Here is a 115343-nt window from a genome sequence, read left to right as displayed (position 1 = left end):
CGGCGTCGGACAGTCCGAAGGTTTCGGCATAGCCCGCCAGCAGTGCCGCAGCGCGGTCGGGGTGGAAGGTGCTGCCGTCCGCGTCGAAGCACCAGCTGGCGTGGGTGATCGCGACGTCGAGCACGCGGATGTCGGCGCAGGCGAAGTAGAAATCGATGATGCCGGTGACCGCGTCGCCCAACATCAAGACGTTGTCGGGGAACAGATCGGCGTGGATGACCGAGACGGGCAGGTCGTGCGGCCAGTGCGCGTCGAGATAGGCGCGTTCGTCGGCCACGCGCGCGGCGAGGCCCGGTGCGACGCGGTCGAGATCGGGGCCGCAGCGGTCGGCGAGCGCGTTCCAGCCGGTGATGCCGAGCGCGTTGGGGCGGCGGGGGGCGAAATCGCGCAGGCCGGCGTGCAGCGACCCGAGTGCCGCGCCCGCCGAGCGGGTCTGCGCCGCGGTCGGGTGGGTGACCGAGACGCCGGTCAGATATTCGATCAGGCAGGCCGGGCGCCCGGCGACGGTCTGGACCTGCACGCCCGCCCGGTCGCGGATCGCGCGCGGCACGGGCAGGCCGCGGTCGGCGAGGTGGTCGAGCAGGGTGAGGAAGAAGGGCAGGTCGGCGACGTCGACGCGCCCTTCGTACAGCGTCAGGATGTAGCGGCCGGTGGTGGTGTCCACGAGGAAATTGCTGTTCTCGACCCCCTCGGCAATGCCCTTCGCCGAGACGAGCGTGCCGGCGTCGTAGCGCGCGAGCAGGAGGGCCAGCTCCTCGGCGGAGACGGGGGTGAATACGGCCATGGCGGGTCTTTCGGTCGGTGGCGTCAGGCGGCTTCGAGGCTGCGCGGCAGCTTGAACACCATCGTTTCCTCGACGCTTTCGACTTCCTGCTCCTCGACGGCGAAGCGCGTCGCGAGGTGGTTCACGACTTCACGCACCAGGATTTCCGGCGCGGAGGCTCCGGCGGTGATGCCGAGCGTGCGGACGCCGGCGAGCCAGTCGAAATCGATTTCGGTCGCGCGCTGGATCAGTTTCGCCTTGGTGCCGCCGCGTGCCGCGACCTCGACCAGCCGGAGCGAGTTGGACGAGTTGGGCGCGCCGATGACCAGCATCGCGTCGCACTGTGGCCCGATCGCCTTCACCGCGGCCTGGCGGTTCGACGTGGCGTAGCAGATGTCCTCACCCTTCGGCCCCAGGATCGACGGGAAGCGGCGACGCAGGATCTCGATGACCTCCGCGGTATCGTCGACCGACAGCGTCGTCTGCGTCAGGAAGGCGAGGTTTTCGGGATCGGCGGGGGCGAGCAGTTCGGCGTCGCCGGCGGTTTCGATCAGCGTCATGCCGCCCGGCGGAACCTGACCGAACGTGCCGATCGCCTCCGGATGGCCGCCATGGCCGATGAACAGGATGTGGCGGCCCATGTCGACGAGGCGTTCGGCCTGGCGGTGGACCTTTGACACCAGCGGGCAGGTCGCGTCGAGATAGTAGAGGCCACGCGCCGCGGCGTCGGCGGGCACCGATTTGGGTACGCCGTGCGCGGAGAACACGACGGGGACGCCGTCCGGCACCTCGTCCAGTTCCTCCACGAAGACCGCGCCCTTGGCCTTCAGCGAATCCACGACGAACTTGTTGTGGACGATTTCGTGGCGGACATAAACCGGCGCGCCATGTTTCTCGATCGCCAGTTCGACGATGCGGATCGCGCGATCGACCCCGGCGCAGAAGCCGCGGGGCGCCGCGATCAGCAGCGTCAGTGGGGGGAGCGCCGACGCGGCGGCGGGGAGCACCGGGCCTTCGGCGCCTGGAGCATTGGGGATGGCGGCGGGAAACGGATCGGACATGGCGCATGCTTTACGCGATTGCTTGCCTGTCCGGAAGCCGGTTCCTATGATCGCGGTCTACACCCTCCCGTGTTTCGGAGTGACGCCTTGCGCCTGTTGACCCCCGTATTGATCGGCGCCGTCGCGGCCGTATCGCTCTCCGCCTGCTCGTCCGCGGGTGAATTCGACGAAACCGGCGGCGTGCGGATCACGCGGTCCGCCTGCCCCGCGGTCGCGGTGCCGACTTATACGGGCGACATCACGCTGTTCAATCCGCCCGCCAGCCGGGACGCGCGCGCGATCGACGTGACCGCGACGATCACCAATCTGAAGTCGACCTGTAGCGGTCCGACCGACCCGATCACCACGAACGCGACGTTCGACGTGCAGGCGCGGCGTGCAACCGCCGGGCCAGCGCGCGACGTGGTGCTGCCCTATTTCGCCACGGTGATGCGTGGTGGCACGGTGGTAGTGTCCAAGCAGGTGCAGCAGGTGACGCTGCGCTTTGCCGAGGGTCAGTTACGGGCGAGCGCGGTCGGCACCGCGGGGGCTAGCGTGAAGGCGGCGGCGGCGACGCTACCGGCGGATATCCTGGAGAAAGTCACGCGGCGGCGGAAGCCGACCGATGCGGATGCTTCGATCGATCCGATGAACGATCCGGCGACGCGGGCGGCGGTTGCGCGGGCGAGCTTCGAGTTGCTGGTGGGGTTCCAGATGACCGAGGATCAGCTGCGGTATAACGCTACTCGGTGAGGGGTTTGGGGTTTGGCTAGTCACGGGACTAGCACCCCACCCCGTCCATGCCGAGCGAAGTCGAGGTACGCTTCCCCCCGAGCGCAGCCGAGGGGTGCTGTTGGCTTCTCGACTTCGCTCGAAGGGTCCCTCGACTTCGCTCGGGATGGGCGGGATTTGGGTTTCTGACCCCATTCCCCACCCCGTTTGGTTCGAGCCTGTCGAGAACTCTGCGCGGAGTTCTCGACAGGCTCGAACCAAACGGGGTGGGGGTTTGGGGATCGGGTAAGCGGGCGCTAGAACAGTTCGGACTGGTCCGGGCTTGCCGCCATCGCAGCCTCAGGCTCGCCCGTGCGGCGGCGTTGTTCGAATTGGGCGGAGTACCGAACGTCTTCGTCGCGGTCGTTGGCGAAGCGGGTGAGGGCTTCGGCGTCGACGAGGGTCCAGGCGGTGCCGCGCAAGGGGCCGGCGGGGACGCGGGGGAGGAGGCCGGGGAGGGCGCTCCATTCGAGCAGGGTTTCGACCGGCGTGGTGCGGAGCATGTCGCGCAGGTGGTGCGCGGTGACGTAGGCGTCCGGGAAGGCGCGGTGGACGGGGAGGCCGCGGTCGCGGTCGAGTCCCTCGGGCTTGCGCCAGTAGCGCAGGACCTGGTTGGAGAAGGACGGGCTGCCCGGCCAGAGCCGCAGCGCGCATTTCCAGGTGCAGATCCAGGACGCGTTGCCGGACAACGCGGGCGTGCAGTAACGTTGTTCGAAGCTGGCGCGGTGGGCGGCGAGCGCGACGGCGTCGCTGCGCAGGACAGTGGGCGCGATGTCGGGCCAGTAGGGCGCGTCGGCGACGTCCTCGTCGATGATGTGGTGGACGGCCTGCGTCACCGGCGGGATGAGGCGGCCGGGGTTGACGAGGTGCGCGCCGTCCGCGCCGCCGATCTGCCAGATGCCGTCGTCGCCCAGCACGACGTCCTGCCAGCCGATTTCGCAGACCGCGTGGGCGGGCGGGCGCGATCCGGTGGTTTCGAGGTCGACGACGCGAATGAAGGTGCCGGGCGCCGTCATAGCAGCAGCCCCGTCACGCCGACCGGTTCGCGTTCGCATAGTGCGGACAGAGTGACGCCGAGTAGCCGGACGCCCTTTGGCACCGGCAGCAGATCGCGGAGCAGGCCGCGTGCGATATCGTCGAGCACGGGGCGGGTGGCGACCGGGTGGAGGCTGCTGCGCGCGCGGGTGATCTGGTGGAAATCCTGATATTTGACCTTCAACGTCACGGTCCTTCCGGCGGCATCCGATCGCGCGATCCGTTCCCACACCGCGTCGAGCACCGGATCGAGTGCCGCGAACAGGCCGTCATCGTTGCTGATGTCGGCGGAAAAGGTCCGTTCCGCGCCGATCGACTTGCGGATGCGGTTGAAACGCACGGGGCGGTCGTCCAGCCCGGCGGCGGCGCGGAGATAATAGTCGGCCGCCTTGCCGAACCGCGTGCGGAGCCAGTCCGCCGGGCGGGTGAGTAGGTCCGCGCCGGTCAGGATGCCATGTTCGGTCATCTTGGCCGCGGTGACCGGGCCGATGCCGTGGAACCGGCCGATCGGGAGGGCTGCGGCGAAGCGCGGGCCGGCGGACGGCGGGATGACGCAGATGCCGTCAGGCTTGTTCTGGTCCGACGCGACCTTTGCCAGGAACTTGTTGTACGACACGCCGGCCGATGCGGTGAGCCCGGTTTCGGCGTGGATTGCGGCGCGGATCGCCTCCGCCACATCGCGCGCGGAGGGCACGCCGGTGACGTCGAGATAGGCCTCGTCCAGCGAGAGCGGTTCGATGCGGTCGGTGTGGCGGCGGAAGATGGTGTGAATCTGGTCGCTGACCGACTTGTAGACGTCGAACCGGGGGCGGACGAACAACAGATCGGGGCATTTGCGGCGTGCGGTGACCGATGCCATGGCGGAGCGCACGCCGTAGCGCCGCGCTTCGTAACTGGCCGCCACGACGACGCCGCGTTCGCGCGATCCGCCGACCGCGACGGGCTTGCCGCGCAGCGCGGGGTCGTCGCGCTGTTCGACCGAGGCGAAGAAGGCGTCCATGTCGACATGGATGATCTTGCGGGTGAGGTCCGGGCCGCCGTCCGTGGTGGGTTCGGTCATGCGGTCACCGGATCGAAGATCGACCAGCCGAGCGCGGCCGAGACGCGTTCGAGTGCGAGCGTGCCGAGCTGTGAATTGCCCTGTGCGTTCAGGCCGGGCGACCAGACCGCGATCGATCCGCGGCCGGGCGCGACCGCCAGAATGCCGCCGCCGACGCCGGACTTGCCGGGCAGGCCGACGCGGAAGGCGAAGTCGCCCGACGCATCGTAATGCCCGCATGTCAGCATGATCGCGTTGATCCGGCGCGCGCGTTGCGGCGTGACGATCCGCCCCGCGCCGGGGGAGCGGCCGCCGAGCATCAGGTAGCGCCCGGCGAGCGCAAGCTGGCGGCAGGACATGGCGATCGCGCACTGGTGGAAATAGGTGCCGAGCACGGCATCGACGGGTTGTTGCAGGTTGCCGAAGCTGCGGATGTAGTTGGCGAGCGCGGCGTTGCGGAAACCCTGTTCCTGCTCCGATCGCGCGACGGTTTCGTCGACGACGATGTCGTTGTCGTCCGCCAGCCCGCGGACGAAGCGCAGGATTTCGCCGATCGCTTCGCGTGGGCTATGGCCGGCGAGGTGGACGTCGGTGCAGACCAGCGCGCCCGCGTTGATGAACGGGTTGCGCGGGATGCCTTCTTCGCGTTCCAGCTGAACGATGGAGTTGAACGCGCTGCCCGACGGTTCTCGGCCGACGCGCGACCAGAGCGCGTCGCCGACCTTGCCGAGCGCGAGCGTCAGCGCGAAGACCTTGGAGATGCTCTGGATCGAGAAGGGCAGGTCCGCATCGCCCGCCACGTGGCAGCTGCCGTCCGCGGTGCAGAGCGCGATGCCGAACCTGGCCGGATCGACGGAGCCAAGGCTGGGGATATAGTCGGCGACGCGGCCACGGTCCGTGACCGTGCGCATGTCCGCGGCGATGTCCGCCAGAAGATCGTCATACGGCATGGCCGGACGGTGATACGCGCCCCGCCGCAGCGGGTCAAATCGGGAACAGAGCCCGGATCGGTCGCCGTTCGTGGCGCGTGATGAAACGGTTCAGAATGTCCATCGCGGTCATGGGGCGGCCGTAGAGATAGCCCTGCCCCTCGTCGCAGCCAAGTGCGGCGAGCGCGCGTTCCTGCGGACCGTTCTCGATCCCCTCGGCGATCACGCGCAGGCCGAGCCGGTGGCCGATCGCGATCACACCCTCGACGATGGCGGCGTTGTGATCGTCCGTTACGAGATCGGTGACGAACGACTTGTCGATCTTGAGCCGTGAGAGCGGGAAGCGCTTAAGCGTGGTGAGCGAGGCGAAACCGGTGCCGAAATCGTCGAACGCGATCGCGACGCCGGCGGCATGGAGCGCGCGCAACGGTTCGAGATCGCCGTCATGGCGCAGCGCGATCGTCTCGGTGATCTCCAGTTCCAGGTCGCTCGGTTCCAGGCCGTGGCGGGCGAGGGCCGCGCGGACGATGGTTTCGATGTTGCCGGCTCGGATTTGCGCGGCGAACAGGTTTACGCTGACCCGTTCGATGCAGAGGCCGCGCGCGCGCCAGTCGGCGAGCTGTGCGCAGGCGCGGTCGATGACCCAGGTGCCGACCTCGAACGCGGCGGCGTGCATTTCGAGCAGCGGGAGGAAGGCACCGGGGAGCAGCAGGCCGCGTTCCGGGTGGCGCCAGCGCAGCAACGCCTCCGTGCCGATCAGACGGCCGTCGGGCAACGCGACCTGCGGCTGGTACAGCAATTCCCATTCGCCGTTCTTGGCCGCGCGGCCGATCTCGATCTTGAACGCGCGGTTGGCGGCGAGGTCCGCGCCCATCCCGTTGTCGAAGATGCAGAAGGCGCGCCCGCCGTCGCGTTTCGACCGGAACAGCGCAAGGTCGGCCCGGATCATCAGTTCGTCCACGTCGGTCGCGTGGATCGGCGCGGCCGCGATGCCGATGCTGACCCCGACCTGCAGTTGATGCTGCGCGATGGTGATCGGATCGCGCAGCACGTGCAGGATCGTCCGCGCGACATCGGCGGCATGGACGAGGCCAAGGTCGCCGCGCAGCAGGACCGCAAATTCGTCGCCGCCGATACGGCCGAGCGCGGCGTCGCCGGCAATGGCGGACGACAGCCGCAGCGACAGCGCCTGGAGGAAGGCATCGCCCACCGCGTGACCGAACGCGTCGTTCACCTCCTTGAACGTGTCCAGATCAAGCGCGAGGACGGTCGCGCGGCCGTTTTCGGCCAATGCGCGTTCCACGCCGTCCATGAAGCCGCGGCGGTTGAGGAGCCCGGTCAGTTCGTCATGATGGGCGAGATGCTGCAACCGCGCCTCCCTCGCGCGGCGGACCGAGATGTCGAGGATGTGCGCGCCGAAGCCGACCCCGGTGGCGGTCTTCCAGAAGGACAGCGTCATTTCGATCGGGAATTCGTGGCCGTCGCGGTGGAGCGCCTGCACCTCGACCGTCTTGCCGGCCAGCGTCGGACTGCCGCCTTGGGCGAGGCGCGACACGCCGTGCAGATGCGCTTCGCGGAACCGTTCGGGCATGATCATCGTCAGGTTGCCGCCGATCGCATCCCGCGCGGGATGGCCGAACAACGCCTCGGCCGCCGGGTTCCAGAAGCTGATATGACCTTCATGGTCGGCGGTGATCACCGCCATGGTGGTGGTTTCGACAAAGCGTTGCGCCGCGCTGCCGCTCAACTGGTTGCGGCGGATGTCGAGCGCGCTGGCCGCAATCGTGGCGAGCCGGGCGAGCAGCGCGCGATCATTTTCGGAGAAGTCATGATGCGCCTGCGTGTCCAGGATGCACACCGTGCCGATCCGCACGCCGTCCTGCCCGAACAGGGCGGTGCCGGCGTAGAAACGCAGCGCGGAGGGGCCATGAACGAACGGGTTTGCGCGGTAACGGTCGTCCATCGACAGGTCCGGCACGACCTGCACCAAGTCGCTCCAGAGCGTTTCGTTGCAGAACGACAGCGCGCGTGGCATCGTTTCGCTGTCAATACCGAAGCGGCCGATGAACAGCTGATCCTCGCGCCCCGTGATCGAGACGAGGCAGACGGGCACGTCGAACAGCTCCGCACCCAGCGCGGCGAGATGATCGAACAGCGGGGCGACGGGCGTCCCCTCCAGGCGATAGCTCGCCGCGCAGTCCAGACGGTTCGTCTCGTCCATGGACCGGACGAACAATGCTGCAGATGTCGTCGGACTATTCATGGCACCGGGATGGGCGGTCAGGTGTTGCCAGAATGTGAACGTTTGGATCGTTTGTCTAAACGTAGATCAGCTAAAGACTAAATATTTCTCATCAGAAGGGTCGGACGAACGAGCCAGGATCTCCAATATTGTTACAACGACTTTACAGGTAACGCAGTTCACTACGGTTTTGTGGTACCGCTACCGTAGAGTAAGCCGTTGAACAGAAACTTGAAAGTCGCATAGGGCTGGCCATGCTGTGTGACCTCCGGCCCCATCAGCAAAATCTTGCCCTTGCCGACCGAGGCATCGACGACGCCCGCCGTACCGTTGAGCGCGCGCTGGCCCCAGGCCCAGCCGGAGACGAGCGGATCGTCCTGCGCGAACCAGCTGACGCGGCGTGCGGCGGAGGTGTCGCCGGCGCCGGCGAAGACCGGATTATTGTTGTAGAACAGGTTTATGCGCGCCGGCATGCCGTAGGCGAGCGGTACGGTCGGATCGACCATCGCGGTCAGGATCGACCCGGGCACGTAGAACTGCGTGGTCGACAGTTTCTTGCCGCCGGGCGCGAGCGCATTGGTGACCGGCACGCCGAGCGCGGGGCCGAGTCGCGACGCATCACCGATGGTGATGACGGTACCGCCCGCGCGGGCGAAGGCCGCGACCTGTGGCAGCGTCTTCTCCTCCGTGATGCGGCCGAGCCAGGGGCGATATTGCGCGGGCAGGGTGGCGGCGGCGGGTTGGGGGCGGTCGGGGCGGCCCTCTCGCCCCAGCACGTCGCTCTGAAACACCAGCGCGTCGTAGCGGCGGTTCAGGCCGCCCTTGTCGAGTTCCTGCGGGAACACCCTGGTATAGGGAAACTCATATTGTTCGAGGATCCAGCGCGTCCAGCCGGACGCCATCGATCCGCCATAGAGATCGACGAGGCCGATCCGCACGGGCTTCACTGCGATCGCGTCGCCGGTCGGGCGGGCGGTCATGCCAGAGGCGTCGAGGCCCAGTTCGGTGACCGCGGCGGTGACGATGGCGCGCGCCTTGGGCGAGGCCGGGATCCAGAGCGCGCCGGGGGCGAGCGTCCGGCCCGCGACGGCGGTCGGGGCGGTCATCCACTGCACCGGCAGGCGCGCCTTCAGCAGACGGTTGGTGAGCGTGAAGCTGTTGTTGATCGCGTGATCGACGACCCAGCCGGCGGTGTCCGCGCCGATCAACGCGCCGGGCGGCGGGCCGGCGAAGACGTCAGGCACGATCGGGAAGGCGGGCGGCGGCGTGTCGAGCACGCGATCGAACGCGACGTTCATCTGGAGCGCGAGCGTGTAGCCGGTGATGTCGTAGGGCCGGATCGGCGGGCCACCGGGATAGGCGAAGTCCTGCGGATGATCCTACGGCTCGAACATGTCGAGCACGTGCGGGCGATAGGCCTGATCGGTGCGGACGACGAAGCTGCCCGCCTTGTAGGTCTTGCCGCCGAAATCGAAGTCGGTGGGCGCGCGCTGGACCTCGACGCCGGTTTTCATGAGCGAATTGAGGAACTTGACGGTGGTCGGCATGTCTGCCTGACCGTCCGCGGGGATAATGTAGGCGCGTGGGGCGCGCAGCGCGGGATCGTGCAGGACCGAGGCGTAGAGCGCAGTCGGGACGACGTCGCGGCTGTTGTAGCCGACGAGGTCGTCGAGCGCACCAGGCGGCCGGGCCTTGGCCAGCTTTGCGCCTTCCGCCTTCAGCGCGTCGATCCGCTTGGGCGTGACGATCCATTCGTCGCGGCTGCCCTTGGCGATCTGGTTCCGGCCCATGACGTAGCGATTGTAGAGCACGGTTTCCCGGTAGCGCGAGGCATAGTCCAGGATCGCGCGGTTCATTTCCTTCACATAATCAATCGATTGCTGGAAATGCCAAGGCTGCGGCGCGATCGGCAGGACCTCGTCCTGGCGCGCCAACTGGTTGGCGGGGACCAGCGGAATCTCCATCGGGGTCGGGTTGCCGATGATCTCCGTCAGGATGCCGATGACGTTGTGGAAATAGCCGACGGTGCGGACGCCGCCATTGAACCAGGTGGAATAGGGTGCGCCGGAGCGCATGACCCAGCCGCCCTTGCCCTGCGCCACCAGCCGGGCGTGCATCATTTCGCCGACGACGTCGGTCTGGTTGATGACGAGCGGTTCGTTGTTGAAGTTGTAGGGATCGCGGAACGGCGGGATGAAGACGACGGTGCCGATCGGCCCGGTCTGGTGCTGGTTGTACAGGATCTGCGGGAACCAGTCGCGATATCCGGCGCGGTTCATGTTGGTGGTTTCAGGCTGGTTCGACGCGAAGCTGTCGCGGTTGTTATCGTGGCCGATATACTTCTGGTAAAGGACGGGGATCGATTCCGTCGTGACCTTCTTCGGGTCGCGCATGTACCAGTCGGCGACGAGTTCGAGCCCGTCGGGGTTGGCGAAGACGAACAGCATGATGTCGTCGCCCAGCAGGCGGAGCGTTTCCGGATCGTTGCGGGTCAGCATCTCGTGGATAATCTGGACGTGCGTCTGCGCGTTCACGACCTCCGTCGCGTGCAGGCCGGCATCCATCCAGACGACGGCCTTGCCCTCCGCCGCCAGCGCCTTGGCCTGATCGTCGGTCATGTCCTTGGCCAGCGCCAGCCGCTTGGCGATGTCGCGGTAATGATTGAGCCGGGCGATGTTATCGGGCGCGGAGACGACCGCCATATACTGGTCGCGGCCCTCCGCGGTCTTGCCGATGCTGACGAGTTTCATCCGGTCGGTCTGGCCCGCCACCAGGTTCAGCCATTTCGAGATTGCCGTATAGTCGGCCAGGAAATAGTCCGCGCCGGGCCGGCCGCCGACGACGGTTTCGGGTGCCGTGATGATGCGCGCGGTGGCGGGCGCGTCGGCCGCGTGCGCGGGGGCGGCCAGGGCAGCGAGCATGGTGGTGGCGAGCAGCAGATGGCGCATGTCCGGTGTCCTGTCTTGTCGGGGATCGGCGGCCGCGGGGTACGGCCGCCGCCGTCGCATCAGCGCGCGCCGGCGAGCATCAGCACGGTCGCTAGCCCCAGCGCCATGCTGTCCACATTCTTCGGCTTGTCGAGCGTCAGCCCTTCGTCGAGCGAGTGGGAGCGGAAGCTTTCGAACCCGGAACCGAGCGTCAGCGCCTCGATGCCGAGGCTCATCGGGATGTTGGAGTCGGTCGATCCGGCGCCGTAGCGCGGGGTGAGGCCGCCGGCCTGCGCGACGGCGGTCGCGATGCGGTGGATGTCGGTGGTCTTGGCCGTTGACCCGACCGGGCGGTCACCGACCAGCTTGGCGTCGAAGCTGATCTTGCCGGCGGTCGTGTCGCGCGCCGCATTCTCGGCGGCCACCGCGCGCGGCAGGATGGCGCGGAAGGTCTGTTCCTCCGCGGCCAGTTCCGCCTTGCCGTTCGATCGCATGTCGATCGTCATCGCGGTTTCAAACGGGATCGAATTGACCGAGGTGCCGCCCTCGACGATGCCGACATTGTAGACGGTGCGCGGCTCCTTCGGCACCTGCATCTTGCCGAATTCGACCATCGCGGCGGCCATCGCATAGGCCGGGTTGACGGTACCGAACGCGCCCATCGAATGGCCGCCGGGCCCCTTGAACGTCACCTTGTAGCGCCGCGACCCGGTGCCGGCATCGGTGATCCGCCCGGCAAGGCCGGGTTCGAACGAGATGAACGCCTTCACCCGGTCCTTCATCGGGCCCTTGGTGAAGAGATACCGCATGCCGCGCAGGTCGCCCGGGCCTTCCTCCCCGACATTGCCCATGAAGACGATGTCGGACGTGGTGGTGAACTTGGCGGCATCCATCGCGCGGACGAAGGTGAGCAGGACGGGCAGGCTCATCGTATCGTCGCCGACGCCGGGGGCGTAGAGCTTGTTGCCCTCCCGCCGGACCTTCGTGACGGTGCCTTCGGGGAACACCGTGTCCATGTGCGCTGAGATGACGATCAGCGGGCCGCCGCCGGTGCCCTTGCGGATGCCGTAGGTGTTGCCCTCCGCATCGGTGGTGACGTCGGTCAGGCCGACCGCCTTCAGCATGTCGGAATAGGCGGCGGCGCGGGTCGCTTCCTTGAAGGGCGGGGCGGGGATCTCGGTCAGCTTGACGATATCGGCGACGACAGTGTCGTAGTCGGCGTCGATCTTGGCCTTGGCCGCCTTGAACTTCGGGCTGGCGAGCAGCGCCTTGGCGGTCGCGTCATAGTCGGCGGCATTGGCACCCGCGGCAGGGAGCGCGAGGGCGGCGGCGAGGGCGAGGAGGGGGTGGTTCACAGCGAAAGTCCTTCTGGAAAGGCGGGGCATCAGCGGAAGCTCTTGCGCATGTTGAGGCCGACGGTGCGCGGGCGGGCGCTGACAAAGGTATCCGACACGCCGGTCGCGGAACTGACCCGGTTGATGCCGAGTTCGTCGAAGACGTTGTTGACGAACAGGAAGACGCCGAAGTCGCCGGTTTCCATGCCGACCCTGGCGTTCACGATGCTGAACTTGCCGACCTCGCGGTAGAAGGCGTTGGTCGGGCGCAGTTCGGTGTTCATCTTGCCGGTGTAGGTATAGTCGGTACGCGCATAACCTTCAAAATTGCCGAACAGCGGCCAGCGATATTCGGCACCGGCCGACGCGGTCATGCGCGGGACGTAGGTGAGCTTGTCCCCCTCCAGCCCGGCCGCGACGACGAAGCCCGTGTCGTCGACCTGGTCCGCATCGAGCCGGGCATTGTTGTAGTTGAACGAGCCGTTGAGCGAGAGCCCGGCGAATGGGTTGGCGGTTGCTTCGACCTCCAGCCCCTCCACCGTTACGCCGGCGAGGTTGTAGATGAAGGAGAAGTTGCCGCCGCCGGTCTGCAGCGTGGAGACCGAGGTCTGCACGTCCTTCCAGTCGGTGCGGTAGGCGGTGACGTTGAGTGTCGCGTGCCGATCGAACAGCGATGTCTTGACGCCGACTTCGTAGTTCCAGAGCGAGTCCGGCTTATAGACGAGATATTCCGTCGGCAGGTTGGGGATGTTGTTCGCGCCGCCGGGGCGGAAGCCCTGCGCGGCATTGGCATAGAGCAGGACGTTGCGCGACAGCCGGAAGTCGAGGTTGAACTTCTTGACCCAGCCCTTGGCGTTGGCGGTCGTCTCCTCGTACGCGCGTGGTTCCTGGCCGTTGAAGAAGTTGTAGCCGAGATATTCGCCGCCGACCGTCTTCTTGAAGTCGTAATGGCGCAGGCCGATCGTCGCGGTCAGCGGTTCGAGGATGCGATAGCTGCCTTCGCCGAAGAACGCGGTCTGCTTGACCTTGCTGGTGACGTAGCGGCCGCCGAGATTTTCGGTCGGCTGGCGCTGTTCACCGGTCGCGGCGTCACCCGGGAACACGATGGTGTCGACGCGGTCGTTGCGGTCTTCCAAAAACGCGCCGACGGTGTACGAGAAGGGGCCGGTCCCGTTCGACGAGACGCGCAGTTCGTTGGTGAAGTTCTTGACGAAACGCGGCTGGAACGCGCCGATCGGCTGCTTCGACTGGGCATAGTCCTGATAGGCGGCACGTTGCGCGGCATTGCAGGTGGTGGTGTTCACGCCGGTCTGGATCCGCGTGTAGAGCGGGCACCAGGTGTTGCGCGAGATGACGTTCGCGTAGGACCGGACGTTGTCGTTCGTCGACTCGACCTTCCATTTATACCAGGAGGTGATCGCGGTGACGGTGGCGAAGCCCAGGTCGAACCGGCCGGTGCCGTTGTAGAGCTGCAGCTTGTCGTACCACGGCTGGAACACCTGCGCGTCGTTCTGATAGGGCCCAAGCGTGGAGGTCCATTGCGAGGTGCCGCCGATCCGCTGCGTCTGGATGAGCGCGGTGCCGACGATCGAGATGTCCTCGTTGGGCGTCAGGCCGAGCATGAAGCGGCCGCCTTCGAAATTGGCGCGGTTCACGTCGCTGCGCGGCAGCGTGGTATAGTCGACGAAGCCGCCGCTGCGTTCGCGGTAGAGGACGGCGCGGGCGGCGAGCTTGTCCGCGATCAGCGGCACGTTGACCGCACCCTTGGCGAAGAAGCCGAGCGATCCGTTGCGCGTGTCGGAAATCTGGAGTTCGGTCGCCCCTTCGTAGCGCGTCGCGTCGGGTTGCTTGAACAGGACGCGCAGCGTGCCGCCCATCGAACCGGAGCCGTAGAGCGTCCCCTGCGGCCCGCGCAGCACCTCGACCCGTTCCACATCGAACAGGTTCAGGTTGGGGGTATTGCCGCCGGGATCCGAGCTGACGCCCGACGGGCCGGTGAGCGGGGTTTCGCCGTAGTAGAGCCCGACGGTAGATTCGCCGGCCGCCTGGACGCCGCGGATCGATACGCGCGTGCGGCCGGAATCGCTTTCGGTCAGCTGGAGGCCGGGGACCTGGCGGATGATGTCGGCGATCGTCGTGGCGCCGAGATTGGCGAGCCCCTTGTCGCCGAGCGCGGTGATCGCGATCGGGATCGTCTGCACCGTTGCGGCGCGTTTCAGCGCAGTCACGACGATTTCGCCGGACTCGCCCCGCGATGCGCCGATGGTGTTCGGATCGCTATGCGCGGTGGTGGCATCGGCGGGCGGTGCGGTCTCGGCGGCCTGCTGGGCCGGCGCCGGCGTGGCGATCGACATCGCGGCGCCGAGCAGCAGCTGCGTACGGAGTAGAGCAATCATGACGGCGGCCCCCCTGGGCTTACGTCCATTCCGGCGAGATGCCGCGCTTGGCACGCATGCATCGATTATGTCCCCCGACACGGAATAGAGATTTGTTTATGTCCCCGCCTCTCCCGTGATCGTCACTATATGTCGCCTCTTCGAAATCGCGCGGTATAATTTATGACATGTCCCGATCATTTCGGATGCAGGTCATAGCTTTTAGGCATGGCCCCGCGCGGGTGCGCCGTCAGGCCGGGGTGGCGCCCGGACTGCCCGCGGCGGGGACGAGGATCTGGCGGACGAGATCGAGGAAGCTGCGCGTCAGGCGCGACAGCGGAAGTTCGGCCATGTGCAGCGCATTCAGGTCGAACGTGACGACCGGATCGAGCGGCAGGAAGCAGAGGTGGGGCGTGGCGAGGCCGCGCGCGGTAAATTCGTCGATGATCGCGACGCCCGCCCCCTCCCGCGCCAGCGCACCGGCGACATAGACCGTGCGGACCGTGATGACGCGGCGACGCGACGGCCGGTCCGCGAGCAACGGTGCGGCGAGGCCGGCGATCGCGACGCTGGGCGCCAGGCTGATGACGTCATGGTCGCGCAGCATGTCGCGGTCGATCCGGTCGTGCGCGCCGGGGATCAGGTCGCGCCGGAACAGCGCGCCGAGCCGCCCGGTGCCGAGCGGGACGGCGGTGATCCCGGGATCGCGTAGCAGGTGATGGCCGATCACGAAATCGCAGTTGCGCGCGGTGAGCGCCGTGCGGAACGTGTCGTGATGGATCGTGCTGATGTCGAAGCCGACGCGCGGGGCCACCGCGCCGAACCGGGCGATCGCCTCCGGCACCACGGAGAGCGCGAGCGAGGGCAGCACGCCGATCCGGATGATCCCTTCGGTACTGGATTTCAGGTTGCGCGCGGTCTGCTGGAACAGGCCGATCCGGGTGGCGAGCTCGTCCGCCTTGCCGAACAGGATATGCGCTTCCTCGGTCGCGACCAACCGCCCGCGGACGAGCTGGAACAGGCTGAAGCCGAGGCGGTCTTCTGTGTGCTTCAGGATCTTGCTGACCGAGGGTTGCGAGACGTTCAGGATCCGGGCGGCGGCGCTGACCGACTTGCTGGAATAAACGGCGTGGAAAACCTCGATCTGACGTGAATTCATGGTCGCGCCCGCTGATGGAGTCCGACGGCAATGTCGGGTCCAAGGTCCGGCGATCGACCTACCCTGTCAAGGCGTGTTGCGGACCGGCAACAGCGACCGTGGCTGGCCCGCAACGGCAGTCTGGCGTGCGGGCCTAGAGCAGCTTGTCGAGTGTGATCGGCAGATCGCGGACGCGGCGGCCGGTGGCGTTGTGGACCGCGTTGGCGACCGCGGCGGCGACGCCGGTGATGCCGATTTCGCCGATGCCGTGCGCGCCCATCGGGGTGTGCGGATCGGCGATGTCGGTCCAGATCACGTCGATGTCGGGCACATCGGCATGCACGGGCAAGTGATATTCGGCCAGGCTGGGGTTCATGATCCGGCCGTTGCGCTCGTCGAACTGCGTCTCCTCCATCAGCGCCATGCCGAGGCCCATGATGATGCCGCCGCGAAACTGGCTGCGCGCGGTCTTGTGGTTGAGGATGCGGCCGGTGTCGAACGAGCCGAGGAAGCGCGCGATGCGGGTTTCACCGGTGACCGCGTTGACGCGCGCCTCGCAGAACATCGCGCCGTAGGAGTGCATCGACCAGTGCATCTGTTCGAGCGGGGGCGATGCCTGTTCGGCCACGACGACGGTGTCGCGCTGCGCCCGGCCGAGGATCGACGCGTAGCTTTCGCGGCGGGTGGCGTCGTCGATCCGGGTCAGGCCGCCATCCTCGCTGCCGACCTCGTCGGGTGACAGGCCGGCGAGCGGCGAGTCGTTGCCGGCGAGCTTGAGCAGTTCGGCCACCAGCGCGCGGTGCGCGGCGATGACCGCCGCGCCGATCGCCGCGGTCTGTTGCGATCCGCCGGCCATGATCGTGCCGGGGATGATCGAGTCGCCGTAGCGCACCGTAATCCGCTCGATCGGCAGGCCGAGCCGTTCGGCGGCGACCATCGCGGTGGTGGTGGTGGTGCCCATGCCCATCTCGTGCGCGGCGACCTCGATCAGTGCCTCCCCGTCGCGGGTCAGCGTGATGCGCGCGGCGGCGCCGGGCATGCGGTAATAGGGGTAGGTCGCGGCAGCACAGCCGAAGCCGACGAGCCATTCGCCCTCGCGCCGCGACCCCGGCACCGCAGGCCGCGCGTCCCAGCCGAACCGTTCCGCCCCGGCGCGCCATGCGGCGACGAGGTGGCGCGAGGAGAAGGGCAGGCCGGACAGCGGATCCTTGGTCGGTTCGTTGCGGATGCGCAGCGCGATCGGGTCGATGCCGAGTTCGTCGGCGAGTTCGTCAATCGCCGATTCAAGCGCGAACGTGCCGACGGATTCGCCGGGCGCGCGCATGAAGGTGTTGGCCATCATGTTCATCGTGACGGTGTCGACCGACAGCTTGAAACTGTCCGCGGCATAGCCGGAGCGCGTGCCGAGGATGAACGGTTCGGGCATGTTGTTGTGCGGCGTCATCGCGACGGTGCCGTCGTGGATCAGCGCGGTGAAGCGGCCGTCCGGCTCCGCGCCGAGTGCGACGCGCTGCTCGGTCAGCGTGCGGCCGCCGACGATGCGGTAGACGCCCTCGCGCGACAGCGCGATCCGGACCGGGCGACCGGCGACGCGCGCCGCGGCGGCACCCAGGATCTGGTGATCCCAGAGCCCCTTTGCCCCGAACCCGCCGCCCACATAGGGCGAGATCACGCGGACCTGATCGGCCGCGATCCCGAAAATGTCGGCGACTGTCGCCGCCTCGCTGCTCACCATCTGCGTTGTGTCGTGGAGGAGCAGAGTGTCGCCGTCCCATGCGATCGTCGCGGCATGCGGTTCGATCGCGTTGTGCGCGTGGCGCGGGGTGCGGTATGTCCGGTCAATCGAGTGCGGCGCCTTGGCGAGCGCCGCTTCGGCATCACCGACGATGTTTTCCAGCGGTTGCCCGAAGAACAGGCCGCGCTCCTTGCCTTTCGCCTTGGCATCGGCGAACGCGGTGACCGACGGCTCGGCTGCGTAGCCGACCGCGATCAACGATGCTGCGTGATCGGCCTGGTCCTGCGTCTCGGCCAACACCAGGGCGACGGGCTGGCCGTTCCAGTGGATGGAGTCGTCCTGCATCACCGGCAGGTTGCTCGCACCGCAGGCGGTGGCTGAGGTGCCGAACAACGCGGGCGCGTTCATCTGCGGCGCGTTGCGGTGGGTCATGACGAGCACGACGCCGGGGGCCGCCTCCGCCGCGGTCGTGTCGAGCGTGGCGATCCGGCCACGGGCGATCGTCGAGAAGACGAGCGCGGCGTAGGTCAGGTTGTCGAGCGGGACTTCGGCGGCGAACCGTGCCGCGCCGCGGACTTTGAGCGGGCCGTCGAGCCGCGACACTTCCGTGCCGATCAGGCCGTGCTGGTGACGGATCAGCGGATCGGGCGTACCGCCGGGGATCCAGCTGTCGGGCGCGAGCGGCACGAGCTTGGACATGACGCCCTGCACGACGCCTTGCGCTGCGGACTTTGCGGTGTCGACGATGCTCATGCTGCTTCTCCGTCGGGGCCGGCGAGTTCGGTCAGCACGGCGACGATCGTGCGCCGGGCGAGTTCGATCTTGAAGCCGTTGTCGCTGAGCGGGCGGGCGTCGGCCAGCTCCGCGTCGGCCGCATCGCGGTAGGATTGCGCGGTGGCGGGTGCGCCGCGCAGTGCCGCCTCCGCCTTCCAGGCGCGCCACGGGCGGTGGGCGACGCCGCCGAGCGCGAGCCGCACGTCGCGGACGCGGCCATCCTGCACGTCGAGTGCTGCGGCGACCGAGACGAGCGCGAAGGCGTAGCTCGCCCGGTCGCGGACCTTGCGGTAGGTCGATTGCGCGCTGAACGGGAGTGCCGGCAGTTCGACCGCGACGATCAGGTCGCCCGGTTCCAGCACGGTGTCATATTCGGGGGTTTCGCCCGGCGTGCGGTGAAGATCGGTGAACGCGATCGTGCGCGCCCCGCCCAAGCTGCGAATATGCACCGTGGCGTCGAGCGCGGCGAGCGCCACGCACATGTCCGACGGATTGGTCGCGACGCATTCCGGCGAGGCATCAAGGATCGCGTGGATGCGGTTGAACCCGTCGATCGCGTCGCAGCCGGCACCGGGGTCGCGCTTGTTGCAGCGCGATCCGGCGGTGTCGTAGAAATAGGTGCAGCGCGTGCGTTGCAGGATGTTGCCGCCGACCGTCGCCATGTTGCGGATCTGCGCCGATGCGCCGCCCAGGATTGCGCGGGACAGCAACGGGTAGCGCGTCCGCACCGCCAGATGACCGGCGAGCGCGGTGTTGCGGACCGCGGCCCCGATCAGGAGGCCGCCCGTGTCCGTTTCGGTGATCTCGTCCGACAGGCCGCTGACGTCGACCAGGCTGTCCGGCCGCGCGACCGTCTCGCGCATCAGATCGACTAGGTTGGTGCCGCCGCCGAGAAAGGCCGCGGTGCCGCCCGCGGTGACCAGGGCCACGGCATCGGCCGCATCGTCGGCGCGGGCATAGCGAAACGGGTTCATGCCGCGACCTCCGTATTATATTCGCTGATCGCGTCGATGATGCCGTTATGCGCGCCGCAGCGGCAGAGATTGCCGCTCATCCGCTCCTGCAACTCCGCACGAGTCAGCACGACGTCGGCGCTCAGGTCCTCGCTGACGTGACTGGGGATGCCGCGCTTCGCCTCGGCCGCCATGCCAATCGCGGAGCAGATCTGGCCGGGGGTGCAGTAGCCGCACTGGAACCCGTCATGCACGACGAACGCCTGTTGCAACGGATGGAGCGCGCCGTCCTCGGCCAGCCCCTCGATCGTGGTGACGTGCCGGCCGTCATACTGCACCGCGAGCGCGAGGCAGGACAGGATGCGATCGCCGTCGACCAGAACGGTGCAGGCCCCGCACGCGCCCTGGTTGCAGCCCTTCTTTGTGCCGGGCAGCGACAGCGTGTCGCGCAGCAGATCGAGCAGCGAGGTCCGCGGATCGGCCGGCAAGGCGGCCGGTGAGCCATTGATGATGATCGACATCGCAATCTCCTGCGCGGGCCCGCCATACATGCGGCGGGATCGGTCTGTAGGTCAGCATCATAGCATGCGCGCGCCATGCGCGTCAGTCGATGACGATGATTTGATTGCGCTATGTAGCGGCCGCGCGGTTGCAATGTGATGACGATGCGGGCGGCATCACGCACCCGCCGATCCGGTGCCGCGCGAGCGGACCAGATCGAATGGGAGACGTATTTTATAATGAATGGTGGACGCACTTGGGCTCGAACCAAGGACCCGCTGATTAAGAGTCAGCTGCTCTACCAACTGAGCTATGCGTCCGGAGCGGCGGCGACCCGGGGGCCGTCCTTGCTGCGGGGTGCCGATTAGCAAAGGGTCGGTGTCCCTGCAAGCGGTTAATCAGCGCGATCGTCTTTGCGAGCGATCGAGCGCCATCAACATCCCGAAACAGAGCATGACCGTCATCATCGCCGAGCCGCCGAACGACACGAGCGGGAGCGGGATGCCGACGACGGGGGCAAGGCCCATGACCATCATGAGATTGATCGCGACGTAGAAGAAGATCGTCGTCGCCAGTCCCGCGGCGGACAGGCGGGCGAAGCGCGTGCGGCCGCGCAGGCCGACGTTGAGGCCCCAGCGCACGACGAGGAAGAATCCGAGCATCAGCAGGCAGCCGCCGACTAGGCCCCATTCCTCCGCCATCGTGGCGAACACGAAATCGGTGTGGCCCTCGGGCAGATAGTCGAGATGGCTCTGCGTGCCGGCGAGGAACCCCTTGCCGAAGATGCCGCCGGAGCCGATCGCGATCTTCGACTGGCTGATGTGATAGCCGGTGCCGAGCGGGTCGCTTTCAGGATTGAGGAAGATCAATACGCGGTTGCGCTGATAATCGTGCATCGAGGCGAGCACGACGGGGAGCGCGCAGGCGAAGGCGACGCCCGCGCCGACGAACAGTCGGATCGGGATGCCGGCGAGGAATGCGACGGTCACGCCGCCGGCCAGGATCATCGTGGCGGTGCCGAGATCGGGTTGCAGCATGACGAGCACGAACGGCACGCCGATGATCAGCGCGGTGGGCCAGAGCGCGTTCACGCGGCGGATCTCGCCCGAGGGGAGCAGATCATAGAACCGCGCGACCGCGAGCACGATGGCCGGTTTCATCAGTTCGGAGGGTTGCAGGCGGATCAGGCCGAGGTCGAGCCAGCGTTGGCTGCCGCCGCGGACGAAGCCGAAGACCTCCACGGCAAACAGCAATGTGACGAGGACGGCGTAGATCGGGAAGGCGGCGGCCTTCAGCTGCTCCTCCCGCACGCGCGAGACGACGAGCGACAGGCCGAGAAACATGACGAGCTTGATCCCCTGCGATTGGGCCCAGGGGCGTAGCGAGCCGCCGGCGGCGGAATAGAGCACGACGAGACCGAAGCCGGCGATCCCGACGACGAGCAGGATGACCCGCCACGGCAGGTCGGCGAGCGGGGCGGGGACGACGCTGTCGCGGTTCATTCGACGGGACCCGGTGGAGGAGGGGGTGGGGCGGGGGTGGAGGGCGGTGCCTCCTTCGCGGCACGGGCGGCGCGCCATTCGGCGGCGCGCGTCGCGGCGCGGGTGGCGATATCGCCGCCCCAGCCTTCCTCCAGCACCGCCAGGATCCTCTCCGCCCGGGGCTTGTCGTAGATGTAGGTCATGACATCGCGCGCGACCGGGCCGGCGGCGCCGCTGCCCGAGATGCCGTGTTCTAGCACGACCGCGACGGCGTAGCGCGGGGCGGCGACGGGCGCGAAGGCGACGAACAGGCCGTGGTCGCGATATTTCCAGTCGGTGCCGGCGCCGCCGAACTTGCCGCCGCGGGCGCGATCCGCCTTGGTGATGCGGCGGACCTGCGCGGTGCCGGTCTTGCCCGCCATTTCGATGCCGGGGATTGGCAGCTTGCTGCGCCCCGCGGTGCCGCCATGGTTGATGACGTTGCTCATAGCCTGGCGCACCACCGCGAGATGTTCGGGATCGATCTGGAGCTGGGCGGCCGGGCGCCGCGCACCCGGCGTGAGCGCGGGCATGAGCGCGCGGCCGCTGGCGATGCGCGCGACCATCATCGCCAGCTGCAACGGGTTGGCGAGCATGTAGCCCTGGCCGATCGTGGCGTTGAGCGTGTCGGCGACAGTCCAGTCCTTGTCGTATTTCTTCAGCTTCCACGCGGTGTCGGGCACGGTGCCGTAGCTTTGCGACTTGAACGGCAACGGATATTCGCTGCCGAGGCCCAGCTTGCGGGCCATCGTGGCGATCCGGTCGATCCCGATCCGCCGGCCCATGGTGAAGAAATAGACGTCGCAGCTTTGTGCGATCGCGCCGTACATATCGAGCGGACCGTGGCCGCCGCGCTTGTGGCAGTGGAAGGTGCCGTTGCCGAGCCGGTAGCTGCCCGAGCAGAACACCCGTTCGGCGGGCGAAACGCCGGCCTCCTGCAGCGCCAGTGCCGCGATCGGCTTCACGGTGGAGCCGGGCGGGTAGAGGCCCTGGAGCGTCTTGTTCAGGAGCGGCAAGTGATCGTCCTGCGACAGCATGTCCCATTCGGCGTGACTGATGCCGTCGGTGAAGCTGTTGGGATCATAGGCCGGCATCGACGTCATGGTCAGCAGGTCGCCGGTGTGGGTGTCGACCACGACGACCGCACCGGATTCGTTGCCCAGCCGGCGTGCGGCATAGGCCTGCAGCCCCGCGTCGATGGTGAGTTTCAGCGTGCGGCCGTTGGTGTCGGGTCGCGTGGTCAGTTCGCGGACAAGCTTGCCGCGCGCCGTCACCTCGTTGCGCTTGGCACCGGGCAGTCCGCGGAGCAGCGGCTCCATCGAGCGTTCGAGGCCTTCCTTGCCGATCTTGAATCCCGGCGTGATGAGCAGCGGATTGTGGTCGCGCTCATAATCCTTGGCGGACGCGGCGCCGACATAGCCGATCAGGTGCGCGATGGCCGCCCCGTCCGGGTAAAAGCGAGAATAGCCCTGCGCCGGGGCGACGCCGGCCATGTCGGGCAGCCGGACGGAGACGGCGGCGAATTTCTCGTAGGGCAGGTTTTCGGCCACCGGGACCGGGCGGAAGCCGGGTGAGTCCTCCAGCTCCTCAGTGATCCGCTGCATGTCGTCCGGGGTCAGGCCAAGCATGCGTTGCAGCGCGGCCAGCACGCGGTCGCGATCGCGGAGCTGGTCGGGGATGAGGTCGACGCGGAAATCCGTGCGGTTGATCGCCATCGGGCGGCCGTTGCGATCGACGATCCAGCCGCGGCGCGGAGGAATGAGCTGCAACTGGACACGGTTGCTTTCGGACAGCAGCCGGTAATGCTCGTTCTCGGCGATCGACAGCCAGCCCATCCGGACCGCCAGCATCGCCATGATGCCGCCCTGCACCCCGCCCAAGACCAGCGCGCGGCGCGTGAAGGACAGCGCCTGCGCATGTTCGGTGGTGGGGGTCCGCTGCTGCGTCCGACGCCACCTCATCGCTGCAACCGCCAGCGGTCGATGCGCGCGCAGATCCGTTCGACGAGCGGGAAGCAGAGGATGGCGAGCGCCATTTGCGGCATGAACAGCGGAAGCTGGGCGATATGCTGCCCCGAAGACAGCAGGCCAGCGGTGATCGCCAGGCAGATTGCGACCGCGGCGATCGCCCAGTCGAGCATATAGTCGCGGAACAGGAAGCGTTCGTCGACGATGTCGAGGATCAGGAAGATGACGGTCCAGGTCGCCATCGCGGTGCCCGGCACCTGTCCGGTCAGCAGGTCGTCCGCCAGGCCGAGCGGCAGCGCCATCCAAGCGCGCCAGAGTTCGGGGCGGAGCAGCCGCCAGCCGAGCACGGTGAGCAGGCCGAGGGGTGGAATCGTCGGCGCGTCGGTGACGATCGGCAGGACGCCGAGCAACGAGGCGAGCACGGTCGAGATCGGCGGCACCGCGCGGGCGAAGCGCGAAACCTTCGGCGCCTGACCGTCGATCAGCGCCCCGCGATGCGCCGATCCCGCCGGCTGACGCCCGATCACGGCGCCCCCGCGGTACCGGCGGTGGTCGGCAGGCCGGGGGGCGGGGCGGCGGCCTCGGGCGCGTAGATCGCCTGGACCAGCACGAAATCGGTGCGGTCCGGATCGGCGAGCGGGCGCGCAAGTGGCGTCAGCGCGTCCGCGCCGGTAATGACCGCGACCGGCACGTTGGGCGGATAGAGCCCGCCGGTACCGGACGTGAGGAGCAGGTCGCCGCGCCGGAACGGGTTTTCCCCGGCGATCAGCGGGCGGACGCGGAGCCGGCCGTCACCGTTGCCGGTGACGAGCGCGGGCAGGCCGTTGCGCGCGAGCCGAACGGGCACCGTGCTGCCGGTGTCGGTGAGCATCAGCAGGCGGGCGGCGCCGCGGCCGGTTTCGAAAATGCGGCCGACCAGTCCCTCGCCGCTGCGGACCGGCTGGCCCGGGCGGACGCCGTCGCCGGAGCCGGCGGCGATGGTGGCGAGCCGGCGGGTGCCCGACGCCGTGCTGCCGATGATGCGCGTGCTGACGATCGTCTCAGGCGTGCGGTCGACCAGTTTCAGCAGGCGCTTGAGGCGCGCATTCTCGAACCGCGCGGCGCGGGCCTGGACGAGGGCGGATCGCATCGTCGCGACCTCCTGCGTCATCTGGCGGTTGCGCGCGCCGGCGTTCCAGTAGGCGCCAACCTCGGCCCCCATGTCGGACAGCCCGCGCGAGACGGATGCGCCGGCCGCGGTCAACGGCGCGGTCGCATCGAGCGCCGCGCCGCGGACCAGCGCGAAGCCGGTCGGGTCCAGCCGCCACGCCGCGATCGCCGCCAGCGCGATCACGACGCCGATCGTCGCGATCACATAGCCGGCGAACAGTCCATATTGCGCCCGGCGGGAGAAGCCGGGGCGCCGGTGTTTGGGCGGCGCCATCCGGGCTTCCTACCTCAAGCGGTGAGCAGGACGCCCCGGAAGACCGGGTCTTCCAGCGCCCGACCGGTGCCCAGCGCCACGCAGGTCAGGGGATCCTCCGCCACCGTGACGGGCAGGCCCGTCTCTTCGCGCAGGACGTCGTCGATGCCCTGAAGCAGCGCGCCGCCGCCGGTGAGCACGATGCCCTGGTCGACGATGTCGGCCGCCAGTTCGGGCGCGGTGTTCTCCAGCGCGATGCGGACGCCCTCGACGATGGCGGCGACCGGTTCGGTCAACGCCTCGGCGATCTGCGCCTGGGTGATCGTGATCTCCTTCGGCACGCCGTTGACCAGGTCGCGACCCTTGATGTGGATCGTCGTGCCCTTGCCGTCGGCAGGCATCCGGGCGGTGCCCACTTCCTTCTTGATCCGTTCGGCCGTGGCCTCCCCGATCAGCAGGTTGTGGTTGCGCCGGACGTAGGAGGCGATCGCCTCGTCCATCTTGTCGCCGCCGACCCGCACCGACGTGGTGTAGGCCAGACCGCGCAGCGAGAGCACCGCGACCTCCGTCGTGCCGCCGCCGATGTCGACCACCATCGAACCGATCGGTTCGGTGACGGGCATGTCGGCCCCGATCGCGGCGGCCATCGGCTCCTCGATCAGCCAGACCTGCGACGCGCCGGCATTGGATGCGGCATCGCGGATCGCGCGGCGTTCCACCTTGGTGGACCCCGACGGGACGCAGATGACGATTTCCGGCCAGCGCGGGAAGCGGCTCTTGCCGTGCACCTTTTCGATGAAGTGCTTGATCATCTGTTCGGCCACGTCGATGTCGGCGATGACACCGTCGCGCATCGGACGGATCGCCTCGATGCTGTCGGGCGTCTTGCCCATCATCATCTTGGCGTCGTCACCGACCGCGCGCACCTTCTTCACGCCGTTGATCGTCTCGATCGCGACCACCGAGGGCTCGTTCAGGACGATTCCCCGGCCACGCAAATAGACGACCGTGTTGGCGGTCCCCAAATCGATCGCCATGTCGTGCGACATCATCTTGAACAATCGCGAAAAAATCATCTGCCCGCCCATCTGGTCCGAATAGGATCGCGTGCCCCATCCGCCGATCAAGGAATGGCTTCATATGATCGACGGCTCGCGGAGACCCGGCGATTGGGCTACGGGACGGGGCATGTCAATACGTCGCCTGCCCGAGCATCTGGTGAATCGCATCGCGGCCGGCGAGGTGGTCGAACGGCCGTCCGCCGCGCTGAAGGAGCTGGTGGAAAACGCGATCGACGCGGGGGCCACGCGGATCGTCATATCGCTGGTCGAAGGCGGGATCGCGCGCATCGACGTGGCCGATGACGGGCACGGGATGGACCGTGCAGAGATCGCGCTGGCGCTGGAACGCCATGCCACGTCGAAGCTGCCGGACGAGGCGATCGAGGACGTCCAGACGCTCGGCTTTCGGGGTGAGGCGTTGCCGTCGATCGCCAGCGTTTCGCGGATGACGATCGAAAGTCGGACGCGAACCGGCGATGGCTGGGCGCGGATCGTCGATAACGGCATGGTCGCGACCGACGCGCCGGTCGCGATGCCGCCGGGGACCCGAATCCGGGTGGAGGATCTGTTCGCGCGGGTGCCGGCGCGGCGGAAGTTCCTGCGGTCGGTTCGATCCGAATATGGCGCGTGCGTCGATGTGGTGAAGCGGCTGGCGATGGCGCGGCCGGACATCGGTTTCACGCTGGACCATGACGGGCGGCGGACGCTGGCGGTGACGCCGCAGGATAGTCGCGCGGCGCGGGTCGCGGCGCTGACCGATCGGGATCTGCTGTCGAACAGCGTCGCGGTCGATCATGTCCGCGGCAACGTGACGCTGGGCGGGGTGGCCGGGCTGCCGACGTTCCACCGCGGGGTGGCGGACCATCAATATCTGTTCGTGAACGGGCGGCCGGTGCGCGATCGGGTGCTCGTGGGGGCGGTGCGCGCCGCGTATCAGAACTTGCTGGCGCGCGACCGGCATCCGGTGCTGGCGCTGTTCATCGACCTGCCCGGCGACGAGGTGGACGTGAACGTGCATCCCGCCAAGACCGAGGTGCGGTTCCGCGATGCGGGGCTGGTCCGCGGGCTGATCGTCGGGGGGCTGCGCGCCGCACTCGATGCGGCGGGGCATCGCAGTGTGCAGCGGCCGTCCGCGGCGGCGCTGGGCAGCTGGCACGCCGAGCCGTTGCAGCCGGCCTGGGCGCCGTCGTCGGCAGTCTCCTCCGCGCCGCGGCAGGGATCGGTCTGGGATGCGCGGCCAGACTATCGCCCCGAACCCGCCGGGCGCGCGGAATATGCGGCCGCGCCGCCGCCGGAACCGACCGAACATCCGCTTGGCATCGCGCGGGGGCAGGTGGCGGCGACCTATATCGTGGCGGAGGCGGTCGACGGGCTGGTGCTGGTCGACCAGCATGCCGCGCACGAACGGCTCGTGCTGGAACGGATGCGCGCCGCGATGGCGGACGGCGGCGTGGCGCGGCAGGCGCTGCTGCTGCCCGAGGTGGTCGAACTGGACGAGACGGCGTGCGACCGGCTGGAGGAGCGCGCGGCCGAGCTGGTGGCGTTCGGGGTGGAGCTGGAACGGTTCGGCCCGCGTGCGGTGCTGGTCCGCGCGACGCCGGCGTTGCTGGGGGCGGGCGACGTGCGGGGGCTGGTGACCGATTTGGCGGACGACCTGGCCGCGTTCGACAGCGCATTGTCGCTCCAGGTGCGGCTCGACCTGATCGCCGCGACGATGGCGTGCCACGGATCGGTGCGGGCCGGGCGGATCCTGTCGGTCGCGGAGATGAACGCGCTGCTCCGCGAGATGGAGGTCACGCCGCATAGCGGGCAGTGCAACCATGGCCGGCCGACGTGGGTGAAATTGCAGTCCGCCGATCTGGAGAAGCTGTTCGGGCGAAAATGAGGGGATGAAGGCGAATGTCCGCTCGCGCCCAGTTCCGGATATTCAACGCCTATGCATAGTCCCCTCATGGACGGCATTAGCTCCATGGAAGCTTTCGCGGCGCCGATAATTGTAAGCGCTGTTCTATGCGGAGCAATCTTCGGATTGCTTTTCTCCGCCGACGCTTCAATGAGCCAGCGCGCGGCTAAATCGTCGGCTTCACCTTCACTTGGTCGGGCACGATCGTCCTCTTCGTAGTCTTGACGCTGTTGGAGAACCGGGGCGGCATATGACGTCCGCTAACCACCAATGACAGTTGTCAAGACGGGCGATCCAGCACATGACCGCTACCGTGTAATCCCCGCCATTTTGGAGGGGGCACCGGCTTTGCTACAGGCAAAGGATGGTAGAGTTACACACGGAACGACTTAGGCTTCGGCCAGCTCGAATGTCCGACCTCCAGGCATTTCACGAGATCATGTCGGATGGTCGCGCAATGGCCTTCTGGTCGACACCCCCGCATGTAGATGAGACGCAAACACAAGAATGGCTCGCGGCGATGGTCGGTATCCAGCCAAGTGACGGGGAGGACTTCGTGATTGAGCACGAAGGCCTGACGATTGGTAAAGCTGGCTTTTACCGTTTTCCCGAAATTGGGTTTATTCTTCATCCGATATGTTGGGGGCGAGGATTAGCGACGGAAGCACTCAGCGCCGTGATTGTTCGAGCGTTCGTGCAGCATAAGCTACCAGCGATCGAGGCAGACGTTGATCCCCGAAATACCGCGGCCTTGGGACTACTCACCCGCCTGGGAGTTCATGAAATCGGACGGCAGGCAGCGGCCTGGCAGGTTGGTGGCGAATGGTGCGACAGCGTTTATCTCCGGCTGACAGCCGATCGATGGAACCGCAGCTCGCTACCCCATCCGGGCGTTTCATAATTTCGTTCGGCGAACGCCCTCAAACATTTGCTGGGTGAAAGCGATGTGTTAGCTTCGTTGTTCGAGGTAGGTCATGGCCATGATTGTTATTGCCGTTTTCTTCGGAATAGTTCTTTGCGGGTTTGCAGTACGGGCGAACGCGCGACTTCGGCGAGAAGATCGATTGCCGATGCAGTGGTGGTTCGACGGCGAAGTAACGTGGTCCGCGCTGCGGCGTATCGCGCTAGCGTTCATTCCGGTCTCGGCGCTTCTCACTTTGGCGAGCCTGACCATTCTGTCCTTTACCATGCCGCCCCGGCCCGGGCAGGAGGGCATGGTGCTCCCGGTGCTGATTGGGATCGGGGTCATGTTCGTCGTGATCCAGCGTCTCCACCTCTGGCTGATTCGGAGGACGCTTCGCACGAACGGGAGCTAACGGGCATTTGCGGGCGGCAGATGATATACCCGTTAGATATGCCGTTCATAGATGCGGTAGGTCTTGTTGATGCGGGTCTTGAGGGCGTCGGCGATCGAGCGCATGCCCTGGTTGTCTTCGAGGATCCAGCCGATCTCGCTGCGCGTGGCGCCGTAGTTGGCGACCGAGGCGCGGCGGATATATTCGATCATCATGAAGGCGAGCTGGCTGGCGAGACGGGTCGCCTGCATCCGTTTGACGACGCCCATCAGCGGGACGCGCATGGTGCGGACCTTCGGCTTGCGGAGGCGCCAGAGGAGCTTGGCGAAGTTGAACGGGAAGAGCCGGCCGTTGAGGTCGGCGGTCAGCTCGTTCAGGTCTGGCAACGTCATCATGAACGCGACCGGTTCGCCCTCGACCTCGGCAATCATGATGAGGTCTTCGAACACGACGGGCTTCAGTTTCTTGCCGGCATAGGCGATTTCCGCGTCGGTCAGCGGGACATAGCCCCAGTTGTCGGACCAGGCGTCGTTGAGGATGCCGAGGATGATCGCGGCTTCCTGCGCGAACTTGCTCTTGTCGACCTTGCGGACGCGGATGCGGGCGTTGCGTTCACCTGAGGCCACGATCCGCTGGATCAGCGGGGGCATGTCCTCGACGATGCTGAGTTCGTAGCAGTAAAGGTCCTTGACCCCGGTGTAGCCGGCCGCGGTGATATAACTCTCGTAGGCGGGCAGGTGGTGGCCCATCATGACGGTCGGCGACTGCTCGAAACCGTCGATCAGCAGGCCGGGTTCGTCCCAGACGGACAGGCTGAACGGGCCCATGGCATGGCTGACGCCGCGGCGACGGAGCCAGTCCTCGGCCGCGGCAATCAGCGCGGCGGCGGTTTCGGCGTCCTCGGCCTCGAACATGCCCCAATGGCCGACCTCGCTGCCGCCGCCCTGTTCGAGCGGCATGGCCTGGACGAGCTTGTCGACCTGGGCCGAGATGCGCCCGGTCACGAGTGTCCCGCGGCGGGCGATGAGGAATGCCGCAGTCGCATGTTCGAACCAGGGGTTCGCGCCGGGGGTCAGCAACGCCTTCACCTCCGCCTTGAGCGGCGGGATCCAGGCGGTGTCGTTGGCGTAGAGCCGGAACGGCAGGTCAATGAAGGCGGCGCGTTCGGCCCGCGTCCGGACCTCTGTGATGCGGACGTCGGCCGGAACGAGGGTCATGCGGTTCAGTCCCGGATGCGCGTGGCCGGGTGGCTCATCTTCACGCCGCCCGACAGGTCGCCGACGTAAGGGTAGTCCTTGGCGACATCGGGCGTGTAACCCAGGTTGAAGACGGTCGGGCTCTTCTTGCGCTCGCTGACACGGTTGTAGTGCGTACCGAACAGCTTATCCCAGAAGTAGCTGGTGATGCCGAAATTGCCGGTCTCGTCATGGAAATGATGGGCCATGTGCTTGGCCTTCATCGTGGCGAGCCAAGCGTTCTTCGGCTTGTAGGCCAGATGTTGGATGCAGTGGCAGAATTCGTAGAAGCAGGTGGTCAGCAGACCGGTTGCCAGTGCCGCCGCCGCGCCGCCGATGCCGCCGATCGCATAACCGATCGGTGCCGTCGCGATCGCGATGGTCGGCAGCGTCGTGTGGAGCGCGCCGAACAGCACTTCGAGGTGGTTCGGATCCTGGTGATGATCGTAATGGATCCGCTTCCAGGTCGGAGCCAGAACCTTCGACTTCCACATCCACTTGCTGTGCAGGACGAAGCGGTGGAGGACGTACCAGGCCAGCGGATAGACGATCGCGGCGAACAGGATCGCGGCCAGCGTCGGGACAAGCGGCGCGGGACGCCAGGCGAACACGCCGATCGAAACCGCGGACAGCACCAGATAGGCGATGATCGCGGGATACTGGAAATAAGCCACGACCAGCTCGCGGAGGGTCATCCGGTCGAGATGGTGGCGCTGGCTCCAGAAGCCGGCGCGGGGGGTTTCGATCGTCTTCACTGGCAGTCCTTGCTGGTACGTCGCAGGCCGTCGCCCGGTCCATTCAGATATGAAGACGTGTATCGTTCTGCAATGCGGCGGATTTCGGGCGTTGCCGCGTTATTCCTCGGTTCGGATCAGAACGGCCTCGCCGATCAACAGGAACAGGACGAACGGTGCCCAGGCGGCCAGGCTGGGCGGGTAGGCGCCGAGATTGCCCATCGCGAGCGCGAAATTGTCTGCCACGAAATAGGCAAAACCGAGTGCCATGCCGAGCACCGCGCGCAGGAACAGCCGCCCGGACCGCGCGAGGCCGAACGCGGCGACACCAGCGAGCAGCGGCATCAGCACCGCCGACAGCGGGCCGGAAATCTTGTGCCACAGCCCGGCCCTCAACGGTCCGGTCGGGCGGCCAGCGGCTGAGAGTTCGCCAATGGCGTCGTTCAGGTCAGCGAACGAACGTTCGTCGGGGTGGACATCGGCGAGCGTGAAACGGTCGGGCGTAACGCCCTGCGCGATGCGGTAGCCGGGCGCCGGCTTGCGGACGCCGGCGGCGACGTCGAACCGCTGTGCCCCCTGGAGCACCCAGCCGCCGCCCTGCTGACCGGCGCTCGCCGCGGTGACGATCGATTTCAGGATGCCGCCGTCGCGGTCATAGACCGTGATCCCGCGCAGGACCGTCGCGGGACCGCGGCCGCCGACGGTATCGGCATGGACGAGATCGTCCCCGTCGCGGAGCCAGACGTTGGTGACGATGCCGCGATCGGCCGGGATCGGGCCATATTCGACCGCCTGCCAAGCCGACAGCGTCGCAGTGGCGCGCGTCACAATGCGATCGTTGAACGCGAACGAGACCGCGGCGACCGCGACGCTGGCGATGATCAGCGGGGCAAGAATCTGATGCGCCGAGACGCTGGCGGCCTTCATCGCGATGATCTCGCTGTTCTGGTTCAGCGTCGCCAGCGTGATGAGCGTGCCGAGCAGCACCGCGAACGGCAGGAAGCGCGACATGATCTGCGGCGTGCGCAGCGAGGCATAGGTCCACAGTTCCGGGCTGCCATTGCCCTTGTAGGCGAGGATGTCGCCCGACTCGCCAAGCAGGTCGAGCGCCAGCAGGACGATTACGAGCGCGGCGAGCACGGCCACGCTGCGGACCAGGAAAGTCCGCGCCATGTAGATCGTGATGGTGCGCGAGCCGAAGGACAGGTTCATGCCGGCAGGTCCTTGTTACGGCGATCGGTCCAGCGCCGGCCGAGGCTGCGGAAGCTCGCGCCGATTTTCGCGAAGCCACGTTCGAGCACCGCGATCGGCGCGCCGCCGGGGACGTTCGCGACCATGTGGTACATCCAGATCGTCAACGCAGCGAAGCCGAGGAACGGAATCCAGAGCGCCAGGATCGGATCGATCCGCCCCAGCGTGCCGAGCGCCGCGCCATACTCGTTGATTTTGTGCTGCGTCACCAGCACGACGATCGCGACGAACACGCCGAGCGCAGAGGACGAGCGCTTGGGCGGGACCGCAAGGGCGAGCGCCAGCAGCGGGAGAAGCAGCATCGTCGCGACCTCGACCAGCCGGAAATGATATTCGGAGCGCAGCGCGTTGCGGGTCGCGGGGGTGGTCTCCTCCAGCTTGGACTGGCGGGACAGTTCCGGGATCGTCAGCTCGCGGTCGCGGCTGCCGCGCTGACGGAACGACTCCATCTTGGGCAGGTCGATCGGCAGATCATGCGCGACGAAGCTGAGCACGCGCGGCGAGCGGAATTCGGGCGCGTCGTGGACGAGTGTGCCGTTCGCGAGACGGAAGATGATCGTGTTGGGATCGTCCGTCGCCAGGAACGTGCCACGTTCGGCGGTGACGGCCAGCGTGCGCCCGCCGCTCGCCTGCGTATCGACGAAGATACCGTAGAGGTCGCGGCCCTTGTTCTCGGCGCGCTCGATCCGCATCGTCATGCGCTTGCCGAGTTTCGTGAATTCGCCGACCTTGATCGAGGCGCCCAATGCACCGGAGCGCAGTTCGTAGCGCAACCCTTCATAGGCGTAGCGCGACATCGGCTGGACGTAGCCGAGGATCAGGAGGTTCAGGAGCGCGAGCGCGATCGCGAAGATGTAGGGCACGCGGAGCAGCCGGCCGTAGCCGAGCCCAACCGCACGCAGGACGTCGAGTTCCGAGGACATCGCCAGTTTGCGGAACGCCAGCAGGATGCCGAGGGTCAGGCCGATCGGGATGGCGAACGACAGATATTCGGGCAGCATGTTCGCCAGCATCCGCCACACCACTGAGACCGGTCCGCCCTCGCTCGCAACGAAATCGAACAGGCTGAGCATTTTGTCGAGCAGGAAGAGCATGGCCGCCACGACCAGGGTTCCGGCGAGCGGAACGGCGATCAGGCGAGCGATGTAGCGATCGGTCAGGGTTCCGAATTTCAAGATTGCGACGCCCCATCACCATGTTTTGGCCTCAAACGCGGCCGATCTGACGTGAACGAGGAGGCTTCGTCGAACCACCGCGATGTTGCGCGGCTATAGCTTCCGGGAGTGCTTAGGTCATGTCGAAACTGTCGGGTCTGGTCGGGTTGGTCGCAGCGGCGCTGTTGTCTGGCGCGCCGGCGGCCGCTGCGCCGCTGGCGTCGCATGTCGGCGGGTGCGGTGCGTCGGCCGTGCCGGCGATGCTGGTGCAGGTGACCGGGTTCAAGGACCGCCATGGCATGTTGCGGATCCAGAGCTATGGCGGCGATCGCCAGAGCTTCTTCGAAAAGGGCGCATATATCGATCGCATCGACGTGCCCGTGCCGGCCAGCGGACCCGCGCGGGTCTGCGTGCCGGTTGGTCGGACCGGGGAATACGCCGTCTCGGTCCGGCACGACATGGACGGTGACCGCAAGACCGGCCGCGCCGATGGCGGCGGCATGTCGGGCAATCCGCACGTGTCGGTCGGCGACTTGGTGTTCAAGCGGAAGCCGCCCGCCGAACGGGTGGTGATCTCGGTCGGGCGCGGCGTGACGACGGTGCCGGTCATCCTGAACTATATGCAGGGCATGTCATTCCGCCCGATCTCGGGGCGTTAAGATGGTTCGTGTCGCACTCCTGTCCAATCCGAAATCGACGGGCAACCGGTCGCTTCTGCCGCGGATCCGCGCTTTCTGCGCCGAGCACGACGATATCTTTCACTACGAGGTGGAGGAGGTCGCGCAGATCGGCGAGGCGCTGCGCACGATCGCGCGGGTCGAGCCGGTCGTGCTGGTCATCAACGGCGGCGACGGCACCGTGCAGACGGTGCTGACCGAGATCCATCATGGCCAGTGGTTCGGCGAGACGCCGCCGCCGGTCGCGGTGCTGCCCAACGGCAAGACGAACCTCATCGCGCTCGACCTAGGCGCCGTCGGTGACCCGGTCGCGGCGCTGGAGCGGGTGATGGAGATCGCGCGGAACGGGGTCGACGCCTATGTCGTGCGGCGCGAGCTGATCGCGCTGACCAGCGGCGACGATGCCAGCGTGCGGCCCGTGATGGGCATGTTCCTGGGCGGTGCCGGGCTGGCCGACTCGATCCTGTTCTGCCGCAACAAGGTATATCCGCTGGGGCTGCCCAACGGGTTCAGCCATGTGCTGACCGCGTTTGCCGTCGTGCTGTCACTCATCTTTGGCATCCGCGCGGCGTTCCTGCCGCCGCGGCCGGGGCATGTGAAGGTGTCGCTGATGCGGCAGGGGCAGTTGCAGGGGCGGTTCTCAATCATGATCGTGACCACTTTGCAGAAGATGCTGATCGGGACGTCCGCGTCGACGATGGCGGGCGGAGACGAGGGAGCGCTGAAGCTTATGATGGTCGATCATCGGCCGTGGACGCTGGTGCGAGCGATCTTCGCCGGGATCAGCGGGCGGCTGGGCAAGCAGGCGATGAACGGCGTGCATGTCGAGCGCGGCGACGAGATCCGGATCGAGGGCGTGCGGTCGAGCGTTATCCTGGACGGCGAGTTGTTCCAGAATGTCGAGGGGTTCCCGATCGTGCTGAAACACACCTCGCCCGTTCCGTTCCTGCGCCTTGCCGCCTGAACAGGCAGCGGGTGTGACGGCGGTGCGCGCGCTGGTGCGTGACGAGCTGGCGCTGCCGGTCGATCCGCGGGTGACCGCGATGGCGGCGGCGATCGCGGCGCGGCATGGGGATGCGGCGCGGGCGGTGCTGTTCTACGGATCGTGCCTTCGGACGACCGAGCTGGACGGGCAGATGCTCGATTTCTACCTGATCGTGTCGGAGTATCGCGCGGCCTATCCCGCGCGCTGGATGCGGGTGGCGAACCGGTTGTTGCCGCCGAACGTGTTTCCGTTTGCGCACCATGGCTTGGCATCGAAATATGCGGTGCTGTCCGAAGCGGACCTGCAAGCGCTGTGCGGGCCGGAGGCGGCGACCGTGTCGGTCTGGGCTCGGTTCGCCCAGCCGTCGCGGCTGGTGTGGCGGAGTGACGACGCGGCCGCCGAGCGCGTGGTTGGGTCGGTCGCGCGGGCGGGGCCGACCGCGATGGCGCTGGCGTTGCCGATGGTTGCGCCCGCCGAGCGGGGCGATCCGCTGGCGGTGTGGCGCGCGGCGTTTTCGCAGACCTATCGCGCCGAGTTGCGCGCCGAGCGGGACGACCGGTCGGGGTCGATCGTCGATGCCGATCCGGAGCGGTACCGGCGGTTCGGGGCGGCGATCCTGCCGGGGTTGGTCGGGGCCGGGAATGAGGCGCGCTGGCGCCGGTTGCGGCGCAACGGCAAGTCGCTGACTGTGCTGCGCCTGATGAAAGCGAGTGCGACCTTTGCCGGCGGGATCGATTATCTGGCGTGGAAGATCAATCGCCACGCCGGCACCAAGATCGCGATCCGGCCGTGGCAGCGACGGCATCCGTTGCTGGGTGCGCTGGTGCTGCTGCCGCGGCTGCTACGCGGCGGCGCGGTGCGGTAGCGTCAGGGGACTGCCGGCTCCACCGGGGTCAGGCTGGTGCGGACCGCGCGGGCGAGGCCGGCGATGGTGAACGGCTTGCGCAGCACGTCCTGCCCGCGGAGCCGGTCGCCGGTATCGGCATCGCCGACATAGCCAGTGACGAAGATCGTCGCCACGTGCGGATGGTCGGCGCGGATTGCCGCGACGAGGTCAGGCCCGGTCATGCCCGGCATGACGACGTCCGAGATGACGAGCCGTACGTCGCGTTCTGTGCGGAGAGCGGCGAGCGCATCCTCCCCGCAAGCGCAGGCGATCGGGCGGTAGCCGAGCTCCGCCAACGCCTCGACTGTCGAGGTGCGGACGCGGGGATCGTCCTCCACCACCATCACGGTTTCACCGTGGCCGTTCCGAGTGGCGGGGGAGGGGGCGGAGATAGTCGGTCCGGCGACCTCGGCGATGTGGCGGGGGAGGTAGAGCGAGACGCCGGTGCCGGCACCAGGCTGCGAGCTGATCAGGATGTCGCCGCCGGACTGGCGTGCGAAGCCGAATATCTGGCTGAGCCCGAGACCGGTACCCTTCCCGATCGGCTTCGTCGTGAAGAACGGTTCGAACGCGCGCGCGATGACGGCGGGGTCCATGCCGCAGCCGGTGTCGCGGACCTCGATCCGGAGATAGTCGCCGGGCGCAAGCTTGCCGACCTCGTCCGCCGCGACCGTGCAGTTCGTCGTGATGATGTCCACGCGGCCTTCGCCGTCGAGTGCATCGCGAGCGTTGACCGCGAGGTTCAGGATTGCGTTCTCAAGCTGATGTGGATCGCACCAAGTCGCCCAGCAATCGTCTGCGATCGTCAATGCGACGACGATCCGTTCGCCAAGCGCACGGTCGAGCAGGTCGCGCATGCCGCGAATTAGCCGCGCGGCATCGACATGTTCCGGCCGCAACGGTTCGGCGCGCGCGAAGGCGAGCAGGCGGCGGGTGAGCGCGGCTGCGCGGGTCGCCCCGTCGAGCGCCTGATCGAGGTGGCGGGCGACGTCCTTCGGACTGTTCGTCAGCCGGCGCTGCGCCAGTTCCAGCCCGCCGAGCACGACCGCCAGCATGTTATTGAAATCATGCGCGATTCCGCCGGTCAGCTGGCCGACCGCTTCCATTTTCTGCGCTTGATGGAGTTGTGCCTCGGCCGCGGCGCGGGTCGTCGCCTCGACCTGCAGCCGGACGTTGGCATCGCGCAGTTCGCGGGTCCGTGCCTCGACAGCGAGTTCCAGCGCGCCGGCGCGATCGGCGGCGACGTCTGCGCGGCGGCCCGCCTCGCGCCGCGCGTGGACGGCACGGACCGCGAGCGTGCCGAGCACGACGCCGACGATGCTGAGCACGACGCCGAGCAGCGAGAGCAGGGTCGCCAGGATGTCGGACTGCGCACCTGATCGTTCGGCCTGTGCGGACAGGCCGGTCAGCGTGGCGCGTTCGTGGCGCGAGACGCGGTCGACCAGCGTGGACAACTGATCAATGCTCGGCGATCGGCCGGCGCGGTCGAAGGCGGTGAGCGCGGCCCAGCCCTGGCGCGTGCCGGCGCTGCGGGCTGGGGCGTCGAGTTCGGCGCGGCGGCGTTCATAGAGGACGCGGAGCGCAGCGATGACCGGGCGCTGGACCGGATCGGGTGCGGTCAGCCCCGTCAGCGTGTCGAGCCGCGCGCCCGCCAGCGCCCAGTGATCGAAGTAGGCCCGACCCGCGGTTGGGGCGCCGGAGATGGCGAAGCGGCCGAGCGCCGCCTCCGCCCGCGCCATGGCCACGTCGAAATCACGGATGGCGAGCAGGACCTCGTAACTGTGCCGTTGTTGTGACAGCGCCGTATCCCGCCGCGCGTTCGCGATGCCGACCAGCGTGACGAGCAGCGCGAGCAGCAACGCGACCGCCATCGCCCCGGCCCGGACCCAGATGTTCTGCCACCAGTTTGGCGGTTCCGCATCGGAAGTCCGGGGGGGCGGGGCGGTCATGCCCGCAAGCTAGCCCAAGGGGGCGAGCTTGCAAACATGCGCAATCGGGCAGGGTCGGGTCAGGCCTGCGGGATGACTCCGGTCGCACGACCGGCCGCCGCGAACGTCGCCAGGATCTCGGTCACCTGTTCGTCGGTATGTTCCGCGCAGAGCGAGCAGCGCAGCAGGAAGGTGCCGGCCGGCGTCGCGGGGGGACGCGCCATGTTCACGTAGAGCCCGCGTTCGAGCAGTGCCTGCCACGTCGCCACGGTGATCGCCTGGTCGGGCATCATCACCGCGATGATCGCCGACTGGGCGGTCGGCGTGCCGAGCGTGTAGCCGAGATCGCGCAGGCCCTGATGCAGGCGGCGCGAATTCTTCCAGAGATGTTCGCGCTTGTCGCCCGCGTGCATCAGCTTGCGGATCGAGGCGGCGGCGGTGGCGACCACCGACGGCGGGAGCGATGCCGTGAAGACGTAAGGGCGCGTGACGAGCCGCATGACTTCGAATTTTGGATGGTTCGAGACGCAGAAGCCGCCGACCGTGCCGACCGACTTGGAGAAGGTGCCGACTACGAAATCGATGTCGTCGGCGACGCCGGCTTCCTCGAACACGCCGCGGCCATGTTCGCCGAAAAAGCCCATGCCGTGCGCTTCGTCGCACAGGATCATCGCGCCATGCTTCTTGGCGACGGCGACCATTTCCTTCAGCGGCGCGATGTCGCCAAGCATCGAATAGACGCCCTCGAGCACGACGAGCTTGCCCGCCTCGACCGGCAGGCGGCCGAGCCGCTTGTCGAGATCCTCGACCGAATTGTGGCGGAACCGCACGACTTCGGCATTGCCCAGCCAGCAGCCGTCGTAGATCGACGCGTGGCTGTCGGCGTCGAGGATGATGTAGTCGCCCTTGGCGCAGAGCGTGGAGATGACGCCGAGATTGGCCTGGTAGCCGGTCGAGAAGACGATCGCGCTTTCCATGTCGTAGAATTCGCGGAGCGCGTCCTCGCACTCGCGGTGGCCTTGGTAGGTGCCGTTCAGCACGCGGCTGCCGGTGGTGCCCGCGCCGAACTTGTCGAGCGCGTACTTGCCGGCGGCGACGACGTCCGGGTCGAACGTCATGCCCATATAGTTGTAGGTGCCGAGCAGGATCGTCTTGCGGCCCTTGATGATGGCGAGGGTGGGGGACAGCACCTCTTCCATCACGATCGCGAACGGATCGCGCACGCCGGTGTCGAGCAGCGCCTGGCGCTCGGCGATCAGCCCGTCGAATTTCGACAGCAGGTCGCGCGGCGTCGGGTTGGGCAGGACGTCGGTCAGGGCGACCGAGTCGGGAGTCTGGCTGGCGTCGGTCATGCGGGCTTGCTCAGCTTTTCGATGGTGTCGACCAGCTGGCCGATCGTCTCGATCTCGGCCTGCATGTTCATGGTGATCAGGATGTCGAATTCGTCTTCAACGGCGGCCACGAAATCCATGACGGTCAGGCTGTCCCATTCCAGGTCGCCGGCGAAGCTGGTCGCGTCGGTCAGCGGGACCTGCTTCTTGTTGAACGGTTCGATCTGGTCGGCGACCTTGGCAAAGGTCTCTTGGCGCGATGTCATGGACGTCCCTTAAATGGTCGAGTCGGTGTGTGCCAAGCGATTGCGGCGAAAAGGCGGATCAAAGCCAGCCATGTGCGCGGTACCATGCGGCGGTCGCGCGCAGGCCGGCGGGGGTCGCGACCTGTGGCCGCCACGGGCCGTCGGGCATCGTGCCGTGCACGACCCAGTCGGGGTGGCGGAGATAGCCGACGCGGTCGGGCGTCAGCTTGGCGCCCTTGCCGCGGATCAGCCCGTCGATTCGCGCACCGAGCGCGAGCAGCGGGCCGGGCATCGACAGCGTGCGGGCGCGGCGGTCGAACATCGTGCCGAGCAGGCGGGCGAAGACGTGATAGTCCCAGCCGCCGGGCGTGCCGTCGTCCGCCTCCAGGATCTGGCGGTCGTAGTGGGTGAGCTGGAGCAGCAGCAGGCGGGCCAGATCCTCCGCGGCGATGATCGAGAAGCGGCCGCTCGGCGGGAGCAGGACCAGACCGCGCGCCGCCATGCGGAAAATCTCCAGCATCTCGTGATCGCCGGGGCCGTAGATGGCGGGCGGGCGGACGATCGACCAGTCGAGGGCGGAGGCGGCGACGACATTCTCGCCCTGCAGCTTCGACCAGCCATAGTCGCTGAGTTGCGGTTCGCGGGCGGAGAGCGATGAGACGTGGACAAAACGTGTGATGCCGGCGTCGGTGCCTGCGGCGAGCACGGCGGCGGTGCCGTCGATGTTGGCGCGGGCGAAACCGGTGCGGTCGGGCGCGTTGACCGCGCCTGCGACGTGGATGACGGCGTCGGCCCCCTCGACCAGCGCAGCGAGCGAGGCCGGGTCGTCGAGCGCGCCGGCGATCCAGGTCACGCCGGTGCGATCGGGCTGCGGACGGCGGGTGAGTGCGCGGACGGGGTGGCCGGCGGCGGCGGCCTGGGTCAGCAAATGGCCGCCGACGAAGCCGGTCGCGCCGGTGATGGCAATGACGGTCATAGCAGCACCATGTGATCGCGGTGGACGAGAGCGGAACGGGGCGCGTAGCCGAGGATGTCGGCCTGTTCTGCGGAGCGGCGACCGGCGATGCGGACCGCGTCGGCGGCGTCATATTCCGCCAGGCCGCGGGCGAAGCGGCCGTCGGGGCCGGCGATCTCCACCACGTCGCCGCGCGTGAAGCGGCCGTCGATCGTGACCGCGCCGGCCGCGAGCAGGCTGGCCCCGCGGGCGAGCGCATCGGCTGCGCCGGCATCGACATGGATGGTGCCGCGCGCGGTGAGGCGGCCGGCGAGCCAGGATTTGCGTGCGCCGCGGACCGGATCGGCGACGAACACCGTGCCGGTGCCGCCGGCGAGGAAGGCGGCGAGCGGGTGGGGGCGTTGACCGCTGGCGATGGCGAGGTGCGCGCCGGCGGCCTGGGCGATCCGCGCGGCCTCGACCTTCGAGGCCATGCCGCCGGAGCCCATACCCGAGGCCGAACCGCCGTCCGCCATCGCGCGGATGCGTGCGTCGATGTGGGTGACTTCGTCGATGCGGGTGGCGGCCGCGTCGCGGTGCGGGTTGGCGGTGTAGAGGCCGTCGACGTCGGACAGCAGCAGCACGCCCTGCGCGCGGGCGGCCTGTGCCACGCGGGCGGCGAGGCGGTCGTTGTCGCCGAACCGGATCTCCGCGGTGGCGACCGAGTCGTTTTCGTTGATGACCGGGACCGCGCCGAGCGTGAGCAGCCGATCGAGCGTCGACGCCGCGTTGAGGTAGCGCCGGCGGTCCTCGAGATCGTCGAGCGTCAGCAGGATCTGCGCGGCGGTCAGCCCGCAGCTGCCGAGCAGTTCGGCCCAGGCCTGCGACAGCGCGATCTGGCCGACCGCGGCGGCGGCCTGTGCGTCCTCGAGCGAGGCGCGGCCGCCTTTGGACAGTCCGAGCCGGCGCGCCCCGAGCGCGATGGCGCCGGACGACACGATCACGACCTGTTGCCCCGCCGCATGGGCCGCGGCGATATCGGCCGCCACCGTCGCCAGCCAGTCCCGCCGGATCGACCCGTCGGCATCCACCAGCAGTGCCGAGCCGATCTTGACGATCAGCCGCGCGCAGCGGCCGGGGGAGAAGCGTTGCGGCACCGGCCGGAGACGATCAGATCGGCGACCAGGCGGTGGTTTCGACGTCGCCTTCGGTCGTGTCGGTCGAGGCGTTGCCCTTGTCCGGCGCCGGGCCGAGCGCGGCGACGATCTGGTCGAGCACCGGTTCGAGCCCAGTGCCGGCCGCACCGGAGAGCAGCATGACCTCGGCACCGCTGGCCTTGGCGAGTTTCTTGGCGAGTTTTGCCACGTCCTTTTCCGGGACCGCGTCGACCTTGTTCAGCGCCAGGATCTGCGGCTTGTCCTCGAGCCCGCTGCCATAGGCGACCAGTTCGTCGTTGACGACGTGCCAGGCCTCGATCGGATCGTCGCCGGTCGCGTCGACCAGGTGGAGCAGGACGCGGCACCGTTCGATATGACCGAGGAAGCGGTCGCCGATGCCCGCTCCGTCCGCCGCGCCCTGGATCAGGCCGGGGATGTCGGCGACGACGAATTCGCGCTGGTGATGCGTCGCGACGCCCAGCTGCGGACGGACGGTGGTGAAGGGGTAGGCCCCGACCTTGGCGTTCGCGTTCGACACGGCGTTGATGAAGGTCGACTTGCCGGCGTTGGGCAGGCCGACGAGCCCGGCATCGGCCAGAAGTTTCAGCCGCAGCCAGACCCACGCTTCCTCCTCGGGCCAGCCGCTGCCGTGCTGGCGCGGCGCGCGGTTGGTGGAGGTTTTGTAGCTGGCGTTGCCGCGGCCGCCGTCGCCGCCCTTGAGGAAGATCTCGCGCTGGCCCGCCTCGGTGAAGTCGAGCAGCACGGTTTCCTTGTCGTCCGACAGGACCTGCGTACCGACGGGGACGCGCACGACGAGGTCGTTGCCGCCCGCGCCGGTGCGGTTGGAGCCGGAGCCGCCCTTGCCGCGGGGGGCGCGGAAATGCTGCGTGTAGCGGAAGTCGATGAGCGTGTTGAGCCCGGCGACCGCCTCGAACACGATGTCGCCGCCCTTGCCGCCATGGCCGCCGTCGGGGCCGCCATATTCGATGAACTTTTCACGTCGGAACGACACCGCGCCGGGGCCACCGGAACCGGAACGAACGTAAATCTTGGCCTGATCGAGAAAATGCATCGCGCGCCCTTAGCCGAAACACGGCCGAAACGGAACCGCGATCGGCCGTGCTATTCGGGGGCGGCAGGCGCCGGTTTGGTATCGTCCTTGGCGTCCGGCTTGGCGGGGCGCGTCGCGGACGCGATTAACTGGGCGACGGCCATGTCGCGCGCGGTGCCGCGCGGCAGGCCGAGCGCGCGCGAGACCGGATCGCCGAGCAGCGCGTCGCCGAGCGCGCTGAGCACCAGCGAGAGGGTGAGCGGCGCGACCGGTTCGCCCTGATGATCGCCCAGCGCCTCGACCACCTTGTGGATCGCATCCATGATCGGATCGAGCGAACCGCGATCGCCCGACAGGATCATCCAGGAGGCCAGTGCCCCGGCCCCCTCGCTGTCGAACGCGTCGAAGGTCAGGTCGACGATGATCCGCGGGTCCGCTTCCCCGGCGCGCGCCTTGCGGACGGCGTCCTCGATGCGGGCGGTGATGCGTTCGGCCATCGACGCGGCGAGCGCGCTCTGCAGGCCGGCGGCGGAGCCGAAATGGTGGAGCAGGTTCGCGTGGCTCTTGCCGATCCGCGCGGCCACGGCCTTCAGCGTCACGGCCTGCGGCCCATCCTCGATCAGCAGCGCGCGGGCGGCGGCGATCGCCGCTTCCTTGCTGTCTGCGGCGGTTAGACGCGTGCGCGTTGACACTATTGTCGGTTCCATCGTACTAACAATCCTGTCAAAAGCCACCGGGATATCGTGATGCAAAGCCACAGTCCGGCCGATTTGTCGATCACCCCGCGCGACCGCCGGTTCGGACGGGGCGCTCCGCAGGACCGCCACTGGCTGGCGGGCGACCCCTATCAGACGGCGATCTACAATGCGCTCTCTGTCACCTTTCCGAAAGGCGAGGCGTTCTTCGTCGAATCGGTGCGGGCTTTTCGGGACGGTACGGAGCCGCGGCTGGCCGCCGAAATCGCCGCATTCGTGAAGCAGGAGGTGATGCACACGCGCGAGCATGTCGCGTTCAACCGGCGCGTCACCGATGCCGGCTACGACGTCGCCCGGCTGGAGGCGGCGGTGGATGCGCGGCTGGCGGTGATCCGCACGCGACCGGCGATCGCCAGTCTGGCGGTGACGATGGCGCTTGAGCATTATACCGCGATCCTGGCGCATGCGTTGCTGGCCGATCCAGCGCATCTGGACCGCGCAGAGCCGGAGACCGCCGCGCTGTGGCGCTGGCACGCGATCGAGGAGATCGAGCACAAGGGCGTCGCATACGACACCTGGCTGCATGCGACGAAGGGCTGGTCGCGGTGGAAGCGCTGGTCGGTCAAGGCGAAGGTGATGCTGCTCGTCACCCAGAACTTCATGGTCGATCGAACGCGCGGTGCGCTGGACCTGCTGGCGCAGGACGGGATCATCGGATGGCGGGCGGGGTGGGGGTTGTTCCACGCGGCGTTCGTGGCGCCGGGGCTGGTGCGGCGGATCGCGGGGGCGTGGCTCGCCTATTTCATGCCGGGCTTCCACCCGTGGAACGAGGACGACCGGCCGCTAATCGTGCAGGCCGAGCGACTGCTCGCAACCGCGTAACGGTTCGTTACGCGGCGAGGAGGTGGACCGGCCCGCCGTGCGGGTCCGGTTCCAGGTGGAGAATGGCGGTCGCACCGGTGAAGCGGAAGCCGAGCTTGCGGAGCAGGGCGGTTGCGGCCGGTTCACCGTCCGGAGCCGCGTCCAGTTGCGTCAGGCCGAGCATTGCGGCGATCGCGATCATTGCGCGTGCGGCCTCGGTGGCGCAGCCGCGGTTGCGGCGGTCGGCGCGGACCCAGCAGTCGAGCGTGACTCGGCCCTGACGATCCTCGAGCGCGATGGTGCCGACGAGTTCGGAGCCGGTGCCTGTGCGCTCCATCATCAGCAGTGCCGGGCGGTCGAACTTCGCTGGCCGGGCGAGTAGCGCGTGAGCCCGATCATGGAAGCGTGCCGGGGCCAAAGTGGATGCGAACGGGGTTGCCGGGCGGGCGAGGGCGGATGCCAGGATCTCAGCATCGTCGGCCCAGCCGGGCCTGAGCAGCAGCCTGTCTGTGCGTGCGAACATGGGAACACTCTCCTTTCGTTCGGCGCGGACTAGCCGGATCGCATGACGACTTGGCGACGCTTTTGCGGACGAAGGGGAGGCGCAAAAAAGGGAGGCGGACACAGAGTGCCGACCTCCCTTTTGGTATCTGTAGCATTCGCAAACGACCGGGTCGGACGACCCGGAAGTGCGCTTACTCTGCGGCTTCGGCCAGCACCGGTGCTTCGACGCTGACGAACTTGCGGCTGAGCTTGCCCGAGTGGAACACGACGCGGCCCTCGGTCAGCGCGAACAGCGTGTGGTCCTTGCCCATGCCGACATTGACGCCCGGATAGACGCGGGTGCCGCGCTGGCGGATGATGATGTTGCCACCGATCACTTCTTCGCCACCGAACTTCTTCACGCCAAGACGGCGACCGGCCGAGTCACGACCGTTGCGGCTGGAGCCGCCTGCTTTCTTATGTGCCATATCTTCTTACTCCGGTTCGCGGATCAGGCTTCGGCGGACGCAGGCTGAGCCGACGCCTGCGGTGCCTTGTGATCGCCGATCGCGGTGATCTTCAGGATGGTGTGGTGCTGGCGATGCCCGTTCTTCCGGCGGTAGTTGTGCCGGCGACGCTTCTTGAAGACGATGACCTTCTCGCCCTTCGCCTGCGCGATGATCTCGGCCGACACGGTCAGGCCGGCGACATCCTGCGCCGCGCCGTCGTTGCCGGCGAACAGCACGTCGCCCAGCGAAACCGTCGAACCCGCGTCACCCGCGATCTTTTCGACGACGATCTTGTCTCCGGCGGCAACGCGATACTGCTTGCCGCCCGTGCGCACGATAGCGAACATGGCCCTCATCACTTCTTCAAAGCTGGTCCGGTTCGGGAATCGACTGCGTGCCGATCCCGTTCGGAAGGAAATCGCGGCTAACTGCCACAGGGTCGAAAGTCAACCTTTCGGTGACGAATACCGGTCTTTCGCGCCGGAAATCAGGCGAGTTCGGGCAGGCCGGTGGCGGTGGTCGAGTCGTAGCGCGCCTGATCCAGCATGCCCATCCGTTTCGCCACGATCGTCGGGACGAGCGCCTGGCCGGCCACGTTGACCGCGGTGCGGCCCATGTCGATGATCGGATCGATCGCGAGCAGGAGCCCCGCACCCTCAAGCGGCAGGCCGAGTGTCGACAGCGTGAGCGTCAGCATCACGATCGCCCCGGTGAGCCCCGCGGTGGCCGCCGACCCGATGACCGATACGAACGCGATCAGGAAATAATCCGACAGGTGGAGCGGGATGCCGTAGAATTGTGCGACGAACAGTCCGGCGATGGCGGGGTAGATCGCGGCGCACCCGTCCATCTTGGTCGTGGCGGCGAGCGGCACGGCGAACGCGGCATAATCCTGCGGCACGCCGAGGTTCGAGATCGTGACCGCCTCCGTCACCGGCAGCGTGCCGATCGAGGAACGCGAGACGAAGCCGAGCTGGATCGCCGGCCACGCACCCGCGAAGAAGGCGGCGGGGCGCAGGCCGTTGGCGATCAGGATGAGCGGGTAGACGACGAACAGCACGATCGCGAGACCGATATAGACCGCGCCGGCGAAGGCACCGAGCTGCGCCAGCGTCGACCAGCCATATTTGGCGACCGCGGTACCCAGGAGCCCGGCGGTGCCGATCGGGGTCAGGCAGGTGACCCACCAGAGGATCTTGCGGACGATATCGAGGAACGCGCGGTTGAACGCGACGAAGGCGTCGCTCTTCTCGCCGATCCGCACGGCGGCGGTGCCGATCACCAGCGCGATGACGACGATCTGAAGCACGTTGAACGACAGGCTGCTGACCACCGCGCCGCCGGCGTCGAGATGCGACGACACGGTCAGCCCGATCGGGTTAGACGGGATGATGCCCTTCAGGAAATCGAGCCAGCTGCCCGCGGTATCGGGGACGGTCCCGGTGCCGGGGGCAAGGCCGGAATTCACGCCGGGCTGCAGGATCGTGCCGAGCGCCAGTCCGATGCAGACCGCGATCAGCGCGGTGATCCCGAACCACAGGAGCGTCCGCCAGACGAGCCCGGCCGCACCCTGAAGATTCCGGATGTTGGCGATCGACGCGACAATGGCGGTGAAGACAAGCGGCGGCACGAGCGCGCGGAGCAGTTGGACGAAGATCGACCCGGTGAGGTCGAGTGCGCGCATCAGCCAGTTGGGGTTCGCAGCATCACCGCCAAGGGTCCGGGCGATGAAACCGAGCGCAAGACCCACGAGCACCCCGACCAGCACTTGCGTGGCGAAGCCGAAGCGCGGCGACCGGCTTGGGGCGGTGGTGGTGGCTGTCATCACGCTAAGGTGATGGTGACGCCAGTTGCGGGCAAACGACCTTTGCTATGCGCCCCGCGACCGGGACTATCCCGTCGCGGCCGCATGGCGGGGGCGAGACCGTGCCCCGCAACGGTCAGTGGCGGTGTTCGCGGCGCAGCGAGTAGCGGCCGTCCTCATAGCCGTCGAACAGCCCGGCGATGGCGGGGTGATCGATCGGTTCGTCGCTTTCGTCCGGTTCCAGATTCTGCTGGCTGACATAGGCGACATAGTTGCTGTCGGCGTTTTCGGCGAGCAGGTGGTAGAAGGGCTGGTCCTTCGCCGGCCGGATATCCTCCGGGATCGCGTCATACCATTCCTGGCTGTTCGCGAAGGTCGGGTCGACATCGAACACGACGCCGCGGAACTCGAACAGACGGTGGCGCACGACCGCGCCGATCGCGAACCGCGCGTGGGAGATCGCGGGTGCGGTCCGGCTTGCCGCTTGCTGGTCGGGGGAAAATGCGATGCTCTTGATCATGACCTCAATTTAGAGCGTTGTGGCGCCATCGCAAGCAGGGGCGGGGGCGGCTGCGACCAAGCGGTGCGCAACAAGGCTTGGCAAGGCCGCGCTGCTTCGCTAGAGGCCACCGCTCGGACCACCGCCGCGCTCCCGAGGCACGGTGCAAGACCTCTGCGGAGAGGTGCCAGAGTGGTCGATCGGGACGGTCTCGAAAACCGTTGTGCCGCAAGGTACCGTGGGTTCGAATCCCACCCTCTCCGCCACCTTTCTCTCGCAATGTCGCTTCCGTCTTGTGAGAGAACAGACGGTTGCCCCGACGTGACGGCGATCAACCTGGCCGCGCGGAGATCAGGCACGGGCGACGAGCGATATGAGATGCCGCCTCCTCGCCAGAAGACTTCATGGGCATCGCGCTTCGCCGACCAATAATGTGTGAGAGAGTTTGCTGCCGGTTTGTCGTGCGTCCATCGGCACGCCGAGGAAATACCCTTGCGCTTCGTGGCATCCTAGTTCGCAAAGCCGGTCGCGCACGGACGCGGATTCGACGCCCTCGGCGACCACCTTCAGCCCGAGGCTTTTCGCCAGCCCGATAATAGCGGCCACCATGCGATTGGCGTCGTCGTCGGTATCGATGTTGCCGACAAAGGAACGGTCGATCTTGAGCTTGTCGAAGGGCAGCATGCGCAAATGCTGGATCGAGGAGTAGCCGGTGCCGAAGTCGTCGAGCGCGAGCGAGACGCCGTGGCATCGCAGCACGTTGACGATCCGTTCGGCTGCCGCGGGATCGGAGATCAAGGCATTCTCCGTAATCTCGACGTTGATCCGGCGCGCCGGGAACCCCTGGCGGGCGAGCACGGCCAGTATCTTGTCCGAGAGCCCGCCATCACGGAACTGGACCGGCGAGACGTTGATCGCGATCGTGAGATCCGCCGGCCAATGCTTGGCGTCGATGCAGACCTGCTCGAGCAGGTGGAGCATGAGCAGGTCGATCAGCCCGCATTCCTCGATGATCGGAATGAAGCGGTTGGGCTCGATCATCGTCCCGTCGGCACGCGTCCACCGGGCGAGCATCTCGAAGCCGACGATCCGACCGGACGCAAGGTCGACGATCGGCTGATAGTGAGGATGAAAGGCGCGTGTCCCGAAATCGGCACGCATGTGGCGCTCGGTCAGCGTCCGGGCGGCGAGCTGCTCGATCATGCCGGGTCCGAACAGCCGATGGCGCGCGCGCCCGCAGGATTTCGCGTCGTACATGGCGATGTCGGCTTGCTGCAGCAGCGCGTTCGGGTCTGATGCGTGTGCCGGAAAGCAGGAGATGCCGATGCTGACACCGATCCGATGCGAATAGCGGTCGATCGGAAAGGGAGCCGCCATGTCGCGGATCAGGCGGTCGGCGAGCGCGGTCGCCATGTCATCGCCGGCCCCCAAACATTCAAGCGTCACGGCAAACTCGTCACCGCCCAGGCGGTAGACCTGTCCGGTGGCTCCGACGATCGCCGTCAGCCGCTGCGCGACCGCCTCGAGCAGACAGTCACCCACGCAGTGTCCGTAGGTGTCGTTGACCACCTTGAAGAGGTCGAGGTCGAGGAGAAAGAGGTAGAGCCGTTCTGCCGGTTCCTCGCCGCCCAGGCGCTGGTCGAGCCGTTCGCGCAAGGCCCGCCGGTTCGCCAGCCCGGTCAGCGGGTCACGATAGGCAAGATCCTGCGCGACACGCTCGGCAGCTTGCGCCCGCTGCTGCTCGACGAGCATATCGGCCTGCGCGCTCAGGACACGCTTGAAACCGGCATGGCTCGTCGACAGGGTTCGCAGGATCAGGAATGCCACGATCAGGAAGTTCGCGCCGACGCTGAAAAGCGACCAGTCCGATGAAACGAGCAGCCGGACCGTCACCGGCACGACACCGAACAGCACGACGAGATACCCCGCGATCGGCAGTGCCTGCAGGCAGAAGCAGCAGCTGATCGCACCGACGAACACGTAGAGCGCGATCGATACGCTGCGGAACTGGTCCGCCTCCGAGAAGAGCACGGCGCCCCAGCTGCCGAAGATAATGCTCAGGACCGCCGCGGTGACAATCGTACCGCGGAGATATCGCCGCACCATGTGTGGTTCCGGGGTCACGGCCCTGCGGCGTAGCCATAAAAAGGCCCGTGCGAATATCGCGACCGACAACAGGACCGGGATACCGAAACTCATGCCAAACGGCACGTCATGAAATGTGGCAATGCCCAGGAAAAGCACGTTGATGAACATCAGCGCGTACATCAACGGGATCTGGCGACGCAGGGCGCGGTACTGCTCGAGCACGAATTCGTTGGACGCCGGCACGCGACGTGATCGGATAAGCGGCAGCCGTTCGAACATTTAATGTTTCCCCAGCCGCTGTCACTAGCCGCAAGGTGTTCACAATAGATTGAAGGCCCTTGATATTAAACGCACAACGCGTGTCACCGTCCGCGCGTCATTTACCGTAATCGCTATGCCGTCCGAGCCAGCGAGGCGCTTGTCGAACTGTCCTGCCGCGTGGTCTCCAGGGGTTGGGCCTCTGCCGCGAACTCGACGCGGTCGCGACCATGGCGTTTGGCGCGGAACAGCGCGCGGTCGGCTTCGCCAAGCAACGTCTGGAGTGGCCGGTCGCCGACCGCCGACCAGGTGTCGATCCCGAACGACATCGTCACGGGTCCGAGCCGGCGGCCGTGATGCTCGACGGTCATCTCCCGGACAGCCAGGCGGAGCGCCTCCGCCCGCTGGTGAATGAGGATGGCCGACGCGCCGGGGGCGATCACCGTGAACTCTTCGCCGCCATAGCGGCACACCACGTCACCTTGCCGAAAATGCGTCTGGATCAGCGCGGCCACCGCGGCCAGCAGCAGATCGCCCGCCTCATGACCATGGCCGTCGTTGAAGCGCTTGAAATGATCGACATCGCACATCACGATCGACAGCGGCGTGCCATTCCGCTCCGCGCGCGACGTTTCCAGGGCCAGCGCCTCCTCCATGTAGCGCCGGTTGAACAGCGTGGTGAGCGGATCGCGGATCGATTGTTCGCGCAGGCGCGAGCGGAGATTGTCATTGACCAGGGCGAGCGCGACATTCTTCATCAGCACGCCGAGCCGGAAGCCGTTTTCCTCGATGAGGGCGCCCTCGACATAGATCAGCCCGAGGACTTCCCCGCCGGCGAGAAGCGGCTCGCAGCGTCGTTCGATCGAAGACCTCGCAGCGTGTACGCAGGCCAGATCGGCGCCGGGATTTGCGACGACATGACTTTGACCGCGTCGCAAGCCCCAGCAATGATCGGGCGGAAACATTTCCGGCGTCGTCTCGGGATTGCCCCAGCATGCAACGCGCAGGAGCATGTTGCGCGAATGATTGTGGACGTACACGGCACCGGCAACGTCGGCGAGCAGCTGCGGCATAAAGCACTCGAGCACCTCGGCCAGTTCACCGTCATGCTGGATGGCCTGCAGCCGTTGCGCCATCTCGCTCAGCAGTTGGTTCGAATGCTGGCGGGCGTCCTGGGTGTCGATCGCACGGACAAGGTGATCCGCCATGTCGTTATAGGCGGCGGCCAGTCTTCGGAACTCGGCGCTGCGCCCCACCGTCGATGCACGTGCAGCGCGATCACCCGTCCCGAACCGGGTCACCACGTCGAGAAGATCAGCAAGCGGCTTCGAAATGCTTGTCCGGATCAACCATGCGATGCCCCCGATCAGCAAGGCGAGGAGGGGCAATCCATATAGCAGGAGCGCGCGGACTTCACGCACTTCGGTCTGCGCTTCGCTTGTCCGCAGCGCGAGAAGCCGGCGTTCCGCGTTCCGCATCGCACTGACTTCCCGCATGACGGCGGTCATCAAAAGCCGGCCACGCCGGCGTTCTGCGGCGTCGGGCAAGCTGTCGGGCGCACTGAGCTGCATCCGGTGCGCGGCGCGGGCCATGACCCGGCTCTTCTCAGCCGTGAGTCTGGTCAGCCGGGCGGCACGGGCTTTTTGAGCGGGATTGTCGAGGACGAGCGCGCCGAGCCTCGCGACAAACGCGTCCGCTTCGATCAGATCGCCGCTGAAGCCGGCGAGGTAGCTTGTGTCCCGGCTCATCAGATAGCCGCGCAGGCGTGATTCCGCCTGGCTCAGCCGGCTCTCCACCCCATCAAGGTTGATGATGACTTCCTGAGTATGCTTGACCCAGTTGAACGCATCCTGCGAACGGGCGCTGCTTTGCAACAAGACCAGACCAAGTAGCAAAGCGGCAACAGCCGTTAGAGCAGCGACACCGTAGATCCGCACTCCGGCCAAACCGAGCTTGCTCACAGCTGATCCGCGCCTGCGAAGTGCGCGTGTGCGCCTGGCGCGCGATCGCTTTCCAGACTGTGGGCCAACCTCGTCACGCAGCTCCTCCGTCTGAACTGACGTGGGTGTAAGCCTCAATGATTAAGAATGCGGACATGACGTCTGTCATGGGCCGCGGCTATTTGAATGTGCGGTCCCGTCTCCGCGTCAACTGCGGCAGGCTTTCGTAATCGACGCAGTAAGCCGCACTAATGATCGCTTCGTGCTGTGCGAACATTCGGTGTGCACCTCGGGCGTGACCGAAACCGCTCTTCCGAGCAACGCGAATCCGTCACGTTCCCAGCCAGACCGCGGCTTTCGACAGCAGGACCGCGGGGCAGCCCAAAGATATCGAACCGTTGGTACGAGCCGGCCTAGTCCCGACAACCGCGGCGCCGACAGCCAGATAAGCCAACCTGTCAAACCGCCTGCCGCGATGTCGAAATTGCAACCGCAGTGGAATGGAACAGGCGAACCAAATTCCGTTACGGTGTGCCGGAGGAGGGCAACCAGCCGGCGCGGGACAGGAGGTCGATGGCATCATCGATGCGAGGTGGGGCTTCGGCATCAAGCTGTTCGCGCGTGTCGCCGATCAGGGCGCGCATCTGGTGGGGGACGAACACCATGTCGATGAACCGGACGGCAACGCGCGATGCCTCCTCGATCTTTTCGGGCGGGGCGTCGGATCCGGCGATCGCGCGCGCGACGCATGCGACGCCGCCATCGCGGCCGATGCGGTCCACCAATCGGGCAAGGTCGGGCATCCGGTGTGCCGTCGTTACGACAACCCGCATCAGCGCGACCGCTTCGGGCGCCAAGGCGTGATCAAGCAGACTATGACCCACCGCACGTAGCCGGTCCCGGACGGACAGATGCCACGGTACCGCACCTGACGGAATCAACGTCCGTTCGACCTTCCGCCGCACGACGGCGGCGAAGAGCTCCTCCTTGTTGGCATAGCGTGCATAAAGGCTCGCCTTCCCGGCGCCAGCCTGAGCCACGACCTGATCGCAACTCGTCGCGTCGAACCCGAGTTGCAGGAACAGGTCCGTGGCCGCGTCCAGAATGCGGCGATCGACTTCGCCTGCCTTGTCGGCGGACGGCCGCCCGCCGCGGCGTCGTCTTACTGCGTCAGGTTTTGGGTCGGCGGGTGATTGCATGACGCAACCATATAGGGCACGGGACGGTTCAACGAAACTGAACGGTACAGTTCAGTTTATAGTGGAGCAATTATCATGGCTGGCATGACGCGTGATGACCTGTCCGGAAAGATGGGCAAGATCGACTTCGGGATGCTTTCGACACGGACGGACGGCGGCGCGATCGCAAGCCGGCCAATGAGCAACAACGGCGAGGTGGAGTATCGCGGCGACAGCTTCTTCTTCACATATGAAGACGCGCGCACTGTCTCCGATATCGAGAGTGACGCCCGGGTCGGGCTGACTTTTACCGGCGCCCCCGGCTTGCTGGGCGGCCCGCCGTTGTTCATCGCGGTGGAGGGGCATGCCGAGTTGATCCGCGACAAGGCCCAGTTCGCGACGCATTGGACCACAGGTCTCGATCGGTGGTTCGGGCAAGGCATCGATACACCCGGCCTGGTGATGATCCGGGTTCGTGCAGAGCGCATCCATTACTGGAACGGCGGCGACGAAGGCGAGGTCGCGCTGTGAACGACGGCATGGGTCGGACGATCGTGCTGGCGGGCGCAACGGGCGACCTCGGTGGACGCGTGCTCTCCGCGCTTGTCCGGCGCAGGGTGTCCGCGCGCGCGCTGGTCCGCAGCGGCACGCCCGCCGCTGCGCAGGATGCCGTGCGCTCGCGTGGCGGAATGCCGATCCCGGTCGATTTCGGTGATACGACCGCGCTTGCCCGCGAGCTTGTGGGTGCGGAATGCGTCGTTTCCGTTCTGAATGGGCTTGAGCCGGTAATCCTCGAGCTGCAGAGCAGGCTGCTCGACGCGGCAGTCGCCGCGGGCGTTCCGCGCTTCGTCCCGTCAGACTTCTCGCTCGATTTCACCAAGACCCGCCCCGGTGACAACCGCAACATGGACCTGCGCCGCCGCTTCATGGCGCGCGTCGATGCGACACCTATCCGTGCAACCTCGATTCTCAACGGGGCGTTCGCGGACCTGCTGACCGGCGAGGCACCGATCGTTCTGCATCGCGTCCGCCGTATCCTCTACTGGGGTGACGCGGACCAACCGCTCGATTTCACCAGCAAGGACGACGTGGCGGACTTTACCGCCGACGTGGCCATCGACGAAGCCGCGCCACGCGTCCTGCGGATCGCAGGCGATGTGGTGACGCCACGCGATCTGGCGACGCTGATGACCCGCCTCGACAGTAGGCGGTGGAAGCCGTTGCGGGCGGGCGGCATCGGGCGGCTCTCCGCGCTGATCCGCATTGCGCGGACGCTTTCCCCGAAGAGCGACGCTCCGTTTCCGGCCTGGCAGGGAATGCAATATCTTCGCGATATGTCGAGCGGACGCGGCAAGCTCTCCCCGCTCGACAACGATCGTTACGGCAAGATCGACTGGGCGGGGGCCGAAGCCGTCCTCAGTCGTCCGCTCTGACCTCGTTCGCGAAGCTTACGATGCACGACATCCTGCCGGGCTGATCGCCGTTCCAAGTTCGATCGAACACACCAGTGCCATCGCCAAAACTGCTTTTCTCGACCGCGGCAGGCATGATCCGCTCGCTGTTTGCCGCGCCGAGGCGAAACGGACGCGATGCCCGACAGGCAGAAATTCGTTGGGCAACAATCCCGCGATCACGGCTCCGCCTTCCAGAATTGCGCGACCCGGGACCGGGTCGGCCTTCCGCAGCGAAATGCCACGGTCCAGCAGCCTCCGTGCACATCAGTTCAGTTTGAGACGGCACTGGCCGCAATCTCGCGAAATATGGTCGGTCTCGGCCTTTCGAGACCGCCGGTTGCTCGAATAGCGGTTTCACGCCCGCTTTGGGACTAGGCCACGCCGTGGCCCATCGGTTCGCCGAGGCGGACCGGCCGTTCCGGGGCCCAGCTGTCGTTGAATGCGATCACGCCCTGGCTGAACAACATTACGATCGTCGAGCCCAGCAGGAAGCGGCCCATCTCCTCGCCCTGCTTCAGGACGATGTCCCGGTCGGCGTAGGTCCATTCGGACGGCGTGTTGGTCCGCTTCGGATTGACCACGCCGTGCCAGGCGGTCGCGATGCTGCCGACGATCGTCGCGCCGACCAGCACCATCGCGAACGGGCCATGTTCCGGCGATGTGAAGATGCACACCACCCGTTCGTTGCGCGCGAACAGGTTCGGCACGCCTCGCGCCGTGACCGGGTTTACCGAGAACAGCGCGCCGGGCACGTAGATCATCCGCACGAGCCGGCCGTCGCAGGGCATGTGCAGGCGGTGATAGTCCTTGGGGGACAGATAGAGATTAGCGAAGCTGCCGTGGCGGAACTGCGCCGCCAGCGCAGCGTCGCCGCCGAGCAGCGCGGCGGTGGTGAAGCGGTGGCCCTTGGCCTGCACCATGTAATGGTCGTCGATCGCCCCGAACTGGCTGATCGCGCCGTCGACCGGACAGACGAAATCGGCGGCCGCGATCGGGCGCGCGCCGGCCCGGAGCGGGCGGGTGAAAAAATCGTTGAAGCTCTTGTAGCTCGCGATGTCCGGATCGGCGGCCTCACGCATATCGACGCCGTACTTGCCGACGAACCAGCGGATCAGCCGCGTCGTCAGCGATCCCGCCTGCGCCCCGGCGATGCGGCCGGCGAAGGTGGTCAGGTGCTGCTTCGGCAGCCCATATTGCAGCAGTATCTTCAGGCGATCGGACATCGGAACCTCGAAACATCGTCTCCGTCCATGCGCGGTCATGGGGCGGCTGGTCGACCCTTATTTTCGCGAGCGAAAGCCGGGCAGCGCCGCCCCGACGCCGGACATCACTCCGCCGTCGCGGGCGGCGGGGTGGCGGCGGTGGCGCCGTCGTAGAAGGTGTCGAGGTCGCGTTTGAAGAGCGGCATGACGGCGGGCTTCACATAGACCATGTGGCCGGACTCATAGTAGCGGAAGGTGACGTTGCCGCGCAGTGACTTGTCGAGCTGCATGTGACCGAGATCATATTCCGCACCGAAGAAGGGCGTTGCCATGTCGTAGTAGCCGTTGAGCGACAGGACCTTCAGGTACGGGTTCTGGCGCATCGCGGCCGACAGATCGAGCGCGGTATCGGCAAGCGCCATCTTGCGGCCGCCGGGGCCGCTGTGCCCCTGGTCCCAGTTGCCGCCGCCGAGTTCGGCGTAGAAGTTCGGGCGGTACTGCAGCTTCGTCCGGTAGCCGAGCGTGCCGAACAGGTAGGTGTTGAGCGCGCCGATATAGGGTCCGCTGAGCGCGGTGTCGGTGGCGTCATATTCGGGATCCTCGCCCGCCGGATCGACGTCGATCCCGACGAAGCGCGAGTCGAGCCGGCCCACGGTGCGGCGCTGATCGCGCAGCAGTTCCTTCCGGAACCGCGCCAGATCGACGCGCAGATCGACCTTCGCCAGATAGTCGGGCGACAGGCCGGTATAGGCGCTGAGTTGCTTGGCAATGACGTCGCGTTCCGCATCGGGCAGCGCGTCGCCCTTGGCCAGCGCGTTGGCGTAGGGGCCGATCGCCCATTGCCGGACCTCGGCCAGGAACGGTTCGAGCGCGGGCGGGCGGTTGGGTAGCCGGTTGTGATACCAGGCGGTGGCCGCGAAGCTGGGCAGGTAGGTGATGTGGATCTGGTCGAAACCCGGCTGGCGGACGCCGTAGTTCAGGATCGACGAGAGCAGCACGACGCCGTTCATTTGAACCCCGCGCTGTTGCAGCGCGTAGACGAGACCCGCGCCGCGCAGCGTGCCGTAGCTTTCGCCGAACAGGAATTTCGGGCTGTCCCAGCGGTTCGCGATCGTCAGGTAGCGCATGATGCCGCGGGCATAGGCGTCGATATCCTTGTCGACGCCCGCGAAGTCCTTGAGCTTCGCCTTGCCGATCGGGCGCGACAGGCCGGTGCCGATCGCGTCCATGAACACGATGTCGGTCTTGTCGAGCATCGAGAAGCGGTTGGGCGCGATGCGGTAGGGGGCCGGCGCGGTCGAGGTGGGTTCGGGCGTCTGGACCTGGACCGGGCCGATCGACCCCATGTGCAGCCACATGCTGGACGAGCCCGGGCCGCCGTTGAAGGTGAAGGTGACCGGGCGGGGGCGGGCGCCCTTCGGCCGGTCCGCGACATAGGCGACGTAGAACATCGACGCGATCGGATCGCCGTCGTCGTTGCGGATCGTGACGGTACCGGGCGTGACGGTGTAGCCGATCGTTCGCCCGCCGATCACGACGCTGCCGCGTTTGGGCTGGGCATCCTCGACCGCGGTGGCGACGGCGTAGTCGGACTCCTCGACCCCGGTGGGGCGGTCGTCGGCCTTGTCCTTGGGCGCGGGTGGCGCCTCGGGACGCGGCTGGGCGGCGAGCGGGCCGGCGATCAGCGCGGCGAGCGTGAGGGCGGCGAGGCGGGTGCGGGTCATGCGACCTCCGGTGATGGCGTGGGGGATCAGGATGCGGGGGAGGCGAGCGTGTTCTTGCCGCCGCCGGCGATCCAGTCGTCGATCTTCTGTTCCAGGATGGGCAGCGGGACCGAGCCGAGGTTCAGGATGAGGTCGTGGAACCAGCGTTGGTCGAAGCGGGGCCCGAGCGCCTTTTCCGCGTCGGCGCGTTTGCGGCGGATCGTCATCTCGCCCAGCTTGTAGGCGAGCGCCTGGCCCGGCCAGCTGATGTAGCGGTCGACCTCGGTCTCGATCTCGTGCTGCGACAGCGCGGTGTGACCGGCAAGGTAGGCGATCGCTTGTTGGCGGGTCCAGCCGTCATGGTGGATGCCGGTGTCGATCACGAGGCGGCAGGCGCGCCACATTTCGTACGAAAGCCGGCCGAAATCCTCATAGGGCGTGCGGTAGATGCCCATGACCGTGCCGAGCCATTCGGTGTAGAGCCCCCAGCCTTCGCCGTAACCGGAGAAATAGGTCTGCTTGCGGAAGGTCGGGCGGTTGGGCCCTTCGCGGGCGACCGCGGCCTGAAAGCTGTGTCCGGGATTGCATTCGTGCAGGGTGAGGGCCGGGATCTGGTAGAGCGGGCGCGACGGCAGGTCGTAGGTGTTCATCATGCAGCTTTCGAGGCCGCCACGGCCCGCCGTGTAGTAAGGCGCGATCGCGTCGGGCACCGGCCGGATGGTGAAGCGGTAGCGCGGCAGGAAGCCGAACGTCTTCTTCAGTTCGCCGTCGACACGCTTGGCGGCATAGGCGGAAACGCCCATCAGTTCGTCGGGCGTGCGCGCGTAGAACTGCGGATCGGTGCGCAGTAAGTGCTGGAACTGTTCGAAGCTGCCGGTGAAGCCGGCCTTTTTCATCGTGACGCGCATTTCGGCATCGATCCGCGCGACCTCCGCAAGGCCGATCTTGTGGATCTGTTCGGGGGTGAGATCGAGCGTCGTGTATTCGCGGATTTGCGCGCGGTAGAAAGCCTTGCCGTCGGGCATCGCCTCCGCCGCCAGCGTGGTGCGCGCCTTGGGCAGATATTCATCGCGGTAGAAGGCGAGCAGTTTGACGTAGGCCGGGCGGACCGATTGTTCGATCAGCGTGCGGGCCTGTTGCCGCATCGCGTCCTGTTCGGCGGGGGGGATGGACGCGGGGAGGGTGACGAACGGCGCGTAGAACGGGTTCTTGGTGGTGTCCGCGCCGGTATAGGCAGTGATCGACGCGTCGCGGCCGGCGAGTGTGACGCGCGGGACGGAGAAGCCGCGTTTCAGCCCGGCGCGCATGTTGACGATCTGCTCGTCGAAATAGCGCGGCAGATCGCGCATCCGGCCGAGATAGCGCGTGTAGTCCGCCGCCTTGTCGAAGCCGGCGCGCGGGGCGAGGTAGGACCAGAAATTGCTGTCCGCGTTGAACGGCATCTCCCAGTCGCGATATTGCGCGTTGGCGATGAACGCGTCAAGGCTGGTGCGGAAGACGGCGGCGTTGACCCGTTCCTCCGCGCTGAGGTCTGCGACGGGAATGCGGTCCAGTTCGGCGCGGGTCTTCTGCCAGTAGGCGAGCCGGGCCTGCTGGCTGGCGGGATCGACGCGGGGAAGGTGGTCGGCGGCGTCGGTCGCGTCGTCGTCCGTTTCGATGCGCGCCTGTTCCTTCTGCCGCCACGCCCATTCCGCTTCGTAGAGGGTCCGCAGGCGCTGGTCGGCAGCGGACGGGGCGGTCGGTGCAGGTGGCGCGGCCTGTGCGAGCGACGGGGCCGCGACGGAGGTCAGCAGGAGGGCGAGCAGCGATTTCAACATGGGCAACTCCGATGGGCGGCGCGGGTCTCGCGGTCGGGGCGCGGCGGATCGGCCCGGTTGCGGAGACCGGGATGGCGGGCGTGAGTCGACGGCTTTGCTGGCATCCGGCTTCCCCCCCTACCGACGCGACGATTGTCCGATCGTATACGGTCGCGACCCGGCCGCAAGCCCTGTGAACATAGTCGCACCCGACGGCAGCTGCTATTGGAAAGGGACGCGGCGATCGCCGCCGAAACGAACATCGTCACATGGGATCGTCAGGACCCCTTCTGGCGCGGATTTCCGGTGCTATGAGGGGTGCATGAGCCTAGTCATTCGTAACCTTTCCGATCAGGTCGCCGACCTTGTCCGCGACCGCATCATTTCCGGCAGCATTCCGGGCGACCAGGCGATCCGGCAGGATGCGTTGGCGGCCGAACTGGGGGTCAGCAAGATTCCGCTGCGCGAGGCGCTGACCCGACTGGAACAGCAGGGACTGGTGTTTTCGCAGGCCAATCGCGGTTTTTTCGTGCGGCCGCTGAGCACGTCGGAGGCGGAGGAGGTGTTCGCGCTGCGGCTGAAGCTGGAGCCGGAGGCGACGGCGGCGGCGGCACTGCGCGCGGAATCGAAAGATCAGCAGTTCGCCACAGCGACGATCGAGACGCTGGAACAGGTGACCGACGCGCACGGGGCGGGGGTGGGGGCGTTCAACCGCGCGTTCCATCTGGCGCTGCTGCGGCCCTGCGCGCAGCCGGTGACGCTGACGTTTCTTGAACGCCTGCATATCCTGTCGGAACGCTATGTGCGCAAGCATCTGGAATGGCTGGGGCGTGACGACCGCGCCAATGCGGAGCATCGCATGATCTTCGACGCCTGGCTCGCACGCGACGAGGCGGCTGTGATCGAGCTGAGCCGGGTGCATGTCGTAAAGACGCTGGACGACCTGCGTCTGCAGCTTGGCTGAGCGGTCGTGATGCGGCTGTCGTTCGCGCTGGCGCTCGCGGTCGTTTCGGCGAGCGCGCCGGCGGCGCGGCCGGCGGCGGTGGTGGCGAGCAGCGGGCCGGCGGAGATTCGCACGGGCGTGGCCGCGATGGAGGCGGCGTGGAACCGTGGCGATTTTCGAGGTTACATGCGGGGGTTCGCGAACCCGGGTGTCGTGTTCGTGTCGCGCGGCCGGATCCAGGACGGATGGCAGGGGACGCTCGACCATTATCTCCGCGATTATGGCGGGACGGCCGAGCGGCGCGGTATCCTGCGGTTCTGGCACCTGAAGATCGAGATGCTGGCGCCGGACGCGGCGATGCTTGTCGGGCGTTACCGGCTCGATCGGCCGGTGGACCCGCAGACCGGGATCAACACGCGGCTGTTCCGGAAGATCGGCGGGCGCTGGGTCGTGACGATGAACCATGTATCGTCGCTGGAAGCGCCCGCCAGACCCTGAACCGGGTCAGGGCTTCGGCGGCTCGGTCCGGGCGAGAAGGTCGATTAGGTCCGCCGTGTAGTTCACCGCCCAGGTGTGGGTGCCGTGGCCGCGCGTGTCAGCGGACTCCTTGATCATGCGGAAGCGGACGTTCGGCATCCGGGCGATCGCGCGCTGCGGGAAGTCCAGGTTACGCGGGTTGATGAAGTCGTCTTCCGAATTGATCCACGTCATCGGGGTCGTGATCTTTTCGAGCTGCGCCCAGGGATTATAGGTCCGCGACGATTCGAACTGGTAGATCATGTCGTTCGCATCGCGGCTGGCGATGTCCTTTTGTACGCGGTCGCGGACATAGGTCTCGGCGGCGGCGCGGGTCGGGTAGAGCGCCTGCATGTTGAGCGGCGCGCCGCCGGCGACGACGGACAGCGCGGCCGCGGTGCGCAGGCCAAGCACCGGCTGCGTCGTGTAGGCGCCGCCGGCCCAGGCGGGATCGGCCTTGATCCCGTCGACCAGCATCTGGCGCCACATGCGGTTGAGGCCGGCGATCTCGACCGGTTCGCAGGCCAGCGGCATCAACGCGCGGGCACCGTCCGGATAGGTTTCACCCCACTGAAACGCGTGCATGCAGCCCATCGACGTGCCCATCAGCAGGCGCAGCTGGCCGACGCCGAGCTTGTCGAGCAGCAGGCGTTGCGCGCGGACCATGTCGGCATAGTCGTAGGCGGGGAAGCGCATCCGGAGGCCGTCGGACGGCTTGGACGACCGCCCGTGGCCGATATTGTCGGGCAGGACGATGTAGTAGCGCGTGATGTCGAGCGGCTGGCCCGGGCCGTAGAGTTCATCGGCGAATTGCGGGCTGAGGAACTGCTTGCCCGTGCCGCCGGTGCCGTGGAGCACCATGACGGCGTTGACGATCGTGCCACGCGCATCGCGGCGCGGGGTACCTAGCGTGGTGTAGTGCAGGCGGAGCGCGGGGTGTTCGCCGCCGGCGGCGAAGCGGAACCGGTCGAGCGTGACGTCGCCTTCGGTCGTGGGCCATGTCTTCGTCGGGGCTGCGCGGGACTGCGAGGCGATCGGTGCGGCGGGGGCGAGGGCTTGGAATGCGAGCAGCAGGGACAGGGGCAATGCGAACATCCGCGGCTCCAATATTTTGTATACGATTAGAACAGGCTAAGCTAGTTGCGCCGCCATGCGAACCGATTTTGCGGCCACCCCGAAGACTGCGATCGTGATCGGCGCGGGGGTGGTCGGCCAGTGTGCGGCGCTGGCGTTGCAGCGTAGCGGGTTTGCGACGACGTTGATCGCGCCGGCCGGGATCTTCGCGACCGCGTCGCTGGGCAATGCAGGGCATATCGCGATCGAGCAGGTCGAACCGCTGGCGTCGCCGGCGGCGGTGCGCGGCGCGTGGCGGCGGTTGTTCCGGAACGGCGGCGCGCTGGCGTTGCCGCCGCGCGATATCGCGACATGGTTGCCGTTCGTGATCCGGCTGGTCTGGGCGAGCCGGTCGGCGCGGTTCGCGGCGGGACGGGCGGCGTTGTCCGCGTTGCTGAAACACGCGATGCCGGCGTGGCGGCGTGTGCTGGACGATGCCGGCGTGCATGACCTGCTGATCGAGGCGGGACATATTGTCGTGTGGGAAAGTGCGGCGACCGCGGCGGCGGGGTTGGCCAGATGGCGTGCGGCGGGGACCGGGACAACGCGGTTCACGGCGCTGAGCGCGGCGGAATGCGCGGCGGTTGCGGCGAGTGTGGCGGTGCCGATCGCGGGGGGCATCCGCTTCACGGGGAGCGGGCAGATTGCGGATCTCCCCGCGTTGCAGGCGGCGCTGGCGGCGCGGTTCGCGGCGATCGGCGGCGTGCGGATCGACCGAAGCGTCGCGGCGATCCGCGCCGTCAAGCGGCGCGCCTGCGTGTTCCTGGAGGATGACAGCCGGATGCCGGCGGACCGGATCGTGGTCGCGGCGGGGGCGGCAGCGGGGGAGCTGCTGACGCCGCTGGGCCTGCGGGTGCCGATGATCGCGGAGCGGGGTTATCACCTGCACGCGGGCGGGGACGGCCTGGACCTGCCGCCGGTCGTTTTCGAGGATCGGTCGGTGATCATCACGCGGTTCCGCAACGGGATGCGCATGGCTGGGATCGTCGAGTTCGGTCGACGCGATACGCCGCCCGACGCGGCGAAGTGGCGCCGGTTGCAGGATCATGCCGCCGCGCTCGGCCTGCCGATGGAGGGGGCCACGCGGTGGATCGGTGCGCGGCCGACCTTGCCCGATTACCTGCCCGCGATTGGGCGGGCGGCGGTTGCGGACAATCTGCTCTATGCGTTCGGGCATCAGCATCTGGGGCTGACGCTGGCGGCCGTCACGGGGGAGCTGGTGGCGGCGCTGGCGCGGGGAGCGGAGCCGCGGGTCGATCTCGCGCCGTTCGATCTGACGCGTTTTGAAAGGCGTGCGAGCCGACCTTAAAGCGGGGCGGCCAGTTCGGTCGGGCGGGGCGGGGCGAGCGGTGGGCAGGGGGTGTCGGGCAGGACGACGTCGGACTGGATCAGGCCGTCGGCCTGAAGCTGCCAGAGCTTGCGGAACAGGCCGTCGGGCTGGGCGAGGAGGTCCTGCGGGGCGCCGTCCTCCAAGACGCGGCCTTCCTCCAGCACCAGGACACGGTCGAACGCGGCGATCGTCGACAAACGGTGTGCAACGGCGATGACGGTGCGGTCGGTCATCAGCGCGTTGAGGCCGGACTGGACCTCCATTTCGGAGCCGGTATCGAGCGCCGAGGTGGCCTCGTCGAGCAGGACGAGGCGTGCGTCCTTCAAGAACGCGCGGGCGATGCCGATGCGCTGACGCTGGCCGCCGGACAGGTTGGTGCCGCGTTCGCCGACGATGCTGTCATAGCCGTCGGGCAGCTGCATGATGAACCCGTCGCAGCCGGCCGCCTCCGCCGCGCGGCGGACGTCCGCATCGCTGGCACCGGGGCGGGCAAAGCGGATATTCTCCATGACGGTGCGGTGGAACAGCATCACCTCCTGCGGCACGACCGCGATCGCTTCGTGCAGGCTGTCCTGCGTCACGGCGGCAACGCACTGGCCGTCGATCAGCACGTCGCCGGACTGCGGATCGTAGAAACGCTGGATCAGTTGCAGGATCGAGGACTTGCCCGCGCCGGACGGCCCGACCAGCCCGACCTTCTGGCCGGCGGGGACGTCGATCGACAGGCCGTGCAGGATCGCGCTGTCGTCGGTGTAGCCGAAGGTGACGTTTTCGAACCGGACGGTGCCGTCGCGCACCGTCAGGGGCTTGGCGTTCGGGCGATCGTTGAGCGTCTGCGGCAGGCCGATGACGTCGAGCGTCTCGCGCAGATAACTGCATTGCTGGCTGGTATCGATCACTGCCATCGCCAGGTCGCGCGAGCCCTGGAGGATGCGGAAGGTGAGCGTGCTGACCACGACCACGTCGCCGGTGGTGATAAGGCCGGCGGACCAGCGGCCGATCGTCCACAGGAGGGTGCCGCCGACGAGCAGCGCGAGTGCGAAATCATGGAGGCCGCGGATCCGTTCGACGAAGAACCAGCCGCGGCGTTGCGCCGCCGCTTCCTCCAGCAGGAAACCGCGCAGCCGTTCGGCCTCACGCCGACGGGCGGCGAACGCCTTCACCACCCAGATGTTGCTGATGAGATCGACCAGTTCACCGCCGACCACGCCCGCGCGACCGGCGAAATCCTGGTGATGGACGTGGCCGCGGAAGCCCAGCACCACGAGGGCACCGGTCACGATCAGGAAGACGAGACTGAGCGCGATCGACATGCGGACGTCGATCGACACAAAGATGATGATCGCACCGGTGAAGGCGATGAGCGGCGGCGCGATTTCGAGGAACAGCCGGTGGATGACCGAGCCGAACGAGCCGGACAGCGTGGACACGCGGTGGCCGAGCGCACCGGCGCGGTGATTCTGGAAGAACGGCAGCTGGTGCCCGGTCAGGTAGTTGAACATGTCGAGCCGGATGTTCACGCCGGACTGGACCGTGACACTGCTCAGTGTGAAGGCGGCGACGCGCTGAAGCAGGCTTTCGAGAAGCGTCATGCCGATGAAGATCGCCAGCGCGCCGTAGACATGGTCCATGACCGACGGCTTTGCCGTCATCGCGTCGATCAGCAATTTCATCGAATATTGGACGTAGATGGCACTACTCGACGCGCCGACCACGACCATGGCCAACGCGAGGAACATATACGGCTTTGCGGCGACATAATGCCACACGAACCGCCAGGGCCCGGCGAGGAAGGGCAAAACCAACTCTCCCTTGGGATCAATGTGCTGCAATGCAACAGTTTCGCCGCCAGCCATAGGGAATTGTTCCGGGGCAGGGAGCACTATGCGACGAGCGGGACCGGCCGCGGGACATGTCGCGGAAGAGAACGGGCGATTACGGGCTGCCGTGATATTCCGTCGTAGCGCCGGCTGGCTCGTCTGTACTTGGTCCGTTCACGACTCCTCGTCACGATGATGGTCGGTTTCTTTGGTGGCGAAAAATTGATCTGACGCAAGATCCCGGCGGGTACGGCGGCCCTGGCCGTCAGTCGCGTTGCAGGGCCAGGGTTTCGCGGACCCGGGCAAGCGCGGCCACTTCGGGCGCGGCCTCGCCCATCAACGCCCAGGTGCCGCTGATCGCGAATGCACAGTGGCCGTGGACGGTCGCGATCAGCGACCGGGCGAGTGCGGCGACCCGTTCGTCCGCCGGGCGACCGAGCGCGTGCGCGACCTCGCCGATCACGATCTCGGTCAGCACGCCGCGTGCCTGCTGGTCCGCATCTGGCAAGGTCGTGTCGGGGGGCAGGCGGTGGTCGTAGATCGCGGTCCAGAGATGGGTATTGGCGCGCGCGAAATCGAAATAGCCGTCGACCAGCGCGGCGATCCGGTCGCCGTCCGGCGCGGCGGCGAGCCGCCCGCGCAGATAGGCCGCCCACAGGCCGAAGCTGCGCGTATTGATCGCAGTGACCAGCCGGTCCGCCGTGCCGAAGACGTTGTGCAGCGTGCCGATCGAGTAGCCGATCCGCCGCGCGACCTCCCGCGACGAAAAGCGGGCGAGGCCGGTTTCGGCGACCAATGCGGCGGCGGCATCGAGGATCAGCGTTTCGAGCTGTTCGCGGCTATGATCGGATCGGCGGCCCATGGGATCCCGATACGAAAGAAACTGAGCAGTGTCCAATTTAGTTATTGAGCAATGCTCAGTTTGTGTTAGCAAGGCGTTGAAAGACGGGAACGGCGATGCCGCCACCGGCCACATGCTCTGACACGGGGGTCATCACATGTCCGCGCCTGATATTTCGTTACTCGGCAAACGCCGGTTCGGTCCGTTGTTCCTCGTGCAGTTCATGGGGGCGTTCAACGACAACCTGCTGAAATTCGCGTTGCTGTTCCTGGCCAATTTCGGACTGTACGCGGCCGCGCCCGAGAAGTCGGAGATGCTGGCGACGATCGCGACCGGGCTGTTTATTCTGCCCTATTTCCTGTTGTCGGCGCTGGCCGGGCAATTGGCAGACAAATACGACAAGGCGAAGCTGATCCGCATCGTGAAGGGTGCGGAAATCGGCATCATGACGATCGCGATCGGCGGGTTTTGGTTCCAGTCGGTGCCGGTGCTGCTGACGTGCCTGTTTCTGATGGGCGTGCATTCGACGATCTTCGGTCCGGTCAAATATTCGATCCTGCCGCAGCATCTGGGCAACGACGAGATCATGGGCGGGACCGGCCTGATCGAGGCGGGGACGTTCCTGGCGATCCTGGCGGGGCAGTTGCTGGGCGGGGTCGTGCCGCCGTGGGAGGCGGGGCTGATCGCGACCGGTGTTGCGATCCTCGGTTTCGTGACAAGCCTGGCCGTGCCGTCCGCGCCCGCCGCGGCACCGGACCTGCGGATCCAGCGCAACATCTTCAAGGGGACGTGGCAAATCCTGACGGTGGCGAAGGCGGGGCGGGGCGTGTGGCTGGCGATCCTGGGAATCAGCTGGTTCTTTTCGGTCGGCGCGATCCTGCTGTCGGAATTCGCTCCGCTGGCGAGCGGGACGCTGAACGCCGGGGCGGGCGTGGTGACGCTGTTCCTGCTCGTCTTCTCGGTTTCGGTCGCGGCCGGATCGCTGGTGGTGAACATGTTGCTGAACGGTGCGGTGTCGGCGCGGTACGTGCCGGCGGCGGCGCTGGGGCTGGCGGCGTTCCTGATCGACCTTTGGATCGCGACGCGCGGATACCAGGCGGCGGGCTCGCAGACGAACGTAGCCGGGTTCCTGGCCAGTGCCGGCAGCTGGCACATCCTGTTCGCGCTAGCCGGCATCGCCTTTTCGGGCGGCGTCTTCATCGTGCCGCTCTATGCGATCCTGCAGGTGCATAGCGCGCCGGCGGAACGGTCGCGGATTATCGCGGCGAATAACATCGTCAACGCGTGCGTCACGGTGCTGCTGGTCGCGGTGGTGACCGGGCTGCTGGCGAGCGGGACGGGCGTGCCCGGCGTGATCGGGACGCTCGGTTTCGCGACGCTGGCGGTGGCGCTCATCTCCTGCTGGCTGCTGCCGGAGACGGTGTTCAAGGCGCTGATCCGCGGGCTGCTGGTGCTGCTGTACCGCGTCGACGTGCACGGGGCGGAGAACATGCCGCAGCCGGGGGAGCGCGCGGTGGTGGTGGTGAACCATGTCTCGTTCCTCGACGGCCTGCTGCTCGCCGCGTTCCTGCCGGGCAAGCCGACCTTCGCGGTCGCGAGCCGGATCGCGCAGGCATGGTGGGTGCGGCCGTTCCTGGGCATGTTCGATGCGTTCCCGGTCGATCCAACGAACCCGATGGCAGCCAAGGCGATGGTGAAGGCGGTGCGCGAGGGGCGGACGCTGGTGATCTTTCCAGAAGGTCGCATCACGGTAACCGGTGCGCTGATGAAGGTGTTCGACGGGCCCGGCATGATCGCGGACAAGGCGGAGGCGCCGATCGTGCCGGTGCGGATTTCGGGCGCGCAGTACACGCCTTTCTCCCGCCTGCGCGGCAAGGTGCGGCTGCGGACGTTTCCGAAGATCGACCTGACCATCCTGCCGCAGCGGCGTTTCGTGGTGGAGGGCGACACCGCGCGTCAGCGTCGCGCGGCGGCGGGTGCCAAGCTCTACGACGTGATGAGCGAGATGATCTTCGCGACGTCCGACACGCACCGCACGCTGTACCATGCGTTGATCGATGCGAAGGACATTCACGGTGCGAACGCCGCCGCGGTCGAGGACGTGAAGCGCGAGCCGCTGAGCTATGGCCGGTTGCTGACCGGCAGCATCGCGCTCGGTCGCCCGCTGGCGGCGCTGACCAGGCCGGGCGAGGTGATCGGCATGCTGTTGCCCAACGTCAACGGCGTGGTGGTCGGGTTCTTCGCGTTGCAGGGCGTCGGGCGCGTGCCGGCGATGCTAAACTACACCGCGGGGCTGACCAACCTGAAGGCGGCGTGTGGCGCAGCGGAGATCGCGACGATCCTGACCGCACGGGCGTTCGTGACGCAGGCGAAGCTGGGCGAGGTGATCGACGGGCTGGCGGGGGCGGGGATCCGCATCCTTTATCTGGAGGATATCGGTGCGGGGATCGGTGGGCTCGCCAAGCTGCGCGCGCTGGCGGCGACCCGCTGGGCCGGGCGGCTGCATCGTCGCCACTGGGTGACGCCGGACGCGCCCGCGGTGATCCTGTTCACCAGCGGGTCCGAAGGGTTGCCGAAGGGTGTCGTGCTGACCCACCGCAACCTGCTGTCCAACTGCCTCCAGCTATCGGCGCGGATCGATTTCAATTCGGCGGACGTGGTGCTGAACGCGCTGCCGGTGTTCCATAGCTTCGGGCTGACCGGCGGGACGTTGCTGCCGATCCTGTCGGGGGTGAAGACGTTGCTGTATCCGAGCCCGCTGCATTATCGCATCGTGCCGGCGCTGGCCTATGATGCCAATGCGACGATCTTGTTCGGGACCGACACGTTCCTGGCGGGCTATGCGCGGATGGCACACGGTTACGACTTCTACGCGCTGCGCTACATCTTCGCCGGGGCGGAGCGGGTGCGCGACGAGACGCGCCGGACCTATGCCGAGAAGTTCGGGCTGCGTATCATGGAAGGCTATGGCGCGACCGAGGCGTCGCCGGTGATCGCGGTCAGCACGCCGATGCATTTCCATGCGGGCAGCGTCGGGCGGCTGCTGCCCGGGATCGAGGCAAAGGTCGAGCCGGTGCCGGGCATAGCGGAAGGCGGGCGACTGTCGATCCGCGGGCCGAACATCATGGCGGGGTATCTGAAGGCGGATGCGCCGGGCGTGCTGCAACCCCCGGCGGGCGGCTGGCACGACACGGGCGATATCGTGACGATCGACGGAGCGGGGTTCATCACGATCCGCGGGCGGGCCAAGCGGTTCGCCAAGATCGGCGGCGAGATGGTCTCGCTGCCCGCGGTCGAAGGCTATGCCGCGGCGGTGTGGCCGGGGGCGGACCATGCGGTGGTGACGCGGCCAGATGCGCGCAAGGGCGAGCAGCTGGTGCTGTTCACGACGCGGGCGGGTGCGACGGCGAGCGACCTGCAGGCGTGGGGGCGGGCGAACGGCGTGGCGGAGCTGGCGATCCCGCGCGACGTGCGGGTGGTGGAGGCGCTGCCGGTGCTGGGCACGGGCAAGCTCGATTATGTCACGATGGGCGAGCGTGCGGTGGCGGAGGCGTCCGGGCGGTCAGCGGTCGTTGCTTGAGGCGTGACCGTCGCGGGCCAGGCGGCGTTCGATCCAGCGCGAGAAAACGAGGTGCGGGACGGCGACGGTCGCGAGCAGCTGGAACGCCTGCGCGGTGTCGTCGGGGGTGAGGCGGTCGCGCAGCAGGGTGGCGAACAGGACCCAGCCCAGGATGGCGGCGGCGGACATGAGCGCGCCGGTCGCCATCCACCAGCCGCGCGACCGACCGTGCAGCACGGTGCCTGCCTCCGCGAAGTGGCGGGGGGAGTGGAGGAACACGAAGAACAGCGCGAACCCGGCGACCGGCGGCGCGACGATCAGTCCGGCGATCGCGACGGTCGTTGCAACCGCCCAGGCGCGGGCACCGTCGCGCCACGCGGTCGCGATGCCGACGATGGTGACCAGCAGCGCGACCGGCGCAACGGCGATCAGCGCGCGCGCGACCGTCGCGCCGTAGGGCGTGCCGGACATCGCGACGAACAGCCTGGCGACCTCGTCAAAGTGGCTGATCGCGGGGGCGGCGAGGATGGCGGTGCCGGCGGCGACCCTGAACAGGGGTTCCTCGATCATCGTCCAGTCCTCGCCGAAATGGACCGAGGCGACGATCAGGAACAGGACGAGTGCGAGGAGCGGGGCCACCACCCAAAGCGCGGCCATCGCGGCGGCGATCGCGATGTAGCCGCCGAGTGCGAGGCCGAGCCCGCGACGCCCAAGGCGGGTGGCGCGGGAGAGGAGGGCGATGTCGTAGGCCCCGTGCGGCATCCCACCGACGACAAAGACGCCGGTTGCGATGAGCCTGGCGGTCGGCCCGTCGAGCGGCAGGCCGATCACCAGTGCGACCCCTACGAAGAGCGCAGCGATCCAGAACGCCGGACGCACGACTTCGCCGCGCCCGGTTTGGACGCGGCGATCGTGATGTCCGGCAACGGCGGCGGTCATGCCGACTGGCTGGACGGGATCAGTAGCGTTCGGCGTAAGCAGGGGCGTCGTGCTTCTCCACCTGCGATTTGCGGACCGAGATCATGTAGATCAGGATACCGACGCCCGCCTTCGCGATGATGTCGGCGATCGTGTAGCCGAGCTGGATCGTCGTGGTGGCGGTCGAACCGGTCAGACCGGCGAACGGCGCCATGTAGACGATCGGGTAGAAGCCCCACGATGCGAAGGTCAGCAGGCGTGCCTTGCGGACCAGCCCCTGTGCGGCGGCGGGTTGCGACGCCACCGAGCTGCCAAGGCCGCTGAACAGTTCCCAGACGATGTAGACGAACGGGATCGACGACAGCGTGCCCCAGATAGCGCGGGTCGGGATGTCGGTCGCGATTTCGCCCGGGTAGCCGAGGATGATCATCAGTGCGGCGGCGGAACCGAGGCGCAGCGTCTTGGACGACGTTTCCTCCGGCGACAGGCGCATGACGAGCACGAGTTCGATCAGCAGCAGCGGCACCGTGAGCAGCCAGTCGACGTAGCGATAGGCGTCGTTGAACGCGAAACCGGTGGTCGCGATGATGCCGTTCTGGAGCGTGTAGGACTCGTTCCAGCTCTCGAAGATGCGGAGATAGTGATAGGCGGCGATCGCGGTCACGAGGCCGGAGATGGTCACCGCGGTGCGGTAGGCGGGTGCGACCTGCGACCGGCTGAGCCAGAGGAACAGAGTGCACGCGGCCATGGTCGCGAAGGTGAACGAGAATGCGTTGTAGACTAACGAAAACTGGAACGGGGTAATACTGTCCATCGGGACCTCCATCGCCTGACTGTCTCGGACCCGCTGCATCGGCGGGGCCGCTTTGTTGCGGGGGCGATGGCCGACAAGCCGCATCGGTCCTCGGTCCACCCGAGTTGACGTCACAGCGGCGGCCGGTCCTTCCGGGGCTGCACGGGCCGGAACCGCGAACAGGTCGGGTTATTTCCGTTCGTGGCGGCTGCCGCTGTGGCGTCGATGAAGTTGGTACGCCCGCGTGCGACACGTCGCGATACGGACCTTGGGCTGTACCGGGGCAGATCGTTAAAGTCCGGCTTCGACCGCCAGCCGGATCAGGTCGGCCGTGGTGGCGAGGCCGAGCCGTTCCATGAGGATCGCGCGGTGCATCTTCACCGTTTTTTCGGCGAGGCCGAGTTCGGCCGCGATCTGCTTGTTGAGCCAGCCCTGTGCAACAAAGCGCAGCACTTGGCTCTGGCGCGGCGAGAGCGACTTTACCAGTTCGGCGGCGCGGATCCGGCGCATGCTGGTGGGGGTGGCGGCCTGGGTATCAATTTCAAGCTGCGACCCGAGGAAGTAGAGCAACTGGTCGTCCTCATCATAGAGCGGCGCGACCAAGACGGCGTTGCGGAACGGCTGTCCGTCACGCTTGTAGTTCAGGATTTCGACGAGCACCGGCTTGTGTTCGCGCACGCCGCGGCGGATCTCCTCCGACAGCCAGGGTTCGGTCGACGGGCCAGAGAGGAAGCGGCAGTTGCGCCCGACCACCATGTCCGCGGGGTAGCCGGTCAGGTCGCAGAACGGCTGGTTGCAGGCGATGATCGGGTTGTCGGGTAGGCGCGGGTCGCTGATAACGGACGGGATCGGGCTGTCCTTGACCAGCCGGACGAGCCGGCGGGCGGACCTGGCGTCGGTATCAACTGACATTCCCCTGAACCCCCCATTGCCCGACGCAAGACTGCCCCGGATGCGCCGCGGGGGCAATCGACCAGGGTTCTTATTCGGTCGTAATCGGGGGGAGCCCATGACTTAGGTCATCGACCGCCGAGGACTTCCGCGTCGGCGCGTGGAAATCGGCGGGTTTGTTCGCGATCCAGCGGAGGAAGCGGGCGATGTCGTCGCGGGCGTGCAGCGCGGCGATGGTCGGGAAGCGGGTCGCCAGATCGCGGTTCGAGACGTTGGCGTGGATCGCGCGGTGGCAGATCGGGTGGACGGCGACGGTTTCGGTGCCGCCGCGGCTCTTGGGAATGATGTGGTGCCATTCGGTGCGCGTGCCCAGCGGGCGATCGCATAGTGCGCAGGCGGTGATGGCGGTTTCGCGCGCCGAACGGGCTTCCGCTTGCGCCAGTCCGGCCCGGCCTTTGACGCGTCCTCCCATGTGCTGTGATATGGTGGCGGATCGGGCGAACGAAAAGGCGGGGCGGCGCGTTCAGGCCCGGCAATGACCCCGCCATGAGGAGAGAGCGATGACCGACGAGCGTACACCAGACGAGAAGCCCGGCGAATTCATCGACCTGCCGCCGATCCTGCCGACCGGTTCCGGCGTCGCCGACCTGGAGATCGCGTACGAGCAGATGATCCTGGCGGAGAATGTCGCGCTGGCCGACGAGCCGGTGCTGGACGAGGGCTTGTCCGGCGCGCCGACGGCGGATGCGATGCCGACCGAGAGCGGCGACGATGCGCTGGACAGTGCCGCGCATCCGAGCTGAGCCCTAACGATCGAAGCGGAGGCGCGCGATCAAGCCGGGATGCGCGTCGTCCAGCGTGATCGTCGCCCCGGTGCGGGCGGCGGCGGAGCGTACGACCGCGAGGCCGAGGCCGCTGCCGTCCGGACCGTCGCCGCGGCCGAGCCGGATGAACCTGTCGAAGACGCGTTCACGATCGGCCGGCGGGATGCCGGGGCCGTCGTCCTGCACCGACAGCGTGGTGGCGTCATGGTCGGGCGTGATCGCCACCGTCACCAGCCCGCCGCGGCGGTTGTAGCGGATTGCGTTGTCGACGAGGTTGCTCAGGATTTCGACGATCAGCGTGCGGTGGCCGGTGATCATGGCAGGCGTTTCAGCGGCGTCGAGGATGAGTTCGACGTCGGCGGCGATGGCCTGGCCGATCTTGCGACTGATGACACGGACCGCGACTTCGCGCAGGTCGACCTGTTCGAGCGGGGCGGCGGCGCCCGCTTCCTCCGCACGGGCGAGCGCGAGCAGCTGGGTCAGCAGGCGTTCGAGGCGGGCGCTGGCGTCGGCGATCTCGTCCAGCGCGGGTTGCGATCCGCGGCGGGCGAGCGCGACCTGCACCTTCAGCACCGCGAGTGGCGTGCGCATCTGGTGCGAGGCGTCGGCGGTAAAGCGCCGGGTGGCGGCGGTGGCGGTGTCGAGCTGCGCGAGCAGCCGGTCGAACGCCTGGGCGAGCGGGCGCAGTTCGAGCGGCAGCGGGCCGGGATCGAGCGGCGAGAGATCAGGCGTAGCGGGGCCATCGCGCGCCTCCACCGCGCCGCGCAGCCGGGCGAGCGGACGGAGGCTCCAGCCGAGCGCGGGGCGGAGCAGCAGCACGGCGATGCCGACCAACGCGACCTCGCCGACCAGCAGCGCGAACATCAGCCGGCGGGCGAGTGCGCGGCGGCCGTCGAGCGTTTCGGCGACCTGCACGATCACGGGTTGGTCGATTGCGGGGAGCGCGCGGCGGACCTCCGCGATGCGGATGCGCTGGTCGCGATAGCGGGCGAAGCGGAAGCGCGGCTGATCGATCGCGAGTTCTTCGGGCCGGGGGGCGGGCAGGTCGGCATAGCCGGTGAGCAGGTCGCGGCCGACGCCGATCCGGTAATAGACATTGTCGCGTTCGCTGTTCTCCAGCATCCCGAACGCGGCGGGGGGCAGGTCGAGCGTGACCTCGCCGCGTTCGACCTGGACGGTTTCGGCGATGGCGCCGAGCGCGCCGCCCAGCACGCGGTCGTTCGTGCGGCGCACGACGTCGGCGATCAACGTGGCGCCGGCCAGACCGAGCAGGACCGCGACGAGCAGCAGCGGGCCGAGCATCGACACGAGCAGGCGGGTGCGGAGGGCCACGGCATGGCGCGGCGGCGGCGCGTTCATCCGGCGTCGATCAGGTAGCCGACGCCGCGGATCGTGCGGATCTGCGGGCCGGCGCTGCCGAGCTTGCTGCGCAGGCGGGTGACGTGGACCTCGATCGCGTTGGGGCCGACCGGTTCGTCATAGCCGAACACCTCCGCCAGCAGCAGTTCGCGTGGTACGACCTGTCCTGCACGGGTCGCGAGCGCGTCGAGCACCGCCCATTCGCGGCGGCGGAGCGCGAGCGGGCGGCCGGCGACATCGGCCTGGCCGGTCGAGCGGTTGAGGGTGAGCGCGCCGATCGTGACGACCGGCACCGGATCGCCGCCGCGCCGCCGGCCGAGCGCGCGGACGCGGGCCTCCAGCTCCTCTGGGTCGAACGGCTTGCGGAGATAGTCGTCGGCGCCGAGATCGAGCCCGCGGACCCGATCGTCCAGCCCGTCGCGCGCGGTGAGCATGAGGACGGGAACGCGGTCGCCGCGGCGGCGGAGCCGTTCGAGCACGGTGAAGCCGTCGATGCCGGGCAGGCCGACGTCGAGGATCACGACCGCATAGGGTTCGCCCGAGACCAAAGTCAGCGCTTCCTCGCCGCCCGTACAGTGATCGACCGCGTGCCCGCCGGCGCGCAGCAGGGTCGCGATGCTGCGCGCGAGCGCCGCGTCGTCCTCGATCATCAGGACGCGCATGGTGGCCCGCGGTGAAAGGTTCCTGACAGGTCGGGCGCGTATCGCATCCATGGGCTTATCCGATCACAGAAGCGGAAAAGCGAGAGGGAGCCGGGATGCGAATCCTTTGTCTGACGATTGCGATGGCGGGGGCGACGGCTGTGACAGCCATGCCCGCTGCCGCCGAGCGTCCGGCGGGCTATCCCCGATCCTATGATGCGCTGATCGCCGCGGCGCAGGCCGAGCGCGGACTGACCGTCTACGGCAATGCCGACCGGGCGGAGCTGGTGGGGGTCGTGGCGGCGTTCAGGCGGGCCTATCCGGGCATTGCGGTGCGCTATGCCGATCTGGGATCGACCGAGATTTACCGCCGGGTGACGGCGGAACGGCGCGCGCGGCGGCCGTCGGCGGACCTGGTGTGGTCGTCGGCGATGAACCTGCAGGTGAAGCTGATCAACGACGGCTATGCGCAGGCCTATGCCAGCCCGGAGAAGCCCGCATTGCCGGCGCAGGCGGTGTGGAAGAACATGGGGTACGGCGTGACCGCGGAGCCGATCGGCATCGCGTATAACCGCCGGCTGATCCCCGACGCCGCGATGCCGCGCGACCATGCCGGGCTGGAGGCGTTGCTGCGCCGGCGGCGGGCGCAGTTCACCGGGCGGGTGACGACGTTCGACCCGCGGCAGTCCGACGTCGGGTATCTGTACCTGTCGGAGGACATGTCGATCACGCGCGACAGCCGGGCGCTGCTGTCCGCCATCGCCGCGACGAAGCCCGTGCTGGTCGCGCGGACGGAGCCGATGCTGGCGGCGGTCGCGGCGGGGCGGCAGGCGATCGCGTATAACGTGATCGGGTCCTACGCGCTGGAACGGGCGAAGCGCGATCCGCGGATCGGCGTGGTCCTGCCGCGCGACTATACGATCGTGACGTCGCGGATCGCGTTCATCGCGGCCGACGCCCGCGCGCCGGCGGCGGCCAAGCTGTTCCTCGATTTCCTGTTGTCGCGCCGTGGCCAGTCCTTGCTGGCGGAACGGAGCCTCTGGCCCGTGCGAACCGACGTGCCCGCGCGGCGGATGCCCGCGGCGCAGGCCCGGCCGATCCGCGTGGGCCCACAACTTCTCGTTTATCTCGACCGCATCACCCGCCAGCGTTTCTTGCGCGACTGGCAGGCGATCCTTTCCGGAGTTTCCCGATGATCCTGTTGCGTACCGGTTGTGGGCTGCTCGCGCTCGCTATTGCCACCCCTTCGCTTGCCCAGACGCCCGATGCGGCCGAACTCGCGCGCCTGGTGCAGGCGCAGGCGGCGCAGATCGCGACGCTGCAGGCGCGGCTCGACCGGCTGGAGGGGCAGCAGGCCGCTGCGGCAGCGGCACCCGTGCCTGCTCCTGCGGCGCAGGCGGCCCCGACACAGGTCGCGCAGGCGACACCCGAGCAGCGCCGGACCGTGCCGTTCGCGCCGCAGCTGGCGCCGCCGGGACCCGCGGAGCGCAACGTGGCGCAGGCGATCGCGGCGCGCGAGAATCCGTCGGGGGTCACGACCGAATGGGGGTCGGGCCTGCCGGTGTTCCACTCGGCGGACGGCGTCTACACGTTCAAGCCGCGCGGGCGCATCCTGGCGGACGTCAGCAGTTCGTTCGGGTCGAAATCGGACGGCCGCAACCTGACGACGACCGGTATGCGCGCGTTGCGCCTAGGCCTGGAAGGCGGCGTCGGCACGCACTTCTTCTACCAGATGGAGGCCGATTTTTCGGAGAACGAGGTCGATGTCGTGACCGCGTTCATGGGCTGGCGCAACCGGATCTCGCCCGGGCTGGAATATGATGTGCGCGCCGGGCATCTGTTCAACGATCGCGGGTTCGAAGGATCGACGGGGTCGGATTCGACGCCGTTCCTGGAACGTACGACGGTCGCCACCGCGATCATTCCGCAGCGCGGCTTCTACGGCATCGGCATCATGCCGCGACTGTTCTGGAAGACGGGCCATGCTTCGCTGACCGTCACGGGCGACCGGGTGGACGGGACGCAGACGGTGAGCGACGGGCGGACGTTCCTGGCGCGCGCGCACTGGAACCCGATCAAGACCGACAATGCGGTGCTGCATCTGGGCGCGTGGGGCTTCGACGAATCGCTGTCCCCGGCGGCGACGACGCTGACCCGCAACACGGTGATCGGCGGGCGGTTCAACGGCGCGCTGCGCGTGTCGACCGGGCCGCTGCTCGGCGGCAAGGGGACGACCGGGTACGGCCTGGAACTGGGCGGCTATCGCGGGCCGCTGTGGATCATGGCGGAGGCGGGGCGGCGCGACGCGCAGCTCGACGGCGGGCGGCCGGACTTCACCAGCAAGGCGTGGAGTGTGTCGGGCGGGTTCTTCATCACCGGCGACCTGCCGCCGTACAATCCGCGGCTCGGCGCGTTCGGGCAACCCAAGGTGAAGCGCCCGACGTTCGACGGCGGCCCCGGCGCGATCGAGCTGACCGCGCGGTACGAGGACCTCAACCAGACCGACCTGCTGACCGGCGGGAGCGGCTGGGCGGCGACCGTGGGCGTGAACTGGTACCTCAACAGCTTCACCCGCCTGCAGCTGAACGGCATCCATTGGTACACCAACAACCGCACCGGCGATTACACCGGCGGCGATTCGGGCGAGACGCTGAGCGCGCGGGTCGCGGTCACCTTCTGATGCCCTTCGCTGCGCGAAATCCGCTGCTCCTGACCTTCCTCCAAGGATCGTTCGCATGAACCTGGCTTTGCTCGGCTTCCTGATGGTCGCCACATTCATGACGTTGATCATGACCAAGCGGATGACGCCGCTGGTCGCGCTGATCGTCATTCCCACGATCTTCGGCGTCGTCGCCGGTCAGGCCGCGGGCCTGGGCGACATGATGATCGACGGGATCAAGAACCTGGCGCCGACCGGCGTCATGCTGCTGTTCGCGATCCTGTTCTTTTCCACCATGACCGACACCGGGCTGTTCGATCCGCTGGTCGGGCGGCTGATCCGGCTGGTGCAGGGCGATCCGATGCGGATCCTGCTCGGCACCGTCGTGCTGTGCGCGCTCGTCAGCCTGGATGGCGACGGATCGACGACGTACATCATCACGATCGCCGCGCTGCTGCCGCTGTACAAGCGGTACGACATGAACCGGCTGTACCTGTGCTGCCTGCTGATGCTGACCAGCGGCATCATGAACCTGACGCCATGGGGCGGGCCGACCGCGCGTGCGGCGAGTGCGCTGAAGCTGGATCCGGCTACGCTATTCCTGCCGCTGATCCCCGGCATGATCGTCGGGCTGGCCAGCCTGATGGCGCTGGCGGTCTGGTTCGGTCGCAAGGAGCGCACCCGGATGGGGAGCGTGCAGGCGCGTGACGCGGTGGACTTCACCGGCATGGCGGTGTCGCAATATCCCGAGGCGCGGCGGCCGAAGCTGATCTGGTTCAACGGGCTGCTGGTCGTGACGCTGCTGACGCTGCTGGTGTGGGGGCTGCTGCCGCTGTCGGTGCTGATGATGATCGCGTTCGCGATCGCGATGATCGTGAATTATCCGGGCGTGGCGGAGCAGAAGGAGCGGATCGCCGCGCATGCCGGCAACGTCCTGTCGGTCGTCTCGCTGATCTTCGCCGCGGGCATCTTCACCGGCATTCTCGGCGGGACCGGGATGGTGGAGGCGATGAGCAAGGAAGTGGTCGGCATGATCCCGCCCGCGATGGGGCCGTACATGGCGCCGATCACCGCGGCGCTGAGCCTGCCGTTCACCTTCTTCATCTCCAACGACGCATTCTATTTCGGGATGCTGCCGATCCTGGCGGAGGCCGGCGCGCATTACGGCGTCGAGCCGATGGCGATCGCGCGCGCGTCGCTGATGGGGCAGCCGGTCCACCTGCTGAGCCCGCTGGTGCCGTCGACCTATTTGCTGGTCAGCCTGGCCGGGATCGACCTGGCCGATCACCAGCGTTTCACGCTGGTGCCGGCGATCATGGTGTGCGTGGTGATGACGCTGGTCGGGATGATCGCGCTCGCCTTCCCGTTCGTGGCCGGGTGATGCGCGCCACCGTCCTTCGTCCCGCAATCCGGAGACCCACCATGGACCGACCGTCGATCCCGTTGATGCTGTTGCCCGCCATGGGGTGCGACGGCCAGTTGTGGGCGCGCCAGATCATGGATCTGGGCGACGTGGCCGAGCCGGAGTTCGGCGACCTGTCGCGCGATACGACGATCGACGACATGGCGGCACGCGTGCTGGACGATGCGCCGCCGCGGTTCGCGGTCGCGGGGGTCAGCCTGGGCGGCTATGTCGCGATGGAGATGGTGCGGCAGGCGCCGGACCGGATCACGAAGATCGCGCTGTTCGGGACGCGCGCGTCGATGGAGGCGCGGCCGCGGACGGTGGCGGACCAGGGGTCGCTGGCCACCGCGCCGCACGACGATCCGCAGCTGTCGAAGATCATCAGCGGGCCGGTGCAGGCGATGGCCGAGCGGGTCGGCAAGGCGGTGTTCGAGCGGCAGCAGCAGGCGCTGCTCGCGCGGCCCGACATTGCGGACGCGATCGCGTCGATCCGCGTGCCGACCCTGGTGGCGGTGGGCGACCGTGACCGGATCTGCACGCCGGACGATGCGCGCGCGCTCAGTGCGCTGATCGCGGGGGCGCGGTTCCATATCCTGAAGTCGTGCGGGCATCTGTCACCGATGGAGCGCCCTGGCGAGGTGACGATGCTGCTGCGGTCTTGGTTGCGCGGTTGGTAGCGGGACAGGTTCGATGGGGACGCGGGGCAGGCGTTGCCACCGGCCGCTGACGGTGATGCGGTCGAGCAGGTGGTTGCCGAGCGTGATCAGTGCTGCGCCGGAGCTGGCGCAGAGGAACAGCGTGGCCGCCAGTGCGATGGCGAGGAATGCTGTCGGGCCGTGCAGCGTCGGCTTGGCAACGGCTTGAAGTAGGTTGAACGAGGCGTAGGCGACGCCCCACGAGGCCAGTCCCGCGAGGCGGAGGCCGATGTCGGCCTGTTTCGATCGATGCCACGCGGCCATGCCTTGTCCTTCCGGTCAGGCAGTCCAGTTATCGGTCGGCGCGTAGTGTTTCGAGAGCGGTTCCGGGCGATCGCATAGTGTTCGCATAGGGACTCGTTACGGATCGACGAGCAGGCGGTAGCCGACGCCCAGTTCGTTGGCGATCAGGCTGCCTACCGGGCCGGGGGGCTCGAGCTTCTGCCGCAGGTTGCGGATCACGATGCGGAGATATTCGATGCGTGGATCGTCATCGCCGCCCCAGGCCGCGGCGATGATCCGGTCGTGCGTCACGACGCGGCCGGGGTGGCGCGCGAGGATCGCGAGCACGTCATGTTCCTTGCGCGTCAGGTGGAGCGGTTCGGTGCCGCGCCGGACGATGCGGCGGTCGAGGTCGATCGTGAGGTCGGCCTTGTGGAGCGTCTTCTGCGCCGTGTTGCCGGCGTCGCGGTGACGGAGTGCGGCGCGCAGGCGGGCGAGCAGTTCGTCGGTGTCGAACGGCTTGGTGACGAAATCGTCCGCGCCGAGATCGAGCGCGGCGACCTTTTCCTCCGTCGCGTCGCGGGCTGAGACGATCAGCACGGGCACCTCGCCGTTGCGGCGGAGAAGCGGGATCAGGGTTAGGCCGTCGCGGTCGGGCAGGCCGAGGTCGAGCAGCACCGCGACGGGATGCTCGGCCGCGGCCCCCGACAGCGCATCGCGCGCGGTGCCCGCCTCCACCACCGCATAGCCGGCGCGTTCCAGCGTGTGGCGGAGCAGCCGGCGGATCGCGACTTCGTCGTCGACCACCAGGATTCGCGCGGGCATCAAACCGCGTCCGACGCGACGGCACGCACGATCAGCGCGGTCGGGAAAACGAGCGTGAAGGCCGCGCCGGGTTCGTCCGGGCGGTTGCCGGCCTCCACCGTCATGCCCATCGCTTCGGCGAATGCCTTGACGATCGCGAGGCCGAGGCCGGTGCCGCCGGCGGCGCGGTCGGAGCCCTCCAGCCGGTGGAACGTCTCGAACACCTCTCCCTCGCGCCCCGGGGGAAGGCCCGGGCCGTGATCGCAGACCGACAGCCGGATCTCGCCATAGACGTGGCGGCCGGCGACGAGGATCGCGGTGCCGGGGTCGCCGTAGCGGCCGGCATTGTCGAGCAGGTTGAGCAGGCAGTGGTGGAAGAGTTGCGGATCGACTAGGACGAGGGGGAGGTCGGGTGGTACGTCGAGTTGCACCGCGTGGCCTTCGAGTGCGCGGCGGGCGTCGTGCGCCGCGCCGGCGACCGCGTCGGCCAGGTCGGTCGGTTCAACGTTGAGCTTCAGCGCGCCGGCCTCGACCCGCGCCATGTCGAGCAGGTTGGCGACGAAGCGGTTGAGCCGCGCGGCCTCGTTGCGGATCGTGCCGATCAGTTCGGGCGTGGCGCCGTGGCCGAGTTCGTCCGCGGCGGCGATGACGGCGGTGAGCGGGGTACGCAGATCGTGGCTGACCGACGACAGCAAGGCGGCGCGGAGCCGGTCGCGGGTGCGGACCGCATCGACATCGCGCATTTCCATTTCGAGGCGGAGCCGTTCGAGCACGAGCACGGACTGGTCGATGAGGCTGGAGAGGAGCGGGACCTGGTCCGCGCGGATCGGTTCGCCATTGTCGCGCGCGACGCCGAGCACCGCCAGCGTGCGGCCACCGGCGCGGACCGGGTTGAACAGCCATTCGGACGCGGCAAGCGTGCCCGAACCCTTGCCGGCCGGGGTGCCGGTGTCGGACGCCCAGTTGGCGGCGGCCATGTCCATCGTATCAAGCCGGTAGTCGGGCGTGCTGGCGGCCTGGACCGCGAGACCGGGGCCGACGAGCGGGGCGAGCAGGACGGCCTGGACGTCGAACAGCCGGGCGACGTCCTCGCAGATCAGCCGGGCGGCCTCGGACGGGTCGTTGACCGCGCTCAACTGGCGCAGGAAGCCGGCAAGCGTGGCGTTGGTGCGCGCGCTGGCGGCGGCGAGATCGGCCTGCGCGCGGACGCGGGCGGTGAGCTGGCTCGTGGCGACCGCGACGCCGAGCAGGACGAAGATCGAGATGACGTTCTCGGGGTTGCTGACGCTCAATGTGCCGACGGGCGGCAGGAAGAAGAAATTGTAGGCGAGCGAGGAGGCGAGGCCGGCGAACAGCCCGGTGCGCAGGCCGAACAGGCTGGCCGCGACCATGACGGGCAGAAGATAGAGCAGGGCGACATTGCCGAGATCCAGGATATGGAACAGCGCGCTGCCGACCGCGGTGACGAGGCCGACGAGCAGGAGCGTGATCGCGTAGCCGGACGGCGTGCCCCAGCCGGCGCCGCGCCGTTGCCGCGGTTCGGATGCGGCGGGGCGGGCGTCGAGGGGGAGGACGTGGACGGTGACGCCGGGCGTATCGCGCACCAGCCGATCGACGACCGAGCCGTGGAGCAGTTCGAACCAGCGCGAGCGGCGCGACTTGCCGACGACGAGCTGCGTCGCGCGGGCGGTGGTGAGGAAACCGCGGATGCCGTCCACCACCGATGCGGCGGGGACGGTGGCGACCGCGGCGCCGAGCTGCGTCGCGAGCGTCATCGCTTCGGCCACGCGGCGATGCTGGGCGTCGTTGAAATGGGCGGTGCGCGGGGTTTCGATGAAGAGCGCGGTCCAGGGGGCGTGCAGCCCGTCCGACACGCGCTTGCCCGCGCGGACGAGGCCGTCGGCACCGGGCAGTTCGTTGATCGCCACGACGATCCGGTCGGTGCCGGCCCAGGTGCCGCCGACGCCGAGCGCGCGGACATGATCGAGCATCTGGGCATCGACCGCCTGAGCGGCGCGGCGGAGCGCCAGTTCGCGGAGTGCGGAGAGGTTGGATTTGGAGAAGAAGTGGCCGAGCGCGCGGGTTGCTTCGTGCGGCAGGTACACCTTGCCGGCCTTCAGCCGCTCGATCAGTTCGTCGGGCGGGATGTCGACGACCTCGATCTCCGCCAGTTCGAGGATGCGGTCGGGGACCGTTTCGCGGACCCGGACGCGCGTGAAGCTGGCGACGATGTCGTTCAGGCTTTCGACGTGCTGGATGTTGAGCGTGGCGTAGACGTCGATCCCAGCGGCAAGCAGCTCCTCGACATCCTGGTAGCGTTTGGGGTGGCGGCTGCCGGGCGCATTGGTGTGCGCGAGTTCGTCGACGAGTGCGAGGCGGGGCGCGCGGGCGAGGACGGCGTCGATGTCCATCTCGCTCAGGATGCGGCCGTCATAGGGGACGTCGCGGCGCGGCACGATCTCCTGCCCGCGGGTCAGCGCGGCGGTTTCGGCGCGGCCGTGCGTTTCGACGACGCCGATCACGACATCGACGCCGTCGCGCCGGCGGGCGGCGCCTTCGGACAGCATCTCGAACGTCTTTCCGACGCCGGGGGCGGCGCCGAGGAAGATCTTGAGACGGCCTTTGCCCTCCTGCGCGGCCTGGCGCAGGAGGGCATCGGGATCTGGACGAGAGTGGTTGCCGTCCGTCATCGGCGGGCGGACGTGTCCAGCGCGCGGTTCATGGCGAGCACGTTGACGTGTGGGTCGCCGAACAGCGAGGTTTCGGTCGCGCGGTCGACGATCGCGGTGACGGTGCCCACCGGCATCCCGCGAACGCGGGCGATGCGGGGGGCCTGCGCGGCGGCCGCGGCCGGCGACAGATCGGGGTCGAGCCCGGACCCGCTGGCGGTGACGAGGTCGGCGGGGAGCGGGCCGGTGATCCCCTCGGCCCGAACGCGTGCGACGTCGGTCTTCACACGGTCGACCAGCGCCTGCGACGCGGGGCCGAGGTTCGAGCCGGACGAGGCGAGCCCGTCATAGCCCTTGCCGGCGGCGGACGGGCGCGTCTGGAAATAGCGGTCCGTGGTGAAGGCCTGGCCCAGGACGGTCGAGCCGATCACCCGATTGCCGTCGCGGATCAGGCTGCCGTTCGCCTGGGAGGGGAAGAAGGCCTGGCCGATGCCGGTCATGGCGAGCGGGTAGGCGATGCCGAGGAGGGCCGCGAACAGGATCGTCATGACGATCGCGGGCCGCAGTGCGGAGGTGAAATCCTTGCCCATGAGAAGATCCTTATGCGAGGCCGAGGGTGCCGACGAGCAGGTCGATGACCTTGATGCCGACGAACGGGGCGACGAGACCGCCGAGCCCGTAGATTGCGAGGTTGCGGGCGAGCAGCGGGCCGGCGCCCATCGGGGTGTACTTCACGCCGCGCAGGGCGAGCGGCACGAGCATCGGGATGATGATCGCGTTGAAGATGATCGCCGACAGGATCGCGCTTTCGGGCGAGCCCAGCCGCATCACGTTCAGCACGCCGAGCCCCGGATAGAGCACCACGAACATCGCCGGGATGATCGCGAAATATTTCGCGACGTCGTTGGCGACCGAGAATGTGGTGAGCGCGCCACGCGTCATGAGCAGCTGCTTGCCGAGGCCGACGACCTCGATCAGCTTGGTCGGATCGCTGTCGAGATCGACCATGTTGCCCGCCTCGCGCGCGGCCTGCGTGCCGGTGTTCATCGCGACGCCGACGTCGGCCTGGGCCAGCGCGGGCGCATCGTTGGTGCCGTCGCCGCACATCGCGACAAGCTTGCCGCCAGCCTGTTCCTTGCGGATCAGCGCCAGCTTGTCCTCCGGGCTCGCCTGCGCCAGGAAATCGTCAACGCTGGCCTCGGCCGCGATGGCGGCGGCGGTGAGCGGGTTGTCGCCGGTGATCATCACCGTGCGGATGCCCATCGCGCGCAGTTCGCCGAACCGTTCGCGGATGCCGGCCTTCACGACGTCCTTCAGGAAGATCGCGCCGAGCAGGCGACCGTCCTTCGCGACCGCCAGCGGCGTGCCGCCGGCGCGGGCGATCTCGTCCGTGATGCGGCGCAGTTCGGTCGCGGCCGCGGTCTGGCCGACGCCGGGATTGGCCTTCAGGATCGACTCCACCGCACCCTTCTGGAGCAGCATCGTGCCGGTGCGGACGCCGGAAATGCGGGTCTGCGCGGTGAACGGGATGACCTCGGCCCCCTCGGGCAGTTCGGTCGTGCGGATGCCGAACGTCTCGCGCGCCAGCACGACGATCGAGCGGCCTTCCGGCGTCTCGTCGGCCAAACTGGCGATCAGCGCGGCTTCCGCCATCTCCGCATCGCTGGTGCCGCCGACGGCGCGGAATTCGCTCGCCTGACGGTCGCCGATCGTGATCGTGCCGGTCTTGTCGAGCAGCAGGACGTCGATGTCGCCTGCGGCCTCGACCGCGCGGCCGGATTTGGCGAGCACGTTGAAGCGGACGAGACGGTCCATGCCGGCGATGCCGATCGCCGACAGCAACGCCGCGATCGTGGTCGGGATCAGCGTGATGAGCAAAGCGGCCAGGATCGCGACCGGGATCGAGCCGCCGGCATAGATGGCGAAGCCCGGGATGGTGGCAACCGCGATCAGGAAGATGATGGTCAGCCCGACGAGGAGCAGCGTGAGTGCGATCTCGTTGGGGGTCTTCTGACGCTCGGCGCCTTCGACCAGCGCGATCATGCGGTCGAGGAAGCCCTTGCCGGGTTCGACGGTCACCTTGACGCGGATCTCGTCGGAGATGACGCGCGTGCCGGCGGTGACGGCGGAGCGGTCGCCGCCCGCCTCGCGGATCACGGGCGCGCTTTCGCCGGTGATGGCGGCCTCGTTGACGGAGGCGACGCCGGACACGACCTCGCCGTCCGAAGGGATCAGGTCGTTCGTTTCGACCAGCACCACGTCGCCGACCTTCAGCGCGCTTGCGGCCACGTCGTCATAATCGCGGCCGGTGCCCTTCAGTCGCTTGGCGATCAGATCCGCCTTGGTGGCGCGCAGCGAGGCGGCCTGCGCCTTGCCACGACCCTCCGCCAATGCCTCCGCGAACGTGCCGAACAGCACGGTCAGCCAGAGCCAGATGACGAGTTGCAGCTTGAACCCGGTGGTGAGCCCGTCATGCCCGACGACGAGCAGGACGGTCATCAGCGCCGCAACCGTGGCGGTGACGAACATCACCGGGTTGCGGATCAGCTGCGCGGGGGCGAGTTTGGTGAAGGACGCCTTGATCGCCGGCACCATGAGGTCCGCGGTGAACAGGCTCTTGGACTGCGATCTTTGTGTCGTGTGGGCCATGATGGCGCCCCCGTCAGGACAGAGTGCCGCGGATCATCGCAAGATGATCGGCGATGGGACCGAGCGCGAGGCTCGGCAGGAAGGTGAGGCCGCCCAGGATCAGGATGATCCCGACGAGCAGGCCCACCCACAGGCCGCCGGTGGTCGGGAACGAACCCGCGCTTTCCGGAACATGCCGCTTGGCCGCGAGACTCCCCGCGATGGCGAGCATCGGCACGATGACGAAGAAGCGCCCGAACCACATCGCGATGCCCAGCAGGCCGTTATAGTAAGGCGTGTTGGCGGTGAGACCCGCGAACGCCGAGCCGTTGTTCCCGACCGCGCTGGTGAAGGCGTAGAGGATCTCCGAAAAGCCGTGCGGCCCCTTGTTGAGCGGCCCCGCAAGACCGGCCTGCAGGACGGCGGACAGCGATGTCAGGCCGAGGATCATCAGCGGCAGGACCGCGATGGCCAGCACGGCGAGCTTTACCTCGCGGCTCTCGATCTTCTTGCCCACATATTCCGGGGTGCGGCCGACCATGAGCCCGGCGACGAACACCGCCAGGATGGCGAAGAGCAGGAAGCCGTAGATGCCCGCGCCGACGCCGCCGATCACGACCTCGCCCAGCTGGATGTTGAACAGCGGGATCATGCCGCCAAGTGCGGTGAAGCTGTCGTGCATCGCGTTGACCGCGCCGCAGGAGGCCGCGGTGGTGACGACCGCGAACAGCGCGGAGGCAGCAGGCCCGAACCGGACTTCCTTGCCCTCCATGTTGCTGCCCGCGACGCCGAGGTGGTGGAGGACCGGGTTGCCGGCCGCTTCCTGCGAGTAGGTGACGAACACACCGGCGAGGAACAGGATGATCATCGCGGACAGGATGGCCCAGCCCTGACGGGTGTTGCCGACCGCCTTGCCGAACGTCCAGGTCAGGCCGAAGCCGAGGACGAAGATCGACAGCATCTGGACCAGGTTGGTGAGCGCTGTCGGGTTTTCGAACGGGTGGGCGGAGTTGGCGTTGAAGAAGCCGCCACCGTTGGTGCCGAGCATCTTGATCGCTTCCTGGCTGGCGACGGGGCCGAGCAGGATCGACTGCCGCGCGCCCTCCAGCGTCTGGACGTCCACGACGCCCGCCATCGTCTGCGGCACACCGCTGGCGATGAGGAAGATCGCGTAGACGACCGAGATCGGCAGCAGGACGTAGAGCGTGACGCGCGTCATGTCGGCCCAGAAATTGCCGATCGAGGCGGACTCGCGCCGCGCGAACCCGCGGAACAGCGCGAACGCCAGCGCGATGCCCGTCGCGGCGCTGAGGAAGTTGTGGATCGTCAAGCCGAGCATCTGGCTGAGGTTCGACATCGTCGATTCGCCGCCATAGCTCTGCCAGTTGGTGTTGGTGGTGAAGCTGACCGCGGTGTTGAACGCGAGGTGGGGGGAGAGCCCTGCCAGCCCCTGCGGGTTGCCGGGCAGCACGCCCTGCAGGCGCAGCACCGCGTAGGTGAACGCCATGAGCGTCACGTTGAACAGCAGCATGTGGAGCGCGTAGCGCCGCCAGCCCTGTTCGGCCTGCGGATCGATGCCGGACAGTTTGTAGAAGCCGCGCTCGACGGGGCCGAGGATGAGGTGGAGCGGCGTGCGACGCCCCTCGTACAAGGCGAACAGCCACGCACCGACCGGTCTGGTCAGCGCAAGCAGGATGGCGACGAAGCCGAGGATCAGGATCCAGCCCTGGAATGTCATGATGCCGCCTCCTTCAGAAGCGTTCGGGGCGGATCAGGACCGCCACCAGGTAAAACAGCAGGCCGAGCGCGGTCAGCGCCGCCAGCCAGAGGTCGAGTGTCATCGCGTCATTGCCTCACGCATTGTCGCACAGCCGGGCGTAGGCGAGCGTCGCCGCCACCAGCCCGACCATGACGAGGATCCACAGCAGGTCGTCCATCGGTCGATCTCCTCAGAAGGCGGCGGTCAGCGAGACTAGCACGGTGCCGCCGGCGATCGAGCCGGTGCCGTCCTGACCCTTGCTGAAGCTGGGCCGCAGGTAGCGGGACTCCGACGCCCCGATATCGGTGTCGACGTAGGAGACGTTGAAGGTCAGGTTCCGGTAGGTCGCGTCGGCGCCGAGCGACCAATCCCAGTACTCGCCGGTCGGGGCGACCGCGGTGGCGTTCGGGCCTAGGCCGTTCTGGCCCCAGCTATGGCCGACATGCGCCTTTGCGGTGATCGGCGTGCCGGTGACCGCGACCGCGCCGTCGCCCCACAGGTACAGATTGTCGTCCTTGTCGCCGGGGCTGGTGTAGACGCCCGCCGCTGCGTCCGAGCCCGTGGCGTACCATTTGCCGATCGCCTGCTGCTTGGGTGCATAGGCGGCGCCGGCGGTCAGCGTGGCGGGGCCGGCGGTGCCGGTCAGCTTGGCATAGGGTTCGGCGAAGTCGGTTTCGTCCGCGCCGCCGGGGTACATGTACCAGGTCAGGCCGACGTCGAGCGTCGCGTTTTCGGCGAGCTTCCCCTTGTAGCCGCCGATCAAGTCGAGTTCCATGTTCGCGCCACCGAACGTGCCCCAGCCGGCGAGGTTGGACCCCAGGTGCCGACGTAGAGCCCGCTTTGGTGCGTGATGGTCAGGCCGGCCTGGACCGCCATGTCGCGGTCGGACTGCGACACGCCGTGGAACCGGTAGTCGGAGACGAGGCCCGCGGAACCGGTGACGACGATGGACGGGATCGCGGCGACCGGCTCGCCGGACTGGGCCTGCGCGATGGCGGGAATGGTGATGAATGCGACGGCGATAAGCGATTTGGAAAACGTCATGCTTGGCCCCTGCCGATGGCGACCGCAGACCATTCACGGCGCCTCAGGGACGGGCAATTAGGGGGGGACCGCGTTGCAAATCGAGATCGATTCCCGTGCGCCGCATAGCGAATGCATATGAATCGCGAATGTTGCCGCTTTTCCGATCTGTTTGGCGGCATCGAACATGCCTTGCGTCCCTGGCACCAGTCGGCCTTGCAGAAATGATAACGCCGCTGGCATGCTTGATCGAAATCAATCCGCGATATGATCGACTTATGAGACTCAGTTAACAAAATATTAGCTACGTAAAAGAGACCAACGTATAATGTCAGAGCCAATATACAGACGGCGCTTTTGTTGACTTCGTTAAGATGATTTGTCCGAATTATACATCTGTTGGCGCGGCAGAACTGGCGTGCCCGGAAGCAGGAGAGATGGTTGTGAAAGTAACGCGTTCCCAATTTGGCATCAGCCTGAACTCGAACATATCTGCCGTCGCCCCCGTGGCGGAAGCGGCCCTCATCACGCTGCCGATCTTCGGCACCGAAGGTAACGACATCCTGACCGGCGGCGCCAACGGCGAACTGATCTCCGGGCTGGGCGGCAACGACCGCATCGTCGGCAACGGCGGCAACGACACGATCAACGGCGGCAGCGGTAACGACACGCTGTACGGGAATGTCGGCAACGATTTCCTCGACGGCGGCACCGGATCGGACCTGTTGTTCGGTGGGCAGGACGACGACATCATCAGCGGCGGGCTTGGGTCCGATACGATCGAGGGTGGCCTCGGCAACGATACGCTCGACGGTGGCGGTGTGCTGGGCCTGATCGACGGCAGCGGCGATACCGCAGGCTATTCAACGGCCAATGTCGGCAGCGGCGTGGTGGTCAGCCTGGAACTGCAGGGTCAGTTCCAGAACACCGGCGCGGCCGGCTCCGACCTGCTTGTCGGGTTCGAGAACCTGGTCGGCACTATGTTCGCCGACACGCTGAGTGGCGACCGCAACGACAACCGGCTGGACGGCGGTGATGGCGCGGACAATCTGTTCGGTCAGGCCGGCAACGACCTGCTGTTCGGGGCCGGTGGTAACGATACGCTGAACGGCGGCGACGGCATCGACGCGCTGTTCGGCGGCGATGGGAACGACACGGTGTACGGCAATGTCGGCCGTGACACCCTGTCCGGCGGCGAAGGCACTGACTCGCTGTTCGGCGGTCAGTCGGAAGACACGCTGGACGGGGGCGGCGGCAACGACCTGATGCAGGGCGGGCTGGGCGCCGACGTGATGACCGGGGGTCTTGGTTCCGACAATTTCCGGTTCGTTCTGGCGGGGGACTCCGAGGTCGGCGCCGGCGACATGATCCTGGACTTCGTCAGCGGCAGCGACCGGATCGATCTGTCGGTGCTGCGCATGAGCGCTTTCGATACGCTGTCGATCGAGAATATCGGCGGGAATAGCCTGATCTCGGTCGATCTGCTGGGCGACGGTGTCGCCGACATGGAGATCATGGTGGCGGGAGTCGATTCCGTCGTCACCAGCGACGTGTTCTGGGGGTAATCGCTCCGCTCGAACCCGTCTCGGTCGCGGCCAGGACGGGTTCGATCTGAACCCCTGGTCGAGACAGGCATCGCTGCCCGCCGGTGCCTGTCTCAACCCACTGAAAAGTGCCCCATTTCGGGATTCACCATCTCCCCCCGACATTACTGCGTTGTCATGAAACTGTTGCACGGCGCTGACAGGGGTATTCACCATAGTTCGGACCGGACAGGACGCACGGAGGCATGCCGCCTTCGTGCGTCCAATATTTCAGGGTCCGGCGCAGGTGAGGAAAACTGGGCATGGCGCAAGTCGGTGATATCGCGATCGTTGGTTTTGGTGCGGATACGGGGGTCAAATCCTTCTCGTTCGTGATCCTGGCGGACCTGTCCGGGCAGACGATCAACTTCACCGACAATGGCTGGCGAGCGACCAATGCCTTTCGCACGGGCGAGGGTGTTTTGACGTATGTCGTGCCGGCCGGTACCGCGATCGGGACTGTCGTGACCGTTTCCGACCTCACGGGGTCGTTAAATCCGTCGGTTTCGGGCGATCAAGTTCTTGCCTACATCGGGACAGCGGCCGAGCCGACGTTCTTGTACGCCGTCGATTTCGCGGACGGCAACACGAATTATGCTGCCGACGCGACCAATACGAACACCTCCGCCGTCCCGACCGGCCTGACGTTTGGCGAAACCGCGCTGGCGTTCGGCGCCGACAATGCCGCCTATACCGGACCGCTCGGCGGCACGCGTGCGGAGATCCTGGCGAACATCGCCGACGAGATGCTCTGGACGCAGAACGACACGGCCGGCGTGACCTATCCCGCCGGGTTCACAGTGACGGCCGCGGGTGAGGCGGGCAGCTTCGCGATCGGCGACGTTCAGGCGGCAGAGGGCACTGCCGGCACGACCGCCATCGAATTCGTCGTGCAGCGCACCGGCGGCAGCACGGGGGCGGCGACGCTGACCTACACCGTCGCCACCGGGACGGCGGGCGCGGACGACCTGTCCGGCGCGCTGACCGGTCAGGTGACGTTCGCGGACGGCCAGACTGAGGCGCGGATCACGGTCGCGGCGAACGGCGATACTGTGTTCGAGCAGGACGAGACGTTCACCGTCACGCTGTCGAACGCCAGCATCGGCACGATCAGCGATGCGACCGCAACCGGCACGATCGTCAACGACGACGCCGCGCCGTCGGTCGGCACCTTCGCGATCGCGGACGCCGCGGTGGCCGAGGGCGATGCCGGCACGACGCAGCTGACCTTCACGGTCACGCGTACCGACAGCAGCACAGGCGCGGTCGAGCTGGCCTATGCCATCGACCTGAACGGCACCGCGGACGCGGCCGATTTGGATGCGACCGGCGGTACCGTGGTGTTCGCGGACGGCCAGACCAGCCAAACCGTCACCGTCCTGCTGAACGGCGACGTGCTGGTCGAGGGCGACGAGACGTTCGGCGTGACGCTGACCACCTCGACCGTCGGCGCGACGATCGCGGACGGCAGCGCGACCGGTACGATCGCCAACGACGACGTCGCGGGCGCGGCCGGCACGCTGTCGATCGCCGACGCGGCGGCCTTCGAAGGGGCGAACGGCAGCACCGCGCTGACCTTCACCGTCACGCGCGACGGCGGCAGCGCCGGTGCCGGCTCGGCGAACTATACGATCGAGCTGAACGGGACCGCGGCGGCCGACGATCTGGCGACGCAGGCGCTGACCGGCACCGTCGACTTCGCGGACGGCGCCACGACCGCGACGATCGTCGTGCAGGTTGCCGGCGATGTTCGCTTCGAAGGCGAAGAAACGTTCGGCGTGACGCTGAGCGACCCGGTCGGCGTGACGCTGACCGACGCCAGTGCGGTCGGCACGATCCGCAACGACGACACGCCCGGCGTGTTCATCAACGAAATCCATTATGACGACGCCGGCACCGACGCGGGCGAGGCTGTCGAGGTCGCGGGTGTCGCGGGCACCGACCTGACCGGCTGGTCGCTGGTGTTCTATAACGGCAACGGCGGCGGCGTGTATGCGACGCAGCAGCTGAGCGGCGTGATCGCCGATCAGGACGACGGCTACGGCACGTTGTCTTTTGCGGTCGCCGGCATCCAGAATGGGTCGCCGGACGCGATCGCGTTGGTCGCACCGGGCGCGCAGGTGGTTCAGTTCCTGTCCTACGAAGGCGTTGTGACCGCAACCGGCGGTGCCGCGGCGGGCCTGACCAGCACCGACATCGGCGTTGCCGAGGAAGGCGTCGCGGACGGTTTCTCGTTGCAACTGACTGGCGACGGCGCGAATGCGAGCGACTTCACCTGGGTGGGTGCGCAACAGAACACGTTCGGCGCGATCAACACGGGCCAGAACTTCCTGTCCGCCAATGCACCGGGCGTCGTACGGATTGGCGACACGAGCGTGATCGAGGGCAATAGCGGCACGTCGCAGCTGGTGTTCACCGTGACCCGCGCGGGCGGTGGCGCAACAGCAGCTTCGGTCGACTACGCGATCAACCTGACCGCCGGAGGGATCGACGGGAACGACATCGGCGCCAACACCGCACTGACCGGGACGGTGAGCTTTGCCGAGGGCGTGTCGTCGCAGCGGATCGTGATCGACGTGAACGGCGACGTGATCGGCGAACTGAACGAGACGCTGACCGTGCAGCTGACCAATCCGGTCGGCAACATCAGCATCTCGGACGACAATGCAGTCGGCACGATCGTCAACGACGACCCGCTGAACCTGGAAATCTACGACATCCAGGGCGCGGGCCACCGGTCGGAATATGTCGGCCAGGTCATCACGACGAGCGGTATCGTGACTGCGGTCGACAATAACGGCTTCTACATTCAGACCGCGACCGGCGATGGCGACAACGATACCTCGGACGCGGTGCTGGTGTTCACCAGCACGCGGCCGACCGTCGCGATCGGCGACCTGCTGAACGTCACCGGCACGGTGTCGGAATATGTCGCGGGCGCGGGCTCGCTGAGCGTGACCGAGATCACGACGCCGACCACGATCGAGGTCGTGTCGCAGGGCAACGACCTGCCCGAGGCGGTGCTGATCGGCATCGGCGGCCGCCTTGCGCCTTCGGAGGTGATCGACGACGACAATCTGACCTCGTTCGATCCGGACCTGGACGGGATCGATTTCTACGAGAGCATGGAAGGCATGCGCGTGACGGTCGACCGTCCGCAGGTCGTCGCGGCGACCAACGAGTTCGGCGAGACCTTCGTCGTGGCATCGAACGGCGAGGGCGCGACCGGGCTGAACGAGCGCGGCGGCATCACTCTGTCGGAAGGCGACGACAACCCCGAGCGTCTCCAGATCGACGCCGACAGCGACCTGTTCGCCGGATACGCACCCGCTCACACACAGGGCGACCAGCTCGGCAGCGTCACCGGCATCATGAACTATGCCTTCTCGACCTATGAAGTGCTCGTCACCGAGGCAGTGACCGTCGAGAACGACGTGGCGCTGCCCGAGCGCGAGACGACCGAACTGGTCGGCAGCGCCGACCATGTGTCGATCGCCAGCTTCAACGTCGAAAATCTCGACCCGACCGACGGCGCCGAGAAGTTCACGCTGATCGCCGAGGAGATCGTCTATGCGCTGCAGGCACCGGACATCATCGGCCTGCAGGAAATCCAGGATGCCGACGGTGCCGGTAACGGATCCGACCTGTCGGGTGCGGCGACGGCGCAGCTGCTGATCGATGCGATCGCGACGGCGGGCGGTGGCATTTACGCCTATGTCGAAGTTGCGCCGACGACGGCGAATTCGACCGGTGGCGAGCCTGGCGGCAACATCCGCAACGGCTTCCTCTACAACACCGACCGGGTCAGCTACATCGCCGACAGCGCGGTTGCAGTGCCGGGGTCGGCCTATGCGGGCACGCGCTCGCCGCTGGCTGCGGACTTCTCGTTCAACGGTCAGACCGTGACGGCGATCAACGTCCACTTCACGTCGCGCGGCGGTTCGGACGCGCTGTTCGGCGACACGCAGCCGCCGGCACAGGCCGGTGACGGTGCCCGTACCGCGCAGAACACGCAGCTGAGGACCTATGTCGACGGTCTGCTCGCGGCGAACCCCGCGCTCAACATCGCGGTGCTGGGCGACTTCAACGGCTATTATTACGAGGACGGCCAGCAGGCGCTAACCGCCGGCGGGGTCCTGACCAACCTGTACGATACGCTGCCGACCGAAGAGCGTTACTCGTACCTGTTCGAAGGCAATGTGCAGGCGTTCGACAACATCCTGGTCACCGGCGGCTTGGCGGACGGCGCGGCATTCGATGTCGTCCATTACAACGCGGAGCAGCCGGACTCGGTGGGTCGTGCGACCGACCATGACCAGGTCGTGGCCGTGCTGGCCATTCCGCGCGTGCCCGGCACGTCGGGCGACGATCAGCTGACCGGGACGACCGGCAACGACACGTTGCAGGGTCTGGCGGGCAACGACACGCTAACCGGCCTCGCCGGGAACGACAACCTGTCGGGCGGCGAAGGCAACGACACGCTGTACGGCAACCAGGGCGCCGACGTCCTGGCCGGTGGGGCCGGTAACGACACGCTGTACGGCGGTCAGGACAATGACAACCTGTCGGCCGGCGAAGGCGACGACACACTCGAAGGCGGCCGCGGTGACGATGTCATCGACGGTGGCGATGGCACCGATACCGCGTCCTACTTCAATGCAACGGGCGCCGTGACGGTCGACCTCCGCGTCGTCGGCACGCAGGATACCGGCGGCGCGGGCAGCGATACGCTGGTGTCGATCGAGAACCTGCTGGGCAGCAACTTCGCCGATACGATGACAGGTGACCAGTTCGCCAACCGCATCGATGGCGGGCTGGGTGCCGACACGATCGTCGGTGGTGCTGGCGACGACGTGCTGTACGGCAACCAGGATGCCGACACGATCGACGGTGGCGACGGGGCCGACATGCTGTTCGGCGGCCAGGGCGACGACACGCTGACCGGCGGCACGGGCGACGACATGCTGGAAGGCGGCCGTGGCACCAACACGCTGACCGGTGGGGACGGGATCGACAGCGCGGTCTATGCCAACGCCACGCAGGGTGTCACCGTCTCCTTGCTGCTGCAGAATGGGGCGCAGAGCACCGGCATCGGCAGCGATACGCTGGTCGGGTTCGAGGGCCTGATCGGCAGCATCTACGGCGACATGCTGACCGGTGACGGCGGCGCGAACATGCTGTCGGGGCTGGCCGGCGACGACATGCTGACCGGCGGGTTCGGCATCGACACGCTGACCGGCGGCGAGGGCAACGACATGTTGTACGGCAACCAGGATGCCGATCGCCTGCTCGGCGGCCTCGGCAACGACACGCTGTACGGCGGTCGTGACGACGATACGCTGTCCGGGGACGACGGGTTGGACATCCTGCAGGGCGGCGTGGGCAGCGACATCCTGTTCGGCGGGGCCGGGGCGGACAGCTTCCGCTTCGTCATCGCGTCCGACTCCACGGTCGCGGCGTACGACATCGTCGGCGATTTCCAGTCCGGGTTCGACACCGTCGACCTGACTGGCGTTGCCAACACACAGTCGGTGTTCGAAATCACCAACAGCGACGGCATGACCTTCCTGAACGTGGACCTCGGCGGAGATGATGTGTTCGACATGCGGATCGCCTTTACCGGCGAGAATGCGATCGTGCAGAGCGACATCGTCTTCGGGTGATGTCGAAGCGCTAAGGGCCACCGGGGTGGGGATATCCCCACCGCGGTGGCAGGGTTCGGGCGGGATGGTGATCGGTGGAACAGCCGGTCGCTGTCCTGTTTCGTTATTGGCACTTCCTGCGGCGTGTAGAACAGCGTTATGCTTTCCGAACCCGGCGCGCTGATGTCCCGGTGAGGGAGAATGGCGCGGTGCAGGACAGGACCATCCGGACAATTTCAGATGACAGCGTGTTGTTCGTCACGCTCGATTCGTGCCGGTATGACAGCTTTGCCGCGGCCGAGGTGCCGGCACTGAAATCTGTGTCCGCATTGTACGCTGCGCAGGCGCCGTCGCATTTTACCTATGGGTCGCATGCGGCGATGTTCGTCGGATTCACGCCGGGGGTGGCGGCGCTGAAGAAGCGTTTCCTCAATCCGAAGCTGGGCCGGCTGTTCCGGCTGGCGGCGGCGGGGCATCCGGGACTGAGCGAGCCAGGCTTTTCCGTTGACGGGGCGGACATTCCGGACGGGTTCCGCAACGCAGGCTACGCCACGATCGGGTCGGCAGCGATGGGCTGGTTCAATCCCGCGACCGCGGTTTCGGGGACGCTGCGGCAGGGGTTCGGGGCGTTCCAGTTTTCGCAACATGCCGGTGAGCAGGTCGCCTGGATCGAAGAGCAGATCGACGCGTCGGCCGCGGCGGACCAGTTCGTGTTTCTGAACCTGGGCGAGACGCATGTGCCTTATCATTTCGAGGGCGCGGACTGGGCGGCGGCCGACAATCCATGCGTGCCGTTCCAGACCGTCGATCGCCGTGCGGACTGCGCACATCGCCAGCGGCTGGCGTGCGAATATCTCGACCGGCAGATCGCACCGCTGCTGGCGCGGTTCGCACATGCGACGATCCTGCTGTGCGGCGACCACGGGGATGCGTGGGGCGAGGACGGCTTGTGGGAACATGGCATTTCATGCGCCGCAACGCTGACCGTACCGTTGCTGATCCGGTATCGGGGTGTGCCGGTGGAGGCGCTGCCGGACTGAGGCGTTCAGGTCGGAGCGTGACCACCGTTCCGTTGGCGTGTTTGGGCGGCGCCGTTCGTGTCGTCCCGACCGTCCGTCCGACCGATCCGTCGTGGGGGTAGGCAGCGAGCCCCGGATCAAGTCCGGGGCGACGGGGTAAGTGACCGAACCGCCGCCCTATTACTCCGTGAACGCGTTCTGGCGGAGGCGGGTGAAGGGGGTGAGGAGGTAGGAGAGGACCGAGCGCTTGTCGCCGAGCAGGCTGACGTCGGCGATCATGCCGGGGCCAATCGGCAGCGCGCGGCCGGTATTGTCGCGCAACGCGTCGCGGTCCGTGCGGACGCGGACGATATAGTGGCCTTCGCCGGTGCGCTGGTCGATCGTCACGTCGGGCGAGATCGTCACGACGCGGCCGTCGAGCGAGCCGTAGATCGCGCTGTCATAGGCGGTGATCTTGACCTTGGCGCGCTGGCCGGTGCGGACGAAGGCGATGTCCTTGGGCTTTACCATCGCCTCGACGACAAGCGTGTCGTCGCTGGGGACGAGTTCGACGAGGGGGTCACCCGGGCGGACGGTGCCGCCGACGGTGGCGACTAGCACGCGGTTGATGCGGCCGGCCCGCGGTGCGCGGATGACAGTGCGCGCCAGGCGATCTGCGAGCAGCGGCATGGTTTCGGCCCGGGTGCCGAGTTCGCCGCGGGCGGTGGCGAGTTCGTCGCTGGTCCGCGTCCGCCAGTCTTGGCGTTGCTGGCTGAGCGTCGCGCGGGCCTCGGCCACCGCGGATTGCGCGCGGGCAAGCGAGGCCGAGGCGGCGGCCGCCTCGCTGGCGGCAATTGCCGCAGCGCTTTCCGTCTGGACCAGGGTGATGCGCGGTTCGATGCCGCGTTCGACCAGCGGGCGGATCAGCGCGAGTTCGGTGCGCTTCGAATCACGGGCAGCGATGCGGGCCTCCAGCGCGGAGCGGGCCTCGGCCACGGCGCGTTCGGACTGGACGATACGCGACTGGCCGACGGAGATCATGTTCGCGAGATCAGCCTGGCGCGACGCGTAGAGGCTCCGTTCGCTCGCGATCTGGCCGCTGTCGCCCTGGACCGCGCCAAAGTTCGGGGTGGTGCCGGACATTTCGGCAGTCAGCCGGGCGAGCTTGGCGGACAGCGCGCCGACCGTCGCTCGGCCGGTGCCAAGTTCGGCGGTCGTGCTGGTCTGGTCGAGCCGGATCAGCGGGTCGCCCGCGCGGACGATCTCGCCGGTGTGGACGAGTATCGCGCTGACGATGCCGCCCTCGAGGTTCGAGACGACCTGGAGCTGTGACGTGGGGCCGATCCGCCCCTCCGCGTTGACCGAGCGGTCGAGCACGGTGAACCACGCCCAGAGGATGAGGATGCCGAAGAAGGCGAGGATCGTCCAGAGCAGGACGCTGGAGACGACGCGGGGGCGGACCTGGTCGGCCAGATCCTCCAGATGCATACTGCTCATGCTGCCGCCCTCGGCTGGAGTTTCTTCAGGACTTCGTCGCGCGGCCCGTCGGCGATGATCTTGCCGGCGTCCATCACGATCAGCCGCGTCACCAGCTTCACCAGTGACGGGCGGTGGGTGATGACGACGAGCGTCTGGTCGGTCAGTTCGGCGTGCAGCCGTTCGAGGAGGCTGCTCTCCGTTTGTGTGTCCATTGCGCTGGTCGGCTCATCGAAGATCAGCACGGGCGGGCGGCCGGCGAGCGCGCGGGCGATGGCGATCGACTGACGCTGCCCGCCGGACAGGCTTTCGCCGCGGTCGTTAAGGCGCAGGTCGTAGCCGTTGGCGATCTGGCCCATGAACTGGTGCGTGCCGGTCAGGTTGGCGGCGCGCAGCATTTCCTCGTCGTCGACGCCGTCGCGGCCGAGCGTGATGTTGTCGCGGACCGAGCCGGACAGCAGCACGCTTTCCTGAAGCGCCACGCCCATCTGCGCGCGCATCGCGCCGATATCGAGCTGGCGCAGGTCGGTGCCGTCCATCATCACGAGCCCGTCGGCGGGCGGATAGAGGCCGAGAATGAGCCGTGCGACGGTCGACTTGCCCGATCCGATGCGGCCGAGGATCGCGACGCGCTCACCCGGCTTGATCGAGAAGCTGACATCCTCGAGCGCGTTGGCGGTGGCGCCGGGGTAGCGGAAGGTGACGCGGCGAAACTCGATCGCGCCCTTCACCTTGGCAAGGACCAGCGGGTTCGACTGCGCCCCTTCGCGCGGGGCCTGCATCATGCCGTCGAGCTGGCGATAGGCGGCCTGCGTGGAGGTAAGGCGTGAGAGGAGGCTGGCGATCTGCGCCAGCGGGGCGACCGCGCGGCCGGCGAGCATCGAGCAGGCGATGAGCCCGCCCATCGTCAGTTCCTGCGCGCCGATCATCGCGACGCCGACGATCACGACGCCGGCGTAGGAGATCGTCTGCCCCGACGTGGCGATGTTGACGCTGATCGCGCCGACGAGCCGCTGGCGGAGCGAACTGTCCGCGTGGCTTTCCATCGCGCGGCGCCAGCGCTTGGTGAGTAACGGGCCGGCCTGGACCGACTTCACAGTCTCCAGCCCGCCGATCGCCTCGACCAGCACAGATTGTTTCGCCAGCCCCTCGCCCATCGATTGCGCGGACAGTCGGTCCATCGCGGGGCGAGTGAGCAGGCCCGCGATCAGCACGATCGGGACCATCGCGAGCGGGACAAGCACGACCTTGCCGCCGATCAGCGCGATGACGGCGAGCGTCAGCAGCACGAACGGCACGTCGACGATCGCGGTCATGGTGGCCGAGGCGAAGAAATCGCGCAGCGTTTCCAGTTCGCGCATCAGCCCGGCGAGCGAGCCGGTCGAACCCTTGCGCATGTCCATGCGCATCGACAGCAGGCGGTTGAAGATCGACGTGCCGACGCGGCGGTCGATGTCCGCGCCGGCGATGTCGACGAAGTACGCGCGTAGCGTCTTCAGCAGGAAATCGAACAGCACGACGATGCCGAGCCCGATCGACAGGCCAACGAGCGAGGCGGTCGCGTTGTTGGGCAGCACGCTGTCATACACGGTCATCGCGAAGAGCGAGGTGACGAGGCCGAACAGGTTGATCATGACCGCGGCGGCCGCGACCTTCAGATAGGTCGCGCGGTTGCGGCGCATCGGCTCGGTCAGCCAGGCGGCGATCCGGGGCTTTGGCGCGTCAATGACGATCTCTTCGCTCAACGCGGTGTTCCTCGACCTGGAGTAGTAGGGGCGGGGGGGATGGCCAGCGCGTCCAGCAGCCGGCCGGTGCGCGACAGCAGGACATAGCGGGCGGCGTCGAGTTCGCCGACCCCCTGGATATAGGCGGATGCGGTGAGGAAGAACGAGTCCTCCGCCCCCAGGACATCGAACAGCGACCCCCGCGAGACGCGGAACCGTTCGAACAGCACGTCGCGCGACCGGCGGGCGGCGATGTAGCTTTCCTGGAACGCCTTTGCCTGATCGACGAGCGCCTGGACGTCGGACCAGGCGATGGTGGCGTCGCGGGCCGCTTCCTCGCGGGCGCGGGCGGCGCGGGCCTCGGCGACGTTCGCCTGCGCGCGGACCTGGTCGGCGCGCGCATCGACGCCGCCGAAGAAGCGCTTGCGGATCGTCATGACGCCGCGCACGTCATAGTCGTCCGGGTTTTCCAGCACGCCGTAGCGTCCGGCCTGAACGCCGGCGGTAAGGACCGGCAGCGTATCGGCACGCGCGGCCCGGGCGTCCTGCCGCGCGGCGTCGGCCTGCGCCGTGGCGAGCCGGACGGTGGGCGTGGCGAGGGCTGCCTTGCCGACATAGTCGCGCGACAATTCGGTCCGGTCGAGCAGCGGCGCGCGGGGCAGCTGGGCGGGCGGGGGTTCGCGTAACAATTCGGTGAAACGCGCCTCGGCGTTCGCCTGCGACCGGCGATATCCGGCGAGCCGGACGTCGGCGCTGGCGATGTAGCTTTCGACGCGGGCGACGTCGCCGGGGGCCGAGACGCCTTCCTTGACGCGCTGTTCCACCGCGACGCGCAGGTCGCGCTGCGATTGGGCGAAGGCCGCGCCGAGCCGGACGAGCGCGCGGTAGACGAACACGTCGTACCACGCGCCGATCGCGCCGAGCGCCACCTGGTCGGCGGATGCGTCGATGCCGGCGGCCGCGGCACGGAGGCGAGCACCGGCGGCGGCGATGCGGATCGAGGTCGCGCCGAAATCGAGTACGGTCTGCTGAATGTTGACGGTCGCATCGGTCCGACCCGCAGCGCGCGAGCGTTCGACGATATTGTTGATGTCGTTCGAGAAGTTGCGCGCGATGGCGCGGTAACTTGTCCCCGACACGTCGACATAGGGGAACAGGCCGGCACGGGCCTGACCGCGTGCGGCCACCGCGGCGTCGCGTTCGGCGGTCGCCTCCGCCGATGACGGTGCCTCGCGCACGGCGCGGCCGATCATGGTGCGGAACACGTCCTCGCTGCCGTTGGTGCGGCCGAGCGCCAGCACCGGATCGGCGGCCGGATCAATCCGCATAGGATCGCCGACCGGCGCGGGCAGATCGGTGGCGGCGGGGGTGGGAGGCGTCGGGACGGCGGCCAGCGCGCGGTCCGGTAACAGCGCCGTTCCGGCAAGCGCCAGAAGCAATGCGGCGCACATGGGCCGCCGTGCGTCCCCGGCCGAACGGACTTTCGATACGTTCAAGTCAATTGCCCTCGCCCATCCCGCACCGACCGTCCACCGCATGTCCGCGGCCCCACCGAACGGCGTGCAGGCCCGCTTACCGGGTCCCGTCCGCACCGTCATCAACCATGACTGCATAGTGCAAATTCAGTTCGCGACCATGCCCCGCGACGTTCAAATTGCGATTAACTTTCTGGTAATAATAAATCCACAAACCGGGCTTGCGAAGCAAAAATATCGCAGATACGTTTCATGAATTGAAGATTAACGATGTCAGCACATGACGTTACGGCATGTGCTGATGTCGATACTCAAGATCGGCCGGCGGGGGAAGACGACTCTCCCCCGAGGACGCCCTGTCCCCTGTATCTGCGGAACGGAACCCACTCCATGGCAACATATCGTCCAGTGACTTCTGCGCTGATCGACCAGAACGATGCCGCGACCAGTATGGCGGGCGATCATTTCACCGCGGCCTACAACGCGTCGCAAATCGCGACTGCCGATACGGGCCCCGATGTAGTCAACATCGTGACGTCGGCGGCCAATGCCGTGTCCGCCCCGGATGTCACGACAAGCGTGATCGGTGACGATGCGGTGGCGCTGAGTTTCGACGACGCATCGGCATTGGCCATGACGGCGTTGAAGTCAGGCGACCTGTCGATGCTGGATGAACAGCTCGCGTCGCTGTACTACAGCAATTCGTCCCAGGCCGTAGCAATGTCCGCCTTTACCGGCAGCGTCGAGCAGATCGCCAACGCGATCACCGCCGACGGCAAATATGTTCTGATCGACACCACGGCGCGCGACGGGAACGGTGCGGGGTTGCTCGCTGAATTGCAGGGGCTCGGCCTGAAGGGCGGCAGCAGCTACGGCGCGGTTGCATCCGGATACATTGCCGTGGACCAGATCGGCGCGCTGACCACCGCGACGAACCTGCTTGCCGCCCGCGAATCTGGGTTCACCAGCAGCGTCGGCCTGGTCACGACGCAGGCCGACTCGACAATGGCGGCCGATACGGCGCGTGCGACCTACGGCGTTGACGGCACCGGCATCCGCGTCGGCGTGATGTCCGACAGCTTCGGCCGGAACGGCAGCACCACAGACACCGTCGCGACCAACATCGCCAGCAACGACCTGCCGACCGACACGCGCGTGCTGGCCGACCTGACGGGTGCGGGCAGCGATGAGGGCCGCGCGATGGCTCAGCTCGTCCACGATCTGGCACCGGGCGCGGCGATAGATTTCGCAACGGCGTTCAACGGCCAGGCGTCGTTCGCCAACAACATCATCGCGCTGGCGGATGCCGGCGACCGTGTCATCGTCGACGACGTCAGCTACTTCGCCGAACTCACCTACCAGAACGGCATTATTTCGCAGGCGGTAAACGAGGTCGCGGATCGCGGCGTCGCTTACTTCAGCTCCGCCGGCAACGATGGGCGCGAAGGCTATGAGGGCGCCTGGGTGTCCGGTGGCACGCAGACGCTGCTCGGCGCCGAATACACGCTGATGCAATTCGCACCGGGCCAGGACTTCATCACCGTCACGATGGGTGCGGGTGCCACCGGCACGTTCATCCTGCAGTGGGACTCGCCAGCCGCATCGGCGGGTGGCCCCGGCTCGGCCAACGACCTTGACGTGTTCCTGACGAGCGCGGACGGCACGACGGTCCGCGCACGGGCGGCGACCAACAATCTCGACGGCGATCCGGTCGAGGTGTTTCGCTACACCGCGCCGTCCGCGGGCACGTTCCAGATCCGCGTCGGCCTGTATGACGGTGAGGCACCGGGTCAGATCCGGCTGATCGCATCGGGAAACGGGGCGAACATCAATTTGGAAAACCCGCTGTCCAACACCAACGAGGGCACGCTGTACGGCCACCATGCGGCCGAAGGGTCGATGGCGATCGGCGCGGCATCCTTCGCTCGGACGCCGGAATATGGCTATAACCCGCCGGTCGCGGAGACTTTCTCTTCCCGCGGTACGCAGACGACGTTGTTCGACGACACTGGCAACCGGCTTGCGGCCCCGGAGGTTCGCACGGTTGCGATGACGGCGGTCGACGGTGGCAACACGACATTCTTCTCCGGCGATTCGGCGGCGGATGCGGACACGTTCCCGAACTTCTTCGGCACGTCCGCGGCGGCCCCCGACGCGGCGGCGGTCGCGGCGTTGATGCTGCAGGCCAACCCGCTGCTCAACGGCGCGGATGTCCGGGCACTGATGATGAACTCGTCGATCGACATGGACGATAGCGCGACGGTCGGGTTCGATGTCGGTCTGGACGTGCGGACCGGGTCCGGCTTCGTGCTGGCCGACAAGTCGGTGCAGTTCGCGACGACGCTCAACATCTCCAACCCCGGCCAGACGACGCTGTACGGCACGCACCTGAACGACACGATCACGGGCAGCGTCGCGGCCGACACGCTGTACGGCTATGACGGCGACGACCGGGTCACGGGCGGCACCGGCGCGGACATCGTCTATGGCGGCGCGGGCAACGATGCGCTGTACGGCAATCAGGACGACGATCAGGTCTTCGGCGAGAGCGGTAACGACACGATCTACGGCGGGCAGGGCAATGACATCCTGAACGGCGGCGCCGGCGACGACGTGGTCGAAGGCGGGTTGGGCAACGACCGGATGGTCGGCGGTGTCGGCACGAACACCGCCAGCTATGTCAACGCGACCTCTGCGGTCTCGGTGAACCTGGCGACGGGGACTGCGATCGGCGGGGCCGGCACCGACACGCTGAGCAATTTCCAGAACGCCATTGGTTCCAGCTTCGGCGATACGATCGGCGGCAGCGTCGAGAACAACGTCATCAGCGGCGGGGCGGGCAGCGACACGATTAGCGGTGGCGAGGGTAATGACATCATCGACGGCGGGTTCGGCAACGAAACCCAGTTCGCCGACACGGTCGATCGCGCCGACGTGACGAAGCCAGCCGCGACGACGAACAACAGCATCGCGACCGCGGTGGTGCTCGACTCCTCGGCCGCCGGCAATTTCGATCTGGTCAGCAACACCAACATCGAAAGCGCACGCAATATCCCTCATGCGACGGTCAACGCGACCGCCGCCGGTAACGGCCTGGAATATTACGGGGTTACGGTCGATGCGGGCGCACGCGTCGTGTTCGACATCGATCAGGTGTCGTTCGACTCCGTGATCCAGATCGTCGACGCCGCGGGCACGGTACTCGCCGAGAATGATGACGACTTCGGCGATCCGGGCAGCTCCAGCCTCGCCAGCCGGCTCGACTACACGTTCGCGACCGCCGGAACCTATTATGTCCGGGTCATCGATTTCGACACGCTTGCCGCGCCAAGCGCAGGTGGTCTGGTCGCGGGCGAAACCTATACGCTCCATATCTCCGACACGTCGGCAGAGGTCACGCCGACCGGGACGTTCACGTCCGGGTTCGACACGATCGACGGCGGGATCGGCAACGACACCGCCAGCTATGCCAGCGCGACGGGGGGCGTGACGGTCAGCTTGGCCTTGGCCGGGCTGCAGCAGACGGGTGCCGGTGGCCCTGACCTGCTGACCTCGATCGAGAATCTGTCGGGCTCCGCGTTCAACGACGTCCTGACCGGTAACGATGCGGCGAACACGCTGACCGGCGGGGCCGGGACCGACACGCTGAACGGCGGGTTGGGCACGGACACGCTGAGCGGCGGGGACGGCGACGACGCGTTGTACGGTAACCAGGGCAATGACACGCTGGACGGCGGGATCGGGAATGACAGCCTGTTCGGTGGACAGGGTTCCGACACGCTGAACGGTGGCGACGGCAATGACCTGCTGCAGGGTGGGCTGTTGTCCGATCGGATGACCGGCGGCGCCGGGGCGGACACGTTCCGTTACGCGGTGGCAGGCGACTCCCCGTCCGCGACCGCGGATGTCATCACCGACTTCCAGACCGGCGTCGACAAGATCGATCTTTCGACGGTCAACACCAGCGCCGCCGACCGCGTGAACATCTTCACGTTCGGCAGCGACACGTTCGTCAGCGTCGATCTCGGCGGCAACGGTGTGGTCGACCTGAACATCCAGGTGACCGGTGCCAATGCGGTCGCGACGTCCGATCTCGTGCTGCGGTCGGCAGTGGTCACGACGTCCGATGTGATCGTCAGTTCCGATGCCGCGGTTGCGGAGCCGGTGAGCGACTTCGCGGTCGTCACGCCGTCCGCCTTCTCGGCGGAGCCGATCGCGGCGGACATGAGCCATATGGCCGGGGCGGGCATGGCCCTGATGACGTCCTGGAACTACGGCGTCATGGAGAACGTGGTCGCGGTCTGATCGTGGCAGGGGAGCCGGCCTGGCCGGTTCCCCGCTTACAGTGGTGAGCCAATTGCCTGGCTCCGGTTCGACTGATGTCGGACGGGAGCCAGGCTTTTTTGTGATTGGTTCGTCAGCGTTTCAGTTTGCCATTTGCCGAGGGCGATAGCGACGCTGGACGGATTGCGGGGGCGGCCGTTTCATAACGTGGGTAGAACAATGGCGACGGCCATCGCCGACGGTTCTGTTCAGCTGGCCGTGGCTTGGGAAAGGTCAGTAGGCGAGCGCGCAGCCGTCGGCGCGCATTTCGCTGGCGCCGGCATAGACGCGGGTCGGGCCGTCCATGCGGTGTTCGACGCATTGGTAGCGGCCGAAGCCACCGTCCGGATCGCCGATCGTCCAGCCGATTTCAGCCAGGCGCCTGCGGGTGGCGAGCGGAACGCCGCTTTCGAGGCGGAGCAGACCGGTCGGGCCGAGGCCGGTGTCGTCCTCGCCCATCGATTGGGAGGAGCCTTCGTGGTGCCAGCGGGGGGCGTCGCCGGCCGACTGGATTTCGAGGCCGTAGTCGACGCGGTTTACGATGATCTGGGTCTGGCCCTGCGGCTGCATGTCGCCGCCCATCACGCCGAAGCTCATCCACGGTGCGTTGCCGCGCGTGGCAAAGCCGGGGAGGATCGTCTGGAACGGGCGCTTGCCGGGCGCATAGATGTTGGGGTGGCCGTCCTTCAGGCTGAACAGCTGGCCGCGATCCTGGAACATGAAGCCGAGCCCGTCGGCGACGAGGCCGGAGCCCATGCCGCGAAAGTTGGACTGGATCATCGACACCATCATGCCGCTGCCGTCGGCGCAGCTGAAATAGGTGGTGTCGCCGCGGCTGGGGGCCTGGCCCGGATAGACGGGGGTCAGGATGCGGTCGGGGCGGATCAGCTTGGCACGTTCGGCGGCATATTCCTTGGAGATCAACCATTCGACGGGAATCTTGGCGAAGCGCGGATCGGCATAGAAGCGCGCGCGGTCTTCGTAGGCGAGCCGCTTGGCCTCCGCCTGGAGGTGGATCGAGAGCGGGGACTGGAAACCGGCAGCCTTGAGGTCGAACCGTTCGAGGATGTTGAGCATCTGGAGCGTGGCCAGGCCCTGCGTGTTGGCACCGAGCGCGTGGACGGTGGTGCCGCGATAGTCGGTGCGGTTGGGCGCGATCCATTCGGAACGGTGCGCGGCGAGATCGGCATAGCGCAGCCAACCGCCGATCCGCTGGAAATAGCGGTCGATCGTGCGGGCGACGTCGCCCTGGTAGAAAGCGTCGCGGCCGCCCGCGGCGATCGCGCGGTAGGTGCGCGCCAGATCGGGGTTGCGGAACACCTGGCCCGGCCTGGGGCCCTTGCCGTCCGCGAGGCCGTAGGTGCGCAGCGCGTTGGCGGACTCCTCCAGCCCGTTGCCGGGGCGGCGGAATGCGGTGAGGCTGCGCCGGATGTAGAAGGCGATCATGTCGGGAACGGGGACGCCGGCCTCGGCATGGGCGATCGCGGGCTGGAACAGGTCGGCCCAGGGGAGCTTGCCGTAACGCTGGTGCATCGTCCACCAGGCGTCGACCGCGCCGGGGACCGAGACGCTGAGCGCGCCGAGCGGGGGCAGGACGCCGTTCTTCGCGCGGCCGCGGACGGTTTCGAGGCTGAGCCCGCGCGGGCTGTTGCCCGATCCCGTGATGCCGACGACGGCCTTCGCCTTCGGATCCCAGATCATTGCATAGGCATCGCCGCCGATGCCGCTGGCGGTGGGTTCGAGGAAGCCGAGGCAGGCGTTGATCGCGATCGCCGCGTCGACCGCGGAACCACCGCGCCGGAGGATGTCGATGCCGGCTTGGGTGGCGAGCGGGTGGGCGGTGCCGACCGCGCCGTTCAGGCCGTAGACCGCGGTGCGCGAGGCGAAGCTGGCACCGACCGGACGATCGCCGGCGCTGACGTCAGGCCGGATGAAGCGGTCGGTGCCGGGTTCCCAGACCGGCGGAAGGGGTGCTTGCACCGTCGGGGGTTGTGGGGCGGCGCCGTCACCCGGGGCCGCCTTTGCCGCGCCGCCCGTGGTGCCGGTCTGCGCGACCGCGTTCGAGGCCAAAGCGGCGGCGGGCAGGGACGCGATGAACGTGCGGCGACGCATAAGGCAGCTCCTCGGGGGTAAGGGGCCGTTGTTGCGTGGGGGTCGGGTCAGTTCAAGCGTTATCGCCGGGCTTCACTTGACCTGGCGCTTCTCGAGTTTGCGGGCCAGCGTGCGGCGGTGCATGCCGAGCCGGCGGGCGGTTTCCGAGATGTTGAAGCCGGTTTCGGCCAGCACCTCGTGGATCCGCTCCCATTCGAGCGTCTTGATCGACGTGGTGCGCTCGGTCAGCGGGGCGGCGACGTTGCCGCTGGCACGGCCGAACGCTTCCTCGATATCGTCGGTATTGGACGGCTTGGCGAGATAGTGCGACGCGCCGAGCTTGATGGCCTCAACCGCGGTGGCGATGCTGGCGAAGCCGGTCAGCACGACGATCAGCGTCGCCGGATCATGCGCGCGCAGCGTCTGGACACAGACGAGGCCGGATGCACCGTTCAATTTCAGGTCGACGACCGCGAAGTCCGGGGTGCGGCCCTGCAGGAGCGTGACGAGATCCTCGTGGCTGGCGGCGAGCAGGACTTCGTACTCGCGCCGTTCGAACGAGCGCTTCAGCGTGCGTGCGAAGGCGGCGTCGTCCTCGACGATGACGAGCAGGCGGCCGGCGGTCATGCGGCGCGCCCCGGGGGTGCTGCGATCGCGGCGAGGGGCAGGGTGAGCGTCACGACCGCGCCGCCGTTCGCGCAGTTCGCGGCCGAGACGGTGCCGCCGAGCTTGCGCATGACGTTGACGACCAGGAACAGGCCGAGACCGCCGCCGAGCCGGCCCTTGCTCGATTCATAGGGTTTGCCGATCCGTTCCAGCCGTTCCGGCGAGAAGCCGCCGCCGGCATCCTGCACGGCGATGATGAGCGCGTCGCCGCGTTGCGATGCGTTGAACGCGATCCAGGCGGGGGAGGATTCAGCGGCATTGTCGAGCACGTTGAAGATGACCTGTTTCAAGGCCGGGTCCGCCACGACGGGCAGGTCGCCGGGAAATGCGTTCCGGTAGTCGAGCACCGTGCTCATGTGTGCCGCATGCCAGTCATCCGCAATACCGTCCAGAAAACGGCGCATGCCGGTGATCGCGGGGGCCTCGCCGCGCGCCTCGCCCGCCGCGAGCAGGACGCCGGTGACAATCGCCTTGCAGCGCTGGACCTCGGCCTGCATCTCGCCGATCTCCGCCACCAGATCAGGGTCGGCGGCGAGCGCGGGCATGCGTTTCCAGTCGCCGAGGATGACGGCGAGCGAGGCGAGCGGGGTGCCGAGTTCGTGCGCTGCGCCCGAGGCGAGCAGGCCCATCCGGACGATGTGATCCTCCTCGACCGCCTGTTGCCGCAGGTTCGCGAGGTTGGCGTCGCGGGCGCGCAGGTTCTGCGTGATGCGCGTGATCAGCAGCACGAGCAGCATGGCGACGAGCGCGAAGCAGGCCCAGGCGCCGGCGGTGTCGATCAGCCGGCGGTGGTCGGCGAGCGCGGGCGGGAAATTGAGCGGACGGTAGATGAAGGTAAGCGCCGCGAAACACAGGCTGGTCACCATCACGATGACGATCGCCGACCAGGTATCGAGCAGGATCGCGCCGAGTACGACCTGCAACAAGTAGAGCCACATGAACGGGTTGGTTGCGCCGCCGCTTAGGTAGAGCTGCGCGGTGAGCGAGGCGACGTCGAGGATGAGCGCGAAGAACAGCGAGCCGTTCGACGTGCCGACCCGGTTGCGGAGCAGGATGATGCTGGCGAGGTTGAGGAGCAGCGTCGCACTGGCCACGCCAAGCATCGGGCCGAGCGGGAGCTCGACGCCAAGCCCGAACTGCGCGATCAGGATGGCGGAGACCTGGCCACCGACCGCGAGCCAGCGGAGCTGCACAAGTTGCAGCATGTTGCGGCGGCCGGCGTCGCCGATTGAGCGCGTCGCGCCGTCGCCGGTCAGCGGGGGCATCGACGGCGGGGCGGTGCGGGCGAGTGGCGCGATCCTCATCGCCGCAGCCGCCGTTCGTAGCGCAGCACGAGGACCCAGCCGCCGATCAGCATGAGCGCGAGCGCGTACCAGGTGATCGCGTAGCTGAGGTGGTTGTTGGGGAAGGAAATGATGGTGAGGCCGCCGACGGGGGGCCGCGTCGGCGCGGCGGGGTCGGCCGCGGCATCGACGAAATAGGGGGCGGCGGGACCGAGCCGCTGGGCGGTGGCGATCGCGGCGACGTCGCGTGAGTACCAGCGACCGGCGGCGGGATCGTTGCGTCGCAGGAAGCCGCCGCCGGGTTCGGTGATGCGGAGCAGGCCGGTGACCGTGACCGGCCCAGACGGCGGTGTGCGGTCCTGCCAGCTGGGGGGGACGAAGCCGCGGTTGACGAGCACGGTGAAGCCCGCGTCGGTGACGAGCGGCGTGACGAGCCAGCTGCCCGCGCCCAGTACGGTCGCGGCTTGCGTGCGGACGCTGCGATCGTTCCGGTAGCGGCCGGTCAGGCGGATGTTGCGGTAGCTGGCGTTTTCGGTGTCGAGGCCAGCCCAAGCCGTCGGGCCGGGGGCCGGGACGGGCGGGGCATGGACCCGGGCGTTAACGCGGGCGATCAGGTCACGCTTCCAGGCAAGGCGGTTAACCTGCCAGGTGCCCAGGCCGAATAGGCCCGCGACCAGCAGCGCGGTGACGATCGTCAGGATGACGAGCGTCAACCGCGAGCGGGGCGGCCGGGCGCCCGTATCGGGTGCGCCGGCCGCCCCGTCGGTCACATGGAGTCCATCGCGGCCGGGTTCATCGGCATCATGTTGGTGTTGAGATGGAACATGACCCACAGCGAACCGCTGATCGCGATCGCGACGAGCAGGACGGTGAAGATAAGCGCCATCATCGTCCAGCCGCCCTCGGACTTGGTGTCCATGTGGAGAAAGTAGATCATGTGGACGACGATCTGCGCGACCGCGAAGCCCATGACTGCCAGTGCCGTGGTCTGCGCCGTGAACGGGCCGGCCATGACGAGCCAGAACGGGATCGCGGTGAGGATAACGGCCAAGACGAACCCGGTCATGTAACCCTTGAACGAGCCGTGGGCCTGCGCGTCGCCGTCGTGATGGCCGTCATCGCCCTTGCCGTGCGAGTCCGCGTGCGCGTGAACGTGGCTGGAAGTGTCGGTCATCGCAGCATCCCGAGCAGATAGACAAAGGTGAAGACGCCGATCCAGATGACGTCGAGGAAGTGCCAGAACATGCTGAGGCACATCAGGCGGCGCTTGTTCGCCTGGATCAGGCCATGCTTGCCGACCTGGACCATCAGCGTCACCAGCCAGATGAGGCCGAAGGTGACGTGCAGACCGTGGGTGCCGACCAGCGTGAAGAAGGCGGACAGGAAGGCGCTGCGTTGCGGCGTGGCGCCCTCGTGGATCAAGGTGGCGAACTCGTACAGCTCGATCCCGATGAAGGTCGCGCCGAACAGGCCCGTGATCGCCAGCCAGAGCTGGGTAGCCCGGATCTGCTGCTTCTCCATCGCCAGCATCGCGAAGCCGTAGGTGATCGACGACAGCAGCAGCATCGACGTGTTGATCGCGACCAGCGGCAGTTCGAACAGGTCCTTCGGCGCGGGGCCGCCGGCATAGTTCGCACCGAGCACGCCGTAGATCGCGAACAGGCACGCGAAGATGAGGCAATCGCTCATCAGGTAGATCCAGAAGCCCAGCATCGTGCTGCCGCCCTCGGGATGGTCGTGCTCGTCGATCTGGTAGAAGGCCAGCTTCGTCGCGTCTTCGGCGCCCGCTGGGGGCGCCGTGTGGGTGGCGCTCATGCCGTCGTCACCTTGTTCTGGTTGAGCAGCGCGGTGCGGGCCGCCTCGGTCCGCTCCACTTCCTCGACCGGGATGTGGTAGTCACGCTTGTAGTTGAACGTGTGGATGATCGACGTTGCGATCAGACCCAGCATGCTCGCGGCGGCAAGCCACCAGATGTACCAGATCATCCCGAAGCCGAGGGCGGTTGCGAAGCCTGCCAGGATCACGCCGGTGCCGGTGTTCTTTGGCATGTGGATGGCACGGAACCCGGTCATCGGACGGTCGTAACCACGGACCTTCATGTCGGCATAGGCGTCACCGTCATGAACGATTGGCGTGAACGCGAAGTTGTAGGCCGGCGGCGGCGACGACGTCGCCCACTCTAGCGTACGACCGTTCCACGGATCACCGGTCGTGTCGCGCAGGGTCTCGCGGTTGCGGACGCTGACGAAGATCTGGATCAGGAAGGCTGCGATGCCCACGGCGATCATGGCCGCACCGATGGCCGCGATCACGAACCAGATCTGCAACGACGGGTCGTCGAAGTGACGCAGGCGGCGCGTGACGCCCATCAGGCCGAGCACATAGAGCGGCATGAACGCGACGTAGAAGCCGGGCACCCACATCCAGAAGCTCAGCTTGCCCCACCACTCGTTCAGGCGGAAGCCGAAGGCCTTCGGGAACCAGTAGTTGATCGCCGCAAAGGTGCCGAACAGCACGCCACCGATGATGACGTTGTGGAAGTGGGCGACCAGGAACAGCGAGTTGTGCAGCACGAAGTCGGCCGGGGGGACGGCGAGCAGAACGCCGGTCATGCCGCCGATCGTGAAGGTGATCATGAAGGCCACCGTCCACATCATCGGCAGTTCGAACCGGATCCGACCGCGGTACATCGTGAACAACCAGTTGAAGATCTTCGCCCCCGTCGGGATCGAGATCACCATGGTGGTGATACCGAAGAACGAGTTAACGCTGGCACCCGAGCCCATCGTGAAGAAGTGGTGCAGCCAGACGAGGTAGGCGAGGATCGTAATGACCACGGTGGCATAGACCATCGAGGTGTAGCCGAAGAGACGCTTGCCGGAGAAGGTCGAGGTGACTTCCGAGAACACGCCGAACAGCGGCAAGATGAGGATGTAGACCTCCGGGTGACCCCAGATCCAGATCAGGTTCACGTACATCATCGGGTTGCCGCCGAGTTCGTTCGTAAAGATGGCGGTGCCGATGTAGCGATCGAGCGACAGCAGCGCGAGCACGGCGGTCAGCACGGGGAAGGCGGCAACGATCAGCACGTTGGTGCAGAGCGCGGTCCAGCAGAAAATGGGCATCTTCATCATCGACATGCCCGGTGCGCGCATCTTGACGATGGTCGCGATCAGGTTGACGCCGGACAGCAAGGTCCCGACGCCGGCGATCTGCAGCGCCCAGATATAATAGTCGACGCCGACATCGGGGCTGTACGCGATCCCCGACAATGGCGGCATGGCGAGCCAGCCGGTCCGCGCAAATTCCCCGATGAACAGCGACATCATGACGATCACGGCACCGGATGCGGTCATCCAGAAGCTCATGTTGTTGAGGAACGGGAACGAGACGTCGCGCGCGCCGATCTGAAGCGGGATGACGTAGTTCATGATGCCCGTGACGAACGGCATCGCCACGAAGAAGATCATGATCACGCCGTGCGCCGTGAACACCTGGTCATAGTGGTGCGCGGGCAGGAACCCCTCGTTCGCGCCGAAGGCCATCGCCTGTTGCGCGCGCATCATGATGGCGTCGGAGAAGCCGCGAAGCAGCATGACCGTACCGAGGATCATGTACATGATCCCGACCTTCTTGTGGTCGACGCTGGTCAGCCACTCCTTCCAGAGCCAGGTCCAGAGCTTGAAGTAGGTGATCGCCGCGAGCAGCGCGATCCCGCCGACCGCGACCGCAGCGAACGTGCCCATCACGATGGGTTCGTGCAGCGGTAACGATTCGAGCGTCAGGCGGCCGAAGATCGTCTTCAGGATTGCAGGGTTCTCGAACATCTGTGTGCCTATCGTATCAGGCGCGCGCGGACTGGCGGGTGCCAGGCGTCGCTGCGGGGGGCGTACGGTTCAGTGTCAGGTCACGATTCTGTTGTGCACCGGGTTGTTGCGCACCGGGAGCGCCGGGTTTTCGCGGCGTGCTCCAATGGCCGGGTGCGCCCTTCTCCTCGGGCTGTTTCTCGAGAGCGCCCTCGGCATGGCCGACGCCGTTCTTCGGTTCGGCGCTATGCTTGCCGCCGCCGCCCATCGAGTCGATCATCATCATGCGGTCCATGCACATCGACCCGGGCCGGACGCACATGTTGAGCGCCGCCTTGTAGAGCTGCGGATCGACGCGACCGAAATGCATCGGACGGACGTTCTCGGTCGGCTTCTCCAACTGGAGATAGTTGGCGCGGGTCAAAGGCATCGGCTTCGCGCGGACGCTGGCAACCCACTGCGCGAAACCCTGGTCCGACATGCCGTAGAACCGGAACTTCATGCCCGAGTAGCCGGCGCCGCTGTAGTTCGACGAGATGCCGTCATAGTTGCCGGGCTTGTTGATGACCGCGTGAAGCTTCGTTTCCATGCCGGGCATCGCGTAGATCATGCCCGCCAGTGACGGGATGTAGAACGCGTTCATGACCGTCGAGGAGGTCAGCTTGAACTCGATCGGGCGATCGACCGGAGCCGCCAGTTGGTTCACCGTGGCGATGCCATATTCCGGATAGATGAACAGCCACTTCCAATCGAGCGCCACAACCTGCACCTCGAGCGGACGGACGTCCTTGGCAACCAGCCGACCGGGGCCGAGTCGTTCGATCGGGCGATACGGATCGAGCACATGTGTGCTGACCCAGGTCACCGCGCCGAGCACGATGATGATGAGCAGCGGGATCGCCCAGATGACGAGTTCGAGCTGAGTCGAATGGTCCCAGTTTGGTTCGTACTTTGCGTCCTTGTTGCCCGCGCGGTACCGCCAAGCGAACAGGACGGTCAGCGCGATCACTGGCACGATCACCAGCAGCATCAAGCCGGTGGCCACCAAAATCAGGTCGCGCTGCTGCAACGCAACGTCGCCGGACGGGTTCATGACGACCATGTTGCATCCACCAAGGAGCAACAACGGCAGCCCAGCCAGGAGACGGAGCCGGCGGGTGGAAGGTGTGGACCGATCGAACATCATGGGGCATGATATAGCCGCATGCTGCCCCCGCGGATAGCTGGACAGTTTGTCCAGTCTCGCAGTTGCAGCAAAAAGTGCATGAGGGCCGTGAACGTTGGGGATAGGCTGTTTTAGGCCCCCCCAAAGGTGCCGACCAGGAGCGAAGTGACCGCATGAGTGCCCAGACCGCCCATCCCAAGTCGGATTCCATCGAGCAGGACGCTCGACGGATCAACGCGCGCCACGGGGAGGTCCAGCCAGGCGAGATCGCGATCGGCGTCATCATCGGCCGCACATCGGAGTTTTTCGACTTCTTCGTCTATGCGATCGCGTCCGTGCTGGTGTTTCCGGCGCTGGTGTTCCCGTATGTCGATGCGCTGACCGGCGTGATGTACTCGTTCGGGGTGTTTGCGCTGGCCTATATCGCGCGGCCGTTCGGGACTTGGCTGTTCATGACGATCGACCGGCGGCACGGTCGCGGCGTGAAGCTGACGATCGCGTTGTTCCTGCTTGGCGGGTCTACGATGGCGGTCGCGTTCATCCCGTCCTACGAACAGATCGGTGTCGGGTCGGCGGTGGCGCTATGCGTGCTGCGGATCGGGCAGGGGCTTGCGCTCGGCGGGACCTGGGACGGTCTAGCTTCGCTGCTGGCGCTGAACGCGCCGAAGAACCAGCGTGGCTGGTATGCAATGATCCCGCAGCTCGGTGCGCCGCTCGGCCTGCTGGTGGCGTCGGGGCTCTTCGCATTCTTCGAAGCGAGCCTGTCGCCGGTCGATTTCCTCGACTGGGGCTGGCGCTATCCGTTCTTCGTCGCGTTCGCGATCAATGTTGTGGCGCTGTTCGCACGGCTGCGGATCGTGGCGACGCCGGATTACGAGCAGTTGTTCGAGACGCGCGAGCTGACCCCGGCGCGGGTTCGTGAGACGTACCGTGCCAATTGGCGCAACATCATGCTGG

At 67.3% G+C, this 115343-nt stretch carries 92 protein-coding genes, 2 tRNA genes and 1 pseudogene (2 of these 95 cut by a window edge); 25 read left to right on the top strand and 70 right to left on the bottom strand.

The window, feature by feature from the left end:
• Both thrB and ispH read right to left on the bottom strand, forming a co-directional pair.
• Positions 1-784, bottom strand: partial view of a homoserine kinase gene (gene thrB, locus IEX50_RS04630; RefSeq protein ID WP_157175428.1) — the 5' portion only. Its footprint begins 179 nt before the window's first position; only the first 784 of its 963 coding nucleotides appear in the window; its start codon is at positions 782-784; the stop codon falls past the left edge of the window.
• A 23-nt stretch (positions 785-807) separates the two neighbouring features.
• Positions 808-1824 (bottom strand): 4-hydroxy-3-methylbut-2-enyl diphosphate reductase, encoded by a 1017-nt coding sequence (gene ispH, locus IEX50_RS04625; protein WP_157175429.1) that lies wholly within the window; start codon positions 1822-1824, stop codon positions 808-810.
• Positions 1825-1911: 87 nt separating this feature from the next.
• On the opposite strand from ispH, the gene IEX50_RS04620 reads away from it, so the two are divergent.
• Positions 1912-2556, top strand: a complete 645-nt coding sequence (locus IEX50_RS04620) for a hypothetical protein (RefSeq protein WP_229673651.1) — start codon at positions 1912-1914, stop codon at positions 2554-2556.
• 275 nt (positions 2557-2831) lie between these two features.
• Here IEX50_RS04620 and IEX50_RS04615 read toward each other — a convergent pair whose 3' ends face one another.
• The 18 genes from IEX50_RS04615 to IEX50_RS04535 all read right to left on the bottom strand — a co-directional run bounded on the left by IEX50_RS04615 (position 2832) and on the right by IEX50_RS04535 (position 25521).
• Positions 2832-3590, bottom strand: a complete 759-nt coding sequence (locus IEX50_RS04615; protein ID WP_157175430.1) for a 3'-5' exonuclease — start codon at positions 3588-3590, stop codon at positions 2832-2834.
• Positions 3587-4669 carry a DNA polymerase IV gene (gene dinB, locus IEX50_RS04610; RefSeq protein WP_157175431.1) on the bottom strand — a complete coding sequence of 361 codons (1083 nt, stop codon included), beginning with the start codon at positions 4667-4669 and terminating at the stop codon, positions 3587-3589. The genes IEX50_RS04615 and dinB overlap by 4 nt, the downstream gene beginning before the upstream one ends.
• Positions 4666-5598: a glutaminase gene (locus IEX50_RS04605; protein WP_157175432.1), complete on the bottom strand. Its 933-nt coding sequence runs from the start codon at positions 5596-5598 to the stop codon at positions 4666-4668. Before IEX50_RS04605 ends, dinB begins: the two co-directional genes overlap by 4 nt.
• A 34-nt stretch (positions 5599-5632) precedes the next feature.
• Positions 5633-7813, bottom strand: coding sequence for a putative bifunctional diguanylate cyclase/phosphodiesterase (locus tag IEX50_RS04600; protein ID WP_184075159.1), 2181 nt, complete (start codon positions 7811-7813; stop codon positions 5633-5635).
• Between the two features lie 188 nt (positions 7814-8001).
• Complete coding sequence (locus IEX50_RS17395) at positions 8002-9117, bottom strand: hypothetical protein (protein WP_229673649.1); 1116 nt, start codon at positions 9115-9117, stop codon at positions 8002-8004.
• Positions 9118-9198: 81 nt separating this feature from the next.
• A complete protein-coding gene (locus IEX50_RS17390; RefSeq protein ID WP_229673647.1) occupies positions 9199-10767 on the bottom strand; it encodes a M14 family metallopeptidase in 1569 nt (522 codons plus the stop codon).
• A 59-nt stretch (positions 10768-10826) separates the two neighbouring features.
• Positions 10827-12101: a M20/M25/M40 family metallo-hydrolase gene (locus tag IEX50_RS04590; RefSeq protein ID WP_229673645.1), complete on the bottom strand. Its 1275-nt coding sequence runs from the start codon at positions 12099-12101 to the stop codon at positions 10827-10829.
• Between the two features lie 29 nt (positions 12102-12130).
• Positions 12131-14476, bottom strand: a complete 2346-nt coding sequence (locus tag IEX50_RS04585) for a TonB-dependent receptor (protein WP_157175435.1) — start codon at positions 14474-14476, stop codon at positions 12131-12133.
• Between the two features lie 229 nt (positions 14477-14705).
• Positions 14706-15614: a LysR family transcriptional regulator gene (locus IEX50_RS04580; RefSeq protein WP_157175436.1), complete on the bottom strand. Its 909-nt coding sequence runs from the start codon at positions 15612-15614 to the stop codon at positions 14706-14708.
• Positions 15615-15747: 133 nt separating this feature from the next.
• A complete protein-coding gene (locus tag IEX50_RS04575) occupies positions 15748-18081 on the bottom strand; it encodes a xanthine dehydrogenase family protein molybdopterin-binding subunit (RefSeq protein ID WP_157175437.1) in 2334 nt (777 codons plus the stop codon).
• Entirely contained in the window at positions 18078-19076 is a 999-nt protein-coding gene (locus tag IEX50_RS04570; protein ID WP_157175438.1) for an FAD binding domain-containing protein, read from the bottom strand. Before IEX50_RS04570 ends, IEX50_RS04575 begins: the two co-directional genes overlap by 4 nt.
• Positions 19073-19576, bottom strand: coding sequence for a 2Fe-2S iron-sulfur cluster-binding protein (locus tag IEX50_RS04565; protein WP_157175439.1), 504 nt, complete (start codon positions 19574-19576; stop codon positions 19073-19075). Before IEX50_RS04565 ends, IEX50_RS04570 begins: the two co-directional genes overlap by 4 nt.
• A 224-nt stretch (positions 19577-19800) precedes the next feature.
• Positions 19801-19876: transfer RNA gene (locus tag IEX50_RS04560), tRNA-Lys, on the bottom strand.
• A 78-nt stretch (positions 19877-19954) separates the two neighbouring features.
• Complete coding sequence (gene rodA, locus IEX50_RS04555; protein WP_157175440.1) at positions 19955-21058, bottom strand: rod shape-determining protein RodA; 1104 nt, start codon at positions 21056-21058, stop codon at positions 19955-19957.
• Positions 21055-23037, bottom strand: a complete 1983-nt coding sequence (gene mrdA / locus IEX50_RS04550) for a penicillin-binding protein 2 (protein WP_157175441.1) — start codon at positions 23035-23037, stop codon at positions 21055-21057. The genes rodA and mrdA overlap by 4 nt, the downstream gene beginning before the upstream one ends.
• Positions 23034-23570, bottom strand: coding sequence for a rod shape-determining protein MreD (locus IEX50_RS04545; RefSeq protein ID WP_229673643.1), 537 nt, complete (start codon positions 23568-23570; stop codon positions 23034-23036). The genes mrdA and IEX50_RS04545 overlap by 4 nt, the downstream gene beginning before the upstream one ends.
• Positions 23567-24466, bottom strand: a complete 900-nt coding sequence (locus IEX50_RS04540; protein ID WP_157175442.1) for a rod shape-determining protein MreC — start codon at positions 24464-24466, stop codon at positions 23567-23569. The genes IEX50_RS04545 and IEX50_RS04540 overlap by 4 nt, the downstream gene beginning before the upstream one ends.
• A 14-nt stretch (positions 24467-24480) precedes the next feature.
• Complete coding sequence (locus IEX50_RS04535; protein WP_157175870.1) at positions 24481-25521, bottom strand: rod shape-determining protein; 1041 nt, start codon at positions 25519-25521, stop codon at positions 24481-24483.
• Positions 25522-25633: 112 nt separating this feature from the next.
• On the opposite strand from IEX50_RS04535, the gene mutL reads away from it, so the two are divergent.
• The 3 genes from mutL (at position 25634) to IEX50_RS04520 (ending at position 28725) form a co-directional block, all read left to right on the top strand.
• A complete protein-coding gene (mutL, locus tag IEX50_RS04530; RefSeq protein ID WP_157175443.1) occupies positions 25634-27391 on the top strand; it encodes a DNA mismatch repair endonuclease MutL in 1758 nt (585 codons plus the stop codon).
• Between the two features lie 382 nt (positions 27392-27773).
• Positions 27774-28310, top strand: a complete 537-nt coding sequence (locus IEX50_RS04525) for a GNAT family N-acetyltransferase (protein ID WP_157175444.1) — start codon at positions 27774-27776, stop codon at positions 28308-28310.
• Positions 28311-28383: 73 nt separating this feature from the next.
• A complete protein-coding gene (locus tag IEX50_RS04520; protein WP_157175445.1) occupies positions 28384-28725 on the top strand; it encodes a hypothetical protein in 342 nt (113 codons plus the stop codon).
• A gap of 32 nt (positions 28726-28757) precedes the next feature.
• Here the strand turns inward: IEX50_RS04520 and IEX50_RS04515 are convergent, their stop codons facing one another.
• The 4 genes from IEX50_RS04515 to lptF form a co-directional block, all read right to left on the bottom strand.
• Positions 28758-29921 carry an N-acetyltransferase gene (locus IEX50_RS04515; protein ID WP_157175446.1) on the bottom strand — a complete coding sequence of 388 codons (1164 nt, stop codon included), beginning with the start codon at positions 29919-29921 and terminating at the stop codon, positions 28758-28760.
• Positions 29922-29926: 5 nt separating this feature from the next.
• Positions 29927-30634 carry a sterol desaturase family protein gene (locus IEX50_RS04510; protein WP_157175871.1) on the bottom strand — a complete coding sequence of 236 codons (708 nt, stop codon included), beginning with the start codon at positions 30632-30634 and terminating at the stop codon, positions 29927-29929.
• A 159-nt stretch (positions 30635-30793) separates the two neighbouring features.
• The gene (lptG, locus tag IEX50_RS04505) at positions 30794-31885 is read right to left on the bottom strand and encodes an LPS export ABC transporter permease LptG (RefSeq protein WP_157175447.1); all 1092 of its coding nucleotides are present in this window, start codon (positions 31883-31885) and stop codon (positions 30794-30796) included.
• Positions 31882-33099 (bottom strand): LPS export ABC transporter permease LptF, encoded by a 1218-nt coding sequence (gene lptF / locus IEX50_RS04500; protein WP_157175448.1) that lies wholly within the window; start codon positions 33097-33099, stop codon positions 31882-31884. Before lptF ends, lptG begins: the two co-directional genes overlap by 4 nt.
• Before the next feature lie 119 nt (positions 33100-33218).
• Here lptF and IEX50_RS04495 point away from each other — a divergent pair, with 119 nt between their 5' ends.
• From IEX50_RS04495 to IEX50_RS04485, 3 genes are read left to right on the top strand one after another with little or no spacing between them, the layout of a single operon-like run.
• Positions 33219-33737, top strand: a complete 519-nt coding sequence (locus IEX50_RS04495) for a DUF2141 domain-containing protein (protein ID WP_157175449.1) — start codon at positions 33219-33221, stop codon at positions 33735-33737.
• 1 nt (position 33738) lies between these two features.
• A complete protein-coding gene (locus tag IEX50_RS04490; protein ID WP_157175450.1) occupies positions 33739-34719 on the top strand; it encodes a diacylglycerol/lipid kinase family protein in 981 nt (326 codons plus the stop codon).
• Positions 34720-34732: 13 nt separating this feature from the next.
• The gene (locus IEX50_RS04485) at positions 34733-35605 is read left to right on the top strand and encodes a hypothetical protein (protein WP_157175451.1); all 873 of its coding nucleotides are present in this window, start codon (positions 34733-34735) and stop codon (positions 35603-35605) included.
• A gap of 2 nt (positions 35606-35607) precedes the next feature.
• Here IEX50_RS04485 and IEX50_RS04480 read toward each other — a convergent pair whose 3' ends face one another.
• The 7 genes from IEX50_RS04480 to IEX50_RS04450 are packed head-to-tail and all read right to left on the bottom strand — an operon-like array spanning position 35608 to position 42979.
• Positions 35608-37575 (bottom strand): ATP-binding protein, encoded by a 1968-nt coding sequence (locus IEX50_RS04480; protein ID WP_157175452.1) that lies wholly within the window; start codon positions 37573-37575, stop codon positions 35608-35610.
• Between the two features lie 59 nt (positions 37576-37634).
• Complete coding sequence (spt, locus tag IEX50_RS04475) at positions 37635-38906, bottom strand: serine palmitoyltransferase (RefSeq protein ID WP_157175453.1); 1272 nt, start codon at positions 38904-38906, stop codon at positions 37635-37637.
• Positions 38903-39151 carry an acyl carrier protein gene (locus tag IEX50_RS04470; RefSeq protein WP_157175454.1) on the bottom strand — a complete coding sequence of 83 codons (249 nt, stop codon included), beginning with the start codon at positions 39149-39151 and terminating at the stop codon, positions 38903-38905. The genes spt and IEX50_RS04470 overlap by 4 nt, the downstream gene beginning before the upstream one ends.
• A gap of 58 nt (positions 39152-39209) precedes the next feature.
• The gene (locus IEX50_RS04465) at positions 39210-40106 is read right to left on the bottom strand and encodes an SDR family oxidoreductase (protein ID WP_157175455.1); all 897 of its coding nucleotides are present in this window, start codon (positions 40104-40106) and stop codon (positions 39210-39212) included.
• Positions 40103-41221 (bottom strand): glutamate 5-kinase, encoded by a 1119-nt coding sequence (gene proB / locus IEX50_RS04460; protein ID WP_157175456.1) that lies wholly within the window; start codon positions 41219-41221, stop codon positions 40103-40105. Before proB ends, IEX50_RS04465 begins: the two co-directional genes overlap by 4 nt.
• Before the next feature lie 13 nt (positions 41222-41234).
• Positions 41235-42293 (bottom strand): GTPase ObgE, encoded by a 1059-nt coding sequence (gene obgE / locus IEX50_RS04455; protein ID WP_157175457.1) that lies wholly within the window; start codon positions 42291-42293, stop codon positions 41235-41237.
• A gap of 50 nt (positions 42294-42343) precedes the next feature.
• On the bottom strand, positions 42344-42979 hold the full coding sequence (locus IEX50_RS04450; protein WP_157175459.1) for a TetR family transcriptional regulator: 636 nt from the start codon (positions 42977-42979) through the stop codon (positions 42344-42346).
• Between the two features lie 39 nt (positions 42980-43018).
• Between IEX50_RS04450 and IEX50_RS04445 the strand changes: the two genes are divergently transcribed.
• Positions 43019-43849 (top strand): metal-dependent hydrolase, encoded by an 831-nt coding sequence (locus tag IEX50_RS04445; protein ID WP_157175460.1) that lies wholly within the window; start codon positions 43019-43021, stop codon positions 43847-43849.
• 7 nt (positions 43850-43856) lie between these two features.
• Here the strand turns inward: IEX50_RS04445 and IEX50_RS04440 are convergent, their stop codons facing one another.
• The 5 genes from IEX50_RS04440 to hspQ all read right to left on the bottom strand — a co-directional run bounded on the left by IEX50_RS04440 (position 43857) and on the right by hspQ (position 47144).
• Complete coding sequence (locus IEX50_RS04440; protein WP_157175462.1) at positions 43857-44351, bottom strand: GNAT family N-acetyltransferase; 495 nt, start codon at positions 44349-44351, stop codon at positions 43857-43859.
• Between the two features lie 172 nt (positions 44352-44523).
• Positions 44524-44799: a 50S ribosomal protein L27 gene (rpmA, locus tag IEX50_RS04435; protein ID WP_157175463.1), complete on the bottom strand. Its 276-nt coding sequence runs from the start codon at positions 44797-44799 to the stop codon at positions 44524-44526.
• A gap of 23 nt (positions 44800-44822) precedes the next feature.
• Complete coding sequence (rplU, locus tag IEX50_RS04430; RefSeq protein WP_157175464.1) at positions 44823-45167, bottom strand: 50S ribosomal protein L21; 345 nt, start codon at positions 45165-45167, stop codon at positions 44823-44825.
• A gap of 140 nt (positions 45168-45307) precedes the next feature.
• Positions 45308-46645 carry a dicarboxylate/amino acid:cation symporter gene (locus IEX50_RS04425; RefSeq protein ID WP_157175466.1) on the bottom strand — a complete coding sequence of 446 codons (1338 nt, stop codon included), beginning with the start codon at positions 46643-46645 and terminating at the stop codon, positions 45308-45310.
• Between the two features lie 115 nt (positions 46646-46760).
• Positions 46761-47144: a heat shock protein HspQ gene (hspQ, locus tag IEX50_RS04420; protein ID WP_157175467.1), complete on the bottom strand. Its 384-nt coding sequence runs from the start codon at positions 47142-47144 to the stop codon at positions 46761-46763.
• A 157-nt stretch (positions 47145-47301) separates the two neighbouring features.
• Here hspQ and IEX50_RS04415 point away from each other — a divergent pair.
• Positions 47302-47389 (top strand) — tRNA-Ser (locus tag IEX50_RS04415).
• A 136-nt stretch (positions 47390-47525) separates the two neighbouring features.
• On the opposite strand, the gene IEX50_RS04410 is transcribed toward IEX50_RS04415, so the two are convergent.
• The 3 genes from IEX50_RS04410 to IEX50_RS04400 form a co-directional block, all read right to left on the bottom strand.
• Complete coding sequence (locus IEX50_RS04410) at positions 47526-49490, bottom strand: putative bifunctional diguanylate cyclase/phosphodiesterase (RefSeq protein WP_157175468.1); 1965 nt, start codon at positions 49488-49490, stop codon at positions 47526-47528.
• Between the two features lie 113 nt (positions 49491-49603).
• Positions 49604-51430 carry a diguanylate cyclase gene (locus IEX50_RS04405; protein WP_184075161.1) on the bottom strand — a complete coding sequence of 609 codons (1827 nt, stop codon included), beginning with the start codon at positions 51428-51430 and terminating at the stop codon, positions 49604-49606.
• Positions 51431-51933: 503 nt separating this feature from the next.
• Positions 51934-52608 carry a TetR/AcrR family transcriptional regulator gene (locus IEX50_RS04400; protein WP_157175470.1) on the bottom strand — a complete coding sequence of 225 codons (675 nt, stop codon included), beginning with the start codon at positions 52606-52608 and terminating at the stop codon, positions 51934-51936.
• Positions 52609-52683: 75 nt separating this feature from the next.
• Between IEX50_RS04400 and IEX50_RS04395 the strand changes: the two genes are divergently transcribed.
• Complete coding sequence (locus IEX50_RS04395; protein ID WP_157175471.1) at positions 52684-53118, top strand: pyridoxamine 5'-phosphate oxidase family protein; 435 nt, start codon at positions 52684-52686, stop codon at positions 53116-53118.
• Entirely contained in the window at positions 53115-54020 is a 906-nt protein-coding gene (locus IEX50_RS04390; protein ID WP_229673639.1) for an NmrA family NAD(P)-binding protein, read from the top strand. Before IEX50_RS04395 ends, IEX50_RS04390 begins: the two co-directional genes overlap by 4 nt.
• Positions 54021-54412: 392 nt before the next feature.
• Here the strand turns inward: IEX50_RS04390 and asd are convergent, their stop codons facing one another.
• The 3 genes from asd to IEX50_RS04375 all read right to left on the bottom strand — a co-directional run bounded on the left by asd (position 54413) and on the right by IEX50_RS04375 (position 58763).
• Entirely contained in the window at positions 54413-55264 is an 852-nt protein-coding gene (gene asd, locus IEX50_RS04385; RefSeq protein ID WP_157175473.1) for an archaetidylserine decarboxylase, read from the bottom strand.
• Positions 55265-55368: 104 nt separating this feature from the next.
• The gene (locus IEX50_RS04380; RefSeq protein ID WP_157175475.1) at positions 55369-56967 is read right to left on the bottom strand and encodes a S10 family peptidase; all 1599 of its coding nucleotides are present in this window, start codon (positions 56965-56967) and stop codon (positions 55369-55371) included.
• A 26-nt stretch (positions 56968-56993) separates the two neighbouring features.
• Entirely contained in the window at positions 56994-58763 is a 1770-nt protein-coding gene (locus tag IEX50_RS04375) for a DUF885 domain-containing protein (protein WP_157175476.1), read from the bottom strand.
• Between the two features lie 301 nt (positions 58764-59064).
• Between IEX50_RS04375 and IEX50_RS04370 the strand changes: the two genes are divergently transcribed.
• Both IEX50_RS04370 and IEX50_RS04365 read left to right on the top strand, forming a co-directional pair.
• On the top strand, positions 59065-59706 hold the full coding sequence (locus IEX50_RS04370) for a GntR family transcriptional regulator (protein WP_157175477.1): 642 nt from the start codon (positions 59065-59067) through the stop codon (positions 59704-59706).
• 9 nt (positions 59707-59715) lie between these two features.
• A complete protein-coding gene (locus IEX50_RS04365; protein ID WP_157175478.1) occupies positions 59716-60183 on the top strand; it encodes a nuclear transport factor 2 family protein in 468 nt (155 codons plus the stop codon).
• A gap of 6 nt (positions 60184-60189) precedes the next feature.
• On the opposite strand, the gene IEX50_RS04360 is transcribed toward IEX50_RS04365, so the two are convergent.
• Positions 60190-61296 carry an alpha/beta fold hydrolase gene (locus IEX50_RS04360; protein ID WP_157175479.1) on the bottom strand — a complete coding sequence of 369 codons (1107 nt, stop codon included), beginning with the start codon at positions 61294-61296 and terminating at the stop codon, positions 60190-60192.
• Between the two features lie 55 nt (positions 61297-61351).
• Between IEX50_RS04360 and IEX50_RS04355 the strand changes: the two genes are divergently transcribed.
• Positions 61352-62623: an NAD(P)/FAD-dependent oxidoreductase gene (locus IEX50_RS04355; protein ID WP_157175480.1), complete on the top strand. Its 1272-nt coding sequence runs from the start codon at positions 61352-61354 to the stop codon at positions 62621-62623.
• Here IEX50_RS04355 and IEX50_RS04350 read toward each other — a convergent pair.
• Entirely contained in the window at positions 62620-64443 is a 1824-nt protein-coding gene (locus IEX50_RS04350; RefSeq protein ID WP_157175481.1) for an ABC transporter ATP-binding protein, read from the bottom strand. The genes IEX50_RS04355 and IEX50_RS04350 overlap by 4 nt on opposite strands.
• 286 nt (positions 64444-64729) lie before the next feature.
• Positions 64730-65326 carry a TetR/AcrR family transcriptional regulator gene (locus IEX50_RS04345; RefSeq protein ID WP_157175482.1) on the bottom strand — a complete coding sequence of 199 codons (597 nt, stop codon included), beginning with the start codon at positions 65324-65326 and terminating at the stop codon, positions 64730-64732.
• A 136-nt stretch (positions 65327-65462) separates the two neighbouring features.
• Between IEX50_RS04345 and IEX50_RS04340 the strand changes: the two genes are divergently transcribed.
• Positions 65463-68885 carry an acyl-[ACP]--phospholipid O-acyltransferase gene (locus tag IEX50_RS04340; RefSeq protein ID WP_157175483.1) on the top strand — a complete coding sequence of 1141 codons (3423 nt, stop codon included), beginning with the start codon at positions 65463-65465 and terminating at the stop codon, positions 68883-68885.
• Here the strand turns inward: IEX50_RS04340 and IEX50_RS04335 are convergent.
• The 4 genes from IEX50_RS04335 to IEX50_RS04320 form a co-directional block, all read right to left on the bottom strand.
• On the bottom strand, positions 68868-69803 hold the full coding sequence (locus IEX50_RS04335) for a Brp/Blh family beta-carotene 15,15'-dioxygenase (RefSeq protein ID WP_157175484.1): 936 nt from the start codon (positions 69801-69803) through the stop codon (positions 68868-68870). The two genes, IEX50_RS04340 and IEX50_RS04335, sit on opposite strands and share 18 nt — an antisense overlap.
• Before the next feature lie 19 nt (positions 69804-69822).
• The gene (locus IEX50_RS04330) at positions 69823-70596 is read right to left on the bottom strand and encodes a bacteriorhodopsin-like (protein WP_157175486.1); all 774 of its coding nucleotides are present in this window, start codon (positions 70594-70596) and stop codon (positions 69823-69825) included.
• Positions 70597-70866: 270 nt separating this feature from the next.
• Positions 70867-71487 (bottom strand): LuxR C-terminal-related transcriptional regulator, encoded by a 621-nt coding sequence (locus IEX50_RS04325; protein WP_157175487.1) that lies wholly within the window; start codon positions 71485-71487, stop codon positions 70867-70869.
• 70 nt (positions 71488-71557) lie between these two features.
• Positions 71558-71938 carry an HNH endonuclease gene (locus IEX50_RS04320; RefSeq protein WP_157175489.1) on the bottom strand — a complete coding sequence of 127 codons (381 nt, stop codon included), beginning with the start codon at positions 71936-71938 and terminating at the stop codon, positions 71558-71560.
• A gap of 88 nt (positions 71939-72026) precedes the next feature.
• Between IEX50_RS04320 and IEX50_RS04315 the strand changes: the two genes are divergently transcribed.
• A complete protein-coding gene (locus IEX50_RS04315) occupies positions 72027-72269 on the top strand; it encodes a hypothetical protein (protein WP_157175490.1) in 243 nt (80 codons plus the stop codon).
• 3 nt (positions 72270-72272) lie between these two features.
• Here the strand turns inward: IEX50_RS04315 and IEX50_RS04310 are convergent, their stop codons facing one another.
• Together IEX50_RS04310 and IEX50_RS04305 are read right to left on the bottom strand one after the other, a co-directional pair.
• Complete coding sequence (locus IEX50_RS04310; RefSeq protein ID WP_157175491.1) at positions 72273-73649, bottom strand: sensor histidine kinase; 1377 nt, start codon at positions 73647-73649, stop codon at positions 72273-72275.
• Positions 73646-74311 (bottom strand): response regulator transcription factor, encoded by a 666-nt coding sequence (locus tag IEX50_RS04305; RefSeq protein WP_184075165.1) that lies wholly within the window; start codon positions 74309-74311, stop codon positions 73646-73648. The genes IEX50_RS04310 and IEX50_RS04305 overlap by 4 nt, the downstream gene beginning before the upstream one ends.
• Positions 74312-74460: 149 nt before the next feature.
• Between IEX50_RS04305 and IEX50_RS04300 the strand changes: the two genes are divergently transcribed.
• From IEX50_RS04300 to IEX50_RS04285, 4 genes are read left to right on the top strand one after another with little or no spacing between them, the layout of a single operon-like run.
• Entirely contained in the window at positions 74461-75486 is a 1026-nt protein-coding gene (locus IEX50_RS04300) for an ABC transporter substrate-binding protein (protein WP_229673637.1), read from the top strand.
• Positions 75483-76970 (top strand): OprO/OprP family phosphate-selective porin, encoded by a 1488-nt coding sequence (locus tag IEX50_RS04295; protein ID WP_157175494.1) that lies wholly within the window; start codon positions 75483-75485, stop codon positions 76968-76970. The genes IEX50_RS04300 and IEX50_RS04295 overlap by 4 nt, the downstream gene beginning before the upstream one ends.
• Positions 76971-77025: 55 nt before the next feature.
• Positions 77026-78330: a CitMHS family transporter gene (locus IEX50_RS04290; RefSeq protein WP_157175495.1), complete on the top strand. Its 1305-nt coding sequence runs from the start codon at positions 77026-77028 to the stop codon at positions 78328-78330.
• Positions 78331-78371: 41 nt separating this feature from the next.
• Complete coding sequence (locus IEX50_RS04285; RefSeq protein ID WP_157175496.1) at positions 78372-79031, top strand: alpha/beta fold hydrolase; 660 nt, start codon at positions 78372-78374, stop codon at positions 79029-79031.
• Here IEX50_RS04285 and IEX50_RS04280 read toward each other — a convergent pair.
• The 8 genes and pseudogenes from IEX50_RS04280 to IEX50_RS04245 form a co-directional block, all read right to left on the bottom strand.
• Positions 78969-79313: a hypothetical protein gene (locus IEX50_RS04280; protein WP_157175497.1), complete on the bottom strand. Its 345-nt coding sequence runs from the start codon at positions 79311-79313 to the stop codon at positions 78969-78971. The genes IEX50_RS04285 and IEX50_RS04280 overlap by 63 nt on opposite strands.
• A gap of 96 nt (positions 79314-79409) precedes the next feature.
• The gene (locus tag IEX50_RS04275) at positions 79410-80096 is read right to left on the bottom strand and encodes a response regulator transcription factor (protein ID WP_157175498.1); all 687 of its coding nucleotides are present in this window, start codon (positions 80094-80096) and stop codon (positions 79410-79412) included.
• On the bottom strand, positions 80096-82765 hold the full coding sequence (locus IEX50_RS04270; protein ID WP_157175499.1) for a DUF4118 domain-containing protein: 2670 nt from the start codon (positions 82763-82765) through the stop codon (positions 80096-80098). The genes IEX50_RS04275 and IEX50_RS04270 overlap by 1 nt, the downstream gene beginning before the upstream one ends.
• Positions 82762-83334 (bottom strand): potassium-transporting ATPase subunit KdpC, encoded by a 573-nt coding sequence (gene kdpC / locus IEX50_RS04265; protein ID WP_157175500.1) that lies wholly within the window; start codon positions 83332-83334, stop codon positions 82762-82764. Before kdpC ends, IEX50_RS04270 begins: the two co-directional genes overlap by 4 nt.
• A 10-nt stretch (positions 83335-83344) precedes the next feature.
• Positions 83345-85393, bottom strand: a complete 2049-nt coding sequence (kdpB, locus tag IEX50_RS04260; protein ID WP_157175501.1) for a potassium-transporting ATPase subunit KdpB — start codon at positions 85391-85393, stop codon at positions 83345-83347.
• A gap of 13 nt (positions 85394-85406) precedes the next feature.
• Positions 85407-87110: a potassium-transporting ATPase subunit KdpA gene (kdpA, locus tag IEX50_RS04255; protein ID WP_157175502.1), complete on the bottom strand. Its 1704-nt coding sequence runs from the start codon at positions 87108-87110 to the stop codon at positions 85407-85409.
• 13 nt (positions 87111-87123) lie between these two features.
• Positions 87124-87213, bottom strand: a complete 90-nt coding sequence (gene kdpF / locus IEX50_RS04250; protein ID WP_157175503.1) for a K(+)-transporting ATPase subunit F — start codon at positions 87211-87213, stop codon at positions 87124-87126.
• A 108-nt stretch (positions 87214-87321) separates the two neighbouring features.
• Positions 87322-88175: pseudogene (locus IEX50_RS04245) on the bottom strand (TorF family putative porin).
• Positions 88176-88597: 422 nt separating this feature from the next.
• Here IEX50_RS04245 and IEX50_RS04240 point away from each other — a divergent pair.
• From IEX50_RS04240 to IEX50_RS04230, 3 genes are all read left to right on the top strand, one after another.
• Positions 88598-89719 (top strand): calcium-binding protein, encoded by a 1122-nt coding sequence (locus IEX50_RS04240; RefSeq protein ID WP_184075167.1) that lies wholly within the window; start codon positions 88598-88600, stop codon positions 89717-89719.
• Between the two features lie 281 nt (positions 89720-90000).
• A complete protein-coding gene (locus tag IEX50_RS17640; RefSeq protein ID WP_157175505.1) occupies positions 90001-95400 on the top strand; it encodes a DUF8508 domain-containing protein in 5400 nt (1799 codons plus the stop codon).
• Between the two features lie 188 nt (positions 95401-95588).
• Complete coding sequence (locus IEX50_RS04230) at positions 95589-96419, top strand: alkaline phosphatase family protein (RefSeq protein WP_184075169.1); 831 nt, start codon at positions 95589-95591, stop codon at positions 96417-96419.
• Positions 96420-96578: 159 nt separating this feature from the next.
• Here IEX50_RS04230 and IEX50_RS04225 read toward each other — a convergent pair whose 3' ends face one another.
• From IEX50_RS04225 to IEX50_RS04215, 3 genes are read right to left on the bottom strand one after another with little or no spacing between them, the layout of a single operon-like run.
• The gene (locus IEX50_RS04225; RefSeq protein WP_157175507.1) at positions 96579-97874 is read right to left on the bottom strand and encodes an HlyD family type I secretion periplasmic adaptor subunit; all 1296 of its coding nucleotides are present in this window, start codon (positions 97872-97874) and stop codon (positions 96579-96581) included.
• A complete protein-coding gene (locus IEX50_RS04220) occupies positions 97871-99598 on the bottom strand; it encodes a type I secretion system permease/ATPase (RefSeq protein ID WP_157175508.1) in 1728 nt (575 codons plus the stop codon). The genes IEX50_RS04225 and IEX50_RS04220 overlap by 4 nt, the downstream gene beginning before the upstream one ends.
• Positions 99595-101028, bottom strand: coding sequence for a TolC family protein (locus IEX50_RS04215; RefSeq protein ID WP_184075171.1), 1434 nt, complete (start codon positions 101026-101028; stop codon positions 99595-99597). The genes IEX50_RS04220 and IEX50_RS04215 overlap by 4 nt, the downstream gene beginning before the upstream one ends.
• Positions 101029-101442: 414 nt before the next feature.
• Here IEX50_RS04215 and IEX50_RS04210 point away from each other — a divergent pair, with 414 nt between their 5' ends.
• Positions 101443-105357 (top strand): S8 family serine peptidase, encoded by a 3915-nt coding sequence (locus IEX50_RS04210; protein WP_184075173.1) that lies wholly within the window; start codon positions 101443-101445, stop codon positions 105355-105357.
• A 252-nt stretch (positions 105358-105609) separates the two neighbouring features.
• Here IEX50_RS04210 and IEX50_RS04205 read toward each other — a convergent pair whose 3' ends face one another.
• The 8 genes from IEX50_RS04205 to cyoA all read right to left on the bottom strand — a co-directional run bounded on the left by IEX50_RS04205 (position 105610) and on the right by cyoA (position 114407).
• Positions 105610-107487, bottom strand: coding sequence for a gamma-glutamyltransferase family protein (locus IEX50_RS04205; protein WP_157175511.1), 1878 nt, complete (start codon positions 107485-107487; stop codon positions 105610-105612).
• 72 nt (positions 107488-107559) lie between these two features.
• On the bottom strand, positions 107560-108093 hold the full coding sequence (locus tag IEX50_RS04200) for a response regulator transcription factor (RefSeq protein ID WP_157175512.1): 534 nt from the start codon (positions 108091-108093) through the stop codon (positions 107560-107562).
• On the bottom strand, positions 108090-109397 hold the full coding sequence (locus tag IEX50_RS04195; protein ID WP_229673771.1) for an ATP-binding protein: 1308 nt from the start codon (positions 109395-109397) through the stop codon (positions 108090-108092). Before IEX50_RS04195 ends, IEX50_RS04200 begins: the two co-directional genes overlap by 4 nt.
• Before the next feature lie 35 nt (positions 109398-109432).
• Positions 109433-110185 carry an SURF1 family protein gene (locus IEX50_RS04190; protein ID WP_373285278.1) on the bottom strand — a complete coding sequence of 251 codons (753 nt, stop codon included), beginning with the start codon at positions 110183-110185 and terminating at the stop codon, positions 109433-109435.
• The gene (gene cyoD, locus IEX50_RS04185) at positions 110182-110589 is read right to left on the bottom strand and encodes a cytochrome o ubiquinol oxidase subunit IV (RefSeq protein WP_157175513.1); all 408 of its coding nucleotides are present in this window, start codon (positions 110587-110589) and stop codon (positions 110182-110184) included. Before cyoD ends, IEX50_RS04190 begins: the two co-directional genes overlap by 4 nt.
• The gene (gene cyoC, locus IEX50_RS04180; RefSeq protein ID WP_157175514.1) at positions 110586-111230 is read right to left on the bottom strand and encodes a cytochrome o ubiquinol oxidase subunit III; all 645 of its coding nucleotides are present in this window, start codon (positions 111228-111230) and stop codon (positions 110586-110588) included. Before cyoC ends, cyoD begins: the two co-directional genes overlap by 4 nt.
• On the bottom strand, positions 111227-113242 hold the full coding sequence (cyoB, locus tag IEX50_RS04175) for a cytochrome o ubiquinol oxidase subunit I (protein WP_157175515.1): 2016 nt from the start codon (positions 113240-113242) through the stop codon (positions 111227-111229). Before cyoB ends, cyoC begins: the two co-directional genes overlap by 4 nt.
• 16 nt (positions 113243-113258) lie before the next feature.
• Positions 113259-114407: a ubiquinol oxidase subunit II gene (gene cyoA / locus IEX50_RS04170; protein WP_373285277.1), complete on the bottom strand. Its 1149-nt coding sequence runs from the start codon at positions 114405-114407 to the stop codon at positions 113259-113261.
• Between the two features lie 152 nt (positions 114408-114559).
• On the opposite strand from cyoA, the gene IEX50_RS04165 reads away from it, so the two are divergent.
• Positions 114560-115343, top strand: partial view of an MFS transporter gene (locus IEX50_RS04165; protein WP_157175517.1) — the 5' portion only. The gene runs 548 nt beyond the window's last position; the window shows 784 of its 1332 coding nt (coding positions 1-784); its start codon is at positions 114560-114562; the stop codon falls past the right edge of the window.

The sequence above is a fragment of the Sphingomonas prati genome (assembly GCF_014643515.1).
GTDB classification, from domain to species: Bacteria; Pseudomonadota; Alphaproteobacteria; order Sphingomonadales; family Sphingomonadaceae; genus Sphingomonas_R; species Sphingomonas_R prati.
The sequence above is the reverse complement of the archived record's forward strand: the minus strand, read 5'-3'. Positions and strand labels throughout refer to the sequence as shown.

Excerpts from the sequence above, each read along its gene's own strand:
- IEX50_RS04195 (WP_229673771.1), bottom strand. The coding sequence starts at position 109,397 with ATGCCCCCGCTGACCGGCGACGGCGCGACGCGCTCAATCGGCGACGCC.
- rodA (WP_157175440.1), bottom strand. The coding sequence starts at position 21,058 with ATGAACCGCGACAGCGTCGTCCCCGCCCCGCTCGCCGACCTGCCGTGG.
- IEX50_RS04520 (WP_157175445.1), top strand. The coding sequence starts at position 28,384 with ATGGCCATGATTGTTATTGCCGTTTTCTTCGGAATAGTTCTTTGCGGG.
- IEX50_RS04445 (WP_157175460.1), top strand. The coding sequence starts at position 43,019 with ATGCAAAGCCACAGTCCGGCCGATTTGTCGATCACCCCGCGCGACCGC.
- IEX50_RS04470 (WP_157175454.1), bottom strand. The coding sequence starts at position 39,151 with ATGACATCGCGCCAAGAGACCTTTGCCAAGGTCGCCGACCAGATCGAA.
- IEX50_RS04515 (WP_157175446.1), bottom strand. The coding sequence starts at position 29,921 with ATGACCCTCGTTCCGGCCGACGTCCGCATCACAGAGGTCCGGACGCGG.
- cyoC (WP_157175514.1), bottom strand. The coding sequence starts at position 111,230 with ATGAGCGCCACCCACACGGCGCCCCCAGCGGGCGCCGAAGACGCGACG.
- dinB (WP_157175431.1), bottom strand. The coding sequence starts at position 4,669 with ATGACCGAACCCACCACGGACGGCGGCCCGGACCTCACCCGCAAGATC.
- IEX50_RS04280 (WP_157175497.1), bottom strand. The coding sequence starts at position 79,313 with ATGGCCGCGTGGCATCGATCGAAACAGGCCGACATCGGCCTCCGCCTC.
- IEX50_RS04510 (WP_157175871.1), bottom strand. The coding sequence starts at position 30,634 with ATGACCCTCCGCGAGCTGGTCGTGGCTTATTTCCAGTATCCCGCGATC.
- IEX50_RS04365 (WP_157175478.1), top strand. The coding sequence starts at position 59,716 with ATGCGGCTGTCGTTCGCGCTGGCGCTCGCGGTCGTTTCGGCGAGCGCG.
- IEX50_RS04495 (WP_157175449.1), top strand. The coding sequence starts at position 33,219 with ATGTCGAAACTGTCGGGTCTGGTCGGGTTGGTCGCAGCGGCGCTGTTG.
- IEX50_RS04615 (WP_157175430.1), bottom strand. The coding sequence starts at position 3,590 with ATGACGGCGCCCGGCACCTTCATTCGCGTCGTCGACCTCGAAACCACC.
- IEX50_RS04425 (WP_157175466.1), bottom strand. The coding sequence starts at position 46,645 with ATGACAGCCACCACCACCGCCCCAAGCCGGTCGCCGCGCTTCGGCTTC.
- IEX50_RS04570 (WP_157175438.1), bottom strand. The coding sequence starts at position 19,076 with ATGAACCCGTTTCGCTATGCCCGCGCCGACGATGCGGCCGATGCCGTG.
- kdpF (WP_157175503.1), bottom strand. The coding sequence starts at position 87,213 with ATGACACTCGACCTCTGGCTGGCGGCGCTGACCGCGCTCGGCCTGCTG.
- rpmA (WP_157175463.1), bottom strand. The coding sequence starts at position 44,799 with ATGGCACATAAGAAAGCAGGCGGCTCCAGCCGCAACGGTCGTGACTCG.
- IEX50_RS04360 (WP_157175479.1), bottom strand. The coding sequence starts at position 61,296 with ATGTTCGCATTGCCCCTGTCCCTGCTGCTCGCATTCCAAGCCCTCGCC.
- IEX50_RS04205 (WP_157175511.1), bottom strand. The coding sequence starts at position 107,487 with ATGCGTCGCCGCACGTTCATCGCGTCCCTGCCCGCCGCCGCTTTGGCC.
- IEX50_RS04355 (WP_157175480.1), top strand. The coding sequence starts at position 61,352 with ATGCGAACCGATTTTGCGGCCACCCCGAAGACTGCGATCGTGATCGGC.
- IEX50_RS04465 (WP_157175455.1), bottom strand. The coding sequence starts at position 40,106 with ATGACCGTCATTGCCATCACCGGCGCGACCGGCTTCGTCGGCGGCCAT.
- IEX50_RS04315 (WP_157175490.1), top strand. The coding sequence starts at position 72,027 with ATGACCGACGAGCGTACACCAGACGAGAAGCCCGGCGAATTCATCGAC.
- IEX50_RS04375 (WP_157175476.1), bottom strand. The coding sequence starts at position 58,763 with ATGTTGAAATCGCTGCTCGCCCTCCTGCTGACCTCCGTCGCGGCCCCG.
- obgE (WP_157175457.1), bottom strand. The coding sequence starts at position 42,293 with ATGCATTTTCTCGATCAGGCCAAGATTTACGTTCGTTCCGGTTCCGGT.
- IEX50_RS04340 (WP_157175483.1), top strand. The coding sequence starts at position 65,463 with ATGTCCGCGCCTGATATTTCGTTACTCGGCAAACGCCGGTTCGGTCCG.
- ispH (WP_157175429.1), bottom strand. The coding sequence starts at position 1,824 with ATGTCCGATCCGTTTCCCGCCGCCATCCCCAATGCTCCAGGCGCCGAA.
- IEX50_RS04335 (WP_157175484.1), bottom strand. The coding sequence starts at position 69,803 with ATGACCGCCGCCGTTGCCGGACATCACGATCGCCGCGTCCAAACCGGG.
- IEX50_RS17390 (WP_229673647.1), bottom strand. The coding sequence starts at position 10,767 with ATGCGCCATCTGCTGCTCGCCACCACCATGCTCGCTGCCCTGGCCGCC.
- IEX50_RS04290 (WP_157175495.1), top strand. The coding sequence starts at position 77,026 with ATGAACCTGGCTTTGCTCGGCTTCCTGATGGTCGCCACATTCATGACG.
- IEX50_RS04325 (WP_157175487.1), bottom strand. The coding sequence starts at position 71,487 with ATGTCAGTTGATACCGACGCCAGGTCCGCCCGCCGGCTCGTCCGGCTG.
- IEX50_RS04575 (WP_157175437.1), bottom strand. The coding sequence starts at position 18,081 with ATGAGCATCGTCGACACCGCAAAGTCCGCAGCGCAAGGCGTCGTGCAG.
- IEX50_RS04285 (WP_157175496.1), top strand. The coding sequence starts at position 78,372 with ATGGACCGACCGTCGATCCCGTTGATGCTGTTGCCCGCCATGGGGTGC.
- cyoD (WP_157175513.1), bottom strand. The coding sequence starts at position 110,589 with ATGACCGACACTTCCAGCCACGTTCACGCGCACGCGGACTCGCACGGC.
- IEX50_RS04480 (WP_157175452.1), bottom strand. The coding sequence starts at position 37,575 with ATGACCGCCCCGCCCCCCCGGACTTCCGATGCGGAACCGCCAAACTGG.
- mutL (WP_157175443.1), top strand. The coding sequence starts at position 25,634 with ATGTCAATACGTCGCCTGCCCGAGCATCTGGTGAATCGCATCGCGGCC.
- IEX50_RS04540 (WP_157175442.1), bottom strand. The coding sequence starts at position 24,466 with ATGGCGCCGCCCAAACACCGGCGCCCCGGCTTCTCCCGCCGGGCGCAA.
- IEX50_RS17640 (WP_157175505.1), top strand. The coding sequence starts at position 90,001 with ATGGCGCAAGTCGGTGATATCGCGATCGTTGGTTTTGGTGCGGATACG.
- IEX50_RS04320 (WP_157175489.1), bottom strand. The coding sequence starts at position 71,938 with ATGGGAGGACGCGTCAAAGGCCGGGCCGGACTGGCGCAAGCGGAAGCC.
- IEX50_RS04380 (WP_157175475.1), bottom strand. The coding sequence starts at position 56,967 with ATGACCCGCACCCGCCTCGCCGCCCTCACGCTCGCCGCGCTGATCGCC.
- mrdA (WP_157175441.1), bottom strand. The coding sequence starts at position 23,037 with ATGAGGTGGCGTCGGACGCAGCAGCGGACCCCCACCACCGAACATGCG.
- IEX50_RS04200 (WP_157175512.1), bottom strand. The coding sequence starts at position 108,093 with ATGACCGCCGGCCGCCTGCTCGTCATCGTCGAGGACGACGCCGCCTTC.
- kdpB (WP_157175501.1), bottom strand. The coding sequence starts at position 85,393 with ATGGCCCACACGACACAAAGATCGCAGTCCAAGAGCCTGTTCACCGCG.
- IEX50_RS17395 (WP_229673649.1), bottom strand. The coding sequence starts at position 9,117 with ATGAACGTCGCGTTCGATCGCGTGCTCGACACGCCGCCGCCCGCCTTC.
- IEX50_RS04410 (WP_157175468.1), bottom strand. The coding sequence starts at position 49,490 with ATGTTCGAACGGCTGCCGCTTATCCGATCACGTCGCGTGCCGGCGTCC.
- IEX50_RS04535 (WP_157175870.1), bottom strand. The coding sequence starts at position 25,521 with ATGATTTTTTCGCGATTGTTCAAGATGATGTCGCACGACATGGCGATC.
- asd (WP_157175473.1), bottom strand. The coding sequence starts at position 55,264 with ATGTCCGATCGCCTGAAGATACTGCTGCAATATGGGCTGCCGAAGCAG.
- IEX50_RS04440 (WP_157175462.1), bottom strand. The coding sequence starts at position 44,351 with ATGTTCGCACGCACAGACAGGCTGCTGCTCAGGCCCGGCTGGGCCGAC.
- kdpC (WP_157175500.1), bottom strand. The coding sequence starts at position 83,334 with ATGGGCAAGGATTTCACCTCCGCACTGCGGCCCGCGATCGTCATGACG.
- IEX50_RS04275 (WP_157175498.1), bottom strand. The coding sequence starts at position 80,096 with ATGCCCGCGCGAATCCTGGTGGTCGACGACGAAGTCGCGATCCGCCGG.
- kdpA (WP_157175502.1), bottom strand. The coding sequence starts at position 87,110 with ATGACATTCCAGGGCTGGATCCTGATCCTCGGCTTCGTCGCCATCCTG.
- IEX50_RS04585 (WP_157175435.1), bottom strand. The coding sequence starts at position 14,476 with ATGATTGCTCTACTCCGTACGCAGCTGCTGCTCGGCGCCGCGATGTCG.
- IEX50_RS04225 (WP_157175507.1), bottom strand. The coding sequence starts at position 97,874 with ATGAGCAGTATGCATCTGGAGGATCTGGCCGACCAGGTCCGCCCCCGC.
- cyoB (WP_157175515.1), bottom strand. The coding sequence starts at position 113,242 with ATGTTCGAGAACCCTGCAATCCTGAAGACGATCTTCGGCCGCCTGACG.
- lptG (WP_157175447.1), bottom strand. The coding sequence starts at position 31,885 with ATGAACCTGTCCTTCGGCTCGCGCACCATCACGATCTACATGGCGCGG.
- IEX50_RS04295 (WP_157175494.1), top strand. The coding sequence starts at position 75,483 with ATGATCCTGTTGCGTACCGGTTGTGGGCTGCTCGCGCTCGCTATTGCC.
- IEX50_RS04270 (WP_157175499.1), bottom strand. The coding sequence starts at position 82,765 with ATGACGGACGGCAACCACTCTCGTCCAGATCCCGATGCCCTCCTGCGC.
- IEX50_RS04525 (WP_157175444.1), top strand. The coding sequence starts at position 27,774 with ATGGTAGAGTTACACACGGAACGACTTAGGCTTCGGCCAGCTCGAATG.
- IEX50_RS04395 (WP_157175471.1), top strand. The coding sequence starts at position 52,684 with ATGGCTGGCATGACGCGTGATGACCTGTCCGGAAAGATGGGCAAGATC.
- IEX50_RS04210 (WP_184075173.1), top strand. The coding sequence starts at position 101,443 with ATGGCAACATATCGTCCAGTGACTTCTGCGCTGATCGACCAGAACGAT.
- cyoA (WP_373285277.1), bottom strand. The coding sequence starts at position 114,407 with ATGATGTTCGATCGGTCCACACCTTCCACCCGCCGGCTCCGTCTCCTG.
- IEX50_RS04605 (WP_157175432.1), bottom strand. The coding sequence starts at position 5,598 with ATGCCGTATGACGATCTTCTGGCGGACATCGCCGCGGACATGCGCACG.
- spt (WP_157175453.1), bottom strand. The coding sequence starts at position 38,906 with ATGACCGACGCCAGCCAGACTCCCGACTCGGTCGCCCTGACCGACGTC.
- IEX50_RS04565 (WP_157175439.1), bottom strand. The coding sequence starts at position 19,576 with ATGTCGATCATCATCAATGGCTCACCGGCCGCCTTGCCGGCCGATCCG.
- IEX50_RS04215 (WP_184075171.1), bottom strand. The coding sequence starts at position 101,028 with ATGTGCGCCGCATTGCTTCTGGCGCTTGCCGGAACGGCGCTGTTACCG.
- IEX50_RS04490 (WP_157175450.1), top strand. The coding sequence starts at position 33,739 with ATGGTTCGTGTCGCACTCCTGTCCAATCCGAAATCGACGGGCAACCGG.
- IEX50_RS04300 (WP_229673637.1), top strand. The coding sequence starts at position 74,461 with ATGCCCGCTGCCGCCGAGCGTCCGGCGGGCTATCCCCGATCCTATGAT.
- IEX50_RS04310 (WP_157175491.1), bottom strand. The coding sequence starts at position 73,649 with ATGAACGCGCCGCCGCCGCGCCATGCCGTGGCCCTCCGCACCCGCCTG.
- IEX50_RS04450 (WP_157175459.1), bottom strand. The coding sequence starts at position 42,979 with ATGGAACCGACAATAGTGTCAACGCGCACGCGTCTAACCGCCGCAGAC.
- IEX50_RS04330 (WP_157175486.1), bottom strand. The coding sequence starts at position 70,596 with ATGGACAGTATTACCCCGTTCCAGTTTTCGTTAGTCTACAACGCATTC.
- IEX50_RS04580 (WP_157175436.1), bottom strand. The coding sequence starts at position 15,614 with ATGAATTCACGTCAGATCGAGGTTTTCCACGCCGTTTATTCCAGCAAG.
- IEX50_RS04305 (WP_184075165.1), bottom strand. The coding sequence starts at position 74,311 with ATGCGCGTCCTGATGATCGAGGACGACGCGGCGCTCGCGCGCAGCATC.
- hspQ (WP_157175467.1), bottom strand. The coding sequence starts at position 47,144 with ATGATCAAGAGCATCGCATTTTCCCCCGACCAGCAAGCGGCAAGCCGG.
- IEX50_RS04345 (WP_157175482.1), bottom strand. The coding sequence starts at position 65,326 with ATGGGCCGCCGATCCGATCATAGCCGCGAACAGCTCGAAACGCTGATC.
- IEX50_RS04370 (WP_157175477.1), top strand. The coding sequence starts at position 59,065 with ATGAGCCTAGTCATTCGTAACCTTTCCGATCAGGTCGCCGACCTTGTC.
- IEX50_RS04400 (WP_157175470.1), bottom strand. The coding sequence starts at position 52,608 with ATGCAATCACCCGCCGACCCAAAACCTGACGCAGTAAGACGACGCCGC.
- rplU (WP_157175464.1), bottom strand. The coding sequence starts at position 45,167 with ATGTTCGCTATCGTGCGCACGGGCGGCAAGCAGTATCGCGTTGCCGCC.